The following is a 114946-nucleotide window of genomic DNA, read 5'->3' on the forward strand; positions in this document are numbered from 1 at the left end:
GCTAGGACATAAAAAGGTCTCGCTGATAGTTGATGTAAATAAGCCAAAAGTTCGTAAATTTTACGAGAGCCTTGGCTTTAAATTTAACACCAAAAAGATCATAAATTTACACGAATACGACCACATGATAAAGGAGATAATATGAAAACATTTGAGGTAAATAACGTGCATTGCCAAAACTGCGCAAATACTATAAAAAACGCACTTGAGGATGACTTTGGCGAGATAAAAGTCGATCTTAGCAAAGAGCCAAGGCAAGTAAGCGTCGATATAAAAGATGGCGATGTAGAGAAATTTAAATCAGAAATGGCTGATCTGGGATTTGACGTTATAAAGGAGCTTTGATATGCCTTTAAAAGTCAAGCTAAATATAGCGGGAATGAGCTGTGTAAATTGCTCAAACGCTATCGAGAAAGTTTCTAAAAAGATAGATGGCGTGCTTGATGCAAATGTAAATTTTGCAAATGCAAGCGGTGAGTTTGTCCTAAAAGACGCCAGCGTGCGTGAAGTTTTAGAGCAAAAGATAAAGAAGCTTGGCTACTTTGTGGCGACAAATATCGATGAATTTGAAGCCAAAAGAGACGAGCATATAACCTCGATAAGAAACAAATTTATATTTGCATTTATCGCAAGCATCGTGATAATGGCGCTTGAGATGTTCGCACCTCACAATATACTAGTAAATTTGCTCATGCTAGTTTTAGCATTTTTGGTTCTAGCTTTTAGCGGCAAAGACTTCTTTGCACACGCCATAGAGGCTGTCAAAAACAAAAACTACGATATGAATGTGCTTGTAGCTCTTGGAAGCGGCAGTGCATTTTTATACTCGCTTTTTGTTGTGATCTTTTCAAATTTCATCCCAGATGATCTAAAAAATGTCTATGTCTCGGGCGCAGCGATGATAATAGCCTTTGTTTTGCTTGGCAAATACCTTGAAGAGCGCTCAAAGGCAAAGGCTGGCGACTACCTAAAGACGCTACTTAAAATTTCACCAAAGACCGCCTTTTTGGTCATGCCAGACGGACAGAGCAAAGAGGTAAATGTAAATGAGCTAAAAGTAGGCGACATCGTCATCGTAAAAAATGGCTACAACATCCCAAGTGATGGCGTGATAGTCCAAGGAGGCGCTGAGATAGATGCTTCTATGCTTACAGGAGAGAGCTTGCCAGTTTATAAAGAGGTGGGAGATAGCGTATTTGCCGGCACTTTAAACACAAATGGCTACATAAGCGTCAAGGTAACAAAAAGCTCTTTTGAAAGCTTACTATCTCAAATTTTAAGCTTGTTAAGCGACGCTAGCTCTAAAAAGATGCCTATCGGACGGCTGGCTGATAAGATAGCAAACATCTTTGTGCCAAGCGTCGTGGCGATCTCAGTTCTTACATTTTTAATATGGATAATTTTTAGTGGAAATTTCGCCTATGCGATCTCTAGCGCGATCTGCGTGCTTATCATATCATGCCCATGCGCACTAGGACTTGCCACGCCAATAGCAATCGTAAGCTCCCTCTCGCGTGGTGCAAAAGCTGGGATTTTGGTGAAAAATCCAGAGGTTTTGGAGCTTATAAAAGATGCTAAATTTGTAGCATTTGATAAAACTGGCACGCTAAGTAAGGGGCTAATCAGCGTCAAAAGTTCAAATTTGAGCGAAAAAGAGCTAGAGCTAGTGGCATCTGCTGAAAATTTAAGCGAGCATCCGATCTCAAAAGCGATCGTAAGATATGCAAAACAAAATTACATAAATTTACAAAAGCTAAATGGTAAATTTCAAAACGTAGTTGGTCAAGGCATCGTCTATGAAGATGAAAGCAATAAGATAATAATAGGCAACGAAAAACTGCTTGCGGCAAATGAAATTTTGCTAAATGAAGCTGATAGTAAAGCGATAAAAGAGGCTACAAGTGATGGAAGCGGCGTCATACTTTGCGCGGTCAATCAAAAATTTAGCGGCTTTTTAACGCTAAGTGATGAGCTAAAAAATGAAGCAAATAGCGTTATAAACGAGCTTTCAAGGTTAAATTTACAAAGCGTGATCCTATCAGGCGACGATAAAAAAGTAGTGGCAAATATCGCTAGTAAACTAAACGTGAGCGAATACTACGCAAATATGCTGCCTGAGGACAAATTTAACAAGGTAAGAGAGCTCATGAGCCGAGGTGGCGTGATCTTTGTGGGAGATGGTATAAACGACTCGCCATCGCTCAAAGAGGCAAGCGTTGGTATCGCTATGAACTCAGGATCAGACATCGCTAAAGGCGCTGGCGATATCGTGCTTGTAAAAAATGACTTGCGTGGCGTGAGTGGGCTTGTAAAGCTTGCAAATGCGACTATTGCTAACATAAAAGAGAATTTGTTTTGGGCATTTATGTATAACGCCATTTGCATACCAGTGGCTGCTGGCGTGCTCTATCCGGTATTTGGACTGCTTCTAAGTCCAGTTTATGGCTCGATGGCGATGTGTCTAAGCTCGGTCACTGTCGTGCTAAATGCACTTAGACTTAGATATTTGAAGCTTAAGGATTAAATTTGAGACTTGGAGAGCTTTATAGCGTCGTAGCGGCTGCACTTGCTACAAATTTTAATGGCATCTTGGGTGTCTCATCTTTTATGCGTATCAAAAAGACAAATGCGTGGATAACGCAGACAAAGAGCGATGCGAACATAAAAGGAAATGAGCTTTACGCCAAATTTATCAAAGATGAGAGTAGTGCGGCCTTGTGTGATGATTTTGTCATTTTGAAGGCAAAATTTGAAGCAAGCTACTATTTCTCAAGCGCAAAAGATGATTTGGCGCAATTTTACAAGGCTATAAATTTTGAGCCAAAAATGGGCGAGGTTGATAGCATCTCAAATCAGCTCATTTTGATAGCAAATATCTTAAAAAAAGAGGCGACAAAAGAGTCTATGCAACTTCTTGCTGCTTTTAGCCTCTCATTTTTCTTACCTTATGCCGAGCAACTTGCAAAAGAGCTTGAACAAAATGCTAGCAGTAACTTCTATAAGTCAATGGGATACTTTTTGGAGGATTTTTGTTTGGTTTTAAAAACTATTATCGGTAAGGCTTAGTCTTAAGCCTGTACCATTTCTGTCATCTGAGTTTTAATACTTAAAATGTTATTCTGAATGCTTGATTGTTCTAAATTTAGATGATGAAGCATCTGCATAGAATCACGATCTTTCAGGTGCTGGATGCTTGAAATTTGATCAGCTATATCGCTTCTTTGATCTTGTAATTTTTCTAAATTTTTTTGTAACTCTGTGACATCTTCTTTTCTAATAATTGTAGGTTTTTGTCTAACTTCTTCTCTTTGTTCGACATGCACATCATTACTTCTAACGATATCTTTTGTGCCATAGCCAGAAGATACTAATATGCTGGTTTTAGCGCTACTTGATGATATAGATGTGTAGCCGTTATGATAGAAAACATTTGAGTTCATATTTGCATCTATTTGCATATCGTCCTTCCTTTTTAGTTTATTTCTTCATTTAAAACTATATCGGCAATAAATCAAAAAACTTGAAATAGTTTTTAAAAAGTTGCTGGGCGAATTATATTTTAATAACCTTAAATGTAAATTATATATATAACTTTTTTACTACTCTAACATAATTTTTATATTACATTTCACCTTTTTGAGCAAAAAAATTATTTTTAAAATGCTTGTAAAAGCCTAGTTAAGCACCATTTTGTTAAAATCACGCAAAACTAATCAAAGGCAAAGCTATGAAAAAAGATGAAAACGCACATAAAAAGATGTGGGAGGGCAGATTTAGCGAGGCTAGCTCGAAGTTGCTTGAGGAATTTAACGCTTCTATAAATTTTGATAAAAATCTTTTTGAAGAGGATATCGCTGGCAGTAAGGCGCACGCTAAAATGCTAGGAATTTGCGGAATTTTGAAAAAAGACGAGTCAGAGGCGATCATCAAGGGGCTTGATGAGGTTTTGGCTGAGATAAGGGCTGGTAAATTTGCTTTTAAGATAGAGGATGAGGATATCCACATGGCTGTTGAAAAGCGCCTTAGCGAGATCATCGGAGCTGAGCTTGGCGGCAGGCTTCACACAGCTAGAAGCAGAAATGACCAAGTTGCGCTTGATTTTAAATTTTACGTTTTGAAGAAAAATTTAGAAATTTTATCTCTCATTAAAGAGCTCATCGCCACGCTTGCAAATTTAGCCAAAAACCACAAAGATACGCTAATGCCAGGCTACACACACCTTCAGCATGCCCAGCCAGTAAGCCTTAGCTACCATTTGCTAGCTTATGCCTTTATGTTTAAGAGGGATTTTGAGCGATTTATTAGCTCGTATGAGCGAAACAACCTAAGTCCGCTTGGCTCAGCAGCCCTTGCTGGCACGCCGCACAAGATAGATAGAACTATTGTTGCAAGCGAGCTTGGCTTTGCAGGTTGCACGCAAAATGCGATGGATAGCGTGAGTGACCGCGACTTTGCGCTTGAAATTTTATTTAACATTAGCGTTTTTATGACACACGCTTCTAGACTTTGCGAGGAGCTCATACTTTGGAGCTCACAAGAATTTGGCTTTGTAAGCATTAGTGACGCTTATAGCACAGGCAGCTCCATCATGCCACAAAAGAAAAATCCAGACGTCGCCGAGCTCATACGCGGTAAAACTGGGCGTGTAAATGGAAATTTAGTAGCGCTGCTAACGACGATGAAAGGCTTGCCACTTGCTTATAATAAAGATATGCAAGAAGATAAAGAGGGCGTTTTTGATAGTGTTTCGACCATTTTAAGCTCGGCTACTATCCTAAATGAGATGATAAAAACGACTAAATTTAATGAAAAAAATATGCTAAAAGCGACAAAAACAGGGCATCTAAGTGCCACTGATCTAGCGGACTACCTAGTGCGTGAGAAAAATATCCCATTTAGAACGGCGCACTTTATCACCGGCAAGGCTGTCGCAAAGGCAGAAAGCTTGGGACTTGATCTAAGCGAGCTAAACAAAGAGCAGCTAAAAAGTGTCGATGAAAATTTAGATGAAAATGCCATTAAATTTCTAGATCTTCACGCTTCAAAAGAGGCTCGCACTTCAAAAGGTGGCACGGCAAATAAAAGTGTTGAAGAGCAAATTAAAATTTTAGACGACTGGCTTAAGTAAAAAGAGTTATAATTACGCAAAATTTACAAATTTTAAAGGATGAAAAATGTTTTTTGACAGCAAAAGCAAAGAGCTTGGTAGTAAAAATGAAGCTTTAGAGAGAGAAAATGAAGCTTTAAAGGCTGAGATTTTAGCACTTAAAAATGAGCTAAAAAATGCCAAAACTTGCGAGCCAAAAGAGCAAGCTAAGGATAAGCAAGAGGCTGTAAATTTGCTGCTTACTAGCTATCAAGATGGTATGAATTTCTTACAATCAACCATCGAAGAAAATCTAAAAATGCTTGAAAATATAAACCATTTAAATGAAAAAACCTTCAAAGAAACAGGCGAGCTAAAGTCTCAAACGGCTGAAATTTTAAGCTCGATCGAGCAAGTAAGCCAGATGAGTGGTGACCTATCAAACGATGCCTCTTCGCTTGATGGAAGCGTAAATTCTATCGTTGAGATCATAAATCTCATAAAAGACATCTCAGATCAGACAAATTTGCTAGCGCTAAATGCTGCTATCGAGGCGGCTCGTGCGGGCGAACATGGACGAGGCTTTGCAGTCGTTGCAGATGAGGTTAGAAAGCTTGCTGAGCGCACGCAAAAGGCTACACTTGAGGTTGAAGTAAATATAAATGGCCTTAAGCAAAGTGCAAATACGATGATCGAAATGAGCGAGAGTTTCTCTAAAATTTCAGCAAATGCGATGCAAATTTTAGGCGGTTTTGAGGGCAACATCTCAAGCGTAAATGCCAACACGCAAAACATCCTAAATCAAGCCCTAAACGTAACAAACGAGGTCAATGTAAGTAACGGCAAGATAGATCACATCAACATGAAGCTAAATGGCTACCGAGGCATCTTGCTTGGCGAGATAAATAAAATTCAAGACGTGCATGAGTGTAGATTTGGCAAGTGGTATGAAAAAGATGTGAAAAACACCATCATAAAAGATCCAAGAACTCTCTCAAGTATAGCTGCGCACCACGAAAATGTCCATCACGGACTAGATAAGGCTATGGCGATTTTTGCTGACAAAGATAAGGGACATTTAGCAGGTGTCGAGATACTAAAAGATGTCGAGCACTCAAGTAAAGCTGGCTTTGAAGAGCTACTTGAAGCGGTAAAAGCTGCTAGAAAGTAAGCAAATATAAATGGCTGGATTTCTAGCCATTTAAACGCAACTATCTTATCTCATACCTTTTTGAAACTACGTGGTAGTAAAAGGCTCCAATGAAAAAGAGGCTTCCCATAAAGGCTGCGATCATCTCCACGCTTAGTCCAAGCTCGTATAAAAAGCCGATCGCAAATGAGATAAGCGCGCTAAATCCAAGAAAAATCATATCATTATACGCGATCACTCTGCCGTAAAACTCTTTTTGGCAGTTTTGCTGAAGTAGTGTGTAGGTGTAGCTCCAAAGGCTTGACGTGCAAAAGCCTGCAAAGATGATGCCAATGAGCGAGAGATAAAAATTTCGCAAAGAGAGCGCCCAGATGATGATGCCAAGACCTTGACCGATGTAGATGTAGATGAGCGTTTTTTTGTTCATAAATTTACTAAGCATGGCTGGCGCAAACATAAGTGAGATCGACCTTGAGGCGTTTAGTAGGCCAATAACCAGAGAAGTTGAGAGCAAATTTGCGTATTTATAATCGGCTAGAAGCGCGATCAATGCGTCATAAGCTGTGATGCCAACAAAGGCATGCAAAAATATAAGATGCACGATGAGCCTATTTTCTTTTATGTATTTAAGCCCATTTTTTAGCATTTTTAGAGGTTTTTCTATAAATTCTGGCTTTAGTCCGTCTAGTTTTAAAAGATATAAAAAGCCAAAACTGCAAAGATAAAGAGCTCCGTCGAGCAAAAAGGCGCTTTTGATGCCAAAAAAGTGTATATAAACGCCAGCAAGCCCCATGCCAGCGGTGTATGAGACCGCCCAGATGATCGAGTGGATCTCGTTTGCAAGCTTTAGGCTCTCTTTGCTTAAAATTTTTGGTAGCACGCTCATCTCTACTTGAAAATACATCCCGCCAACGCCGTTTCTAACAAAAATGATAAGCAAAAGTAGCCATAAATAATCAAGCGAATTTATAAAAAGCAGCATAAAAACGCTTATGGTCTCAACCGCCATCATGATAACAAGCATCGGTTTTGGGCTAAATTTATCAACCAAAATGCCACTAAACGGAGCGATGACAACGCCTGGGATAAATGCCATCGCCGCACTTAATGTAAGCGCCCACACAGGAGCGTCAAGCGAGATAAGTAGCGTAAAAATTCCAGTGTGCGAGAACCACACACCAAAGTAGCACATGAGCTGGACGGTGCTTAAAAGGCGGAAATTTCTCTCGTCCTTTAAAAGCTTAAGATACTCTTTCAAGCTACTGGTTCCACATCAGAGTTATCTGTTCTATTTGCGCCTCATCTGGGATCTGGCTTAAGCTTGTTATCTCTTGTGCGAGCGGATTTTTAAGCTTTATGAGCATATCGTGGCTGTCTATTTTTAGATAGATATTGTTTGTATCGCTTTGAAATTTAGAGATAACAAGGGCGTTTTTTATATCTTTGAAATTTGATTTTAGGCTGATGTTTTCAGGAGTTTTAAACTCGTTTGAGTAAATTTCAATGCTTGTGATGATGCCATTTAGCAAGGTGTATTCAAAAATTCTCTCGTTTTTGCTTGTGACGATGTAGCTATTTTCTTTTTTAGTATTGTCTCTTTTTATGTTTTTTGCGCCATAAAATTTCATCACATCAGCATTTGCTGACTCGTTTGTAAGTTTTGCGAAAAAGCCCTTGCCAAAGAGGCTGGATCTGCCTTTTTCTCTTTTGTAGTGCCCGCTTATGTGAGCATTTTTGCAAATTTTATCATTTGCGATTATGAAGATGTCGTTAGCAGTTTTATGCACGCTTAAAGCCACGCCTTTTTCATCCAAAAGGTAAAAAATGCCCTTGTCATAAAGCAGCTCTGAGTTAAATTTACAAAGTGGTGAGCCATCTTTTAGCGATGAGTAAAAGCTTATCTTTGCGCCATTTTTGCTAGGCACAAGCACAAGCTCTAAAAAGCCATTTTTATCTTTAAATTTAGAAAATCTAGCAAAAAAACTATCTTTATATGCCTTATTTACTGGCTCGTAGTTATAAATTTGAGCTAGCACGCCAACTCGCTTATTTTTCTTATCGTCAAGCTGAAGAAGTGAGTTTTTGTTTGGCACAAAGTAGTTAAGTGCGCCGCTTTCATCTTTTAGCACGATAGCGCTCTCATCGACATCAAATGTGCCACCTTTTTCTACCAAGGTGGCAGCCTTATCCATTGTAAGCATAGTTTTTGTGTAGGTTTTGTCTTTATTTAGAGTTAAGATAGTCTTCACGCCCTCACAGTTTGAGCATGGCAAGGTGGTGTAGTAGCTCGTGTAGATAGAGTTTGAAAGTATTAGTTTTTCTGTTTTTTTGGGTTTTTCATCTCTAAGAAGTGGTTTTTCTTCTTTTGATTTTTGTGTTTGTTCTTGATTTTGTGGCTTTAAATTTTCATTTTTAGCGCAGCCGATGATGAAAAATGAGATAAGTATGGCAAAAAGATATTTCATTTGCAACTCCTTAAAAATTGCAAAATTATATCATTTTGCCTTTAAAATTTATTTTACGCGTTTAAAGATGTATTTATCTTTTAGCTCGCCAGTGACCTCTTTTTGATCCATATCAAGCATCTTTAGGCTCTCTCCCTCGATCTTATAAAAGCTCTTCTCTTTATACTCATCAACGGTTGTGATGACGCCATTTTTTATAGAGTATTTGCCCTTGCTAACGGCTTTGTAGTTGTCTTTTGACTTGTAGTTCATCACACTTTCAAATGTGCCGTCTTTTTTTAGCGTAAGAGTTGAGTCTATGCCCATGCAGCTAGCGCAAGGTAAAAATGCCTTGTAAGTGCCTTCGATGCTGCTTACTGGAGCCATGCAGCTACCTTTTACTTCACATTTGCCTTGTGGGACGCTTGTGCTTTGGTTTGACGTAGCGCAACCTGCTAAAAGTAGAGCCGCACTTAGTGCAAAGATAAAATTTTTCATGCTGATCCTTTTTGAAAATAAAATTTAAAATGTATTATAATACTTAAGAAAATAACAAATTATAAATTAAAGGAGAGAAGATGCAAGTTGAGACATTTGGTGTTTTAGTCGTTGTTTTGGTCATTTTTGCATTTTTGTTTTTAAAAGCTGGCATCAAGATCGTATCGCAAGCAGATAACTTGCTGATCGAGCGACTTGGTAAATTTCACAAGGTGCTTGACGGGGGATTTCACATTATCATCCCATTTGTCGATCAGATAAGGGCGATCATAACTATAAAAGAGCAGCTTGTTGATATCACGAAACAGCAGGTCATCACAAAAGATAATGTTAATATTAGCGTCGATGGCATCGTCTTTTTAAAGGTTTTTGACGCAAAAATGGCGGTTTATAACGTAGATAACTACAAACGCGCCATTGCAAATTTGGCCATGACAACGCTTCGTGGCGAGATAGGAGCGATGAACCTTGATGATACGCTAAGCTCACGTGACCGCCTAAATGCCGCACTTCAAGTGGCTCTTGGCGATGCAGCTGGCAACTGGGGCGTAAAGATCATGAGGGTTGAAATTTCTGAAATTTCTGTCCCACTTGGCATCGAAGAGGCGATGAATATGCAGATGAAAGCCGAGCGTGAAAAGCGCGCGATCGAGCTAAAAGCCTTGGCTGAAAAAGAGGCACTAATACGCAACGCAGAGGCGCTAAAACAAGAAAAAGTGCTTCAAGCTGAGGCGATAGAGCGTATGGCTGATGCAAAAAAATACGAGCAAATCGCTATCGCAACGGCTCAAAAAGAGGCTATGGATATGATAAATGACAGCATGAGCAAAAACGCAAATGCGGCTGAATTTCTGCTTGCTCGTGACAGGGTCGGGGCATTTAGCGAGCTAGCTAAAAATAGCTCAAAAGATAAAATTTTAGTCCCTTACGAGGCGACTGAGCTAATTGGTTCGCTTAGCGTTTTAAAGAATTTCTTAGCTAAGGATAAGGCGTGATAAGTCCTTTTATAATGATAGCCATCGGCGCGCTCTTGTGCGTGGCTGAGCTTATGCTATTTTCATTTTATCTGCTATTTTTTGGCGTCGCTTTTATCATCGTTGGAGCTGTAAATTTTGGCTTTGGTTTTGAGTGGAGCTTTCAAATTTTAGCTGTCCTAGTGCTTTCATTTATCTTGCTTGCGCTCTTAAAGGCGCCGTTAAAGAGTAAATTTATGGCTAAAAAAGAGAACTTTAACGAGGAGTTTTTAGATGAGCCAGGAGTTGGCGAGATCAGAGAAAATATGGTCTATTTTAAAGGCACTCTTTGGAAGTATGACGGAGCGCTAAGAAATGGCGAGAAAGTGCAGGTTTTAGGCACTAAAGGCGACAAAGTTATATTAAAATAAAGTGCCATTTGGCACTTTATCTATTTTGCGTGGGCTGGGCAGCCTGCTGGCATTTGCTCATGCATCGCACCTTGCATGCCGTGATGTGGGCAGCTTGGCATATTTTCTTGCATCATTTTTTGATGATGAGCACATCCACAACTTGCTCCTTGAGGCTTGGCTGGCTTTGGCTCGTTTTTGGCACAACCAACTAAAAATAGCCCGCAGATAACGGCAAATATCACCTTTTTCATAACTCGCTCCTTTAAAGAATTTCTCACATTTTAGCCTTTAAAAATTAATTTTTCATAACGCCTGATTTATCATATTTAAAAGCATTTTTGGCTAAACTCTCGCCCAAAAATAAGCAAAATAAAAGGTTAAATTTGAAAAGACTTAGTGTAAATGAAGCCATCGACCTTATAGAAAATGCACCGCTTCACGAGCTTGGCAAGATGGCGCTAGCTAGAAAAAAAGAGCTTCATCCAGATAATATAACGACCTTCATCGTAGATCGCAACATCAACTATACAAATGTCTGCTGGGTGGATTGTAAATTTTGCGCATTTTACCGCCACGCAAAAGAAGAGGACGCTTACGTGCTAAGTTTTGAGGAGATCGGCAAGAAGATCGAGGAGCTAATCGCCATTGGCGGCACGCAAATTTTATTTCAAGGTGGTGTTCATCCAAAGCTAAAGATCGAGTGGTACGAGGAGCTTGTCGGCTACATCAGCAAGTACTATCCAAGCATCACGATACATGGCTTTTCTGCCGTTGAGATCGACTGCATCGCAAGAGTTTCAAAAATTTCTACAAAAGAGGTCCTAAGACGTCTAAACGAAAAGGGCTTATACTCGATGCCAGGCGCTGGAGCGGAGATTTTAAGTGACAGGGTGCGTGACATCATCGCCCCTAAAAAGTGTGACACCGCAGACTGGCTTCGCATACACAAAGAGGCACACGAGCTTGGCATGAAAACGACTGCTACGATGATGTTTGGCACGGTTGAGAGCACTCGCGAGATCGTGGAGCACTGGGAGCACATCAGAAATTTACAAGATGAAACGGCTGGATTTAGGGCATTTATACTTTGGAGCTTTCAAGGGCTAAATACAAAGCTCATGCAAGAGTTTCCAGAGATCAAAAAGCAAAGCTCAAACGTCTATCTAAGGCTTCTTGCGGTTTCAAGGCTCTTTTTGGATAACTTTAAAAATATCCAAAGCAGCTGGGTCACGCAGGGTAGCTACGTAGGCCAGCTTGCACTTCTTTTTGGTGCAAACGACCTTGGTAGCACAATGATGGAGGAAAACGTCGTAAAGGCCGCAGGAGCAAGCTTTAGGATGAATCAAGACCAGATGATCGAACTTATAAAAGATGTCGGCGAAATTCCAGCAAAGCGCAACACAAACTACGATATTTTGGAGAAATTTTAGATGAAAATTTTAGATATCAATGTAAAAAATGTAAAAATCCCAGTCGTTTTTGAAAACTCAAAGGCGATGCCAGTAGTGAGCCTAAAACTAGTTTTCAAAGCAGCTGGTAGCTCGCAAAATGGCAAGCTAGCAGGCCTTGCAAGACTAAGTGCAAATTTACTAAACGAGGGCGATATGAAGCTAGGCTCGGCTAAATTTGCTAAAGAGCTTGAAGTAAGGGCGATTAGCCTAAATGCAAGCTGCGGCTTTGAGACATTTTGCATCGATCTAAACTGCTTAAAAGAGCACTTTGCCTTTGCGTGTGGCAAGCTAAAAGAGCTTATAAGCGCTCCAAATTTAACAGATGAAATTCTAAATAGGTGCAAAACCGTCACACTTGGTGAGATCGCAGCAAATGAAAACGACTTTGACTACGTGGCAAGGCAGGGACTTTTTGAGCTTTTATACCCAAAAAGCGTGCTTTCAGAGCCTAGTATCGGCACTAAAAAGAGCGTTAAAGCGATCACGCTTGAGGACGTGAGAAAGTTTTTAAACGAGCATTTAGACCTTTCAAATTTACTTTGCGTGCTAGGTGGCGACATCGACGAGAAGCAGACAAAAGAGCTTGCTAGCGTTTTAGAAATACTAAAACCTGGCAAGGTGCGAAAGCTAGAGTGCTTTAGCCCAAGTGACAAGTGCGAAAGCAGCGAGATCATCAGGCAAAGCGAGCAGGCCTACATCTATTTTGGTGCGCCATTTGATGTAAAGCCTGAAGAAAAATACAAGGCCGCTGTGGCGACATTTATTTTAGGCGAGGGCGGCTTTGGCTCGAGGCTCATGGAGGAGATACGCGTGAAAAGAGGGCTTGCATATAGCGCATACGCTAGAAATTTGCTAAATCTCTCTTATAGCCAGCTTTATGGCTACATGCAGACAAAAAATGAGAAAAAAGATGAGGCGATCGCCGTTATAAAAGAGGAAATTTTAAAATTTAGTAAAAAAGGCGTTAGCAAGGCCGAGCTTGAGCAGGCGAAGAAATTTTTACTTGGCTCGTTGCCACTTAGACTAGAGACACTATTTAAACGCCTTGACATCGCGCAGGGCGAGTTTTACGAGCATGGCGAGCTTGGGGCATTTTTAAAGGACCTTGATAAAATTTCAGCCCTTTCGCTAAGCGAGCTAAATAGCTTCATAAAAGCCCACGCAGAGATCAATCAGCTAAGTTTTTGCGTCCTAAAAAATGAAATTTGAAGCAAGCGACAGAGCAAAACTTCTAAAAATAGGCGTGCTTAGCCTGCTTGACCTTGCTCTCGTGCTACCAAAGGGCTTTGAGGATACGACGATCGCCAAAAGCCCAAGAGAAGGGCAAGTCTGCATAAATGTAAAGATCACCTCGCTTGCCTCGCGCCCTGGTATGCTAACGGCACTCGCCTTTTGCGAGCAGTGGCAAAGTAACGTAAAGATCGTCATTTTTAACGCAAAGTCTTGGCACTACGGCGCTTTTAAGACAGGCAAAGAGATGGCGATATATGGGCTTTGCTCCTACGCCTTTGGCTCGTGGCAGATCGTAAATCCAAAAATCACCACAAAAATAGGTCAGATCGTGCCTAAATTTAAGACCGAGCTAAAAGATGATGAGCTAAAAAAACTCATCTTAAAATATCTAAATTTGCAAAATTTAATAGCCGAAGGTTTAAATGAAAAAGAGGCTAAATTTCTAGCCGATCTGCAAAGGCTAGATGAGCAAAGCGTGCAAATTTTATATCGCCTAAAAAACGAGGGCGAGGGCTTAGAAATCTTAAAATTTGTAGAAATTTTTAACTACATAAAAAAGCTAAGTGCGAAAAAAACCTACTTTAAAAGTCCAAAAATCAAGCTTTTTGACATAAGCTCTTGGCTTAATGGCTTGCCATTTACGCCGACAAATGATCAGATAAACGCCATAAATGACATCAGAGACGACCTTAGCGCCGTGCAGGCAAAAAGGCGCGTCATAATGGGCGATGTGGGAAGTGGCAAGACGCTTGTGATCCTAGCAGCAGCGCTTAGCGTCTATCCGCAAAGTGCCATTTTGATGGCGCCAACGAGCATCTTAAGTGAGCAAATTTATAATGAAGCAAAGAGGCTGCTGCCGCCTTTTATGAACGTGATGCTGGTGCGAAGCGGGGAGAAAAAGATAGACTTTAGCGGGGTAAATTTGATCATAGGCACGCATGCGCTACTCTTTCACGAGCTGCCAAACTCGCCGCTTGTCATGGTCGATGAGCAGCACCGCTTTGGCTCAAACCAGCGCAAAAAGATAGAGGAGCTTGCCTCAAACGAGGACGAGCGAGCAAATTTCGTGCAGTTTTCAGCTACGCCAATACCTAGGACGCTAAGTTTAATCCAGTCTGAGATCGTAAATTTTAGCTTTTTAAAGCAGATGCCGTTTAAGAAAAATATAACGAGCCAAATTTTAGGCGCTAGCGAGTTTGGCTTTTTGCTAACTCACATCAAAAAGCAGCTTGCGGGCGGCTTTCAAGTAGCCATCATCTATCCGTTAGTCGAGAGCAGTGAGAGCTCAAACTACCAAAGTCTAAGCGAGGCACAGGGTTTTTGGCTAAAGAATTTCAAAAATGTCTTCGTAACGCACGGCAAGGATAAAGAAAAAGAGGAAATTTTAAGGCGGTTTAGAGAAGAGGGCGAAATTTTGCTCTCAACAACCGTTGTTGAGGTGGGGATCTCGCTGCCAAGGCTAAATACGATAGTGATCGTAGGCGCTGAGCGGCTAGGACTTGCCACGCTTCATCAGCTGCGAGGCAGAGTGGGGCGAAATGGCGGCGATGGATACTGCTTTTTATTTACCAAGCTAAAAGAGGCGCCAGCTAGGCTAAAAGAATTTTGCGCGACAAATGACGGCTTTAAGGTGGCCGAGCTTGATCTGAAAAACCGCCAAAGCGGCGATATACTAAATGGCTTTTTCCAGCATGGAGCGACCTTTAACTTCTACGACTACGAGGACGATATCACGCAGGCTGCAAAGGCAAGAGTGGCGGTATTTAAAAATAAAGCTCAAATTTGATCTTGTGGGTTGCGTTAAATTTAGGGGGGTGATTGTTTTTGGCTGAAGGGATATAAATTTGCGTCAAATTTAAGATGAGGGCGCAAGCTTTTATGGCTAGTTTTAAATTTGATAGAAAATGGCAACTATTACGCGGCTTATTTAGCTTTATCGCGACTGGTCTTGTCTTTTTTAATATCGCTGTTAAAAAAGGGTTGCTAGCAAACCAGTCTAGGCTCTCTGTGACAAAATGGCTCAGGGTTTTAAAAGCGCCTTTATTTTTGCGCTATACCTAAATTTATCTTACCTAGCAAAATTTAACCTTTCGCAGGCTCTTTTTAAAATTTACATGAAATTTGATATGGCGAGATTTTTTATCGCTCACTCCCAAACTCCCATTTTCTCTCTTTTAAACCTTGCTATCATATCCTCATTTCCACTTCGCTCGCTAATGCAAATCCACTCTTTTATATTCTTTGTCAGCCATTCGTTCTCTACCGCATATCTACACATAAACAGACCCAAATTTGCCAAGTCATTTTCATCGCCCTTTGCGTGAAAGGTGTTTTTATCGACCTTGATCAAGTCGCACTGCTTGGCAAGCTTGTCTAAATATTCATATATCACATCTAGCTTATATTTTTTCTCTCTTAAAACCTTTTCTTCATCGATCACGATCTTTGTGCCTAGTAGCGGGTAAGCCATTGTTATCCTTTTAAATTTATTTTGCATTTTAGCATTTATGATTAGTAAATTTAAGTAGAAATTTTTAGATAAAACGAGTGATCTGCTCTTAAAAATTAAGAGCAGATAAATTTATAGTGGGTAAGTGAGGCAGCAGTTTCTTTTTACTTCGTCGATGTAGCTCACGTTTAAATTTAGTCCGTAAAGTTTGCTTAAATTTTCGCTTCTAATGATCTCATCAACCGTGCCAAATCCAACCTCGCCATCACCTTTTACAAGTGCCACATATCCGCCAAGAAGCACGGCAAAATCAGGGTTGTGAGTGGTTAGCACGACCGAGTAGCCAAGCTCTTTTAGCCACTTAACGGTGCGTAGGAATTTATACTGGTTGCCAAAATCAAGCGCGCTCGTTGGCTCGTCAAATATGATCATCTTTGGCTGCGCCGCCATCGCACGAGCGATCATACACATCTGCTTTTGACCGCCACTCATCTGTGTGATGAAGCGATCCTCAAGATACTCGATCTCAAGCTTTTTAGTGTAAATTCTAGCGATCTCCTCATCCTCTTTGCTAGGTCTTGCAAAGATACCAAGGTGTGCCGCGCGTCCCATCGTGATAAACTCAAGTCCGGTGTAGTCATACTCTGTAACCTCGCTTTGAGCCACATACGCCATGATCTTGGCGCGCTCTTTGTTGCTTAGGCTATCTACGTTTTTGCCATCAAGAAAGATCTCTCCTGAAACTGGCTTTAGTGAGCCGCTTATTAGCCCAAGAGTTGTTGATTTGCCAGCTCCATTTCGACCAAGAATGGTTAAAATCTCACCTGCGCCTATCTTTAAATTTACATTTTCTAGTTTGCCAGCCCCATTTGGGTAGCTAAAGTTTAAATTTCTAACTTCAAGCATCATGCAACCTTTTTATTTCGCCATAAAACCCAGACGAAAAATACCGTGCCGATAAAGCCAGTAAGTACGCCAAGAGGCACTTCGCTCACGCTTATGCTGCGAGCTAGAGTATCGACAAAAAGCAAAAATATCGCACCCATAAATATGCTTGCAGGCATGCTTTTTATGTTATTTGCGCCAACTAGCATGCGCGCTAAGTGAGGCATGAGAAGTCCCACCCAAGCGACTATGCCACTTATGCAGACGCTGCATGCTGTAAGAAGCGTAGCGCAGATGATGATGACAGCGCGCTCGAATGAGACATTTACGCCTAGCCTTGCCGCACTCTCGTCGCCAAGAGAGAGTAAATTTATACGCCAGCTCATGGCGATAAGTAAAATGGCGCAGATGATCATCACTGGAGCTATGTATTTTAAGTTGTCACTATCGAGCTTTGCAAGACTACCAAGCTGCCAATAAACAATGTCAGGTAGCTTTGTCTCAGGGTCGGCGACATATTTTAAAAAGCCGATTATTGAGCCCATGAGGCCACTTACGATGATACCAGAAAGAACTAGCATAAGTGTGCTCGTGCGACCCATCATCTTTGGTATGGCTAGAGTGATAGCGACGGCTGCTAGGCCAAAGCCAAAGGCAAAAGCCTGCACCCAAAATAGCGATAGATCAAAGATGATAGCAGTGGCTGCTCCCACGCAAGCGCCCGCTGAAACGCCTAAAAGATCAGGGCTAACTAGCTGGTTTTTAAAGACGCCTTGATAGGCCGCACCACTCACGCTAAGAGCGGCTCCAACAAGGATAGCTGCGATGATGCGTGGGATGCGTAAATTTTCTATCACGTTTGTGATGTTGCTAGCTGCGCCATCTCCAAAACCAAAGCTGTGAGCCAGCACGCTAAAGACGTCGTTAAATGGTATGTAAAATCTACCAACGCCCAGTGCGACAAAGGCGCAAAGAAGCGTTAGTAGAGCTAAAAAGATAACAACTATTGAAAAATTTGCGTTTTTCATATCTTACTTGCTGCTACCGTCTGGATTTAGACCTTTTAAGATATAGCCGTACTCTGTATCGCTAAGATCGTGATTTAAGAACTCTTTGTAAAACTCTTTTGTTTTTACTTTCATATCGACATCTTTAAATAGATCTGGTTGGATAGTTTTTGCTGCCCATAAAATTTGAAGCACGTTTTCAGCGCCATATCTATCCCAGCTAAATACACCTTTTGGGTTGCCATAAATCTTGCCGTTTTTAACAGCGTTTGAGCCAGAGAATGCAGGGTGCTCTTTTATCTTTTTGATCTGTGCGTCTGTGTCGTTGCCGCCAACGATGATGATGTCAGGGTTTGCATTGATGATCTCTTCTGCGCTAACTTCGATCATTGAGCCTTCAGTTTGGATAGCATTTACACCGCCACCTAGCTTGATCCAAGTGTTTTGGATAGTATTTGTGCCATCAATTTTTAGCAAATTTGCACCGCCAAGCAAGTGAAGTACTTTTGGACGTTTAGCGTCAGGGATGTTTTTTGTTCTTGCTGTTACAAACTCAGAGTTATCATGGATTTTATTAGCAAGCTTTTCAGCTTTTTTCCTAGCGTCATCAGTGCCTATAACTTCAGCTGTTGCGTAGATGCTTTTCTCCATATCTGGATAGTCTCTAAAAATCAAATTTACCGCGCTAAAGCCGTTTTTGATAAGCTCATCTTGGTAGTTTTTGTTAAAAACTATGATAACATCAGGTGCAAGCTTAACAAGCTCTTCGATCTGAAGGTCTTTGCCGTTTAGCGCAGCTGGTAAATTTTTAAGTTTTGGATAGACGTGCTCAAACCACTTGTTGGTTTTGATCAGATCAGTTGTGGCTACAACCTTATCCATACCGCCAAGTGCTAGGATGATCTCGTTGTTTGCGTTCCATAATGCAGCGATCTTCTCAACCTTCTCAGGCACGCTTACTTTGACGCCTTTCATATCTGTGATGCTTCTGGCTGAGTCAGCAGCGCTTAGGCTAAGAGCTGCAAAAAGTGAAGCAACAAGGCCTATTTTAGCTACTTTGTGCATGAAATTCATTTGCATATTTTTTCCTTTTTTCGTGTGAAATAGTTTGATTGATATGTTACTGCTATTTACATTAATATTATGTAAAATTTGCATATACATTGTGAAAAAATTGCATATTTTTGTAAATTTCTATAAAACTAATAGGATAAATATTCTCTTTTTATTGACATATGTCATTAGTCACTATTTTGAAATGAGATAAACTTTCTCCTAAATTTTAAAAAAGGAGAATTGATGCGTGAATACAAAAGATACTGGCTCGCACTTGTTGCTGTGCTGGTAGTTTGCTTTAGTATTTTAGGCTACTATGGCGTTGAGGTTTATAGAAATTCGCCTCCAGTTGTAAATTTTACTGACGAAAATGGCAAGGTCGTGATCGATAAAGAGAGTATCTACAAAGGTCAAGAGGCTTGGCAAAGCATAGGCGGTATGCAGGTTGGCTCTGTTTGGGGACATGGGGCATATCAAGCGCCTGATTGGAGTGCGGACTGGCTTCACAAAGAGCTAGTTGCCTTTTTAGAGATCAAAGCTGATGAAATTTATCATCTAAAATACGCTGATCTAAATGACGAGCAAAAAGCAAATTTAAAGGTTTTGCTCAAAAAAGAGTATAGAGAAAATAGCGTAAAGGATGATAAATTTGTGCTAAGCGCTGATAGGCTAAAGGCGATAAGTCAAGTAGCTAGCGAGTATGCTGCTCTTTTTGGAGATGATCCTAAATTTAAATCACTAAGAGAAGCTTATGCGATGAAAGAAAATACGCTCCCAGGTGCAAGTGACAGAGCCGATCTAAACAACTTCTTCTTCTGGTCAGCCTGGGCAACAGCGACAAACAGACCTGGTAGCGAGGCAACTTATACAAACAATTGGCCGCACGAACCACTAATCGATAACGTGCCAACAAGTGAGAATATCTTTTGGTCGATCGCAAGCGTCGTGATACTTCTAACAGGCGTTGGACTTCTTGTTTGGTTTAGCTCATTTTACGGCAAAAAAGATGATGAAAAGCTTGAGCCAATTAGCGAAGATCCGCTTAAAAAGCTAAATTTAACTCCGTCACAAAAGGCGCTTAAAAAGTATCTCTTTGTCACATTAGCTCTTTTTGCGTTTCAAATTTTAATAGGCGGCTTTACAGCTCACTACACGGTCGAAGGGCAAGAATTTTATGGCATAAATTTATCAGCCTACATCCCTTATTCGCTTGCTAGAACGTGGCATATACAAGCTAGCATATTTTGGATAGCGACTGGATTTTTAGCGGCTGGACTATTTTTAGCTCCTATCATAAATGGCGGCAAGGATCCAAAATTTCAAAAGCTTGGTGTTGATCTGCTATTTTACGCGCTACTTATCCTTGTAGTTGGTAGTTTTGTGGGTGAGTATCTAGCTATCGCAAACATCATGCCTATAAATTTAAGCTTCTGGCTTGGACATCAAGGATATGAATACATCGATCTTGGACGTGTTTGGCAGATCATTTTGTTTGTCGGTCTTGTCATCTGGATGCTTCTGCTTCTTCGTGGATTTGCAGGTGGGTTTAAAAACAAAGGCGATAAAAATTTACTAGCTATCTTTGCTATGTCAGCGGTTGCGGTTGGCTTATTTTACGGAGCAGGGCTATTTTATGGACAAAGAAGTCCATTGCCAGTGATGGAGTACTGGCGCTGGTGGGTCGTGCATCTTTGGGTTGAGGGCTTTTTTGAAGTGTTTGCGACGGCTTCACTCGCCTTTGTCTTTGTCTCACTGGGTCTTGTCTCAAAAAGATTTGCGACATTTCAAACGCTTGCAAGTGCGTCACTCTTTATGATAGGCGGCATCCCAGGCACATTTCACCACCTCTACTTTGCAGGCACTACAACGCCTATAATGGCAGTTGGCGCTAGCTTTTCAGCGCTTGAGGTCGTGCCTTTGGTGCTTCTTGGCGCTGAGGCGTATGAGCACTACAAACTTCAGTTTGCTCAAAGCTGGGCTAAAACGCTTAAATGGCCACTTTACTGCTTCATTGCAGTTGCCTTTTGGAATATGCTAGGCGCTGGTGTCTTTGGATTTTTGATAAATCCTCCGATCTCGCTATTTTACATCCAAGGGCTAAATACAACGCCAGTTCACGGACACGCAGCGCTATTTGGCGTTTATGGATTTTTGGCACTTGGCTTTGTCTGGCTCGTGGCTACTTATCTATATAAAGGGCAAGAATTTGATGAAAATTTGATGAAAGTTGGCTTTTGGGGACTAAATGCAGGACTTATGCTAATGATAGTGCTTTCACTACTTCCAATAGGCATCTATCAAGCATTTGCAAGCTTGGAGCAGGGCATGTGGTATGCAAGAAGTGCTGAGCTTTTACAGCAGTCGCACTTACAAAATTTAAGATGGCTAAGGATGCTTGGCGATACGATTTTGATAATCGGCGGCATCTGCTTCTTTGCTCAGCTTTTAAAATTTATGCTTAATAAAAAGGCTTAAATTTATGGGGGCGCTTTGCCCCTTTATTTAAGCTATCTTTTCATAAAATAGTGCAAATTTAAAGGATAGAAATGATGACATTTTTAAAGAGAATTTGCGTTACGTTTGTCGTGCTTTTGCACCTATTTTTGGCTTTTTTGGTTGATTTTTCATTTCCGCACTACGCAAGCGTGCAAATAACTGGCGGCGACGTAAAACGCATGGATAAAGATGGCATAATAGACGCTAAAAATCCAGCTGACGGCCCAGTGCGCGACGTCTACTTCATCTACACAAAAGATGCGAAAAACGCTGAAAAAGTTATGGCTTATAGAAACGAAGATACGGCGTGGGGCTTTCCATTTTATTTTAAATTTAACTCAGCCGACATCCAAGCCAAGGCTCAAGGCTTTACAAATAGCGATAAAAACGTCACTATCAAATACTATGGATATAGAATTTCTATGCTAAACGAGTTTAGAAACGCCATCTCGATAAAAGATAGCGGCACAAACACCAGCTGGCCTATCGCTAGCTACGTGCTTTACTTCATTTTATTTATCTCGCTTGTTATCTGGATAAGAAAGATAAACAAGGCTTTTGCGCCAAAAGTTGAAAATTTAGAGACAAAAAAAGAGGCTCTTTAATGTAGGGGCTTTATCAGCCCTTTTTGTTTATTAGATCAATTAGCCTAACGTCCTCGCTTCTTACGATTAGGCTCTTTGGCAAGTTAAATTTAGCTATTATCTCGCACTCTTTCTCTCTCATCTGTCCGTCATCTTTTTCGTGATCGAAGCCTAAGATATGCAGCAAGCCATGTGTGAAAAGTAGCGCAGTTTCGGCCTCTTCGCTGTGATTTAGTTCGGCTGCTTTTTCTTTTACCATATCTTTGTTTATGACGATTGAGCCAAGTGGGGCGTGGATGACAAGCTCAAGAGGAAAGCTCAAAACGTCAGTGGTTTTGTCTATGCCACGCTCAGATCTATTTAGCTCTCTCATCTCATCTTTGTTGATAAAAAGCAGCTCAACTTCTCCAGGCGTTAGATATGAGCAAATTTGATCTAAAATTTCTGGATAACTCTCTTCGCAAAGTATCATTTTTGGCTTGTCCTTAGTAAATTTTTGTATAATTTTAGCAAATTTAAAAGGCAAAATATGAAAAAAGCAGTTTGTATAATGAGTGGCGGCATGGATAGCACGCTTTGCGCTGTGATAGCAAAGAGGGCTGGGTATGATGTGGTCGCACTTCATTTTGACTATAACCAAAGGACTATGAATCGGGAAAAGCGCGCGTTTGACGAGATCTGTGAGCGACTGGGCGTGGTTAAAAAGATAAATTTAGATGTTAGCTTCATCGCTCAAATAGGCGGAAATTCGCTAACTGATAAGAGCATGCAGATAAGAAAAGATGGCGTTAGCAAGGATGTGCCAAACACATACGTGCCGTTTAGAAATGGCGTATTTATCTCAATCGCCGCAGCACTTGCTGAAAAAGAAGGAGCGCAGGCGATCTACATAGGCGTGGTCGAGGAGGATAGCTCTGGGTATCCTGACTGCAAAGAGAGCTTTATAAAAAGCATAAATGAGGCGATAAATTTAGGCACGTCGGCTGAGTTTTCTTGCAAGATCATCACGCCACTTGTAAATTTAAGCAAGGCTGATATCGTCTCAAAGTCGCTTGAGCTTGGCTCACCAATAGAGCTTACATGGAGCTGCTACGAGAGCGAAGATGAGGCGTGCGGGCTTTGTGATAGTTGCAGGCTAAGGCTAAATGGCTTTAAAAAAGCAAACGCCGTTGATAAAATCCCTTACAAAAAGTGAAATTTGCCTTGAAATTTAAAAGCTAGCCACTATAAATTTAGTAGCTAGCCTAAAATTTATTCTAAATTTAGCTCACTTATCTGCTTTGCTAACTTCTCTTTGTACTCTTTTAAAGACGTTTTTATGATGTTTGAAAAGTCATCATTTGTCACTAGAAAATAAAACTCAGAGCGCTTTAGATCGGTCTTTATCTCTTTGTCTTTGACGCTTAAAAGCGTGTCTATATCCATATTTAGCCCAACCTTGCTAAAACCAAGCGATATGTACGACCAAAATTTGACTATCCTTGCGCTTGCGGTGAGCGTGTTTTCATCGATTAGGCTTTTGTCTTTTACGACTTGATAGCCGTTTTCCTTAAAGGCCTCCTCTATGCGCGACCTTAGCACTGAGCTCACGTTTTGGTTGTTTTCTAAAATGACGTTCCACAGCCCTTTGCCATAGCCATTTCTCGTCCTACCGATATATTTTTGCTTCTCTTTTGCGCTAACTTCATTTACATTGTGCTTGTATAAAGATGGGGTGCTTGCTTGTTTTGGGTCGTTTTCAAAAACCCTCACATCTTTGACGCTTTCGATGTAAATTTTGGTTTTTTTGCTAATGCTTGAAGGCGCTTGCTCGTCTGGCAAACTCACAAATATCCCCTTTGGAGCGCAGCCACAAAGCATAAAAGCGACAAATACCGCGAGTAATAAATTTTTCATTTTCATCCTTTAAATAAAATTGAAATGTAAATCGTTTTTTTGTAAATTTTATTAAGTCTTTGTACCAAATTTCAAATTTATATTTTGATATCCATAATCATAAAATCTTAAATTTAATAACTAAAATTTAAATTTAAATTTCCTTGACTGCTATCAACCAAAATGGCTAGCCACCTAGGATAAAATCCGCTTAAATTTTTAAATTCACAAGGAGAAAAGATGAAAGATATGAAGATGTTTTGCCATCAGTGCGAGATGAGCGCTGAGGATGGATGCGGTGCAAAGGGCCAACCTATGGGCACCTGTGGCAAGAGCGACACGCTAGCGCTTTTGCAAGATACGATGGTTTTTGGCTTAAAAGGCCTTAGTGCATACCGCCACCACGCACACGAGCTTGGCGCTGATACTAGCAACGTTGATCGCATTATGGCTGATACGCTTTATTTCACGCTTACAAACTCAAATTTCAACTTCGATGAGCACATAAAACAACTTCTTGAAGTAGGCGGTGCTGGCGTTGAGGTGATGAACCTGCTAAGCGAGGCTCACACGGCTAAATTTGGCATCCCAACACCAGTAAAAGTGAGCCAAAACAAGGTCGAGGGTAAGGCTATTTTGGTAAGCGGCCACAACTTGCACGCCCTAAAAGCGCTACTTGAAGCGACAAAAGATAAAGGCATCAACATCTACACTCACTCAGAGATGCTACCAGCTCACGGATACCCAGAACTACGCAAGTATAGCCACCTAAAAGGCAACGTCGGCAAGGCGTGGTTTGACCAAACCAAGCTATTTAACGAATTTAAAGGCGCGATACTAATGACAACAAACTGCATCGTGCCACTACGCTCAAACTGCACATATGCTGACAGGCTATTTGGCTACTCGATCGCAGGCACAAATGGCGTAAAACACATCGAAAACGACGACTTCACACCACTTATCGAGTGCGCACTAGCCTGTGGCGACGTTAGCGGCTTTGATAGCGACGAGAGCCTAGTAACTGGCGGACATTACAAGACTATCCTAACTTTAGCCCCACAAATTTTAGATGCGATAAAGACAGGTAAGATCCGCAGATTTTTCGTGATCGCTGGCTGTGACGCGCCTGGCAAGGGACGCGAGTACTATAGAGAGCTAGCTGCTAGCCTTCCAAAAGACTGCGTGATACTTACTTCAAGTTGCGGTAAATTTAGATTTAACGACATCGACTTTGGCAACGTCCCAGGCACTGAGCTACCACGCTACATCGACCTTGGTCAGTGCAACGACAGCAACGGCGCTGTTAAGATCGCTCTTGCGCTAAGCGAGGCAACAGGCATCGCAGTAAATGACCTACCAGTTTCTATCGTGCTAATGTGGATGGAGCAAAAAGCGGTCATCATCTTGCTAGCGCTATTTAGCCTTGGTATCAAAAACATCAACGTCGGACCTAGCTTGCCTAAATTTTTCAATGAAGAGATCATAAATTTCTTAGTGGATAAATTTAACGTTAGACCAATTAGCGGCGACGCGCAAGCTGATCTAAAATATTTCTTAGGTGAGTAAAAAAACTGCCAGGGCTTAGGCTCTGGCTCTAAATTTAAAAGAGTCCGCCTTGCTCTTTACTTTGACTTAGGCTGTCAAGTAGTTCTTCTTTTTTGCAAAGCACAAGGGCGTAGACGAAATTTTGTAGCTTCTTTATCTCGTCTAAATTTTCATAAAAAATGGCGTTTTCAACCTTTAGCGTGCTATCTTTTGGCAGGCAAAATTTAAGCTCGCTCTCGCTGAAATTTCGCCTTAGAAATATACTTTCAGTCAAAAATAGCTCCTCGTCTTCTTCAGCTATCACCGCTCTAAAACTACTTCCAAAGCCAACTGGCTTAAAGTCTTTGTCGATAAAGACTGGGTCAAAGTGCGATGAAATCCTGCTCTCTGTCACTTTAAAGCCGATATTGTTTTTCTTAAGATAGCCAAGAAGTCCGCAAAACATCCCAGCAAAAACCCGGGGGATGGATAAATTTTGATAGTATTTGTCGTCGTAAATGAGCGTTGTAAAAAAGATCGAGCTTGGATTTAGCACGCTTATGTTTGTGTCAGTCCAGGCTGTCTCGTAAAGTAGCGAGAGTCTTTGAAGTATCCTCGTATCGTCGCTAAAAAATGTGTCAAACAAATTTGCATGAAAAATTTTATAAAAAAGCTCGGTTAAATTTTCAGGTATGACGTGGGCGTTTTTTTCGAGGTGCGACTTCTCCAAAAGCGCTTTTATAAAGGGATTGACCGCGCAAAATTTGATATTTTTGTGGATCGCCTCAAAGCGCATGAGCTTGATGATAGCCGTTTGCAGGCTTGCTACCTTGATAAAGGCTATCTCATCGTCGCTTGGCGTGATATCCTCTTCGCTAATGATAGCGTAGGCACCTTGCTTTATCGCAGGTGCGATCTGATCGCTTTGCGTGGCGATGAGAGCGTAGCCTCGTTTTATATTTTTAGCCTCAAACGCGAAGCTAGTCACGCTTGAGATGCTTGGGTTGTTTAAAATTTGCCCATTTATTATGTGGGTTAAATTTTCTATCGTCATTTAGCCAACGATCGCGCCGTTTTTGACCTTGCCCTGCGTGCCAAGAAGCGTTAGCGAGCCGTCTGATGCGCTTAGGATCATGCCTTGTGAGACATATTTTTTCATCATCGTTCGCTCTTTTAAATTTGCTAAAACGCAAACTTGCTTGCCCACAAGCGAGCTAGGCTCGTAGTATTTGGCTATGCCTGATAAAATTTGACGTGGCTGCTCCTCGCCAAGATCTATCTTAAATTTAAGTAGCTTCTCACTGCCCTCAACTCTCTCGCACTCGAGCACTTCGCCTACTTTTATCACGATCTTGGCAAAGTCATCGATGCTAATGATGCCTTCTTCTTTTTTCTCCTCTTTTGGCTCAGCTTTTGCCTCTACTTTTGGCTCGCTAGCTTCGCCCATTAGCTCTTTTTCTATCCTTGGGAAGAGTGGCTCAGTGGCTTTTGCAGTAAAATTTGAAATTTCATTTTTTAATACAAGAGTTTCATAAGATGCCGTATCTATGCTAAAGCCAAGCGTGTCAGCTATCTTGGCGCAAGTTTTTGGCATAGCTGGGCTAAGTAGTATCGCTACTTTTGCAAGTAAATTTGCGCAAAGTGCCACAAGTGCGTTTGCCTCGTCGCTTTTGCCAGCTTTTACAAGCGACCATGGCTCATACTTCGCAACGGCTGCGTTTGCAAGCGTTACGACCTTCCAAAGATCTTCTAAATAGCGGTTTGTAGCTAAATTTTCTAAATTTTTTATCGCCTCATCAAGATAGCCCTTCGCCTCATCAAGCTCGGCTTTATGAAATTTGATCACATCTTTTGAGTCAATTTTATAGTCGCTATACTTTGCGCTCATGCCTACTATGCGGCTTAGCAGGTTGCCAAGTCCGTTGCCAAGCTCTGAGTTTATGCGCTCGATCAAGGCTTTTTGGCTGTAGTCGCCATCTTGACCAAAGGGCACCTCTCTAAGCAAAAAGTATCTGAAATTTTCAAGTCCATAAGCGTTTGCGACCTCTCTTGGGTTGATGACGTTGCCCTTGCTTTTGCTCATCTTTTCGCCATCTATCGTCCACCAGCCGTGCGCTGCGACGTGTTTTGGTAGTGGCAAGCCAAGGCTCATCAAAAATGCCGGCCAATAAACTGCGTGAAAACGTAAAATGTCCTTGCCAACGATGTGTGTCGTATGCGGCCAAAAGTCCATTCTGGCGTTATCTCTTGAGTATCCTAGTGTTGTTAAGTAGTTTATGAGCGCGTCAAGCCAGACATACATAACGTGTTTGTCGTCGTTTGCGCTCTTTGGTAGCTTTATACCCCAGTCAAAGCTCGTCCTTGTCACAGAGAGGTCTTTTAGCCCGCCTTTTACAAAGCTTACGACCTCGTTTTTCTTGCCCTTTGGGATGACGCAAAGTTCGTAGTTTTCGTACCATTTTAAAAGCGCGTCTTCGTATTTTGAAAGCTTGAAAAAGTAGCTCTCTTCTTTAACTAAAGATGTCACGCGGCCGCAGTCTGGACAGCGGTTGTCCTCGAGCAGGTCTCTTTGGTTGAAAAATGTCTCGCAGCTAACGCAGTAAAAGCCCTCGTACTCGCCCTTGTAGATATCGCCGTTTGCTTGCATCTTTTCAAAGACATTTTGCACGGTTTGCTTGTGCTCTTCGTCGGTTGTCCTTATAAAATGGTCGTAGCTTATCTCAAATTCATCCCAAAGCGATCTAAATTTCGCACTGATCTCATCAGCGTACTCTTTTGGCGTTTTGCCTCTAGCGCGAGCTGCTTGCTCGATCTTTTGACCATGCTCGTCTGTGCCGGTCATAAAGTAGGTCTCTTTGCCTTGCAAACGGTTAAATCTAGCTAGCGTATCAGCGATGATGGTCGTGTAGGCGTGGCCGATGTGTGGCACGTCATTTACGTAATAAATCGGAGTGGTTATATAAGCTTTTTCTTTCATATTTTTCCTTTAAATTTAAAAATCAAATCCGCCGTCACTGCCGGTGTTGCCTTTTGACATCGAGTTGTAGCAGCTATTTACATACTCTATCCTCGTCTCACAGTCAAAAAATGCCTCGCAGTTAAAACAGCTTTTGCGCCCTTTTTGCTCTTGGCACTCTTGCATGATTTTAGCCTTTTGTTTTAGGGCTAGCTCAAATGCGTCAAGTGGCTCGTTTGCTTGTGCTTCTTGCATTATTTTTGCTCGTAAAATTTATGCAAAAGAGAAATTTCATCACGCGAACCAAAGAAGCATGGCGTAGTTTGGTGAATTTTTTCTATTTTTATATCAAAAAGTGTTTGGTTTTTGCCGTTTGAGGTTGCGCCCTTTGCGTTTTCATATATAAAGGCAAATGGCAACACTTCAAAGACAACCCTTAGCTTGCCATTTGGATGATCGCTCGTTGCTGGGTAGCTAAAAAGACCGCCGCCTTTTAGTAAAATTTGATGCAAGTCGCTCACCATCGCACCTGAGTATCTTAGCCTGTAACCCTCGTTAAATAGCTCGTTTATGAAATTTCTATGCGTTTGGCTCCAGCCTTTTTGCGTAGCTCCTGTGGCGTTTAGCTTGCCTTTTTCTTTTAGCTCAAGCTCTTTTACAAATTTAAACTCGCCATCTTTACCAAGCCTGTAAAATTTAGGCAAAGCGCCCTTTTTCTCGGCAATTACTAGCTCAAGTCTTGGACCATAGATGCTGTAAGCTGCGGCTATTAAATTTTCTGGTTTTACCTCGTCTTCGTAGATGCCAAAGATCGAACCAACGGCGAAATTTACATCAACTAAGCTTGAGCCATCTAGTGGATCGTAAGCGATGATAAATTTAGCGTTTTTATTTATCTCAAGTTCGTCCTCTTTCTCTTCGCTAATTAACGCTTTTACGCATGAAAGCTGCTTAAATTTAGCTGTGATGATCTCATCGCTTTTGACATCAAGCTTTAGCTGGGTGTCGCCAGTTGCGTTTTCGTGAGTTGTATAGCCAAGATCGGCGTATTTTATGACCTCGCTTATCTCTTTTGCGATATCTTTTATTGTGTTAAAAATTTGGTTTAGTTCTTGCATTATACAGCCTTTGCATTTTTGATTATCCACGCACAAATGGCGTCTATATCGTCTAAATTTAGATTTGTGATCTCGTAAGGGATCTGCTTTTTATAAGTGGCGATCGCATCTGAAAAGCTAAGATAAGCTTCATCGATCTCGCCTCTAAAGACGCTTAGTCTTGGCAGTGGCAGCGTCTTTAGCCCCTCGACTAAGAGCATGTCAAACTCGCCGATCATCCTTATGACCTCGTCTATGCCTTGTGAGCTTTGCGAAAAGTAAGTCGTTCTAGTCGGACTCATCACGACTACGTCAGCTCCTGCCTGAGAAAATTTAAAGCTATCCTTGCCTTCAACGTCAAATTTGGCCTTGTCGCCTGGGTCGTGCTTGACCACAACGACCTTTAGTCCATCATCTATAAATTTTTTTGCGACTTTTAAGATAAGTGTCGTTTTTCCGCTATTTGAAGGGCCAGAAAAAGCAATGGCAAGTCTTTTCATAAGAGCCTTTTTCGTTAAAATTTCTTGCGATTATAGCTCATATTGGCTTTAAAATTTATGAGTGAAATTTAAAAAATAAAATGCTAAAATGCGAGAAAATTTAATGTTTTAAGAGTTTTTTATGAGAAAATTTACACTATTTTTTATATTTATTTTGATGATATTTGGTTGTGCCGATCAAAAAGTGATCGTGCATGAGCCACTAAAAAATGAGCTCTTAGCCTACACAAGCAAGAACGAGATCATCGATGGCACCGATAGAACGCTCATAATCGCAACCTATCTAAATCCTATATATAACTCAAATTTAGACGAGAGCAAAGAGCACTTTTTAGTAGCCATAAACCCAAAAGAGCATGCGCAAAATTTGAGCAACATAAAGGTAAATGGCGACTCAAATGCCACAAGCGCAAGGCTGCTTGATGAAAGTGACGAGATGCTTAAATTTGCTGGATTTTCTATGCCTTGGGCGGTCTATTATGAAGTGACCGCACCAAGTAAGCAAAGCGATGATCTCGCGCTTAGTTTCGAAATTTATCAGTCAAAGCCGGTTTTGTTAAATTTTCGAAAAGTTGCGAAATCTTTATACTGGAACCATTAAGCGCCATATAGATCACGTAGTTTGCAAGCACCTTCTTGCCGTAGTTTCTAGTCTCAGCCACTGGGACTAGCTCGATCGATAAAAACGGCTCAAATTTACCTTCTTTAAACATATCATCTCTTGTGATGACCTTTTTGGTAAAACCGATACCGCCGTTATACGCGTAGGCCGTAAAGAGCGGATGATAAAGAAATTTATCAAGGTAGTTTAGGTGGTGATTTGCAAATTTAAAGGCGACATCTGTTTTAAAAAGATCGTCCTGGTCAAAATTTGGAATTTTTAGCTCTTTTTTGCCGATCGCATTTGCAAGAAATGGCATAAACTGCATCATACCAAGGGCGTAAGAGGTAGAAACGACGCTTGGGATAAAGAGGCTCTCTTGTCTTGCTAGTGCGTAGATCATCGACTTTCGCTCAGTGCTGATGCCCTCAAGCTCAGGCGAGTTTGGCATCAAAAAGTACTGCTTCTCCCAGCCATGCGCCTTTTGCATAAAGTATGCGTATGCGCCGATGCTCTCGTTTGTGTAAAATTTCATAGCAAATTCGCTTGCTTGCGTGGCGTTCATATCTTTTGCAAGAGCTGCGGTTTTGTTCCATAAAAACGGATCGCTTACATCAAAATTTTCAATATTTTGCTTGCTAGGCCTTGGCACTATCACCTCAAGTGGCTCGCCACCGACCAAATCTCTTGCGTAAAGTGAGTAGATATTTGCATCTTTGCTAGCACTTAGCTCTTTTAAAAAGCTCTCATCGCCGCTTAGCTCATATTGCCAAAATGTGGCATTGTCCCTTTGCCAAGCCCTATCAAAGGTGTTTTTAGCTCTTGTGAAAAAACTAAATGCAACGTCATTTTGACCAAGCAAGATAGCGTTTAGCCCAAGTGTAAATGCGTCACTTTTTTCAGTTACAGCTGTATCTATGCTAAGTAAATTTCTTCTAAAGCCTTCGTATTTTTTATTAAATACGACATCGTTTAATAAATTTGTAAAGCCCTTTTGCATGTAGAGCTTGTTCATAAAATTCGCTTCAAAATTTACGCTAAAAAGAGCACTTTTACTTTGCGGGTTTGAAGCATTAAAAAGCTCTAAAAAGCTCTTTGTATCGTTTGCATTTGCAAAGCTAAGAGCCGGGTTTGGCTCGTTTAAAGTGCGTAAAATTCTAGCTTTTTCTGGGTTTGTGGCTGCAAGATTTGCCGCTAAAATTTCACGAGTTTTGCTATCAAGCTTTAGAGAAAAGCTCATCGTTGTTAGTAAATTTTGGCAAGCCAAGCTAGCACTTGTGATATTGCTTGCGCTTATGCCAGGGCACTTGCTAGGGGCTGCTTTGGGAGGTAAAATTTTATTGATTGATTTTTGAACTAAGCCACTTTTTCTAAAAACGTCGCGTGAAAGCTCAGCTATCTGCTCCTTTGTGTAGCTGCCCTCGTTTATAAGGCGGTTTATGTAGTAGTCTTTTGCAAGGCTTTTTGGCTCGTTTTTTAGCTCCTCGTAGGTGTAAATTTTAGCTAAAAGAGCAACGCAGGCTAAAGAGAGGATACTAAAGTGACGCAGCAAAAACAAATAAAAGCCTTATTAAAAATTGATCTATGAGTTGAAGTGCTAAAAGCACGATGAGTGGGGCAAAGTCGATGCCGTTAAATTCTGTTTTGATGTAGCGTCTGATGAAGCTATAAATAGGATCAGTCAGCCTGTAAAGTAGCTGTACGACTGGCGAGCTAGGATCAGGCTTGACCCAGCTAATCAGAGCCGCTGCGATGATGATCCACGTATAGACCGTGATGATAAGGTGCAAAATGTTCGCGATCGCTGAAAATAGGGTGGAAAGTATCATTTTTGCTCCTAGATTAAAATTTTGCCTAGATCATCTTTGATGAGCGGATAGAGCTCGCTAAGCTCAGGGCCGTGAAGGTCGTTTGTAAGAAGCGCACGTAGTGGCATGAAAAAGTTTTTACCTTTTAAATTTGTAGCGCTCATAAGCTCTTTTTTAAACTCATCAAAGCTCTCGCACGGTTTTAAATTACGAGCTGCTTTTTTGATGATCTCAAATTCGTTTTTGTACTCATCTGGAGCTATTTTTGGCGAATATATAGCCTCTACTTTTGCCTTTATCTCAGGCACTAGAGAGCTTTCTTGAGTGTAAAATTTAACTAGCTCAACCTTGATCTCATCCACGCCAAAGATCTCTTTTATGCGCTCTTTTGAAGCAAGTTTGATGTGCTCTCTATTTATCTGCTCAAGTTTTTTCACGTCAAATCTAGCAGGTGAGCGTGAAATTTTGGTTATATCAAACCACTTTACTGCATCTTCGATCGTAAAAATTTCAGTTGGAGTTTTGTTGCCAAGAAGTATCAGATAGTTTGCGATCGCCTCAGGTAAAAATCCCTGCTCAAAGAGCCATTTTACGCTTGATTCGTTCTCGCGTTTGCTCATTTTTTTACCCTCTATATTTAAAAGGATAGGCAAATGCGCGTAGTTCATCTTGCCAGTGTAGCCAAGCCCCTCGCGTATGAGGTCTTGCTTTGGTGTGTTGCTCACGTGATCCTCGCCGCGTATGACAAAGGTGACGCCCTCAAGCATATCATCAACTGCGCAGGCGAAGTTGTAAGTCGGAGTCTTGTCTGCTCTCATGATGACAAAGCTATCAACAGCGTCTGGCTCAAAGCTTAGCTCGCCCTTGATCGCGTCTGTAAAGCTCATCGTGCGTGTTGGTTTTTTCATGCGGATGACAAATGGCTTCTCGCAGTTTAAAACTTCAGCGTCGCTTAGCCTCTCGCAGGTGCCGTCATATCTATATGCCACGCCTTGCTCTTTTGCTTTTTGTTTTTTTGCTTCGAGCTCTTCTTCGGTGCAAAAGCAAGCAAAGGCCTTTTTGTCGATGAGAAGCTTTGATGCAAGCTGTCTGTGGAATTTTAAATTTTCACTTTGGATGTAAATTTGCTCTGGTTTTATGCCAAATTTGCTTAAAATTTCTAAGATATCTTTCTCTTTTCCCTCGATATTTCGCTCTTTGTCGGTATCTTCTATGCGTAAAATAAAGCCACTTTTATCTTGCAAAGAACAAATATAGTTGAAAATAGCAGCACGTAAATTTCCTATGTGCATATCTCCTGTTGGAGAGGGTGCAAAACGATACATAAGCTCATTCCTTACGTTAAATTTGAAGTTTGGATTATAACACTCGCTTGATAAATTTAAAGTTATGTAATTTTAAATTTTTAGGCTAAGCAAAGCATATTTTTTATAAAATCCGCACGAAAATTTAACTATTTATAGGAGAAAGAATGAGTTTTATCAGCGAATTTAAAGAATTTGCGATGCGCGGAAATGTCATAGATATGGCAGTTGGTGTTGTTATCGGTGGGGCATTTGGAAAGATCGTTTCATCGCTAGTTGGCGATATTATTATGCCAGTTGTTGGTGTTATAACAGGCGGTGTAAATTTCACTGATCTTAAGCTAACACTAAAAGAAGCAGCTGAAGGTGCGCCAGCAGTTACTATAAACTATGGCTCATTTATACAAACAATGGTTGATTTTTTAATCATCGCATTTTGTATTTTTTGCGTCATCAAAGCCTTAAATACACTTAAAAATAAACTACCAAAAGAAGAAGAGGCAGCTCCTGCAGAGCCTGAAACTCCAGCTGATATAGCACTTCTAACTGAGATCAGAGATCTTCTTAAAAAATAAATTCTTAAATCAAAGGGAGAAAGCTCCCTTTGAAATCCGTTAAATTTTGTCCTATTTTTTATGCTAAAATGCTTTTTTATCTTAAAAGCGAGTGAAATATGATAGAACAAATCCCATTTTTTCAAGGTCTAAGCGCCGATGACCTAGCCAAACTTGAAGCAATAAGTGTTGTTAAAAAATACAAAAAAGGCGAGTTTTTATTTATAGAGGGCGAGGAGCCAAAGTGGCTTACATTTTTGATAACTGGCTCGGTTAAACTTTATAAAACTACGGCAAATGGCAAGGAAATTTTTATCCATCAGCTTGCACCTATGAATTTTGTAGCTGAAGTTGTAAATTTTGAAAATATCCCTTATCCAGCAAGCGCCATTTTTACTATCTCTGGCGAGGTTTTAAAGATAAATTATGAAAAATTTGAAGCACAATTTTTAACAAAGCCAGAAATTTGCATGAAATTTCTAAAATCAATGGCTCAAAAGATAAGAATAACTACAAATTTACTACACCAGGAACTAATACTTAGCTCCGAAGAGAAGGTGGCTAGGTTCATTTTAAATCACGAAGATCTATTTAATGAACTAAAGCATACAAAAATTTCATCAATACTTAATATGACTCCAGAAACTTTTTCGAGAATTTTAAATAAATTTAAAACAAATGGTTTAGTCAAACTTGATGAGAAGAACCAAATTTTGGAAAAAAATGTAGGTGGCCTACAAGAAATTTATTCTTATTGAAAGTTAATATCAAATAAATATTTTCATTTACTTAAAGAAAAAATTTATATATTTTTGGATAGTATTCGTCTAAAATTTTCGTAAAAATTTACGATATATTGATAAATTCAGGAGGAAATTTTGGCTGAAGTTAAGAAGAAATTTTTTGTTTGGTCATCTGTGATAATAGGCATCGTAATCGGCCTTATCGCTTCTATGGGCATAGCTGATGCACTTCATGCGACTGGTAGCGGCTACATCTGTACCATTTGTCACACGATGGATCCTATGAATGCTGCATATCATGAAGATGTACACGGCGGCAATAACAAGCTTGGCATAAAAGCTGAATGTTCAGCCTGTCACCTAAATCATACAAGTGCCTATACCTATGTACTTACAAAACTTAAAGTATCGATAAATGATGGCTATAAGACATTTTTTACAGATACGGACAAGATCGACTGGCGTAAAAAGCGCGAGCACGCATCTCACTTTGTCTATGATAGTGGATGTTTGACTTGTCACTCAAATTTAAAAAATGTTATTCAAGCTGGTAAATCATTCTTGCCACATAGAGATTATTTTGTTCTTGGAAATCCTAATAAGAAATCATGTGTTGACTGCCACGAGCATGTTGGTCACAAGAATTTAGGACTACAAATCGATAAATTTGAAGCAATTAAAAAACAAGAAAACAATAAAACCAAGTAAGGAGGAGAGATGTTTAAAAAGTCGCTAATGTTATTAGCCTGTCTAATGTCTTTTGGCTTTGCCGCAAACATGGATGCAAATAAATCTGACGCTTTAAACCTTAATGTTGTAAAAAACATTAAAGTTGCTCACAAAATGTCAGACTTATCAAAAAGCTGTGTTGAGTGCCACGCTAAAGAGACACCCGGCATAGTTGCCGATTGGAAAAATAGTCGCCACGCTCACGTTGGCGTAAGTTGTATGGATTGCCACTCTGTAAATGCAGATAATCCTATGGCTTCAGTTAAGGTGCATCCAAAAGATTCTAACAACCATGTTTCAATGCTAGTTAGCCCAAAAACTTGTGCTAAGTGCCACGAAAACGAAGTTGATGAACTAGTAAAGAGCGGTCACGCAAGAGCTGCTATGCAAATGTATGCTAATCCTGCAATGGTGAAACTAATGTATCACTATGAAGGTATGGATCATCCAGAATACAAAATGGCTCCAGACGCTACTGGTTGTACACAGTGCCACGGAACCGTCATCAAACTAGACGCTGATCACAAACCTACAAAAGAGACTTGGCCAAACTATGGTATAGGCAATGTTTATCCAGATGGTGGCGTAGGTAACTGTAAATCATGTCACAGCGCGCACACATTTAGCGTAGCTGAAGCTAGAAAACCAGCTGCTTGTGCATCTTGCCACCTTGGACCTGATCACCCAGATATTGAGATCTTTAACAACTCAATGCACGGACATATCTATAATAGCGAAGCTCACAAATGGAATTTTGATGCTGCTCCTGATACATGGGATGTACCAGACTTTAGAGCTCCAACTTGTGCAGCTTGCCACATGAGTGGTGTTGGTGAAACAACAACAACTCACAATGTTTCAAGAAGACTAAAATGGAACCTATGGGGCGTCAGCAGTAAGCTAAGAACAGCTGGTGATGAACAAGCTGCTGTTGTTTACGAAAAAACTGGCAAACTAACCATAGGAACGCCACTTGCAGGTCATCCAAATGGACCAGAAGCAGCAAGAGCTGAGATGAAGCTAGTTTGTAAAGCTTGCCATACATCAACTCATACAGATAACTTCTTCATTATGGGTGATAAGCAAGTAGAGCTTTATAATGTTTACAATGCTGAAGCAACTAAGATGCTTGAAGAGTTGAAAGCTAAAAACTTACTACTTGCAGATGCTTGGGAAGATGAATTCCAAGATATCTACTATCATATGTGGCACCACGAAGGTCGTCGTATGAGACAAGGCGCTCTAATGGGTGGTCCTGACTACTCACACTGGCATGGTGTATTCGAAGTTAAGAACGACATTAGAAAACTTCGCAAAATCTATAAAGAAAGAATTGAATCTGGCAAAGTCCAGTAATCTTTTTTAAGGTGGGAGTTTTCCCACCTTTTTATTTTTAAATTCCAAATTTTATCTTTTAGTTATTATCCTAAAGCAAATACCTTTTAATAATTATTTTTATAAATTTAAATTATAAAATCATACGGTTTAGCACTACAAATTGTTCTAAATAATTAATAAAATTTATAATGTAAATTTAAAAATATAAAATATAATCTTTGTTTTCAAGGAGATATTTTGGGACTTTTTCGGATCATTATTGGGGCATTTATCTTTAGTGTTTTTACAAATTTATACTCATATAAACGTTTTATAAAAAAGGTATCTTTTTTTACTCCACATCTTAAAAAAATTCGCATATTCTTCTACATTATTAGTGTGCTTGAGTTTGTATTTGTTCTTCAACTAAGATTTTCTTTTTTAAATATAGAGCTATATTTGATAGCAGGAACTCTCATTGGTTTTTCTTTATTTTTATTTGGTGTTAGTTTGTTTTATGATATTGTTAGATCCGTTTGCTCAAAAGCGCGTTTTAATCCCACAAGACGAAAATTTATTAAATTTTGCTTTGATGTGACATTTGTCATTTTTTTAGTTGCTTGCTTTTTGAAAGGAATTTTTAATGCACTTACTCCGCCAAAGATCAGACAGATTAGTATAAAAATAAAAAATTTACAAAGTGATCTAAAAATAGCTATGATAACCGATGTGCACATTGGCGAGTTTTTGCAGAAGGATTTTGTGGCTGAGCTTGTAAAAGAGATAAATTTAGCTAGACCAGATCTGGTGGTGATAGTTGGCGACTTGGTTGATATGAGAGCTGAACTTATAGGTGATTTTTTAGATCCATTAAAAAATCTTAAAAGCACCTACGGCACCTTTTATGTCCCTGGCAATCACGAATACTACCACGGAGTTGATGGGATACTAGAAAAAATTCGCGCTCTTGACATTAGGATACTTGGCAATAAAAATGAAAAAATAGCTGGCATAAATTTAGCTGGGGTCTATGATCTAGCTGGCATAAGATTTAAAAATTTAGAGCCAAATTTAGACGAAGCGCTAGCAGGATGTGACCCAAATTTGCCGACCATCCTACTCTCTCATCAGCCAAAATTTATAAAAACTATGCAAAAAGATGTCGATCTAGTCCTTTGCGGCCACACGCATGCTGGACAAATTTTCCCTTTTAGTATCCTAGTTTTGCTGGATCAGGGTTTTTTACATGGGCTTTATAAGATTAATGATAAAATGCAAGCTTATGTTAGTAGCGGCGCAGGATTTTGGGGGCCTCCAGTTAGGATCTTTGCTCCAAGTGAGATCGCTATTTTAAATTTAAGCAAGGAATAAAATGAACAAGGACAATCTCTTCTCTCAAATTTTTGGTAAAGTTGCAAAATTAAATTTTTTCAAACCGCTTCAAGAGCTCATCAACTCCTTTTACGTAAAGCTTTTTAAGATCGATATGAGTGAGTTTAAGCCGGCAAATGAGTATAAAAATTTAAACGAACTTTTCACCAGAGAGCTCTTAAAGCCAAGAGAATTTGACGCAGCAGATGAGATATTTATAAGTCCGGTTGATGGCACCTGCCTTAGCTTTGGTACCACAAAAGAGCTAGAAGCTTTTAGCATAAAAGGTATGAATTACGGTCTAAAGGAGCTTTTAGGGCAGGGCGAGCTTGAAGGCGAGTTTGACTTTGCAAACATCTATCTTAGCCCAAAAGACTATCACCACTATCATGCACCTTGCGACATTACGATAAAAAAAGCGGTCTATATCCCTGGTAAGCTTTACAGTGTGGCAGTAAAATGGCTTGGCAAGGTCGATAGCCTTTATACTAAAAACGAGCGTGTGGCGCTACTTTGCGAGATGAAAAATGGCAAAAAACTTTGGCTAGTCTTCGTTGGTGCCTTAAACGTTGGCAAGATGAAATTTTGCTTTGATGAGCGCATTCAAACAAATGCTATGGCAAATTTTACGCAAATTTATGAGTATGAAAATTTACATATCAAAAAGGGCGAGCGCCTAGGAAATTTCGAGCTTGGCTCAACCATTGTCATACTTAGCGAAAAAGATGCGATCGAATACAACCTTTTTGAAAACAAAGAGCTTAAATTCGCTGAAGCGATCGGCAGGATCAGAGAAATATAAATTTACAGCCAATTTTTGAGAATTTGGTTTGAACTTATTAAATAAGCAAAAAGTGTTTGGTTTTTTATAAAAACGCATCAATTTCAGAAAAACATTTTTTGATACTTGCATAATTTTTTAAGTGGTATTTATAAGATGATGCAAAATGTTTTTAGCTCATAAATTTTCTATGACCGTCTAGGCAGCTGCAAATTTACTATTTTGCTTATATCTAACAGAAACTTTGTTGTGTAACTTAAATCTACATTTTTACTTTAAAAAAAAGGTATAAATTCAAGTGCTCTTTTTTTGTCTTTAAATAGCTTATTGAAAGCATTTATTTAAAAGAGCTAATTTTATATTTTGATTTTAGGATTAAAGCTAGCGTAATATATCATCTATCGGCCAGCTTTAAAGAGGTTCTTACTCCCACTCGATAGTTGCAGGTGGCTTGCTTGAGATGTCATAGACTACGCGGTTTATGCCATTTACTTCGTTTATGATGCGGCGGCTTACGTTTTCAAGCAGGTCATAAGGAAGCCTTGAAAAGCTTGCAGTCATGCCGTCACTCGCATCGACCACGCGCACACAAACAGCGTTTTCGTAGGTGCGGTTATCACCCATAACGCCAACAGAATTTACATTTAAAAGTACGCAAAATGCCTGCCAAGTTTTGTTATACCAGCCACTACTTTTTAGCTCATCGCGCAAGATCACGTCAGCTTTGCGAAGTAGCTCTAGGCTTGGTTTATTTACCTCACCCATGATGCGGATAGCAAGACCAGGTCCAGGGAAAGGGTGGCGGAAGACTAGCTCGCGGCTTAGTCCAAGCTCAAGTCCTAGCTTTCTAACCTCATCTTTAAAAATTTCTCTTAAAGGCTCTATCAGCTCAAATGTCATCCAATCAGGCAAGCCGCCAACGTTGTGGTGGCTCTTTATCGTCTTGCTTGAGCCAACGACTGAGCTTTCGATGATGTCAGTATAAAGAGTGCCTTGAGCTAGAAATTTTACATCGCCATGTTTCTTAGCCTCTTTTTCAAAAATTTCTATAAATGTCTCGCCTATGATCTTGCGTTTTTTTTCAGGATCAACGACGCCGGCCAAGCGACCAAGAAAGATCTCACTCGCATCTATACTAACTAGCTCAACACCAAGCTTTGTTCTAAATGTAGCCTCAACCTGCTCTTTTTCGTTTGTTCTAAGAAGTCCGTTATCGACAAAAACAAGGATCAAATTTTCAGGCACAGCAGCTGCTAAAAGTGCTGCAGTTACAGAGCTATCCACGCCACCGCTAACTGCACAAAGCACCTTGTGAGTGCCCACTGTTTTTCTGATCTCTTCTATCTTATTTTTAGCGAAGCTTCCCATGTTCCATGTGCTCTCGCAGCCACAGATATATTTAGCAAAATTCTTTAAAATTTGCGTGCCATACTCGCTATGTTGCACCTCTGCATGAAACTGGATCGCATAAAATTTACGCTTATCATCGCCAAAAGCACAATAAGGCGAATTTTCGCTAATCGCAATCGCCTCAAAGCCCTTTGGCAGGTCTTTTACATAGTCGCTATGACTCATCCATACGATTTGTTTTGAAGGTGTATCTTTAAAAAGATCGTGCTCTTTTACGACGCTAAGTTCAGCCTTGCCGTACTCTTTGTGATCAGCGGCTAAAACCTCAGCACCATGCGTGTGAGCAAGTAGCTGCATACCGTAGCAAACGCCAAGTATAGGGATATTTAACTCAAAGACGCCGTTATCGCAAAAGTAGGCATCTTTAGCATAAACACTAGCTGGACCACCACTTAGAATGATACCTTTTGGATCTTTCGCCTTTATATCGCTTAGTTTTGCGTTAAATGGCAAAATTTCAGTATAAACTCCTTCTTCTCTTAGCCTTCTAGCTATTAGCTGAGTATACTGCGAACCAAAGTCCAAAACTATAATCGTATTGTTCATTTATAACCTTTTAAAAGTAGATGTGAAAAATTTCAAACTGCACATACCAAACAATGAGTGATACGATGTATCCTAAAACTACCATCCATGCATATTTCATATGTGCACCAAAGGTATAAATTCCTTTTAATTTACCCATTACTCCAACGCCAGCTGCTGAGCCAAAGCTGATCATCGAACCGCCGATACCAGCTGTAAGTGTCACAAGTAGCCACTGACTCATCGCCTCGCCTGCATCAGCTCCCATTGCTGGATTTGCTTTTAGCACAGCTGACATAACAGGGACGTTATCGACGACTGCTGAGAGGAAGCCAACTCCGATATTTACAGGTGTTGAGCCAAATTTATCATAAAGTGACACAGCGTAATTTAAAAATCCAGCAAAGTGAAGAGCGCCAACTGCAGCTAAAATTCCAAAGAAGAAAAATAGCGTGTTGTTCTCGATCTTTGACATATAGTGAAAGACGTTCATAGGCTCTTCGTCTTTGTGAGCTTTTTTGAAATAATATGTGTAAAGGCTAAGTAGTGAGAAGCCAAACATCATGCCCCACATCGCTGGTAAGTGAAATAACTGGTGCATCATAACTGCACAAAAGATAGTAAATGCACCTATAAAGATAACCGCTTTACCGCCCTTTTTCATAACCACTTTTGGCTCATTTGCGACGTCAAAATGAGGCGCAGTATTTGGCACGATGCGTGAAAGTAAAAACGCTGTCACAAACCAGCCGATAAATGAAGCTGGGAAAAGTGCGAAAAAGTCTAAAAATGGTGACTTGCCAGCTGCCCAAACCATAAGTGTAGTGATATCGCCAAATGGGCTCCACGCTCCGCCTGCATTTGCTGCTACGACGATGTTTATCGCACCTGCGACTAGGAAATTTGTATTATTTCTATCTATCGTTAAAAGAACAGTTGATAGGATAAGCGCTGTTGTTAGGTTATCAGCCACTGGGCTAATGAAAAATGCCAAAATACCAGTTAGCCAAAATAGCTTTCTGTAAGTGTAGCCTTTTGAAACTAGGTTGTATTTAAGTGCGTTAAATACATCTCTTTCAACAAGTGCTTCGATAAATGTCATCGCTACCATTAAGAAAAAGACGATCTGAGCTATCTCTAAGATCAGGTGATTTACCTCGTGCTCTAGCGAATGCACATCCATGCCATTTATAAGCATATAAACGCCGATTAGCAAAAACATAAAAGTGCCGATAAAGATAGCAGGTTTTGCCTTGTCGATGTGAAAATTCTCTTCTGCTGCTATGAAAAAGTATCCAACAACAAAAATGATAAGCGATAAAATTCCCGCCCATGTAGTAGTTAAGTCAATAGCCGCAGCTTCTCCGTCAGCACCAAAGGCTATAGCAAAAAACAAGCCTAGAAGTCCAAATAACCTCATATACTCTCCTTGTAAGATAAAAATTTGCGTATTTTACTTAAATGAGCCTAAAATTTAGGTTAGTTAAATTTATTAAGCTTGCATTACATTTTTATCTTACGCCAAATTTAAGATCAAATTTTATTGATCTTGTCAGTTTTTTTCTCTTTTACAGGTGCATCGCCATAAAATGGATCGTCCTTGTAGCCGCAACCACTAAGTGTAAAAAGAGCGAAAATTAAAATAAAAGATGATAAGATTGCCTTATGAAAGACGCCAAATTTATGATAGATGCTATCCACGAAAATCCTTTGTATAAAGAAAAATTAAGCATGGCAGACGAGTGCCAAGAGCTTCTTCGCCTCATGGGGAAATCAAAGCGGTTTTACATAGCTTTTTGCTATGTTAGAGAAGGCATTTTAACCTTCGTTCTCACTCATCCCTCAGGGCTTTTGGAGCTTAGACGTGATAGTAGTATAAATGATATAAAAGGGTTATTAAAAACCTTTTGCAAATTTAATAAAAATAGCATTTTTGCAAGCGTCATCGAGCCAAAACCTCTTAGCGAGATCAACTATATAAAAAACAAAAAAGAAGAAAATATAAGATTTATCGTGAGCAAATATCTAAAATTTTTCACGCCACAACCTACTCAAAGGTCAAATTTCATAATGCCAGCAAGCAAGGGCGAGTTTAAAAATTTAGCCACAAATGAGCAAATTTATAAGAAATTTGAAGAGCTAAGAGAAATTTTGCTAAAGAAAAATGAGCAGGCAAGATGCTAATAGACGAGATAAGAACGCTTCCAAACGAGCCTGGTGTATATCAATATTTTGATGCTCAAAACAGACTTTTATATGTCGGCAAGGCCAAAATTTTAAAAAACAGGGTCAAAAGCTACTTTAAATTTACCCCAAGCTTAGCCCCAGCTGAAAAGCTAAGCCCAAGAATTTCAAAGATGATAAGCGAGGCTGTGCATCTTGAATACATCGTCACACCAAGCGAAGCAGACGCGCTCATACTTGAAAATTCATTCATAAAACAGCTTAAGCCAAAATACAACATCTTGCTTCGTGACGACAAGACCTACCCTTATATCTTTATAAATTTAAATGATGAATTCCCTAGATTTGAGATCACTAGAAAGGTGGTAAAAGGCTCAAATATACGCTATTTTGGGCCATATTTTAGCGGAGCGGGAGAGCTACTTGAGGCGCTTTATCTAAATTTCAACCTAGTTCAAAAAAAGTCCTGCATCAAAGGCAAAAAAGCCTGCCTTTTTTACCAGCTAAAACGCTGCTACGCCCCGTGCGAGGGTAAAATTTCAAAAGAAGACTACGCCAAAATAGTCGCTGATGCCACAGCCGCTTTGCAAAATCCAAATTTGTTAATCGCTCGCCTTGAAGAGCTCATGCTAAACTACGCCAAGGCCGAAGACTACGAGCAAGCAGCCGCGACTAGAGATAAGATGCAAACGCTTAAAAATATGCAAACAAAGGTTGAAGTTGATCTCGCCAAGCTTGAGGACTTTGAGGCCTACTCAGTCGCTTGCGTGCATGATATGATCTGCGCGGTGAGATTTAGCGTGCAAAGTGGCAAGATAACAGGCGTAAAAACCGATATCACGCAGGCTAAAAACGCTCAAAAAGACGAGATAAACGAGGCTTATAAGCAGGCCATTTTAAAAAGCTTTATCGCTGGTCAGCCAATAATCAGCACCAAAATTTACGTCCATGAGGACTTTGAAGATAGCGAGCTTGTTGAAGAAATTTTAAACGAGAGATTTGGGCGTAAATTTAGCATCACTTGCCCAAAAATAGGCGATAAGCGTAAAATTTGTGAGATCGCTACAAAAAACGCTGAAGTTAGCATCGAAAAATACCTAAAAACGCACGATAACGAGCTATTAAACGAGATAAAAGAGTATTTTAATCTAGCTCACACGCCTTACGTGGTCGAAGCTTACGACAACTCACACCTTTTTGGCGAGGCAAGTGTCGGAGCGATGGTGCGCTATGAGCATGGCGAGTGGGCGAAGCAAAACTACCGCCACATGCATCTAAGCTCCAAAAACGACTACGATCAGATGAGAGAGAGCCTAACTGCCAGAGCACTTAGATTTGACAAGCTTAGTCCGCCTGATCTTTGGGTTATTGACGGTGGCGAGGCGCTTTTAAATTTAGCCTGCGAAATTTTAGCAAGTAGCGGGGCAAACGTCGATGTGATCGCTATCTCAAAAGAAAAAATAGACGCCAAAGCTCACCGCGCAAAGGGCGAGGCAAAAGATAAAATTTATACAAAAAATGGCAGCTTTAGCCTAAGCACGAGCGATAAAAAGCTGCAGTTTTTCCAAAAAATGCGCGATGAGAGCCATAGATTTGTCATCAGTTTTCACAGAAAAACAAGGCAGAAAAACGATATGCAAAGATCAGTGCTAAGACAAGCTGGCGTTTCTGAGGGCAGTATCGCGAAATTAATCAGCTTTTACGGAAGTTTTGATAAAATCAGCGAAGCAAATTTAGACGAAGTGGCAAAAATAACAAACAAAAGCGTAGCAGCAAAGCTTTTAACGCTCAAAGAAGGAAATTTGAAGTGATAATATACGACAAAAACGGTCAAATTTTAGCGATGGGAGATATCTCTCTTGGTCTGCTTGAATTTAAAGATATAAGGGAGTTTTTAAGCGAGCATAAAGACATTGACGAGCTAGTTTTAGACTACAAAGAGTCTGGAGTTTTTATAGACTATCTAGCTAAAAGACCAAATTTAAGAGTAAATTTAAAGACCAAAAACGGCAAAATTTTAAATGCGACGCTTAAATTTTCAAAGATCAGCTCAGTAAAAAACGAAGAGTATTTCGAGCTTTTGATCCTCGATCAAACAGAAATTTACAGCCAAAACCAGCAAGCTGCGATAAAAGCAAAGACCAAACTTCGCTTGCCAAATTTAAAGGTCGATGAAAAAGAGCTTTTGGATAAAGAAGAAGAGGTCTTAAACGAGAGCTGGTTTAGCGAGACTGCTAGCTTTTTAAATTTAAGCAAAAGCGAGTTTGCGACATATCTTGGTATATTTTTAAGCAAAGCCAAAGACAAGATGATCTTTATCCAAAGTGCGGTGCAAGCGCGAGATACTAAATTTTTAGAAGAGAGCATAAAGATCTTAAAAGAGCCAGCGCTAAATTTAAAGATCACTCCGCTTGTGGCAAATTTCGATGCGCTACTTACCAGACCAAACAAGATCAAAAAGATCGCTCATATCAATGAAAGACTAGGCGAAATAAGCACGCTTTGCAATAAATTTTCAAAAAGGCTTGGCCATGAGGGTTAGTAAATTTTTGGTTCTTTTGCCAATATTTTTGGCTGCTATCACTTGCTTTTATAATGGCGCACTTTACTTTGATAAATTTAGGATCTCTTATGGCATAAATAGCGAGGTAAAAAGAGAAAGTTTGATAAGAAAAACCTTAGATGCGATCGTTTCAGAAAGAATTGCTTACGAAAGATATGAAAAAACTAGGTCGCCACAAGACGAGACGGCTTTAAGAGAGGCAAATGCTGCTAAGAATTTGTTTGTAAAAAGTTTATCAAATACTCTTTCTAACACACCAGATGATAAAAGGATAAGAGATAGGCTAAATGAAGTTTTAAAAAACGCAAATGCAAGTTGGGAGAGCTCTAATCTCTCGTTTCTTAGCTTTGTTGAGTTAGCAAATTCTGTCGTAGAAAGTGGGCAAATTTTATTTAGAGATGTTGCTTTAGATATTAATATGAAGCGTTATATACTCTCTTTAATCAGAGCCTATGAGCTACTTCAAAACGTAAATACCACAAAAGAGCATATCTTGGCTGTGCTTATGGGTAAAGAAAAAATTACTGAAAGTTTGTTAAAACAATCTCTAGATAGCCTTAAATACAACGATATAAATGCAAATTTACTCCCAAATGGCGATATAAAAGACAACATAATAAGAGATATAGATAGGCTTGATAATATAGAGACTACGCAAGGTTATGACGAGATCCGCTTTAAGCTAAAGCTAAAAAATGAGCTAACACGTGATGAAATTTTGCAGATATATACCTTTGAAAGCAATAGAGCCAAGCTCTTTAGCAAGATAGCAAATGTCTTAAGTGACGAGCTAAAGAGACTAAATGATAACTTTAGAGTAAAGGTGCTTAGTCTAATATTTTTGATGTTTTTTCTATCACTTTGGCTCTTTTACGCTGGATATAAAACATATATCTGGCTAAAAGATCTGGAGAATTTAAATCAAAAAATGAAGCTTATAAGAGATGAGATTTTAAAAAGAGGTGATAGAAATCCACAAAATTTAATAGAAAGCTTCATAACCCTATATAAAGAGCTGCTTCAAAAGTATGAGCAAGAAAGAAGCTTTGCTGCGATAAAAGATAGACTGCTTGTTAGGCTAAGTAAGAAATTTTATCAAGCAAAAGAGCAGATATTTAGCTCGGTCGCTACCCTAAAAAAAGATGAAAATGTGGTAAAAAATGAGCTTCTTTTTGAAAATTTAGAAAAAAATAGCCAAATAATAGCGATAAATTACAGCAATATAAAAGGCTTGCTTGATAGCAGAAATGGTGAGGTTGGACTAAATTTAAAGCCATTTAACCCACAAATTTTATTTTCAAACATCCTTGAAGCGCAGATACCTTTTACGCAAGAGAAAAAGCTAAATTTTTTAACCTATCTTGATGCAAACATTAGCGACGAGCTGGAGGGCGATAGCGAGAAGATAAGCGTTGTCTTTGGCTCTATTATGCAAGCTGTCGTGACAAAATGCGATAAATTTGCCAACTTGATAGTGGAGATAAAAAATGTCAGCGACGCTCTTAGCCAAAGTGGTCTTTTACTCATCGAAACAAAGATAAGGACAAATCAAATTTTCATAAATGAAGAGCAGATAAAAGCACTAAACGCAGAAGATGAAAATGAGATAAATGACGAAGAGAGCGAGTTTTATCTAAGACTTGCCGGCTTTTATCTAAAGCTTTTTAACTCAAGCCTTGATATAAGCACGCTTGGCGGAGCTGGCAATGAGTTTAAATTTATCCTTAGTCTAAAAAAGGTGCAAAAACTGCAAAATTTCAGCCTAAATCACGAGCTAAGGATCGCATATCTGCCTGATATAAATGCAAAATATAATGAATTTTTTGCAGCCACCTTAGAAGATATGGGGCTTAGGTTTCAAAATATCATCTCAAACAACCAAGCACTAGCGAAAAACTACGACATCGTCTTTGCAAGGCAGAGCGCTAGTAAAAATATAAATATAAAAAATGCGGTCTTGCTAAAGGACCCACTCACGCCACTTAGCGTTGCGCGGCTTGTCTATATGGAGAAAAATAGGGGCGAGAGCTTGGCTGAAGAGAAGGTGCTCTTTTTGCTTTGCGACAAAAACCCGCTTAGCCTTGAGATGTTTTCGCGTGCTTTTAGCTTCTTAGACTGCGAAGTCATAGGCGTTAGCAGCCATAAAGAGCTTAAACAAGCACTGCTTTTAAATAGATTTAACGCGGTCTTTATCGATGCTTCATTTTTTGAAAATGGCGTGGCAAATTTCGTAAAAGAGATAAGGTCACTTCAAGAAGAGAAGATAAATTTAGTCGCTGTGGTCTCAAATACCTCAAACATCCCTGAAAGAGAGCTTCTGCCTGCTTTTGATGAGAAGATCAGAAAGCCTTTTAGCAAAGATGAGTTAAATCAAATTTTGCCTAAATTTATAAAAAACTATAAGCCAAGTAAAGAAAATAGATACTTTAGCAAAAATGAAAATATAGTGATTTATAAGAGCACGAAGCTTGAAAATAAGATATTTGCTGGCGCTCTTGGTGAGTTTCAAAACACGCTTGAGATCGCAAATAGCTTTAGCGAGTTTTTGATAAAGATAAAGACGAAACCTTGCTCGCTAGCACTTGTAGATGAAACGGCGGAGGGCTTTGATATAAAAGAGCTAATAGCCACGATATCTGAGCTTAGAGCTGGGCTAAAGCTAGATGCTAGAGTGCTTCTTTTTAGCAACAACTTAGAGCTTAAAAATCAAAAAGAGTATATAAAAATCCTATCTCCAAGCGTGAGCAAGATAGAGCTTACAAACTTCGTAAAATCAGAGCTTGGCGAGATAAATTCGACCCAAAATGAACTAAAGAGCAACTTTAAATTTATAAAATTTAAGAGTTGAGATTTGAAGTGAAAATTTAAAGAATTTAGACTCAAAAAGAGTCTAAATTTTGTTTTTAAAATGTGCTTTGTGGATCGGCTACGCCTTCGCTCCAGCCAAGTTTTGCGCCAGCAAGTAGGTGAAAGTGTAGGTGCATGACCTCTTGACCGCCGTTTTCACCGCAGTTTGTTATGAGGCGGTATCCGCTCTTATCAACGCCCATTAAGCTCGCCACTTCTTGGATAAATTTAGTCATCTCACCCATCAAAACTGGGTCCATCTCTTGGAAGTTTTTGTAGTGTTTTTTAGGGATGATGAGGATGTGGATCGGCGCTTTTGGATTGATGTCGTTGAAAGCTAGAAATTTCTCGCTCTCAAGCACTTTGTTACAAGGAATTTCACCAGCAACGATCTTTTCAAATATGGTCATTTTAGCTCCTTTGAATGTTTGAGAAATTATATCAAAGTGTGCTTAAATTTCGCGCTTTTTATCTTGATTTTAACTCTTTTTCTATAAAATCGATGCAAAAATTCATAAAGGTAAAAAATTGCAAGATTTCATTAACAAAATCAAAAATGAAATTTCAACTCTTGATGATTTAGAGAAGGTCAGGGTAGAAATTTTTGGCAAAAAGGGCATCTTGGCGCAAGGTTTTGCAAAGCTAAAAGAGCTTGGTGAGGATGAAAAAAAGGAATTTGCAGCAAATTTAAACAAGCAAAGAGATGAGCTTAGCGCGCTTATAGAAGCTAAAAAAGCCGAGCTTAGCGAGCAAGAGATAGATAATAAGATGAAAAAAGAGGCCGCTGATATCACGCTTTTTAACGAACCTGTTTCTAGTGGGGCGCTGCATCCTGTGATGGCCACAATGGATAAGATAATTGAGTATTTTTTAGCTCTAAATTTCTCGCTCGAGACTGGGCCGCTTATAGAAGATGATTTTCATAACTTTGAGGCGCTAAATTTACCAAAATACCACCCAGCAAGGGATATGCAAGATACATTTTACCTAGATGATTTTAGACTTTTAAGAACGCATACGAGCCCAGTTCAGGTGCGAACTATGTTAAATCAAAAGCCACCTATCCGCATGATAGCGCCTGGCACTGTCTTTAGACGAGATATGGACTTAACGCATACACCGATGTTTCATCAAGTCGAGGGCCTTGTGGTGGAGGATGCAGACAAAGTTAGCTTTGCAAATTTAAAATCAATGTTAGAGGGCTTTTTAAAGCACATGTTTGGCGATGTTGAAGTGCGTTTTCGCCCTAGCTTTTTCCCATTTACGGAGCCTAGCGCAGAGGTTGATATTAGTTGTATATTTTGCCATGGCAAGGGTTGCAGGGTGTGCAAGCAGACTACTTGGCTTGAGGTGCTTGGATGCGGCGTTGTTGATCCAAATGTATTTAAGGCGGTTGGCTATAAAAATGTAAGTGGATATGCCTTTGGCCTTGGCGTTGAGAGATTTGCGATGTTGCTTCATAGAGTGCCTGATCTAAGGTCACTTTTTGAGGGAGATTTAAGATTGTTGGAGCAGTTTAAATGATAATTTCAAAGCATTGGTTAAACGAGTGGGTCGACCTTAGCGAGGTTAGCGGCGAGACACTTTCAAAGACATTAAATTCAATCGGTTTAGAAGTTGATAGCTATAAAGAGATAAATTTACCAAAGAGCATCGTAGTTGGCTATGTAAAAAGTAGAGAAAAGCACCCAGATGCCGATAAACTAAGCGTTTGTCAGGTTGATGTTGGCAGCGAAACGCTTCAGATCGTGTGTGGGGCTAAAAACGTCGAGGCTGGTCAGTTTGTGCCAGTCGCGCTCATTGGTACGACGATGCCAAATGGTCTTGAGATCAAAAAGGCAAAGTTAAGAGGCATCGAGTCATGCGGTATGATCTGCTCTTCAACTGAGCTAGGACTACCTAAGACAAATGACGGCATCTTGCCGCTTGATGAGAGTATTGGCAAGCTAAAACTTGGCACAAGTCTTGGCGAATTTGAAGCGTTTAAAGATGTGATCATCGAGGTTGATGTCACAGCAAATAGGGGCGACTGCCAAAATTTACACGGCATCGCAAGAGAAATTTGCACCGCGCTTGATCTAAATATGAAAGATAGCCACGAAAATGAAGACAGTGAAAATTTACTAGGCATCGGCAGGATCGCATCTGTGCGAACCGAAGATAAGGTAAATGGCTCGTTTTTATATAAAGCCTTTGAGCTAAAAAATGCATTAAGTGAAAATTTATTAACTAGGTTGAGGCTAGCTCTGATTGATTGTCAAAAGACAAATTTAGTAGAAAGACTGCTTGAATACGCGACATTTTGCACGGGCGTCTTGTTTAGAACTTATGATCACGCTAAGCTTGTGGGCGAGGGCGAAAAAGCAGTTTTTGACATCAAAAATGGCGAAAATGGCGAGTGTGTGGTCTTTTGTGAGGATAAAAATTTAGGTGTTGCTGGAATTTACCAAAGCGATGAAGCTAGGGTTGATGAGGGCTCAAAGGTGATCTTGGTAGAGGCTAGCTATGTAAAACCAGATGTTGTCTCAAAGGCCATTTTTGAAAATAAAAATTTACCAAAAGGCGATCAAGTTTATCGCTCAAGCCGTGGTAGCGAGCCAAATTTAGCTTATGGCGCCGACTATCTTTTCAAAAAGCTTGCTGGCTTTAAAGATAGCCTAAGTCTTTTTGCGGGCTCGCAGCAGTCGCTACTTGGCACCGAGCCTATCACGCTTAGCATCTCACTTGGCGAGCTTAAAAATATGATAGGGCAAGAGGTAGCTAGAAACGATGTCGTGAAAATTTTAAAGAAACTTGGCTTTGAGATAAGCGTAAATGTCGAACAAGAGAGCTTTAATGTAAAAGTGCCGTTATTTCGCCACGATATCGTAAATTCTCATGATATCTGCGAGGAGATCGTGAGGATAATAGGCATCGACAATATCGCCTCAACGCCGTTAAATTTCTCTGAGAAAAATAGGCTAAATAAGACATATTTTGACTATAAAAATGCTTTAAATTTAAGGCACCGTGCAGCTAGTAATGGCTTTTTTGAAAGCGTGCACTACGTATTTGACAGCCTTGATGAGCTAAGTGAGCTAAATTTCAAGCCTTGCAAGATCAAGATACTAAATCCTATAAACAACGAGCTAAACACGCTTAGACCGGCACTTGTTAATCACCTTCTAAGCTCAAGCGAGAAAAATATCAAAAACTCAAAACGCTCAGTTAGACTTTTTGAGCTTGGCGAAGTTTTTGACGAAAATGCAAATCAAGGTTTAAATTTAGGATTTGTCGTATCTGGGCTTTTAAAAGAGCCAACACTTATAAACGGTGCAAAGGGCGAAGAGGCAAATTTCTACGCATTTGCAGCGATGGTGCAAAATGTCATAGGCAAATTTGAGCTAAAACCTTGCCGCGAAATATCGTATCTTAGCCCATACGAGCAAGCACACATCTATCAAAATGGTGAAAAGATCGGCTATATCGGCAGAGTCGATGCAAGAGTAGAGGCAAAAAGGGATTTGCCTAAAACTTATGTCTGTGAGATTGATTTTGCAAAGCTTAAATTTGAACCGATCTTAGCGGTGCCTTACTCAAAATTCCAAAGCACTACAAGAGATCTTAGCCTCATCGTGCCTGAAAATTTCGAGGCTGGACGAATTTATGAGTGCATAAGAGGGCTAAATTTAAAAGAGCTAAAAGAATTCTTGCCAGTTGATATTTATAAAGATGCAAAACTAAACGGCGCGATTAGCCTTAGCCTTAAATTTACATTCCAAGATATGGAAAAAACGCTCGAAGATGACGATATAAACGCGCTTATGGATAAAATTTTAAGCGAGCTAAAAGAGAAACTAAATATCGGAATAAGATGAGAATTTATCCATTAGAAAAAAGTCTAAATTTAACCATTGATGACATCGCAGCCGACAAGTCTATCTCGCATAGATGTGCGATGTTTTCGCTTTTAAGCGACAAGCCATCTCGCGTTAGAAACTACCTAAGAGCAGGCGATACGCTAAATACCTTAAAAATAGTCGAGCTCCTTGGTGCAAAGATCGAAGATAACGGCGCTGAAATAACGATCACTCCGCCACAAAAGATAAAAGAGCCAAATGAAATTTTAGAGTGTGGCAACTCGGGCACGGCGATGAGGCTTTTTATGGGACTACTAGCCGCACAGGAGGGCTTTTTTGTATTAAGTGGCGATAAATACTTAAATTCTCGCCCGATGGCAAGGATAGCAAAGCCTCTAAATGAGATGGGTGCAAAGATAGATGGCGCAAACAACGCAAACAACGCTCCTCTTTGCATAAGAGGGACTAAATTTGAAAGATTTAGTTTTGAGAGCAAGATCGCCTCAGCTCAGGTAAAAAGCGCGCTTTTGCTAGCGGCTCTTTACTCAAATGGCTGCAAATTTAGTGAGCCAGAACTAAGCAGGGATCATACTGAGCGCATGCTTGCAGGCATGGGAGCTGATATAAAGCGTGACGGCCTAGAGATCACGCTAGAGCCGATGAAAGGCCCGCTTGCGCCACTTGACATAGACGTGCCAAATGACCCAAGCTCGGCATTTTTCTTTACAGTCGCAGCTCTAATTATCCCAAATTCGCATATCATTTTAAAAAATATCTTGCTAAATAAAACTCGCATCGAAGCTTACAGGGTTTTAGAAAAAATGGGCGCTGAGATAAAATTTCACAAAACCTCAAGCAAATATGAAGATATCGGTGATATTGAGGTTAGATACTCGCCAAATTTAAAAGGTGTAGAGGTTAGCGAAAATATCTCGTGGCTCATCGACGAAGCCCCAGCTTTAGCCATCGCATTTGCCTGCGCAAAGGGTCAAAGCAAGCTAACAAACGCAAAAGAGCTTCGCGTAAAAGAGAGCGACAGGATAGCTGTCACGATAAATGCGCTAAAGCAGTGTGGTGTCGATGCTAGGGAGCTTGAAGATGGCTTTATCGTAAATGGCTCTGAGGCGAAATTTGCCACGATAGATAGCCACGGAGATCACAGGATTGCCATGAGCTTTGCCATACTTGGACTAAAATGTGGCATGCAGATAGAAAAGAGCGAATTTATCGCTACTTCGTTTCCAAATTTTGCTGAAATTTTAAAGAAAATGGGAGCTAGAGTTGAAGATCGAGCTTGCTAGTAGTTATGGATTTTGTTTTGGCGTAAAAAGAGCGATAAAGATAGCTGAAAATGCTGGAGATGCCGCAACTATCGGCCCGCTCATCCATAATAACGAAGAGATAAATAGGCTTGAGAAAAACTACAATGTAAAGACGCTTGAGGGCATAGATGAGCTAAAAGATGAGAAAAAGGCGATCATCCGCACTCATGGCATCACTAAAAACGACCTTGCAGAGCTAAAAAAGACTGATATAAAAGTGATCGACGCAACTTGTCCGTTTGTGACAAAGCCACAACAAATTTGCGAAAAAATGAGCGAAGAGGGCTATGATGTGGTGATCTTTGGCGACATGCATCACCCAGAGGTAAAAGGGGTGAAGTCGTATGCCAAGGGCAACGTCTATGTCGTACTTGAAGAGAGCGAGCTAGAAGGCATTAAATTTAAGCAAAAGGTCGCGCTCGTTAGCCAAACTACTAGAAAAGTTGAGAAATTTATGCAGATCGCAAACTATCTCATGCTTCATGTAAAAGAGCTGCGCGTTTTTAACACGATCTGCAATGCGACATTTGAAAACCAAGAGGCTGCTAAAAATTTAGCAAAAAGAGCTGACGTGATGATAATAATCGGCGGAAAAAACAGCTCAAACACAAAACAACTCTACCTAATATCTAAAAATTTCTGCGAAGATAGCTATCTCATTGAAAGCGAAGAAGAGCTTGAAAGATCATGGTTTGATGGCAAAAATTTGTGCGGCATAAGTGCGGGTGCTAGCACACCTGACTGGATCATACAAAAAGTCGTTGACAGAATCAAAAAAGTATAAAATTTATACTAGCTAAAGCCACAATTAACTATAATAAGCCAATTTGCCTCTACTGGCATAATAAAATTTAAAGGATCAAGATGGCTGTGAACAAAAGTGTTCAATTAGGAAAAGCAAAAGACGAAGATATCGAAGATATCGATTTTGCTGCGATGTTAGAGGAGTCTTTTAAAAAGACTGAAGAAGATAGTGACGCAAAGATCGTCAGTATCAATGGCGATGAGGTTTTAATCGACGTTGGCAAGAAGTCAGAAGGCATTTTAAATGTTTCTGAGATCACTGATGCAAACGGCAACCTGACGCATAAAGTTGGCGATACGATCAAAGTTGTAATAACTGGATCAAGAAATGGAAGACCTATAGTGTCGCACAAAAAAGCACTTAGAAAAGAGAAAGTTAAAGCTTTCATCGAAGCTTACGATCCTGAAAATTCTGGCGAAATCGACGTAAAAGTAGTTGGAAAAAATAAAGGTGGTTTTATCACTCAAGACGCAAATGGCGTAGAATTTTTCTTACCAAGAACGCACAGTGGATTTAAAAACGCTGAGGGCGTAGTTGGAAAATCATACAAAGTAAGAGTTATAAAAGTTGATAAAGAAGAGAATAGCATCGTTGTCTCAAGAAAGAAAATTTTAGATGACGACCGCAAAAAACGTAAAGAAGCTCTATCAAATATAGTAGAAAACGATAGCGTTATAGAGGGCACAGTTAAGAAAATCACAACTTATGGTATGTTTGTTGATGTTGGCGGTGTAGACGGACTTGTGCATTACAGCGAGATAAGCTACAAAGGTCCAGTAAATCCTAGCTCTTTATACAAAGAAGGCGATAAAGTTTTAGTTAAAGTTATCAGCTATGATAACGAAAAGCGTCACTTATCTCTATCTATCAAGGCTGCTACTCCAGATCCTTGGGAAGAGATCATAAATGATGGACTAGAAGTTGGCGACACTATCAAGGTAACAATTAGCAATATCGAGCCTTATGGCGCATTTGTCGATCTTGGAAATGATATTGAAGGATTTTTACATATATCTGAAATTTCATGGGACAAAAATATCAAAAATCCAAAAGATCACATCAGCGAAGGCCAAGAGATCGATGTTGAGGTTATTGAAATAGACGCAAAAGGACACCGCTTAAGAGTGAGCCTTAAAAATTTACTTCCAAAGCCATTTGACGAATTTAAAGCTAAATTTAAAGAGGGCGACGTAGTAAAAGGCGTTGTGACAACTATCACAAATTTTGGTGCATTTGTTAGAGTAGGCTGCGTTGAGGGCTTGCTACACAACGAAGATGCATCTTGGGATAGAAATGATAAGTGCAAAGATATGTTTAAGGCTGGCGATGAGCTAGAAGTAAAGATCATCAAAATCGACAGCGCTGAGCAAAAAATTTCTCTAAGCCTAAAAGATCTAAAACAAAGCCCAGTTCAAACATTTGCTAATAAATTTAGTGTAGGCGACATCGTAAAAGGAACGATCCGTGACATTAAAGACTTTGGCGTGTTTGTTGAGCTTGGCGATAATGTCGATGCGTTAATCCGCAAAGAAGATCTAGGTAGCGTAGATGCAAGCACGCTTAAAATCGGCGATGAGATCGAAGCTGCTATTGCATTTATCGATGAGAAGAAAAATAGAATTCGCCTAAGCATACGCCGTTTAGCAAAACAAAAAGAGCGTGAAGTGTTAAATGAGATCAATGACAACGACGACAAAGTAACACTTGGCGACATCATAAAAGAACAATTACGCTAGTATAAATGGGCAGACGCACGCTTTTATTAGTAGTTGTTCTGCTCTTTGTGATGTTAGGTTTGGTTGGAGTTTATCTTGTTAAATTTGCAAGCGTAAATTTCAGCCAAACTACTGAAAAAAATATTACAAATGAGCAAAATATAACCAAAAACACAGCCGGCAGTGAAAACTGGATCAACGAGCTGGCAACTATTAAGAAAAAAGATTACGTATTGCCCGTAAATGAAATTTTTATAGAATACAACCGACCTAAGATAGAAAAGCCAAAGATCACAGCATACGAACTTTTGATAGATAAAAACGATATCTACTCCATGTTCTGCTTGATGCAGACTTTGCGAAATAGCGAGGTTGATTTTACTGTAGTAAGAGATGGCGCTAAGAGCCAGATCTTTTTAAATACCCAAGACTCAAGGCTTTTGCAAAATATCATTTTGCAGTTAAGAGTTTATGATATCCACTCAAGTGTGAGAGAGGTAAAATTATGAAAACTATCATTGTTTGCGATGCGATACACCCAGTAGGTTTTGAGCTTTTAAAAAAAGAGCAAGATATAAATGTAATAGACGCAGTTAATACCCCTAAAGACGAGCTTTTAAAAATTTTAGGTGAGGCCGATGTGGCGATCACTAGAAGCTCGACTGAGGTAAATGAGGCGTTTTTAGAAGCTGGTAAGAAACTAAAAGCTATCGTTAGAGCTGGTGTTGGCGTGGATAACGTTGATATTGATGGCTGTTCGAGAAGAGGCATCATCGCTATGAACGTCCCCACTGCAAATACTATCGCAGCAGTTGAGCTAACTATGGCACACATGCTAGCAGCTGCAAGATCACTTGAATACGCTCACAACGATCTAAAGATAGATAGAATTTGGAAACGTGAGAAGTGGTATGGAGTTGAGCTGTTTAAGAAAAAGCTAGGTGTGATCGGTTTTGGTAACATCGGCTCAAGAGTAGCAGCTCGCGCAAAAGCTTTTGGCATGGATATCATCGCATACGATCCATATATCGATCCATCTAAAGTTATCGATATGGGCGGTACTTATACTAAAAATTTTGATGACATCTTGGCATGCGACTTCATCACGATCCACACTCCAAAGACCAAAGAGACAACCGATATGATCGGCGCTAAAGAGATAGCAAAGATGAAAGATGGCGTAAGGCTTATAAACTGCGCTAGAGGTGGTCTTTATAACGAAGAGGCGCTTTATGAAGGGCTAAAAAGTGGCAAGGTAGCATTTGCTGGCATCGACGTCTTTACAAAAGAGCCAGCGACAAGCCATCCGCTTCTTGATCTAAATAATGTAAGTGTCACACCACATCTTGGGGCAAATACCCTTGAGTCGCAGCGAAATATCGCAGTAGAGGCAGTCGAGCAGGCTATCTTGGCAGCACGCGGCATAAGCTATCCAAACGCTTTAAATTTACCTATCAAAACAGAAGATCTACCACCGTTTGTTGAGCCTTATATCGATCTTACAAGCAAGATGGCATTTCTTGCAGCTCAGATAAACAAAAGTGCCATCAAAGCTATCCGCATAGAGACTCACGGGCAGATTGGTGAATATGCAAATTCAATGCTAACTTTTGCGATCGTTGGCGCTCTAAAAGAGAGTCTTGGCGATGCGATAAACTACGTAAATGCTAAATTTTTATGCGACGAAAAAGGCATAACTACCGAAACTAGCACAGGTGGAGATAGTATCTTTAAAAACAAGATCACAGTTCGAATTACTACTGAAAACGGCATCGTAAGCGTTGGTGGCACGGTGTTTGGTGAAAATCAACAACGCATAGTAACCGTAAATGGCTTTAAGACTGACTTCAAGCCAAAAGGCAAGATGATCATCTTTAAAAACCACGACGTACCAGGCGTTATCGCTCAGATCAGTAAAATTTTAGCTGACGAGAAGATAAACATCGCTGACTTCCGTCTTGGTAGAGATGAGCACGGCATGGCGCTTGCGGTCATCTTGGTTGATGAACATATAAAAACAGAAACGCTAGAGAGATTAAACGCACTTGAAGCTTGTGTTTGGGCTCAATACGCAGTTATATAACAAATTACGAAAGGATAAAAAATGGCTTCATATTCAATGGGCGATCTAAAAAAGGGACTAAAGATCGAGATCGACGGCGTTCCTTATAAAATCGTAGAATATCAACACGTTAAACCGGGCAAGGGTGCAGCTTTTGTTCGTGCAAAGATCAAGTCTTTTGTCGACGGAAAGGTTCTTGAAAAGACTTTTCACGCAGGCGATAAGTGCGAGCAGCCGCATCTTGAAGAAAAAGAGATGCAGTACCTCTATGATGATGGTGAGTTTTGCCAGTTTATGGACACGACTACTTACGAGCAAGTTGCGATCAGCGACGAGGATGTGGGCGATGTTAAAAAATGGATGATCGATGGCATGATGGTTGAAATTTTATTTCACAACGGCAATGCTATCGGCGTTGAAGTGCCACAAGTAGTCGAGCTAAAGATAGTTGAAACTCCACCAAATTTCAAGGGCGACACACAAGGCGGCAAAAAGCCAGCTACTCTTGAGAGTGGCGCGGTAGTTCAGATACCATTTCACGTACTAGAAGGCGAGGTCATCCGCGTTGATACCGTTCGTGGTGAGTACATCGAGCGCGCAAATAAATAACCATACATCTGGCACGTTAAATTTATGAAAGAGAAATTTGACGAGCTTATCGCTCTGCTAAAGCCGCTATTTAAGGATAATGGCTTTAGTAAGAGCGCTTTAAATTTCTACAAAAATACTCCAAATTTTATCTATGTTGTAAATTTTCAAAAAAGCAGCGGCAATAGCTCAGAGCGCACGAGATTTTATATAAATTGCGGCATTTACGCCCCTTTTATAGAGGCTACTCTTGGCAAAGAAGCGCTTAGTAAGCCAAAAGAGTATGAGTGCCATTTTAGAGCTAGAGCACATGAAATCACTCATACATCTGCTGCATACTACGAGCTAGAGCCAGATAGTGACGTGACTAAAATTTATGAAAATGTAGCAAACGACCTTGGCTTTGTTTTTAAATTTTTTGAGCAAAATAGCTCGGAGGAAAATTTAATAGAACTAATGCTCGAACAAAACGGCCTTGCAGCGATAAATCAACTATACGAATATCTTTTGAAAAAAGATAAAAGTGAAATTTTGATCTCTCATGCCAAAAGTCTCTTCACAAAGCATGGCAGCGAAGCAAGATGGGGTAAATTTCAAAACCAGATAAACGAGCTACTTAGAAAATATAAAAAAGATGAGATAAATTTTAAATGATAAATCGCATTTGGTTGTAAAAAGCAGCAAATACGATCAGATAAATATGTAAACTTTGCGTCTATTTTAAATTTTTATTTATTTAAACTACTTACTAAATTTCAGGACTTATAAATTTAAAGCTATATTTTAAAATAGAAATTTGTTGTGATTTACGATGCACCAGCATTAAAGTATATACTTCTAACGCGCGCAGGTTTTTACTAGGATTTCATCTCATAACTGCAAGCAGATGAGGGATTAAAAAAGAAGTGGGATAAGTGGACGAGTTTTGTGTCTATCCTGCAGTTGTGAGCCTGAAAAGCAAAATTTAAGCCCCCCTCTTGTCTCCTTCTTGGATAAATCAAATTTAATCAAGCTATTTTTACAAATTTTAAACTCTCATTCACTCGCAAGAATTGACTACTAAAATTTGGCTTCGCCTATAGCTTAGCTCAAATTTTAGAGCCGAAATTACTCGTTTATAAATTTTTAAAATTTGCTAGATGCTCATCTTGGATTGTTAAATTTGTGTATTGTAGAGCTGGCTGTTAAATTTATCCAAAATGTTAGCTCTAATTTGAAATTTTGCTCGGAGTGTAAATTTAGACTTACTGTTCAACTATCTTTTTAACAGCTAGTGAGGCTAAATTTAGCCCAAAGCAAGCAGTTACGCCCATGAAGCTTCCAAGTGGCTTGCAAAGTGGCTCTTCAACCGAAAAGACAACATCAAATTTACCGCTAAAGCCTGATTTTTTGAGCTCATATCTATATTTTCTAGCTAGTGGATCGACCGATGTTTTCCAAACGCAAGCCACCTTTATCTTGGTTGGATCGACCCTTTTTGCACCACCCATCGAGGCTATAAATTTGCTAGGATCTACTGCGTTTGCAAGGGCGATCTTGGCAGCGATATCATCGATCGCATCGATCACCACGTCAAATTTGCTAAAGTCAAATCCAGCGACAAACTCAGGCGTGATCAGCGTTTGCATAGGCGTGATGCAAGGATAAATTTTGGCAAACTCCTCCACCTTTACGCCTCCTACGTTTTCGCTGTAAATTTGGCGGTTTTGATTTGTCACGTCAAAGATGTCTTTATCGATCAGCGTGATGCTTCCGACCCCGCTTCTAGCAAGCGCATCTACGCACATCCCACCAACGCCTCCGGCTCCGCAAACTAGCACTTTTGCACTTTGAAGCTTGCTAAAACCATCCTCGCCGAAGAGCCATCTTATCCTTGTAAATCTATCATTTTGCATCAAATTTCCCTTTTAGACTCTCCAAACTCTCGTATGAAGTCATATTTAGTTTTATGGGCGTTATCGTGGCAAAGCCCTCATTTACCTTGCTGATGTCGCTTGGCTCGCCTTTTTCGTATTCAAGTGCGGCGTTTCCAAGCCAGTAGTACTCGATGCCTCTTGGGTTGCGATTAAGCGTGGCATGCGTGGCGTAGGTGCGTCTGCCAGCTGGCACGACGGCATAACCTTTGAAATTTTTGCTAGTTGTGGCTGGGATATTTACATTTAGAAATTCTCTTTGATTTAGCGAAATTTCATCATTTAGCACCTTTGGTACGATAAATTTCACCACCTCTTTTGCTAGTTCAAAGCCAAGTTCATTTAGTGAGTTGTTTTCATAAAACTGTGAAAAAGCGATGCTTCTAATGCCTTGTAAAACGCCCTCCATCGCTGCTCCACACGTGCCAGAGTAGGTGATATCTTCGCCTAAATTTGCCCCGTGATTTATGCCGCTTATAACAAGGTCTGGTTTTTTATTATAAAGTGCGTGAAGTGCGAGATAGACGCAGTCACTAGGCGTTGCGTCGTCAAGTTTAAAAAAGTTATCATCAAGTTTTATAAACCTAAGCGGTCTTGTGAGCGTCAAAGAGTGAGCGCAGGCTGATTTTTCAGAGCTTGGAGCTACGATCGTGACATTTACGTCATCTAGCTCGCTTAAAGCTTCTTTTAAGGCAAGCAGGCCAGTCGCCTCAAATCCATCGTCATTTGTTATCAAAATTTCTTTCAAATTTTATCCTTTAAAGGGTTGGATTTTATCACAGCTTTCTTAAAATTTTAAAGAATTTTTGCGTATAATGCCCCCAAAAAAAGACCTGATGAAAGTGTGTAAATGAAAATTTTAGTCTCCGCTCTTGAGCCATCGGCAAATTTGCATTTAAAAGAAATTTTAAAAAATTTCGAGGGCGAATTTGAGCTAATGGGAATTTTTAGCGAAGAGCTTGGCACGCCATATATGAAAAGCAGCGAGTTTTCAGCGATGGGTTTTGTCGAGGTTTTGCCACTCATTTTTAAGGCAAAAAAAGCGATGAAAGTGATGAGCCAGATGGCAAAAGAGGTCGATGCAGTGCTGCTAATAGACAGTCCAGCCTTTAATCTGCCGCTTGCAAAGGCGATAAAAGAAGCTGGCGCAAAAGCAGCCGTGACATACTACATCTTACCTCAAGTTTGGGCGTGGAAGCCAAAAAGAGTGAGCGTTGTGGAGAGATACTGTGACAACCTGGCTTCGATCCTGCCATTTGATGCGAAATTTTATAGCCGATCAACCTACGTGGGTCATCCTTTGATGGATGAGATAAAGCTTAAAAAAACTAGCCTAAGTAGCAGTGGCAAAGTGGCTTTTTTACCAGGATCAAGAAGGTCAGAGATTTCAAGGCTGATGCCAGTTTATAGAGAGCTTGCTAAAAAGATAGAGGCCACAAGGCTGCTTGTCGTGCCGCCATTTTTGCTTGATAAAGTGGGCGAAATTTATGGTGATGTGAGCGATTTTGAGGTTGTCTCAAACACGCCTGAAGCCTTGTATGAGAGCGATTTTGCCTTTGTTTGCTCTGGCACTGCTACGCTTGAAGCAGCGCTCATTGGCACGCCATTTGTGCTAGCATATAAGGCAAAAGCGATAGATGTTTTCATCGCTAGAAAATTTGTAAAGATCAAGCACGCGGGACTTGCAAATATAATGTTTGACTTCATGGGCAAAGAGCCGCTTCATGAGGAGTTTATCCAAGAGTTTGCAACTGCTGAAAATTTGCTAAGAGCCTACAAGAGCTGCGATAGGCAAAAGTTCTTAAAAGGCTGCGATGAGCTAAGGGCTTACCTAGGGCATGGCAGCAGTAAAAATGTAGTAAAAATTTTAAAAAATATGGAGTAAAAAATGAGTGAACCAATGACAATGCACGGATATGAGAAGATAGAAGCTGAGTTAAAGGATCTAAGGCTAGTTCAGCGCCCACAAATCGTAACAGAGATAGACATCGCAAGAAGCCATGGCGATCTAAAAGAAAACGCCGAGTATCACGCAGCAAAGGAGAAGCAAGCCTTTATAGACGCTAGGATCGCTGAGCTTAGCGCACTTTTGGCAAATGCTGAAGTGATCGATCCAAGTAGCTACGAGCATGATAGGGTGAGATTTGGCTCTAGTGTGACGATAATGGATGAAGAGACCGAGGTAGAGCATACTTACACGATAGTTGGTGTGAGCGAAAGTGACTTAGACAAGGGCTATATCTCGATAAACTCTCCTCTTGCAAAGCAGCTTTTAGGCAAGGATGAGGGCGATGAGGTAGCGCTAAATTTACCAAAAGGCAGAAGTGACGTTGAGATCGTTAAGATCTGCTACAAACCTATAAAATTTGACTAAAAAGACGAGGCAAAGAGCTAAAAACTGCTTTTTGGCTCTGCTAATTTTTAATTAAGGCAAAATTTGAGCGAATATCTATATGCCCCCGTTATAAAAGAAGGCGCGATCTTTTTGGCTGATGCGCATGAAAATGTAAATAGAGATGGATTTTTGAAATTCTTGCGCGGCGTTGATAGCGGAGAGATCAAGGAGCCACCGCAGATTTTCTTGCTTGGCGACATATTTGATTTTTTAACGGGCGAGGGCGAATATACGCAAAAATTTTACGCTGAGCACTTAAGGCTTATAAATAAAATTTCACAAAAGGTGGAAATTTTTTACTTCGAGGGCAACCACGATTTTAGACTTTCAAATTTATTTAATAAAACTAGAGATTTTTGGGACAAAGGTGAGAGGCTAAGCTTTGAGGGGGTAAAGATCTATGACATTTGCGCTCAGCCAGTGAAATTTAGAACTATAAGTGGCGAGCACGTCCAGATCGCGCATGGCGATATATTTTTGCCTTTTATAGATAAGTATGCGCTTAGGTTTTTAAGGCTTAGATGGTTTTTGAAATTTATGAACGCGCTTGATAAAATTTTGGATTTTAAAATTTCAAAAGCGATACTAGCCAAACTTACTAATAAAAATCTGCACTATAAAATTTCAAACTTCAAGGAGCTAATGAGCAAGCATTTGCAGGGCTTTGACGCAAGTATAGTGATAGAGGGACACTATCATCAAGGTGAGCTATTTGATATTTACGATAGATTTTATATAAATTTACCTTGTTTTGCATGCGAGCAAAGTTATTTTGTTGTAGAATACGCCCAGCAAAAGTTGAATTTGCTCAAAATGAGTTTGAAAGGACATTGATGTTTGGAGACAACGTACTAAAAACGGGCTCAAACGAGATGGAACTTGTTGATTTTCGTATCTTTAAAAAGGCCGAAAACAAAGTATATGAAGGAATATACGGAGTCAATGTCGCAAAGGTGCGGGAGATCATTAAGATGCCAAATCTTACCGAGCTTCCTGGCGTTCCTGAGTATATCGAGGGAATTTTTGATTTAAGAGGTGTGGTTATCCCTGTTATAAATTTGGCAAGATGGATGAATATCGTCGAGCCAACTGAGGGTGTAGTCATAAAACCACGTGTTATTATCGCTGAATTTAGCGGTATATTGATCGGTTTTATCGTCCATGAGGCAAAGAGGATCAGACGTATAAACTGGAAAGACATAGAGCCTGCAAATTTTGCTGCTGGAGCTGGTACTCTGGATAAAGGCAAGATCACAGGTGTAACAAGAATAGAAAACGACGAAGTACTTCTTATCCTTGATCTTGAAAGCATCGTTGAAGAGCTAGGAATTTACTCACCAAAGATCGAATTTGACGTAACAGACGATCAAAAGATCAAAGGCGCTGCTTTAGTTCTAGATGATAGCTCAACTGCTAGAAAGCTAGTAAAAGACGCACTTGAGAAGATGGGTCTTAGCGTAGTTGAAGCTAAAAACGGCGTTGAGGGCTTGGAGAGGATGGAGGAGCTTTATCAAAGATATGGAGATAACTTAACAAAAGAGCTTAGAGTTATCTTAAGTGATATCGAAATGCCACAAATGGATGGATACCGCTTTGCTTCAACTATTAAAAATGATGATAGATTTAAAGATGTTCCGATTGTGTTTAACTCTTCATTAAGCAACGAATTTAGTGAGGTTAAGAGTAAAGAAGCCGGTGGTGCTGCGTATCTTACAAAATTTGATGCTGGTGTATTTTATCAAGAGGTGCTAAAAGTGATTGAAGCACATTCTAAATCTGCGAAGTGAGGTGAAGTATGGATGATATGAAAGAAATAATGGAAGACTTTTTAATAGAGGCTTTCGAACTTATTGAGCAGATAGACCATGACCTCGTTGAACTAGAGGCAAACCCTGAAGATCTGGAACTTTTAAATAGAATTTTCCGTGTTGCTCACACAGTAAAAGGTAGCTCAAGCTTTTTAAATTTTGACGTTTTAACAGAGCTTACTCACCACATGGAAGATGTCTTAAACAAAGCTAGAAAAGGCGAGCTAAAGATCACTCCAGATATCATGGACGTTGTTCTTGAATCAGTTGATATGATGAAAGGACTACTAGAAAGCATTAGAGATAACGGTAGTGATGCAGCCGCTGGCATTGATATCAAAAATATTTGTGTAAGACTTACTCAAATTTCTGAAGGTGAAGCACCAAGCGCAGCCGCAGAAGCTCCAGCCGCACCAGCACCTGAGCCAGTAAAAGAGCCAGAACCTGTCGCACCAGCTGAAGAAGCAGCTCCTGAAGTAAGTGATGCTGAGCTTTCAAAGCTAAGTGACTCTGAGGTTGAAGCTGAGATAGAGAGACTCTTAAAAGTTAGAAAAGCAGAAGATCAAGCAAGACGTGCTTCAAAAGGCATAGCTCCAAAATCTCCTGAAGAGATAGCACCAGCTGCTAGCGCTGCACCAGCACCTGCACCTAAGCCAGCTCCTAGTAGAGAAAGAGATGCTGATAAAAAAGTGCCAGCAGCTAGTAGTAGCAGCGCGGTAGCACAAGAGCAAACGATACGTGTTGAAGTAAAAAGACTTGACCACTTGATGAATTTAATCGGCGAGCTTGTCCTTGGTAAAAACCGCCTACTAAAAATTTATGATGACGTAGAAGAGAGATATGAGGGCGAGAAATTTCTTGAAGAGCTAAATCAAGTAGTCTCAAGCTTAAGCTTAGTTACGACTGATATCCAGCTTGCTGTTATGAAGACAAGGATGCTTCCAATAGCAAAAGTCTTTAATAAATTCCCACGTATGATACGCGACCTTAGCCGCGAGCTTGGTAAGCAGATCGACCTTGAAATTTCAGGTGAAGAGACTGAGCTTGATAAATCAATCGTTGAAGAGATCGGCGATCCGCTAGTTCACATCATCAGAAACTCATGCGACCACGGTATCGAAGATCCTGAGACAAGAAAGGCAATGGGCAAGCCTGAAAAAGGCCTTGTTCAGCTAAAAGCCTATAATGAGGGCAACCATATCGTCGTTGAGATAGTTGATGATGGTAAGGGCTTAGATGCTGATATGCTTAAAGCTAAGTCGATAGAAAAAGGCATCATCACTGAGCGTGAAGCTGATGCGATGAGCGAGAAAGAGGCGTTTGGTCTTATATTTAAGCCAGGATTTTCAACTGCAGCCAAGGTTACAAACGTATCTGGTCGTGGCGTTGGTATGGACGTTGTTAAAACAAACATTGAAAAACTAAATGGTATCATTGATATCGAGAGTGAAGTTGGAAAAGGCACGGTTATGAAGCTTAAAATTCCACTCACACTTGCGATCATTCAGTCACTTCTTGTTGGAACACAAGAGGAATTTTATGCGATACCACTTGCGAGCGTTCTTGAGACTGTTCGTGTACCAATCGATGATATCTACACGATCGATGGCAAAAACGTTCTAAGACTAAGAGATGAGGTCTTATCTCTTGTTAGACTTTCAGATGTCTTTGGAGTCAATAAAGTCTTTGACGGCGGAGATCAAACTTACGTCGTTATCATCGGCGTTGCTGAGGCAAAACTGGGCATCATCGTTGATACTTTAGTTGGTCAAGAAGAGATCGTTATTAAGTCAATGGGTGATTATCTACAAAATATCCCAGGCATCGCTGGAGCTACTATTAGAGGCGATGGCCGCGTAACTCTTATCATAGACGTTGGTGCTATGATGGAGATGGCAAAGGATATTAAGGTAAATATTAGGGCCGAAATGGAAGATAGCACTAAAGCAAAAGAGAAACCAAGCGATTATAAGGTCCTAATCGTTGATGACTCTAAGATGGACAGAACCATCATGCAAAAATCGCTTGAGCCAATCGGCGTCACAATAATAGAAGCAACTAACGGAGTAGAAGCACTCAATATAATTAAATCAGGCGAGCATGCATTTGATGCGGTGCTCATTGATATTGAGATGCCAAGGATGGACGGATATACTCTAGCTGGTGAAATTCGCAAATACTCTAAGTATCGCACTTTACCGCTAATAGCAGTAACATCAAGAACGTCTAAAACTGATAGATTGCGCGGAGTAGAGGTTGGTATGACAGAATATATCACAAAACCATATTCGTCAGAATACCTTGAAAACGTTGTTAGAAAAAATATTAAATTAGGTTAGGGGTTAGGCGATGAATGATAAACTAAACCAAGTTTTAAGCAAACAAAAACAGCAAATTGACGAGCCTGAGATAAAAAACAACGAAGATATAGTCCAACTTGTAGGCTTCGTTGTTGGTGAAGAAGAGTATGCGATACCTATTTTAAATATCCAAGAGATAATCAAACCTATCGAATACACCCGTGTTCCTAGCGTGCCTGACTATGTTCTTGGTGTCTTTAACCTACGTGGAAACGTTATCCCGCTTATTGATTTGCGAAAACGTTTTTCACTAAATGTTACAAAGCAAAGCTCAAATACAAGATATATCGTCATGAAAGATGAGGATAATATCGCAGGCTTCGTGATAGACCGCTTGACGGAGGCTATCAGGATAGACCGCAACAGGATCGATCCGCCGCCAGAGACTTTAGTAAAAGACAAAGGTATGATCTATGGTATCGGCAAACGCGATCAAAATATCCTTACGATTTTAAAGGTTGAGAGCCTTTTAAAGCGTGATTTTTAGGGCATAGCTTGATAAAACTTTGTGTTTTTGACTTTGACTCTACGATAATGGACGGCGAGACGATTGATATCCTCGCCGCCGCTAATAACGCCAGCAATGAGGTGGCTAGTATAACGAAGCGTTCGATGAACGGCGAACTTGATTTTTTTGAAAGTCTTACAAGAAGAGTAAAATTTTTAAAAGGAATGCCACTCTCAAAGGCAGATGAAATTTGTAAAAATTTACCCATCATGCCAGGGGCTAGCGAGCTTATAGCTGCTCTAAAGCAAAAAGGCATAAAAGTCGTGGTCTTTAGTGGCGGTTTTCACATCGCAACTGATAAGATGCAAGAAAAACTTAAATTTGATTCAAATTTTGCAAATATTTTGCACCATAAAGATGGAATTTTAACAGGTGAAGTTGGCGGAGAGATGATGTTTGGTAGCTCAAAAGGCGAGATGATAGATCGCTTAAAGGGGCTATTAAATTTAGATAAAAGTGAGATCATGTGTGTTGGTGATGGCGCTAATGATATTTCGATGTTTAGAAAATGTGATCTAAAGATTGCCTTTTGTGCGAAAGAAATTTTAAAAAAAGAGGCGACGCATTGCGTGGATGTCAAAGATCTGCGTGAAATTTTAAATTTTATAAGGTGAAAAAATGTATGACAATGAAGCTAGATTTTCTCTTTGGTGTGACTTTATAGAGAGAGATTTTTTACAAAACGAATTCAACTCTTTGCTAGAAAAAGGCGTTATAAACGGAGCTACAAGCAACCCAGCTATCTTTAAAACAGCTTTTGCATCACCTGCTTACAAACAGATCATACAAAATAGCAACAAGCGTCACCCAAAAGATCTTTATGAAATTTTAGCGACCCAAGATATCAAGATCGCCGCATGTAAAATGCTAAAAAACTACGCAAATGGCGATGATGGCTTTGTTAGCATAGAGGTTGATCCAAATTTAAGTGGCGATACGGCTGCTACGATAGAAGAGGGCATCAGGCTTCATAGCCTCATCTCAATGCCAAATGTCATGATAAAAATCCCAGCCACAAAAGAAGGCTATGAGGCGATGAGTGCGCTCATGGCAAGAGGTATCAGCGTAAATGCGACGCTCATTTTCTCGCCAGATCAGGCTAAAAACTGCCTAGAGGCTTTTAAAGAGGGCAGCAAAACTTATGCAAGCCGCTTTGTGGATACCACTATGCCAAAAGGCGTTATCAGCGTTTTTGTTAGTAGATTTGATAGAAAGCTTGATGAAACAATGTCTGCAAAGAGCTTGCCAACAGGACAGATCGGCATAATGAACGCTGCAAATATCTATCATATAATTGAGGATTTTGGCTTAGAAAATGTAAGGACACTTTTTGCAAGCACTGGCGTAAAAGGCGGTGGCTTAAGAGGGGATTATTACGTTAGGGAGCTAATGTATAAAAACTCTATAAACACAGCTCCGATAGATACGATAAAAGAATTTGTAAAAGAAAAAGCTGAGGCAAAAAATGCCCCTAGCAAAGAGAATATCTCAAGCTTTTTTCACATCATAAAAAATAATGAGATCGATATAAATGCTACTTATAAAGAGCTTTTAAATGACGGCTTAAAGCAGTTTGTTGCAGCATTTGATGAAATTATGAAATCACTTTAATGACCAAACAAGACCTAGACTCATATCTGTGCTCTTTAGTAGATAAAGGCGGCAGCGATCTTCATCTAAAGTCTGCAAGTCTTGTTTATGGCAGATTCAATGGTGAGATCATGCCACTTAGCGAAGAAAATTTAGACCCAAGTGATGCGGTAGCTATAGCAAATGAGCTTTTGGGGGCTAAATTTGATGAGTTTATGGATAAAAAAGATATAGATTTTTCTTATAAACTAAATGATGAGTACTGCTTTCGTGTAAATATGTTTTTGCAGATAAATGGAATTTCTGCTGTATTTCGTGTCACTCCAACGAAAATCCCAACCATAAAAGATCTAAATTTACCAAGCGTGATAGAAAAAATTTGCACAGAGACCACTCGTGGCATCATCCTAGTGACTGGCCCAACTGGAAGCGGCAAGACGACAACGCTTGCAAGCATGATAAATTTCATCAACCAAACAAAAAGATCACACATCGTGACTATCGAAGATCCGATTGAATACGTATTTAACGACGATAAAAGCATAATCAACCAGCGCTCTATAGGCGCAGATGCGCTAAATTTCTCAGATGCGCTAAGGGCTTCACTTAGAGAAGATCCTGACATTATTTTGGTTGGTGAGATGAGAGATCTTGAGACGATTGAGACTGCCATTAGAGCCGCAGAGACTGGACACTTGGTGCTTTCGACACTTCACACACTTGATGCAAAAGAGAGCGTAAATAGAATAGTAAATAGCTTCCCACAAGGCGAGCGAGATAAAGTCAGTCTTATGTTCTCTTCAGTGCTTGCTTGCGTCATCTCGCAAAGGCTAGTTAAAACGCTTTTTGGCACAAGACGCCCAGCAGTCGAGATCATGAGAAAAAATACCCGCATAAAAGAGCTCATATCTGAAGAGAAATTTGACGAGATCGATCTTGCCATAGCTGAGTCAAAAAATACTTACGGCATGCAAACCTTTGATCAGCACCTGCTTGAGCTTTATGAAAATAAGATAATTAGTGCCGAAGTAGCGCTTGACAATGCTAGCAATAGAGGCGATTTGCAGCTTAAGATAAAAAGCTCAAATGTGGCAGGTTTTAGCTTTGAAAATGGTGTAAATTTTGGCAAACCTCAAAGCAAACAAGATCAACCTGAAGTGATCGCGCTTAAAGAAATTTAATAAGCTTTATGTGAAATTTATAAAGCATTAGATAGAATCAGCACCTATTTTTTATGAAAGGAAAACGATGTTAGAAGGTATCGTTAGAGAGAGTATCGGTAAGAAGTCTGCGAAGGCTTTGAGAAGAGATGGTTATCTAATCGCCAACATTTATGGCAAGGGATTAGAGAATGTTGCAGCTGCTTTTAAAGTCAATGACTTTATAAAAGAGGCACGCAAAAAAGAGAGCCTTGCTTTTGATGTAAAAGTAGGCGGAAAAGTTTATAATGTCGTTATTGTTGATTACCAAAGAGATGTTGTTACAAGCGATCTTAAACACGTAGATCTAAAAGTAGCACTTCCTGGCGTTTTATCAAAATATATGATCCCAGTTAAGCCAGTTGGAACACCTATTGGTCTTAAAAATAAGGGCGTTTTGATCCAGTCAAAAAGACGTCTTTGCGTAAAATGCACGGCTGAAAATTTACCAAATTCATTTGACGTTGATGTAAGCAAACTTGACATTGATGATACGATTTTGGTTCGTGATATCACAGCTCCTAAAGGCGTTACTATCATCGACGCTGACCGTGTTGCGGTACTTGGAGTTATTAAAGCTAAATAAAAAGGGCTTTTGTGACACTAATAGCGGGGCTAGGAAATCCTGGTCCCAAATACGAAAACACTAGACACAACATAGGCTTTATGCTTATAGATCTCCTAAAAGACTCAAATTTCAAAGATGTTAGTTCAGCCAAATTTCAAGGCGAAGTTTTTAAATTTAACGACATTATCTTGCTAAAACCAACGACCTTTATGAACCTATCAGGTCAAAGCGTAAAAGCAGTAAAAGACTTTTACAAGCCAGATAGGATAATCGTCATCCACGACGATCTTGATCTTAGTTTTGGCGCGGTTAAATTTAAAAAAGGCGGCAGTAGCGGCGGACATAACGGCATAAAATCGATCGATAATCTAATAGGCAACGACTACGAAAGAGTGCGCGTCGGTATCGGACATGAGGGCGATGCTAAAAATTTCGTCCTTGGCGAGTTTAGTGACGAGGAGAAAAAGGCTTTAAATGAAATTTTAGCCTATACTAAAAATGCGGTTTGTGAGCTGCTAAATAGCGACATCAACGAAATTTCACAAAAATTTACGGTAAAAAAAGGTCTTATCAAATGAAACTATACGCCAGATACGTTGGCTGGGTCTATATAAAATCTTTTCTTATCGTATTTTTAGCGCTTGAGCTATTTTATGTTGGCATTGATCTGCTTACAAATTTAAAAGATCTGCCGCCATCTGCCAACCTTCAGCTACTCTACGTTGGCCTTACTGCACTAAGTGCCATTAGCTATGTTTTGCCACTTTCACTCATTTTTGCGCTAATAATTTTGCATGTAAATATGGTCAGATCAAACGAGCTAATCAGCTTTTATGCTCTTGGCATCAGTAAAAACAAGCTCATTTTACCACCATTTCTCATCGCACTTTTTGTGACGATTTTTTACGTTGGGCTAAATTTTACGCCATTTGCTTATGCGCATGACTATCAAAAAAGCATCGCAAAAAACACCGCTTTTTCAAAAAGTACAAATGACTCATTTTTGAAATTTGAAGGCAAATTTATCTATATAAAAGAGCTAAACTCAGCCAAGCAAAGAGCAAATGACGTGAGAATTTTTGACATTAATGGCACTGACTTGCTCTCAACAACCTTTGCCAACCACGCTAAATTTAAAGACAATGAGTGGGTTTTAGAAGATGTAAATCAGACCTTTTTGCCTCAAAGCTTAGAGCTTGGCGAAAGTGGCTTTAGCAAGGTAAAAAGCGAAAATTTAGATGCGTTAAGAGGCTTTAAGCCAAAGAGCATCGAGAGTGCTGCAAGCGTTGAAAACTCGAAATTTAACATACCTGATGCGATAAATTTCATAAAAACATTTAAAAACGAAGGCATAGGGCTTGATAGCGCGAGGACTGCATTTTATAACCTTGCCATCACGCCATTTTTTGCGCCATTTTTATTGCTTATTTTCTACTATCATTTGCCAGTGACTGGCAGGTTTTTCAACCTCGCACTCTCAACATTTATCTTTGTTGTGATAACACTCGTAGTTTGGGGACTTCTCTTTATCTTAACCAAATTTGCTCAAACCTCTGTCATCTTGCCAGAGATCGGCATGGTTCTCCCTGTTATTTTGCTTTTTGCATACGCCATTTATCTCATAAAATCGCATCGTTAAGCCAAATTTTGGCAACTTTTTTGTAAAATCAAGCCATTTTAAAAAAGGCTATTTTATGGATTTTAAAGAGCTTGCAAGCAAATACAAAACCCCACTTTACGTTTATGATTTTAACTACATTAAAGAGCGCTATGAGGCGCTAAAAAACGCATTTTACGCTAGAAAATCTCTAGTTTGCTACGCTGTAAAAGCAAACTCAAATTTAAGTGTTTTAAAATTTCTGGCTGATCTTGGAGCTGGATTTGACTGCGTAAGCATCGGCGAGGTCAAAAGAGCGCTTCTTGCAGGTGCTAAGAGATATCAGATCATCTTTAGCGGCGTTGGCAAGAGCGATGAAGAGCTAAAAGAGGCTTTAGAAAATGAAATTTTGCTGATAAATGTTGAGAGTTTTGCCGAACTTTTAAGGCTTGAAGAGATTGCAAAAGGGCTAAATTTAAAGGCTAGGATTAGCATCAGGGTAAATCCTGGTGTTGATGCAAAAACTCACCCATATATCTCGACAGGGCTAAATGAAAACAAATTTGGCGTCGATGCGCAGACGGCTAAAAAGATGTATATCCACGCTAAAGCATCAGAGTTTCTTGAGCCAACTGGCATACACTTTCACATCGGCTCGCAGCTAACTTCACTAAGCCCGATAATAGACGCTGCAAAGATCGTAAGCGAGCTTTTAAGAGAGCTAAGAGCGCTTGAGATCGATATCAAATTCTTTGATGTTGGCGGCGGACTTGGCATCATCTACAACGATGAAAAAGAGATAAATTTATACGACTACGCACAAGGAATTTTAGGCGCACTAAAAGGTCAAGATGTGACCATCGTTTGTGAGCCAGGACGCTTTATCGTGGGCAATGCTGGCTACTTTGTCGCAAGTGTTTTATATGAAAAATTTAACGGCAAAAAGAGATTTGTCATCACTGATGGCGCGATGAATGATCTTATAAGACCAAGCCTTTATGGCGCGCATCACAAAATTTTTGTCGATGGCAAGGATGAAAATTTAGGCGCTTGCGATGTGGTCGGTCCAGTTTGTGAAAGCGGTGACTTTTTAGCAAAAGATATCAATCTGCCAGAGTGTAAGAGTGGCGATCTAGTCGTGGTTAAAGGGGCTGGAGCTTATGGATTTAGCATGAGCTCAAACTACAATACAAGAAACAGAGCCGCTGAAGTTTGCGTGCTTGATGGCAAAGATAGGCTGATAAGAAGACGTGAGTGCTTTGAGGACGTCGTGGCACCTGAGATTGAGTTTTTGGAGAGCGCTGATGCAAGAGCTAAATGAGCTTAGAAAAGAGATCGATAGTATCGATGATCTCATCTTAAATAAACTAAATGAGAGGATGAAGCTTGTTGAGCAGATCGGCAAGCTAAAGCAAACCACTGGGACGCCTATATATCGTCCTGAGCGCGAGCGAGCTATCATAAACCGCTTAACTAGCCTTAGCAAAGATAAAGCTTTAAACAAGGCTGCGATCGAGGCCATTTATCTTGAAATTTTTGCTGTTAGTAGAAATTTAGAGATGCCTCAAAAGATCGTCTATCTAGGACCTGAGGGCACCTATACACATCAAGCGGCGCAAAGTAGATTTGGCGCGATGAGTGCCTATCTGCCACTTGCTACGATCGAGGCAGTTTTTACAAAGCTAGCTCAAAAAGAGGCAAAATACGGCGTCGTGCCTATCGAAAACAACACCGAAGGCGCTGTTGGAGCTACGCTTGATTGTTTGAGTAAATTTGATGATATAAAGATAGTGGCAGAGCTCTACGTAGATATCCACCACAGCTTTGTTAGCATAAATGAAAATTTAAAAGAGATAAAGCGAATTTACTCGCATCCGCAAGGCTACAACCAGTGCCGTAAATTTTTAGAAGATCACTTGCTAAATGAGGTCGAATTTGTCCCAGCTAAATCAACCGCAGCAGCTGCATATATGGCATCTATGGATAGAGAATCAGCTGCCATTTGCTCAAAAATCGCAGCTAAAATTTACAACGTGCCAATCGTCTATGAGACTATTGAAGATAATATGGCAAATAGAACGAGATTTTTGATCTTAAGTGATTTTAAAAACGCCAAGGTTGAAAACTCAAAAACTTCGATCCTAGCAAAGACTGATCACAGTCCAGGACGCCTTGCTGATCTGCTTTCTATCTTTAAAAATGAGAATATCAATATCACAAAACTTGAGTCACGTCCTATAAAGCAGCGCGAATTTAAGTCAATTTTTTACCTTGACTTTGAAGGGCATATCGACGATGAGAAGGTGCAAAACGCCTTTGAACTCGCAAAAGAGAGCGGCGCTGAGATAACGTGGCTGGGAAGCTATTTAAACGGAGATGAGTAATGAAATTTAATGACTTTTTAGATGATCTAGTAAATTACGAGGCTGGAAAGCCGATCGAGCTTGTAGTTAGAGAGTTTGGCATCGATGCAAAAGATGTGATAAAGCTAGCGAGCAATGAAAACCCTTTTGGCACGAGCAAACGCGTAGAAGAGGCGCTAAAAGAGGTCGCTAAAAACGCGCATCTCTATCCAGATGATAGCTACTTTGAGCTAAAAGAGGGGCTAGCTAAGAAATTTGGCGTAGCTAGCAAAAATTTAATCATCGGCTCTGGAAGCGACCAGATCATAGAGTTTGCACTTCACGCAAAGGCAAACAAGCAAAGTGGTGTTTTGATGGCTGGCGTGACATTTGCGATGTATGAAATTTACGCAAAACAAACTGGGGCTAAAATTTACCGCACAAAGAGTGTGGAGCATAATTTGAGTGAGTTTTTAGAAATTTATAACGCGCACAAAGATGAAATCTCTGTTATTTTTCTTTGCCTGCCAAACAACCCATTAGGCGAGTGTTTGGACGCCGATGAGGTCTATAAATTTATAAAAAATATTGGTGAAAACACGCTTGTGGTGCTTGATTGTGCTTACAACGAATTTGCTAAATTTAAAGATAGTAAAAAAGAGATAAAGCCAAGCGAAGTGGTGAAATTTAAAAACGCCATCTATCTTGGCACTTTCTCAAAGGCCTACGCACTTGGCGGCATGCGCGTGGGATACGGCGTGGCAAATGAAGAGATCATAGGCGCTCTTTCAAAGCTAAGAGCTCCATTTAACATCACAACTCCAAGCCTAAGAGCAGCGATAGTAGCACTTGATGATGATGAATTTGTGCAAAAAACTATGCAAAACAACTTCGAGCAGATGAAGAGATATGAGGAGTTTGCAAAGCAAAATGGCATCGAGTTTATCCCAAGCTACACAAATTTCATAACTTTTAAATTTAACGAGCCAAAATCAAGCCAGATATGCGAAAAGATGCTAAAAAAAGGTATAATTTTACGAGATTTAAAAAGCTACGCCTTAAATGCGGTGAGAATCACCATCGGTCAGGCATGGCAAAACGATAGAGTTTTTGAAGAGTTAGAGCAAATTTTAAAGTAGGGATATGGATTTTAAGGCATTACTTCATCAAATAAGTCAAATTTATCAAAAGCTTTCACTAAAACAAAAGATCGTCGCAGGCAGCTCGATCGTTTTGGTTGTAGCTTTTTTGGTATTTTTAACGCTTTATAAAAGCAAAAGTGATAGCTTTGCAGGATATAGCGTCCTTTTTGAAAACATCAGCCCAAGCGACTCAGCCTTAATAGTCGATCAGCTAAACAAAGATGGCATCAAGTATAAACTAGCAAACGAGGGCACAATACTGGTGCCAACTAGTGATGTATATAAAGAGCGTATCGCTGTTGCAACGCTTGGCATACCAAAAGAGAGCAAGATCGGCTTTGAAATTTTTGACAAGCAAGAATTTGGAGCAACGGACGCCGAGCAGAGAGTTAAATTTCAAAGAGCGCTTGAGGGCGAGCTAGCTAGAACGATCGAGAGCCTCTCATCTATCCAAAAAGCAACCGTAAGAATAGCCATACCAAAAGAGAGTGTCTTTACCGAAAGGCAAGCGCTGCCAACAGCCTCGATCGTGGTTGAATTAAAGCCAGGCGTTAGTCTAAATGCGAAGCAAATTTTTGGCATTAAAAACCTAGTTGCTGCCTCTGTTACAAATTTAAGCACAGAAAATGTAAAGATTGTCAATCAAGATGGCGTCGCACTTGGCGATGAAGATGGCGAGTTTGATAGTGATGCTATAGCTCAGCAGATCCGCTATAAGCGCGAGTTTGAAAATAATTACGAGCAAAAGATCGTAAATGTCCTAGCTCCTATCGTGGGTGGGGCAGATAAGGTCGTAGCGAAGGTAAATATCGACTTTGACTTTGATAAAAAAGATACAAAAAGCGAGGTTTATGACCCAAATAACGTCGTAAGAAGCGAGAGTAACATCGAAGAAAAGCGCCAAGGCTCAGCTCCAAATGAAGTAGGCGGCGTACCAGGTGCGGTTAGCAACATAGGCCCTGTTCAAGGTCTTGATGACAGCACTTTAAAAGAGCAGTACAACAAAAGCTCACAGCAGACAAACTACGAGATTTCAAAGAAAGTGACAAATGTTAAAGGGCAGTTTGCGAGCATAAACAGAGTAAGTGCAGCTGTCGTTATAGACGGACTTTATCAAAGCAAAAAGGATAAAGACGGCAAGCCAACTGGCGAGCTTGAATTTGCCCCGCTTACCAAAGAGCAAAGAGAGTCAATCACAAATTTGATCAAACAATCAATCGGCTACAATCAAAATAGAGGTGATGAGGTAAGCTTAGATAACTTCGAGTTTAAAACTGGCAAAGATGTCAGCACTGGCGAGAAGATGGATGGCTTTATGAACAACTACGTGATGCCTTTCTTGCCGCTACTAAAATACATCTTTGCAGCACTGCTACTTTACATCTTCTACAAAAAAGTCATCGTGCCATTTATGCAAAAGATGCTTGAAGAGACGAAAGAAGAAGAGGAGCAAGCCCAGGACGATCTTGAAGATATCGAGGTGGATGCAGAAGATACGCTTGAGAAATTTAAAGCCGCTCGCAAGAAGGTCGAGGAGCAGCTTGGCCTTAGCGGTGAATTTAACGAAGACGAGCTAAAATACGACGTCCTTCTTGAAAAGATGAAGATAGTAGTCACCGAGCGAAGTGAGGAAATTTCAAATTTACTCCAAGATATGGTTAAAAACGATAGTGACTTTAACATGCGTAAGGAAATTTGATGTCTATAAAACTAACCGATAAGCAAAAGATGATATATGACGATCTTTCGATGCCAGAAAAGATCGCTATTTTACTAATACAGCTTGGCGAAGAGGCGACAGCTCTTATATTTTCTCACATGGATGTTGATGTCATCACTGAAATTTCAGGCTATATAGCAACTGCAAAAAATATAGACAAACAAGTTGCAGGCGCTATTTTAGAAGAATTTTACGCTCTCATGCAGTCAAATCAATATATGAGAAGTGGTGGCTTAGAGTATGCAAAAGAAATTTTATACCGCACATTTGGTCCAGAGGCTGCGCAGAAAATTTTAGACAAGCTTGCTAAAAGCATGGAAAACTCAAAGAGCTTTGGCTATCTTGATAAGATAAAGCCACAGCAACTCGCAGACTTCATCGTCAAAGAGCACCCTCAAACTATCGCGCTAATTCTTGCCCACATGGACTCAACAAGTGCCGCCGAGACGCTAAGCTTTTTCTCAGATGAGCTAAGAAGCGAGGTCGTGATCAGGATGGCAAACCTTGGCGAGATCAGTCCATCAGTGATCAAGCGTGTCTCAACCGTGCTTGAGGGCAAACTTGAAAGCCTCACATCTTACAAGGTCGAGGTTGGTGGTCCAAGAGCTGTGGCAGAAGTGCTTAACAGACTTGGCCAAAAAGCTAGCAAAAGCACGATCGAGCGCATCGAGCAAAGCGACGATAAGCTTGCTACAACGATCAAAGAGCTTATGTTTACATTTGAAGATATTATCAACCTTAACGCAACTGCGATTAGAGAAATTCTCAAAAATGTCGATAAAAAAGACCTTATGGTTGCATTTAAGGGTTCAAGCGATGGCATTAAAGATAAATTTTTATCAAATATGTCTCAGCGTGCAGCCGAAGCCTTCAAGGAGGAGATGCAATACCTTGGCGCTGTTCGTGTAAAAGATGTTGAAGAGGCGCAAAGACGCATCGTTGAGGTCGTCCAAGGTCTAGCTGATCAAGGTGTCTTCCAAGTTGGCGAAGCAGATGAGATGATAGAATGAAAAGTAGCGTAATAACAAGTGAGACCTCGCCGGCTCACTTTATAGAAAATTATAGATTTAAGGTGCTTGGGAGCAATGAAAGAGCCCAAGATAGCGCACCTGTTTTGATAGAAGAGAACAACCTTAGTGAAGAGCTAAATGAGCAAAATTTAGAGCAAGGTGGTGAAAATTTCGCACCTCAGATGTCACACCCAGTGCAACCAAATATGCAAAATCACTTTGCGCCTCAGCCTCAAAATAACCAAGCTCACCAGCCCGGATTTGACTCGAGTTTTGTCGAGGAGCTGCTTAAAAAGACAGATGAGCTAAGCAGCAACATCATCAAACTTCAAATGCAAATAGAAAATCAAGAGAGCGAATTTGCAAAACGCCTTGAATCTGAGATCGTCCGTGCAAAAGAAGATGGCAAAAACGAAGGCATCGCTCAAACAAACGCTGCAAACGAGGCAAAGATAAAGGAGCTTGAGGCTAAATTTAGTGCTTCAGCTGCAAAGCTTGACGAGCAGTACGCTAAATTTGATGAGTTTTTGAAAAAGAGCGAGGAAGAGCTTGGGCAAACTGCGATAAAGATCGCTAAAGAGGTGATAGAAAAAGAGGTTTCAAGCGCATCTAGCCAGATCGCTCATCACCTAGCAAATTCGCTTATAAAAGAGCTAAGCGACGTAAAAAATATAGAAATTCGCGTAAATCCAGAAGATAGCGACTATCTAAAAGAGCAATTTAGTAAAAACGAACGCGTAAAAGTAAGTGCTGATGACGCCATAAGCAAAGGTGGCGTGGTGATAATAAGCGAGGGCGGAAACATCGATGCGACGATGCAAACAAGGCTTGAGAAGCTAAAAATGCTGGTAAATAATGAATAAAGACGTTAAAAGCCTAAATGTCGATGAGCTAAACGCACTTTGCCACGACATCAGAGATAAAATTCTATCTACCGTTAGCAAAAATGGCGGTCACCTTAGCTCAAACATCGGTGCAGTCGAGATCATCGTTGCGATGCATAAAATTTTTGACGTTACAAAAGATCCGTTTATCTTTGATGTAAGTCACCAAAGCTACGCGCACAAGCTACTAACTGGGCGCTGGGACAGCTTTGATACGCTTAGAAAATTTAACGGTATCAGCGGCTACACAAAGCCAAGCGAGAGTAAATTTGACTACTTTGTGGCAGGTCATAGCTCGACATCCATTTCGCTTGCAGTTGGCGCTGCAAAGGCGATCAAGCTAAAAAACGAAGAGCGCTTGCCAGTAGCTGTCATAGGCGACGGCTCGCTAAGTGGAGGCATGGCATACGAGGCGCTAAATGAGCTAGGGGATAGAAAATATCCTTGTGTTATCATCCTAAACGACAATGAAATGAGCATAAGTAAGCCAATAGGCGCGCTTAGCAAGTATCTAAGCCAGATGATGGCTGGGCAGTTTTATCAAAAATTTAAAGGCAGGGTCGAGCGCTTTTTAAGCTATATGCCAGACTCTGCAGCCTACATGGCTAGACGCATGGAGGAGGGCATCAGGCTCATCACTCCTGGCATGTTTTTTGAAGAGCTTGGGCTTGAGTACATAGGCCCAGTCGATGGGCACGACCTCTTGGCACTTCTTAGCACATTTGAAACTGCCAAAAACATAAAAAAACCAGTCATCGTGCACGTGCAGACGCTAAAGGGCAAAGGGTATGAATTTGCTGAGGGTTACTATGAAAATTGGCACGGAGTTGGGCCATTTGATCTAAAAAGTGGCGAATTTATAAAAAGACAGTCAAACAAGTCAGCTACGGCGATCTTTAGCGAGCAGCTTTTAAAGATGGCAAGAGAGCACAGCGACATCGTTGGCGTAACAGCTGCGATGCCAACAGGCACTGGCATGGATGCGCTCATACATGAGTTTCCAGACCGCTTTTGGGACGTGGCGATAGCCGAGCAGCACGCTGTCACCTCAATGTCAGCCATGGCGAAAGAGGGCTTTAAGCCATTTGTCGCGATATACTCGACCTTTATGCAAAGAGCCTATGATCAGGTCATTCACGACGCTTCTATCTTAAATTTAAACATCACATTTGCGATGGATAGGGCAGGCATCGTGGGCGAGGACGGCGAAACGCATCAGGGCGCTTTTGACATTAGCTTCTTAAACGCTGTGCCAAATATGGTTCTTTTTGCTCCAAGGTGCGAAGAGAGCATGAAAAATGTTATGAAATTTGCCTACTCTTACAAGGGTGTTAGTGCGTTTAGATATCCGCGTGGGGCATTTATCTTAAGAGATGAGTTTAAAGCTAAACCGCTTGAGTTTGGCAAGGGTGAAATTTTAGCTGACGCAAAGAGTGAGACCGCATTTTTAGGCTATGGCAACGGCGTTGGCAGGGCAAATTTGGTTAGAAATTTACTAGCTGGCAAGCTCGAATCTATCCTTGTCGATCTAGTCTTTGTAAAGCCGCTTGATAGAGGGCTTTTGCTGGATCTTGCAAAACGCACTAAAAAGTGGTATATCTTTAGCGATAGCGCTAAAAAAGGCGGTGTTGGCGAGATCGTAAGTGCCTTTTTACAAGAAAATGGCATATCAAATGTAAGCGTTGTTAGTTTTGAGTATGATGATAAATTTATCCAGCATGGCTCGACAGCTGAGGTCGAAAAGAGCCTTGGCATAAGCGCTGAGCAAATTACCCAAAAATTACTAGAGAATAATTAATATCATTTAATAAAGAAACGTTTAATATTACTTTTGCTAGCATAAAGCAAAAATTTGTATAGGGGAAAATTATGCAATATGTATCGTTGCTAAAACAGTCTGGGCTTAAAGTAACGCCGCAGCGTCTTAGCGTTTTGAGAATTCTTGATCGTCACACACATCCAACGATCGATGAGCTTTATGATGAAATTTTGAAAGAAAATCCATCAGTTTCGCTCGCAACTGTTTATAAAAACCTAAACACTCTAAAAGATGAGGGTCTAGTGGTTGAAGTAAATATCGTAAATCAAAAGGCGAGATACGACATTTATGAGCATCCACATATCCACGTGGTTTGCGAAAACTGCGGTAGCGTCGAGGATATGAGCTATGATGACTCAGAGCTTGGCAAATACCAAGAGGCGCTTGAAAAAAAGATCGGTAACATCATCGAGCGCCTAAATATCGTTGCTAGCGTAAAAAGCTGTAAACACTGCCGATAAGGCAAAATTTATGTTGCACTACGCAACATAAATTTTTATTTTTCTTCATAAAACACTTCAAACAAGCCTGAAATTAGCTTTTTTCTCATTATTTTAAGCACTAACTCGCTAAAATAAACAAAAAATTTCGGAGAAAAATGTGGGTTTGGAGATAGAGCGTAAATTTTTACTCAAAAATTCTCAAATTCTAGATTTTCTAAAAGAGGCTGGGCTAGTTTTTAAGCACCTTGAAATTTCTCAGTTTTACACCAAGATCACGCAAAATGAAGAGATCCGCTTCAGAAGTGAAGAGGGCAAATTTATAAAAACGATCAAGGTTGGCAAAGATCTTATAAGAGAAGAAAATGAGGAATTTTGCGAAAAGACGGAGTTTAAAAAGGCTCTAAAAAACCGCATCGGACGCGTAATCACAAAAGATAGATACATTTTTCGGCTAAATAATAACCCTTGTAACATCGACGTTTTTAAAGACGGCTTAAATGGACTTTGCACATTTGAGATAGAATTTGCTGATGAAAACGAGGCTGTATATTTTAAACTGCCAGCTTTTTTGGAGCAGTTTTGTAAGGCCGATGTCACCTGCGATAAAAGATATAAAAATAAATTTCTTGCCATTCACGCAAACGAAAATGAACAAATCGACTACAAAAGAGCCTACAGTGTCTTTAAAAACAAAGAAATTTCGCCAAATTTTGCTGCAAATTTAAAGAGCGGTGAGGCTCTTAGAGCTTTGTTTTTAAGCATCTTTAAAGAGATAAAGAGGCTAAAGAGCGACTATCTGCAAGATCACGATGAAGAAATTTTGCACAACCTGCGAGTAAATTTAAGAAAAGTTAGGTCACTACTTAAAATTTTTAACGGCGTCTTTGATGAAAAAGTGACGCTCTTTTTTGGAGAGAATTTTAAAATTTTGGCAAACTCAACCAACAAAAAGCGAGACCTCGACATATTTCTAGACTTTTTAAGCGAGCAAAAGCATGCAAATGAGCTAATTTACTTTGTGCAAAAGGCTTTAAATTTAGAGTATGAAAACGTTAAAAGCTATCTTAGCGATGAGGAAAACTACGCCTTTTTAAAAGAGTGGGAGATATTTTTAAACGAGGGCGAGTTTTATAGATCAAAGCTCTTTGACGTTAGCCTTTCGCGTCTTGGCTCGTTTAAACTTAGAACGCTTCTAGTTTTGGCACAAAAGAGGCTAAAAAGCCTAGATCAAGACTGCCCAAATGAGAGCTTTCACAAGATCAGGATCGAGCTTAAAAAGGTGAGATACACTTACGAGTTTTTGAGTGAGATTTTTTATTTTGACGGGCTTAAAAAGTATGAAGAGCGGCTAAAAGATATGCAAGAGATCTTTGGTGCGCTTCAAGACTATGACGTCTGGCTTGGCATCTTAGAGCGCTTACCAGAGGCTGCTAGTAAAGAAAAACTAGAGAGTAAAATCTACAAACAAATTTACAAAACCAGAGAAGAGATACTAAAAAAACGGCTTAAATTTATAAAAGCAACTCGCAAAATCTCGCGAAATTTAAAAATTTACTACATATAAAGGTCTAAAATTTATGCAAAAACAAGAAAAAATAGTTGATATGTTTAATCAGATCGCTCCGACTTACGACGTCGCAAACAGGGTGCTAAGCCTTGGCGTGGACGTGAGCTGGAGGAAATTTGCCTGCAGGTATATGCTAGAAATTTTTAAAAATAAAAGCATAAATATTGTGGATGTGGCTTGCGGCACTGGCGATATGATGGGGCTTTGGAGCGAAATTTCAAAAGAATTTGGCGTAGAGGTGAAAAGCCTAACTGGCATCGACCCATCAAGCGGCATGCTAAAAGAGGCTAGGGCGAAATTTCCAAATTTTAAATTTATAGAAGCCTACGCTGATAATACAACGCTTGCAAGCGGTGAGGCTCAAATTTTAAGCATAAGCTACGGCATAAGAAACGTGGTCGAGCGAAAGGCTGCGCTTAGGGAGTTTAATAGGGTCCTAGCTGATGGTGGCTACGTAGTCGTATTAGAGTTTACCAAACGCCAGAAAAAGGGCTTTATAACTGTGCTAAGAGATTTTTACCTAAGTAAAATTTTACCAAGTATCGGCGGCTTTATCTCGAAAAACAAAGAGGCATACGAGTATCTGCCAAGCTCGATAGAAAATTTCCTCGATGCAAAGAGTTTTTGCGACGAGCTTGTGGAGGCTGGCTTTGAGATAGAGCTTTGCAAGGGCTTTAGCATGGATATCTCGACGCTATTTATCGCCAAAAAGGTCAAAGAGATCAATGCTTAGCGTATCTGAGCTAAACGAAAAAGCAAAGGCACTGCTTGAGGCAACCCTTGACTACGTCGAGGTAAGTGGCGAAATTTCACGCCTAACAAAGCACGCTTCTGGGCACTGGTACTTCACGCTAAAGGACGAAAAGTCAAGCATCTCCGCTGTGATGTATCGTATGAATAACCAAAAGGTAAAATTCTTGCCAAAAGAGGGCTTGAAGGTCAAAATTTATGGCAAAGTGACCATTTATTCGCCAAGTGGGTCGTATCAGCTGGTGGCTAGTGCTATGCTGCCTGATGGCGAGGGCGAGCTTGAGCTTGCGTTTAGACAGCTTAAAGAAAAGCTCGAAAACGAGGGACTTTTTGACATCGGCGCAAAAAAAGAGATACCAAATTTACCTAAAAAAATAGCCCTTGTCACAAGCGCCACTTCAGCCGCACTTCAGGATATGCTAAAGGTGGTAAAGAGCCGCTGGAAGCTAAGTGAAATTTATATATTTGACGCGCTAACTCAGGGCGAAAATGCCCCAAGCTCGCTCATAAAAGCCTTACGCAGAGCCGATAAATACGGCGTTGATGTGATCGTTTTGGCTAGAGGAGGTGGCAGCAAAGAGGATCTTTGGTGCTTTAACGACGAGGGTCTAGCGCGTGAAATTTACGCTACAAAAACGCCAGTCATAAGCGCTATCGGACATGAGATCGACTATGTTATAAGCGACTTTGTAGCAGACCGCAGATCGCTTACGCCAAGTGCAGCCATGCTTGATCTTTTGCCTGATGAAGAGGCGTTTTTTCAGTATCTTGACAGACTCAGCGACGATCTTGATAGTGCCTTAAATTTAAAGATCACAAAGAAGCAAAATTTATTAAATTTACTACTTTCTAAATTTTCATCAAACGCTCTAAAAGCTAGGATCAAGCTAAAATTTAGCGAGGTGGCAAACAAGCAAAATGCCCTAACTAACGCCGTGCAAAGAAAGATCTTGCTTCTTAGCTCAGCTCTTGGCTCGCTTGAGAAGGCTTATGAGATGAGGGAGCTCTTTTTTGAGAGCACTAAGGGGCTTATAGAGGTTAGAAAAGATGGCAAGAGAGCTGATCTTAGGGATTTAAATTTGAATGATGAGATCGAGCTTATCTCGCAAAATACACATAAAAAAGCAATTATCAAGGAGTAAAAATGAGTAGAAAAATCAACTTTAGCGCAGGCCCAAGCGTGATACCGCTAGACGTTTTAGAGCACGCAAAAGCCGAATTTACCGACTACAGAGGCGAGGGCTACTCGATCATGGAGATCAGCCACAGAAGCAAGACCTTTGAGGAGATCCACTTTGGCGCGATGGAGAAGATAAGAAAGCTTTACGGCATCGGCGATGAGTATGAAATTTTATTTTTGCAAGGCGGCGCACACTTGCAATTTAGCATGATACCGATGAATTTATATCAAGGTGGCAGGGCTGAATATGCAAACACTGGCGTTTGGACAAACAAAGCGATCAAAGAGGCAAAAGTGCTTGGCGTAAATGTAGATGTCGTCGCAAGCAGCGAGGATGAAAATTTCTCTTACATCCCTGAGTTTAAATTTAGCGATGACGCCGACTACGCCTACATCTGCTCAAACAACACGATTTACGGCACGCAGTATAAGGCTATGCCAAAGACCAAATCGCCCCTTGTTGTCGATGCTTCGAGTGATTTTTTCGCTAGACCGCTTGATTTTAGCAGTATCGGCTTGCTTTATGGTGGCGCTCAGAAAAATGCGGGCCCAAGCGGCGTGACTATCGTTATTTTAAGAAAAGACCTAGTTGATCGCGTGAGCAGCCAAAACGTCCCTATGTTTTTGCGCTATAAAACGCACGTAGAGGCAAACTCGCTCTATAACACACCGCCAACTTTTGGAATTTATCTTTTAAATTTAACCATGCAGCACCTGCTAGATCTTGGCGGGCTTGCCGAGGTTGAGAAGATAAACGCCAAAAAAGCAAGCACGCTTTATAGCATCATAGACAGCTCAAATGGCTTTTACGTGGGTCACGCCAAAAAATCAAGCAGGTCAGATATGAACGTGAGCTTTACGATACCAAAAGATCATGCGCTTGAGCCAGTTTTCGTCGAAGAGGCGCTAAAAGAGGGTATGTTAGGGCTAAAAGGTCACAGACATCTTGGCGGCATAAGAGCCTCTATCTACAACGCCGTTAGCCAAAGCGACGTTGATAAACTTGGCGAGTTTATGAGAGAATTTGCCAGAAAGCACGGCTGATGAACAAGGCAAAAAAAGCTTACGACGAAATTCCTTATTTCTCAGCTGCATTTAGTGACTGCTCGCCCGTTAGGATAGAGGCGGTGGCTAAATTTCTTGGGCTAAAGGCGGCAAATTTAAAAGATGCCAGAGTGCTTGAGCTTGGCTCATCGTATGGTGGCAACATCTTGCCATTTGCAGCTTCTCACAAAGAGGCAAAGGTCGTTGGCATCGACATCTCAAGCCACCAAGTAGAAGAGGGCAACAAGATCGCAAAGAAGATGAAATTAGAAAATTTCACCCTTCTTGAGCGTGACTTTTTGCACATGAATGAGCACGATATCAAGGAGCTTGGCGAGTTTGACTACATCATCGCCCACGGCGTTTATAGCTGGGTGAGCCCAAACGTAAGAGACGCGCTACTTGCAACGATAAAGGCGCTACTTAGCAAAGATGGCATCGCCTACGTCTCTTATAACACCTACCCAGGTTGGAAGAGCCTTGATATCTTAAGGGATTTCATGCTCTTTGCGAGCGCAAACAGGGGCGATAAAGAGTCGCTACCTCACGTCAAAGAGGAGTTAAATTTTTTGCAGGATTATTTGAAATTTAGCCTGCAAAACCAAAGCGACGTCGTCTATAAAGACAGCATGAAGCTACTTTTAACGCAGCTAAATTTCTTACAAGGCATCATCGCAAAGGGTAGTGATTATTACATTTTGCATGACTTTTTGGAGGCGAGCAACGAGCCAACTTATTTTCATAAATTTGCCAAGCACATCGATAAACACGGGCTTTGCTACGTCATAGACGCCTCTCTAAACGATATCTTTGCAAGCTCGACTGGGATCTACCGCTTTGACGCGCACATCGAGCAAAGCTACAACACCCGCATCAAAAAAGAGCAGCTAAACGACTTTTTGTTTAATAGATCTTTTAGAAAGAGCCTCATTGCGCACAAAGAAAGGCTTGGTGGCGCTGATGACTTTGATGCGGTGCTTGGAGAGAGCGAGCTTGATAGGGTTTATTTTGCATATTTTAGTGAGCAGCCAAGGACAAAAACGCAAGAAATTTTAAGCAAAGCCTATCCGCAAAGTCTAAATTTAAGTGAAGTAAAGGCCGCACTTGGAGAGAGCGAGGGTGAAGCCTTTATGGGGCTACTTGAAATTTTAAATGATCAAAACACTAAATTTTCATCCTCAAAGCTTGCAGCACTTGCTTATGAGCCTAAAAAAACTAGGCTAAAGCCTAGAGCTGCAGCCTATCTTGGGTATTTTTTGGAGACAAGCTCGCCAGTTATATCTTTAGCAAATGAGCTAAATGGCAAGCTAAACTTAAGCGTTGAAGAGATCAAAGCTGCATTGAAATTTGACGGCAAAGCCAGCCTTAAAGAGATCGCAAAGGGCGTAAATTTAAGCGAAGATGAGCTAAAAGAGCTTGCTTTTAAACTAAGTGAAGCTTACTTTTTCGAAGAAATTTAAAAAAGAGCGTGGCAAATTTAGCCATGCTCTTACTCAAAAAACATATCTTTTAATATCAAACATATCATCGCTATGTAAAAGACCAAAAACCATTTTTTAAGTGTTTTTTTGTCGGTATTTTGCGTCTTTTTGGTGCCAAAGTATGCGCCTATTAGCGAGCCAAGACCTAAAAATGTGCCCTCAGCGTATGAGATGTGACCATTTAGTGAGAGTGAGATGAAGCCAGCAATGGCTGCAAACATAACGAAAAACACGCCCATAGAAACGGCTTTTTTAAGCTCATAACGCAAAAAGCCAACCAAGATAGGAGCGATAAAGACGCCTCCACCGATGCCGATGCTAATGGCAAAAACGCCAACAAAAACGCCAACTAAAAATAGCAAAAAGAGCGAATTATTCGCATTTGAGCCGTCGCTGTTTGGCGAAAAGTATAGTTTTACAAGCGAAAAGACAAATGTCGCAAGTAGCATAGACTCAAGTAAGAGTGCTGGCGCGTGCGATACGATGATGCCACTAAAGCTAGCTCCAACCAAGCCTCCAAGCCCCAAAAAGACGCCGCGATTTAGCTTCAAAAGCCCAGCTTTGTAGTTTAGATACGAGCCAAATGTCGCACTAAAGATCATCTGCATGACGCTTATGCCAATGGCAGTTTTGACGCCATATCCAAAGGCGACCATGATAGGAACGACGACCGTGCCGCCACCGATGCCAAAAAACCCGGCGATGTAACCAACGCCGATACCGATTATAAATAGTTCTACAAAAAGCATTTTTTCTCCCTTGACTGGTGCAAATTTTAGCCAAGGGGCTCTTAAAAAAATAGTAAAAAAGGCGTAAATTTAAAAATTTAGCCAAAATTCTAAAAAGTAAAAGCGAAAATTTTTTATAATCAATAAAAATTTAAAAGGAAAAATATGCTCTTAGAACAACCACTTTTTTATTACGAAGCGATCAGAGAAAAATTTAAAAATAGCTACCTTGCTGAAGACAAGACACAGACGATAATCGGCATCGACTGCGAATATATCGACGAAAAGGATATGGACTTTTACGGACTTAGAAGCTACTTTGATACTAATCGTAACAGATCGCTTGCACCTTTTGCTGGGCTTTTTGGCGTCTTTGCTTATGATGGCGTGAGATACTTTGAGTATATCGGCGAAGAGAAGGCTAAAAAGTATGAGTTTCCAAAATTTATCTACGCCGATGCTAAAGCATATCTGCACTTTGATAAGATGAGTAAAATTTACACTTTTTATGGAGATAAAGAGAGGTATTATGACTTTTTGCTAAATTTAAAGGCAGAGCATAAGGGCGAAAAAGAGTGTGAATTTAGCATAAAAACTGATCTTAGTAGTGAAAAGAAACACTTTGAAGATATGGTTGAAGTGGCAAAAGAATACATAAGAAGTGGCGACGTCTTTCAAGTGGTGCTTGGCGAGCTACTTGAAATTTCAACGAATATGAGCAGCTTGGACTTTTACAAAAAGCTAGCCACCGCAAATCCAAGCCCATATATGTTTCATTTTCCTACGCCTTATGGCGATGTGGTTGGCTCGTCGCCTGAGCTTGTTTTTGAGATGAAAAGTGAGCAAATTTTTGTAGCACCGATCGCTGGCACAAGACCAAGAGGTGGCGATGCAAACGCTGACTTGGCGCTTGAAAATGAGCTATTAAGTGATGAAAAGGAGCTCGCTGAACATAAGATGCTAATCGACCTTGCCAGAAATGACATCGGCAGGGTCTCAGAGCCAAAGAGTGTGGCGGTAAAAAATGCGATGCATATCCAGAAATTTGAAAAAGTGATGCACATCGTGAGCGACGTCTATGGCAAGTGCGCTAGGGAGCTTAACCTTTTTGACGTGTTAGCTAGCATCTTCCCAGCTGGCACGTTAAGCGGTGCGCCAAAGATCAGAGCGATGCAGATAATCAATGAGCTTGAAATTTTTGAGCGAAATATCTATGGCGGGGGCATTGGATTTTTGCATTTTAGTGGCGACGCTCAGGTGGCGATCCTTATCCGCTCAGCCATCTTTGTGCCAGCTAAAAACGGCTTTAGTGACGTATATATCGGAGCTGGAGCTGGCATAGTCTATGACTCAAAGAGCGAAAAAGAGTATGCTGAAATTTGCCACAAACGAGCCAGCGTGGTAAATGTCTTTAAAAACAGCGCAAAAGAGGTTTAAATTTACAAAGTAGGAGTTTTTATGCCAGGGCAAAATTTAATCTAATCCTAGCTGTAACGATTTTTGTTTTTATATGTGCATGCTTTATGGTGCATAAGGATTATAAAAAGAATTTGCAAAAAGATAAATAATTAAATTTGTAAGGCGGTAAATCAACCTGCAAAAACAAATTTGTATTATTTGGCTTTAAAAAGAATAACTAATGCCAATATAAATTTAGCCTATCTAACGACCTTATTTTTGTGGGCGCGCTAAACGCTAGCAAGATGAGATTTTGTTTTGATGAGCACATCCAAATAAATGTGGTGGCAAATTTCACACAAATTTATGAGTATGAAAATTTACACATCAAAAAGGGCGAGCGTCTTGGAAATTTCGAGCTTGGCTCAACCATTGTCATGCTTGGCGAAAAAGATGCGAACAAATTTAACCTCTTTGAAAACAAAGAGTTTAAATTTGCTGAAGCGATCAGACTTATAAGATAAATATGCTAAGCATATGAGTAAATTTTTATATATTCATTACAATATGAGTTATAGTATTCAAAATATTATATGTATGAAGGCTTGTAAAAGAAGATGAGCGCATTATTTTATCTACCAAAATTTCTCTAGGGTTAAGATTTAATTGGCTCATCTGTAAGCTGTTATTTGTTTTACTAAGTCGATAGCTTTTACATCATTTAAATATATTAATAAGATATAAGATTACGACTTATCGTATTTTTTAAAACTTGTTATAAAAAATTTAAATTTGCCTTGCAACCCAAGGGTTAAATATTTTTATGAAAATTTTAGCTATTTAGCCCAAAAAGGGCTAAATTTAGACATTAAATCTAAAGTGCATAACATCGCCATCTTGCACGACGTAGTCTTTGCCCTCAAGTCTCATCTTACCAGCCTCTTTGGCTCCGTTTTCGCCGCCATGTGCGATGTAGTCATCATAGCTTATCACTTCAGCTCTGATAAAGCCTCTCTCAAAGTCGTTGTGGATGACGCTTGCTGCTTTTGGCGCTTTCCAGCCATTTGTGATCGTCCAAGCCCTTACTTCCACGACGCCAGCGGTGAAATAGCTTATCAAATTTAGCTTTGCAAAAGACGTTTTGATGATCTTTTCAAGGCCGCTCTCACTCGTACCAAGAGATGCCAAAAACTCATGCGCCTCTTCGTCGCTTAGACCTATTAGCTCCTCTTCAACCTTGGCGCAAAGCTTGATCACCTCGTGGTCTGAGGCCTTAGCATACTCTTTTAGCGCTTTTACAAATTTATTATCTTCGCTAAGTCCTTCTTCATCAACATTTGCGCCATAAACTACCTCTTTTGCACTTAGAAGTCTTAGCTCTTTGTTAAGTGCCAAAAATGCCTCGCTATCTCTTTGCTCAAAGCTACTTGCGCTTTTGCCATCATTTAGGTGAGCAAGAAGCAAATTTGCTATCTCAAGCGCCTCTTTTGCGCCTTTTGCGTTTGCTTTCGCCTCTCTTGTGAGCTTTTCTATCTTTTTATTTAGCTGCTCGATGTCAGCTAGTATCAGCTCGGTTTGGATGATCTCGATGTCTCTTACTGGATCGACGCTACCCTCGACATGGGTGATATTTTCATCCTCAAAGCAGCGAACTATGTGTAAGATAAGCTCGGTTTCTCTGATGTTTGATAAAAATTTATTGCCAAGTCCCTCGCCAGAGCTAGCCCCTTTTACAAGGCCTGCGATATCTACGAATTCGATGGTTGAGTATTGAATTTTATTTGGACTAACTATCTTTGCAAGCTCGTTTAGGCGCTTATCAGGCACTGGCACGATGGCTTTGTTTGGCTCGATAGTGCAAAACGGATAGTTCGCACTTTCGGCGTTTTGTGCCTTTGTAAGTGCGTTAAATGTCGTTGATTTGCCCACATTTGGCAGGCCTACTATTCCAACTGAAAGTCCCATCAATTCTCCTTGCTAAGTGCTTGTAAAAAGTATAAATTCATCCTCACGCCAGCCCCGCTCGCACCTGCTTGGTTGTATCCCCAAGCCTTTTCGCGGTATGCTGGACCTGCGATATCAAGGTGTAGCCACTTGTCTTTATACTCATCTTTGATAAATTTAGCTAGAAACATACCAGCTGTGATCGCGCCGCCATATCTGCTTGAGGCGCAGTTACTAACGTCTGCGATCTGGCTTTTGATAAGCTCGCTAAGATAAGGGTTAAAATCAAGCGTAGTCGCTAGCTCACCGCTATCTTTTATCTTGTTTTTAAACTCATTTTTTAGGCTCTCGCTGTTGCCCATGATGCCTGTCGTGTATTCTCCAAGCCCCACGACGCAAGCGCCAGTTAAGGTTGCCATGTCGATTAAGATGTCTGGCTTAAAGTCTTGTGCATAGCTTAGGCAATCAGCCAAGACCAAACGTCCCTCTGCGTCGGTGTTTCTAACCTCTATGCTAATTCCACTTCTTGAAATAAGCACATCATCTGGCTTATAGGCGTTGCCACCGATCATATTTTCGGTTGCGCCTAAAATGGCGTGAATTTCAAATGGTAAATTTAGCTCCGCTGCACCTTTTATGATGCCAAGAGCTGCTGCTGCGCCGCTTTTGTCTGATTTCATAGTGAGCATATAATCAGCAGGCTTTAAGCTAAGGCCACCGCTATCGTATGTTAGGCCTTTGCCGACAAAAATGATGCGTTTTTTAGACTTTTTAGGCTTATAGGTTAGGTGGATGAGCCTTGGTTTATGCACGCTTGCGCGATTTACCGCCAAAAATGCGTTCATATTCTCTTTAGCTAGAAATTTCTCGTCATAGACCTCGCACTTTATGCTGGCGATGTTTTTGGCTAAATTTAAAGCGTCTTGCGCCATCTTTTGCGGTGTGTAAATTTCTGGGATTTCATTTACGATATCTTTTGTGAAATTTGTAGCACTTGCTATTATCTCCGCCTCTTTAAAGCCCTCATTTGCAGCCTTTAGATCGACCTTTTTGCCAGCAAATTCTTCAGTTGAAAAGATGATCTCTTTTAGGGTGTATTTATCTTTTTTCTCTTTATATTTGTTAAATTCGTAGCTTCCAAGTAAAAAGCCCTCAGCTAGCGCTTCAAAGCTTAGTTTTTGGCACTGCGCTACGTAAGAAGCTAGCTTTATGCTCTTAATATTTAACGATTTTAGTGCGTTATAAGCTTTAGCGGCTGCAACTCTAAGCTCGTCAAGATCAAGCTTAGAAAGTGGCACGTAAGCCCTTTTTGCTTCGCTTAGGATGAGGACGCTATCGCCTTTGTAATTGTTAAATTTAATAGCCTCTTTATCGCCTATAAATTTATGTTTTAACTCCTTATCCACTACGAAAATTAGTTCAATATCAGCTTTTATATCTTTTAATTTCTTATCAACTATTTGAAACTGCATGTCTTCTATCTCTCCTTTCGTTTAAAATTTTATTTTCGATGCGCTTAAATGTATAGATCAAAAGCCCCATAAATATGGCAACCACTGGGATAGCGACATACCAGTGCTCTTTTGCCTTTTGAAGCAGCACCAATATATGCTTGCCAAGTATCCAAGCAGGTATGGTGGTGATCGCCGCCCAGCACCAAGCGCTGATCAAATTTATAAAGGCGTATTTTTTAGCATCATAGCCAGTAAGTCCTATGCAAAGCGGTATGATGACACGAAAGCCATACATATAGCGTTGTAAAAAGATGATCGGCCAGCCGTATTTTTTCAGCATTATGTGCGCCACTGCAAATTTTCTCCGCTGCGTGTGAAGCCTTTTTGCGATGTATTTTTTATTGTAACGGCCAAGGTAGAAGTAAATTTGATCTCCCACAAAGCCTCCAAGTCCAGCCACAAAGATAGCAAGCGCGATGTGCATGTGCGTGGTGTGCGCGAGAATTCCAGCCATTATTAAGGCCATCTCGCCTTCCATGATACACCAGACAAAAAGTATGATGTAGCCGTACTCTTTAAGCAGTTCTATAAAAAACTCTTCCATTCTAAACCTCTAAAACGCTGTAAATTTTAGTAAGCGACTTTAGCTTTTCGCTACCTTTTAGATCGACTAGATCTATGAGAAAGCACGCTTCTACGCAGGTTGCGTTAGTTTGATTGATAAGCTCAACTGAAGCTTTTGCAGTGCCTCCAGTGGCTATGAGATCGTCCATCAAAAGCACTCTAGCGCCTGCTTTTTCTCCAAAAGCATCGATGTGAATTTGCACTTCATCGACGCCGTATTCTAGGCTATACTTTTGAGAAAGCGTGATAAAAGGTAGTTTTTTTGGCTTGCGAATAGGCACAAAAGGTAGCCTTAGTCTTGCTGCAAGCGCCGCGCCAAAGATAAAGCCTCGTGACTCTATGCCAGCGATGTAATCAATCTTTGCGTCCTCATATCTAGCCACCAAATGATCTATCAAAAAGTTAAATGCCTCTTTGTTGTTTAGTAGCGTCGTGATGTCGCGAAAGACTATGCCAGGCTTTGGAAAGTCGTTTATGCAGCGAATAGAGTTTAGTAAAAATTCTTTGCCTTCTTGATCTAAAATTTTCATAAATTTCCTTAAATTTGATGTTAAAGTAGCGCTTCGATCTTGCCTTCAAGCTCACGAATTCGTTGTCTTAGCTTGTCGTTTTCTAAGCGGTACTGGGAATTTCTTGTGCGAAGTGAGGTTACGTCGTTTTTAGTTTTGTTTAGCTCGTCTGTCAAGATGTCGATGTTGCCTAGACTTCGTTGAAGTTGGATCTGAAATTTTCTTATGACGACCTCGGTGTCTTGGAGGTTATTTTTCATAAAATCTTTTGTCGCACGCTCTTTTTTTAGAAGCGTTTTGAAGTAAAAAACCATGACGGTTAGGTAGATCGCAGCACAAACAAGAGCGGTAAAAACGATCCACTCGCCTATCATTTGCCTGCCTCAAGCTCTATTTTTTTGACTCTTCTTTCGTGTCTGCCGCCTGCAAACTCAGTCTTTAAAAAGGCTTCAACCGCCGAGATAGCCACGCCTGCGCCAATAACCCTTGCGCCAAAAGCGATTACGTTTGCGTCGTTGTGCTCTCTTGCAAGTCTAGCGGTAAATTCGTCGTGACAAAGGGCGCATCTTACGTTTTCGTGCCTGTTTGCAGCTATTGATATACCTATGCCAGTGCCACAAACTAGCACGCCGTAGCAGTTAGGCTCAAGCTTGCTCGCCAGCAAATGCGCATAATCAGGGTAATCAACGCTATTTTTATCGTTTGTGCCAAGATCAACTACTTCGTATCCAAGCCCTTTAATAGCCTCTTTAAGCTCGTTTTTTAGCTCAAAACCAGCGTGATCGCTAGCTAAGAAAACTTTGTCTATCTTCATGAAAAGTCCGTTAAATTTTTTGTTGATTATAGTCAAAGTTGCATTAAAATAAAATTTTACTCTCAGCCAAAATGAAGCTATAATTTACCAAAAATTTAAAGGAGAAAATGTGAAAAAAGCGCTCTTTTTAGTGGCTTCTATGCTAGCCTTTGCAAATGAAAATCTAATAGAGATCTACACAGATCAAACCATCATCACTCAAAAATTTAGTGACGCAAATAGCTCTTTTAGCGCCTTTGTGCCAGAGGGTGTGCAGAGTGAGAGCATCACGATAAATGGGGATTGTGACGCGAATGCTTATCTAAAAAAGATCAGCGAAGAAAATAGCCCAAGTTACATAAAATGGAAGCAAGAAGTTGCAAATTTAAGTAGCAAGCTTGAGGCGCTAAATGCAAGAGGTAGGTTTATAGAGCAGGCTTTAGTAGAAGGAAACAAAAGTAACGATGTGACAAAAAGAGCTGATGAGTTTTATAAATTTAGCCTAGAAAATATCGAGAAAATTTCAGCTGCTAAAAGTGAGCTTGAAGCGCTTAAAGAAAACGAGCCAAAAAGCGAGATGGCTGGGTTTTTGCAGCTTGATGTGAAATTTGCTTGCAGTCCAAAAGAGGCAACGCTTTCATACGTGGATGATGAGGCTCCAAAGACGCTAAATGAAATTTATGCAGATACAAAAAACAAAAATATCTTGATAAAACAAGAAATTTTACTCACCAACCCTTTTGCCAGTGAAGTTAAAAATTTAAAGCTCGCTATCTATCCGACTAGGTATCAAAAAGCGCTTGCTCCAAGTAAATTTTACCCTTGGTACGAGGAGAGCGAGATGGAGGCTGATGGTTACGGCGCTTCAAAAAATATGCTAAGAGCTGCGAAAGTCGCTGCTGAGGTCGCTGACATGCGTGTGCAAAGAGATGAGAATGAGTTTGCCAAAATTTGGAAGATAGATGGGATAAATTTAGCAAAAGGTGAGAGCAAATATATAACTTACGACACTCAAAAAATGGATGCAAATTTTAGCGTTTTTGCTGATTTTTACGGCTCACTAAAGGCATATAACATAGCTAGCTTTAAGCTAAATGATGATCTAACGCCAGCTAAAACGCAGTTTTACGTTAATAGTGTGAGTGTTGGCAGTCCAAGCGAGTTTGAGATGAAAGCTAAAGATGAGCCCTCTGAGCTATTTTTGGGACAAAACGAGCTAATTGAGCTTAAAAAAGAGCGCTTAAATAAATTTAAAAAGAGCTCGCTTCTTGGCAAAGAGCGAATAAGCGAAGAGGGCTATGAGATAAGTGTCAAAAACAACTCAAGCAAGAGCGTCGATGTCACCTTGGTCGATCGCGTGCCAGTATCTGCCGACGAGGCGGTAAAGGTCGAGATAAAGGGCTTTGATAAAAAAGATATCAGCAAAGATGGCAAGGTAGAGCTTAAATTTAGCCTTGCACCAAAAGAGGAATTTAAAAAAGAGTACTCTTATAAGATCACAAAGCCAAAAATTTAGAGCAAATTTGCTCTAAATTTAGCCGTTTATAAAGGCGCTTGCGATATCTAAAACGTATCTTGTCGGATAAAAGATAGTATTTTTTAAAGGCGAAATGAGGATGATGATAAGGATGACAAATCCATATCTTGAGATACCCTCAAGCTTTTCTGCTAGTGCGTGAAAGCCAAAATTTCTAAGCGCATACTCGAGCGCGTGAAAGCCGTCAAGTGGTGGGATCGGATAGAGGTTAAAGATGGCTAACATCAAATTTAAAAGCGCAAGCGTAAATAAAAACTGAAGTAAAATTTCAAAGGTTTCTATATTTAGCAAAGCCTTTAGCACAAAAAGCGATAAGATGCCTAGGATGATGTTGTAACAAATACCAGCTAGACTTACGTAGATAGCTGCCTTGTATCCGCCATTTCGCACGACTGTGTAGGTATTTACAGGCACTGGTTTTGCCCAGCCAAACATCATGCCAGTGCTTAGATAAAGCACCAGTGGCACGATGATAGTGCCAACAAGATCGATGTGTTTTATCGGATTTATGCTAAGTCTGCCAAGGCTTTTTGCGGTGTTGTCGCCAAATTTATAAGCGACATATCCGTGAGCGATCTCGTGGCCGACGATGGCGATTATTAAAGAGAGGACGATAGTGGCGACTTTTATGGGGTCAAAATTAGTGAAGTCCATCAACTTCTCCCTCTTTTAAAGCTTGTTTTGTAAAAAACTCATCGTTTTCTATCGTATCTACAAAGCGTCCGATACGCTCCCAGCGCACATTGTAGTTGCTGTCCCAGCTAAAATATATAAACCAAGGCTGTCCAACTATATCTTTGTAAGCCACGCTTCCCCAAAAACGGCTATCGTTTGAGTGGTCGCGGTTGTCGCCTATCATAAAGTACTCATCTTTTGGCACTTTGACGTAAAAAGCGTTAAAGTTGAAATTTGGATTTTGCGGTAGTGAGCTAATGAGCGCTGGCTTCATAAAAACGTTTGATTTGTTTGTATTTAGCATGAAAACCATCTGCTCAAATAAATTTACATTTTCGTCGTAATGGATGCCGCTAAATCTATATGGCTCTTTTATGAAAAGCTTGCCATCAAGTTCGGCTATATCGCTACACGAGTAGCCAAATTTACTCTCTTTGCCGTTTAAATTCTCTCGGCAGTTTGCCTTTATAAAGCTATCTCCCTCTTTTGGGCGTAGATAGAGGGCTTTTTCGGTAAAAACGATCTCGTCCTCGCTGGTTGCAAAGCAGCGCTTTACAAAGTGAGTTTTCTCATCGTTTGGATAGCGAAATACGACTATATCGCCTCTTGCAGGACCATCGCCTGTGATGAGATGCCCATTGCCATTTAGCTCAGGTAAAATTTTCATCTCAAGCCATGGAATTCTTGGTGTTGGTATGCCATAAACATACTTTTTAGCAAATAAAAAATCCCCAACCAAAAGCGTGTTTTTCATCGAACCAGACGGGATCACAAAGGCTTGAGCTACAAAGAAAATGACAAGCAAAACGATGATAACCGTGCCTGTCCAGCTCGAGCAAAAGTCATAAAATTTAGTAAAAGCTCTCTTCATTATCTCACTCTTTAATTTTTTTTGCCTGTGCAGCAAGGATTGTGTTGTTTAAAAGCATGGCTATGGTCATCGGGCCAACGCCGCCAGGAACAGGCGTGATGTATGAGCATTTTGGTGCGACCTCGTCAAAATCCACATCGCCCACAAGCCTGCCATCATCAAGTCTGTTTATACCCACATCAACGACTACTGCGCCATCTTTTACCATGTCAGCCTTTAAGAAAAATGGCTTGCCAATGGCTGCAACAATGAGGTCAGCATTTTTGCAAATTTCTTTTAAATTTTTAGTCTTGCTGTGTGTCACTGTAACCGTTGCAGAGGCATTTAGAAGTAAATTTGCCATAGGTTTGCCAACGATGTTGCTTCTGCCGATCACCACTGCATTTAGCCCAGCTACATCTATGCCATACTCTTTTAAAATCTCCATCACGCCAAGCGGTGTGCAAGGCACAAAGCCATCAAGTCCGCTAACAAGTTTGCCAACATTTACAGCATGAAAACCATCTACATCTTTTCGTGGATCGATCGCTGCGAGCACGACGTTTGTATCGATGTGCTTTGGTAGTGGCAGCTGAACCAAGATGCCATGGATGCTATCGTCTAAATTTAGCACGTTTATAAGTGCAAGAAGCTCGTTTTGGGTTGTATTTTCGCTTAGACGGTGAGCTACGCTTTTTATGCCGTATTCGTTGCAGGCTTTCTCTTTGGCTCTAACGTATGTTTGAGATGCCTTATCTTCGCCGACCAAGACGACGGCTAAGGTTGGCTCGATACCAAATTTCTTTAGCTCATCAGCTCTTACTTTTACGCTTTCTTTGACCTTTAAAGATACGGCTTTTCCGTCTAAAATTTTCATATTCGATCCTTACTTAAAAGCTTTTTTAATCACAAGGGTGGTATCATACCTAAAAATAAATTAAATTTTTAAAAGAGAGGTTTATGAGGTCTGTTTTTTTGATTTTGCTATTTTGCGTGGCGATTTTTGGAGCTGATTTTATCACAAAGACCGAGTACGCCAAGATGCTCTACCTAAATCCGCGTGGCATAGGCTGTGATAAATGTCACGGCGCAAAGGGCGAGGGCAGCCTAATCTCTAAATACAAGCACTTTGACAAAAAGGCAAACAAAACGGTCGATGATGAGCTTAGAGCGCCAAAGATAAATGATATAGATTTTGAAAGCTTTAAAGCAGCTCTTACAAAGCCAAAAGGCGTCATGCCAAGCTACTTTTTGACAGACGAGGAGACGACCATCCTTTATGAATACATCACAAATCAGATGAAACCTCCTGCAAAAGCGGCAAAAGTAGCACCAAAAAATTTAGCTAAGCCAGCCACGCCTGCTACTATGCAAAAACAGCCAGAGCAACCTGCTAAAGCTGCCCCAAACGCACAAACTGCAGAGCCAGCCAAGAGCGCTCCTGTAAAGCCAGCTGATCCTGCAAAGCCAGCTAACACCCAGACACCAAAGTCACCAGCAAAACCAGTAACAAATCAAAAAGATAATCAAAAGACAAATTTAAAAACACAAAATCAAAAGGATAAAAAATGACAAATAAAGAGGCATTTAGCGAAGCTAAAAAATATATCCCAGGCGGCGTAAACTCACCTGTTCGTGCATTTGGTAGCGTTGGAGGCGAGCCTGTGATGATAGATCATGCTAGGGGTGCTTATCTATACGACGTCGAGGGCAAAAAATACCTTGACTTCATCCAAAGCTGGGGTCCGCTCATCTTTGGTCACTGCGACAAAGACATAGAAGAAGCGATCATATCTGCTGTAAAACAAGGCGTCTCTTACGGCGCTCCCTCTCCAAAAGAGACCGCTCTAGCAAAGCTAATATGCGATGAGTTTAAACAAATAGATAAAATTCGCTTCGTTAGCTCTGGCACTGAGGCTACCATGAGTGCTATTAGAGTGGCTAGAGGATATGCTAAAAAAGACGGACTTATCAAATTTGAGGGCTGCTACCACGGACACAGCGACGCACTTCTTATCAAAGCAGGAAGTGGCGCTACGACATACGGCAACGCTTCAAGCGGCGGCGTGCCACAAGACGTTGTGAAAAATACATTTTTAGCTATCTACAACGATATAGAGAGCGTAAAAGCCATCTTTGAAAACAATAAAGACAAGATAGGCGTCGTCATAATCGAGCCTATCGCTGGAAATATGGGGCTTGTGCCAGCTGATAAGAAATTCTTACGTGAGCTTAGAGCGCTTTGCGATAAATTTGGTGCAGTGCTTATACTTGATGAAGTTATGAGCGGTTTTAGAGCTTCTCGCCTTGGCTCATATCCATTTCATGAAGTAGATGCCGATCTTGTCACATTTGGCAAGGTTATAGGTGGAGGCATGAACGTCGCTGCATTTGGCGGTAAGGCTAAGATCATGGACTGCTTAAGCCCTGAGGGTGCAGTATATCAAGCAGGCACGCTAAGTGGCAACCCAGTGGCGATGAGCGCTGGTATAGCGGCTATTTCAAAGATAAATAGCGACGTAAATTTATACGCTAGACTTGAAAAACTAGCGAAAAGACTAATGGAGGGCTTCAAAGAGGCAGCAAAAAGTGCTGGCATCACCATCCAAACCGAGGTTCGTGGCTCTATGTTTGGCTACTTTTTTACAGACCATGCAGTAAAAAACTACGACGATGCGCTAAAGAGTGACACAAAACTCTTTGCTAAATTTCACCAAGCGATGCTTAGACGCGGAATTTATCTTGCACCTAGCCAGTTTGAGACTGGATTTATCTGCGATGCGATGAGTGAAGCTGATATCGATCTAGCGGTAAATGCAGCTAAAGAGGCATTTTTGGAGATAAAAGCTTAATGGCAAAATTTAAGATAAAAGATATCGTAGCAGGGGCTGAGCAGCTAAGTCTTGGCGTTTCAATCGTAGTTGCGATCTTGCTTGGCACTGGGCTAGGATATCTTGTAAAAAAGGCTACAAATTTCACGCCAGCGCTTTGGATAGGCTTTGCTATTGGCATCGCAGCTGCTATTTTAAATGTCTATAAAGCCTATAAAGCGCAGGTTAAAAGCCTAGATGAGCTAAAGGACGAGACTAGATATAAAGGCTACACAAAAGACGATGATGACGAGGACGATTAGCAGGCTTTTTATTTGCTACTTTGCGCTTTGGCTAGCTCTTAGCGTGGTTGGCAAATTTATATCAAATCAATTTTTTATAAGCTCGCAAATTTCATTTTTTGCCTCGCTTATCATCCTAACAGCTAGCTTTTTTGCCTATAAAAACCGCATAAACTCGAGGCTAGAAAATGCAAGAGAGGAAATTTTAGCCAAGATAGAAGAAGAGGATGAAGAAGATGATGAAATTTTGCCCCAAAATGAGGCAAAAGAGTTTAGCCTAAAAGATGAAAAAGCAAGGCTAAAAAAGCAGAAATTTTCATTTAAAGATAAAAGCTTTGCAGCAGCCTTTATGCCTTATCGCTTGGTTGCGTATGCGATGCTTTTTTTTGGATTTATATTTTTAAAAAATGAAAATTTACTAAACGTGCCTGGCTTTTTAGTGGGGCTTGCTCCGATGCCCATTGGAGCTTTTATCTTTGGGATAATGCAAAATAATTTGAGAAAGGACGCAGATGGCAAGTAGCTTTAGGATCATTCGCTCGATGGGACCGCTATTTTTAGGCATGAGCCTACTTTTTATAGGCAATGGCCTAGTCATCGCATCTTGTAGTGCGCTTCTTAAACAAAATGGCGTAGGCGAGCTTGCGATTGGACTAATTAACACTGGATTTTTCATAGGAGCGTTAATTAGCACGATCACAGCGCACAGGGTCATCTCAACCACCGGCCACATCAGAGCTTTTGCTATCTTTTCAGCTATCTTTGCAGTCTCAGCCATGCTTCACGCCATAAGTGAAAATTTGATCTTTTGGGCGATTTTGCGAGCCTTTTTGGGATATTGCTACTACGCACTTTTGATGGTTATAGAAAGCTGGCTAAACGCTAAGATCCCAAACAAGATAAGATCGCGCGTCATCGCCTTTTACGAGTGCGTTTTCTACACGAGCTTTGGACTTGGAATTTTGATCTTAGCGCTTGATCTTAGTGCATTTGAAATTTTCATCATCAGTGCAGCCTTTATCATGCTCTCAAGCATACCTTTAAATTTAATCCGCATAAACCAACCTCAAATTCCGCAGCGCCAACCCATAAACATCCCAAAAATTTTTGGTATCGTCCCACTAGCCCTTGTGGGAGCGCTTGTTGCAGGACTTGCGATAAATGGCTTTTTTTCTATGGCAAGCCTCTTTGTCTTGCTTCAAGGATATAGCGCAAAAGAGGCGTCATTTTTTATGACTATAGCGATGGCTGGGGGCTTTTTGGCTCAAACATTTATCGGAGGCTTTTCAGATAAATATGGCAGACGCCCAGCGCTCTTGCTTTGTAGCGTTGTATCTTTAATCAGTGCGGTTTTATTTTTGCTAAATGGCTCAAATTTGATAGTTCAGTACGTCCTCTCATTTTTCTTTGGTGGCGGCATTTTTTGTACATACGGACTTTCGCTCGCTAGGGCAAATGACGAGATCACAGACAAGACAAAGAGCGTCCAAGTGGCACGCGCGCTGCTTTTTAGCTACTCTTTTGCCTCGCTTTTCTCGCCACTTCTTATGAGCTATGCGATGAAAATTTTTGGTTCATTTGGCTTCATCTATGTCTATTTGGTGCTTTATGTTGGGCTCATCTTGTTTGCGCTAACGCAAAAGACCATACCGCAGCACATGAGAAAAGAGTACAACGACAGGCTTGTTGCAAGGACGGCTGGCATCGCGACTATTCAGCAAAATGGCAATTTTGCCGATAGAGAAAATAAAAAGTAGAAAATGGACGTAGTAAATTCTCTAAATATATCAAACACCTCGGTTCAAACTGGGCAAAATGCCGCCCAAAATGCGCCTGTTCGTAAAAATGAAGGCCCGCTTTTTAAAAATCAGCCAGCTGGGACGCCAAGTGAGCAGACCATCTCAAATGCTCTTGATAACGTTGGTAAGCTAGTTGCAAGGGTGCTTGATGATCTAAAAAGCGCTTCAAGCCTTAGCAAAGCTGAGCAAATTTTATCTCAGGCAAAAGACACTAAGATCGCTCCAAATTTAGCTAGCGAGCTCTCAGACCTTGCCAAAAGCCTAGAGGCAGAAGCTGCGCAAAATGAAAACCCTGAGATAAAGAGCCTTGCTCTAAAACTAAAAGAATTTCTAAAGCCAATCGCTGACCTTAAAGCTGGCTCGCTAAATGATCAGATCAAAAACTCAGGCGTCATGCTTGAAGCAAATTTAAAAGATGCACTTACCCCAGAGAAGCTGCCAAGCTCTATACAAAAGCTACTAAGCGATATAAAAAATCTCTCAAATCAAAATTTACTTAGTCAAATTTTAACCCTAAATGATGAGAGCTTGGATAATCAAAACTCATTTATGAAGCTTACTTCTATGCTTGAAAAAGCGAGCGGTGATGCTAAAAACATCCTTGATAACTCGAGCGTAAAAACGCTTTTAAAAGATGTGGATAAGCTTGATAATGTGGCTAAATTTCTAGATAAAAACTTCTCAAAAGAGCAAAACGCAGACGCGGTTAAAAATCAGACCAGTAAGATGGAGAATTTCATCTCAAATTTAAGTGAGAAGGTGGCAAATTTAGCTAGCGAAAAACTAAATCAAAACTTTGGCTTTACACAAAATCACAAAGAGCTAAAAGCTATCCTTGAGAGCCTAAAAAACGATCTAAAAATGCTAAATAACATAGGCGATGAGGCAGGACTTGTAAAGGCGTTTAACGAGGTTAGCGACGTCTCAAAAGAGGGCAGCTTACAAGATAAGCTCCAAAGTGCAGCAAGACGCCTAGCTCACAGCCTAAGCCTAGCAGACCCAGAAGCAAGCACAGCTAAAAGCGAGCTATCTGAGAGCAAGGCACTTTTAAAGCAGCTAAAACTAGCCACAAATGATATAAATAACATCACGACAAAGAGCCAGAGTGAAATTTCAAAGGTGCTAAATCAAGATGTAAAAAGCACGCTTTTAAACATAAGCGAAAAGAGCCAAAATGCCCAAACAGTCAATGCTGCAAACAAGATGATCTCTCAAATCGAGATGCACCAGATGGTATCAAGCTTGCAAGGAGGCATACAAACTTATATGCCTTATATCTGGGACGGCGTTGAGGGCGGAAATGTCGCATTTAAGCAGGGCAAAAAGGATAAATTTTATGCCCAGATCGATCTAAATTTTAAGAAATTTGGCCAGATAAACGTGATGGTTGGACTTGTGGATAAACGCTATATCGATCTATCGGTGGCAACGCAGACAAATGAGTTTAAAGAGCTTATCTTAGGAAATTCAAGCGAGCTAAAGCAAGCGATCTCAAAGCTTGGACTAATCGTTTCAAATTTTAACATCAAAACCTTGCCAAAGGTGAAGTTAAACGATAGATTTAAAAATTTTGGTGGCCTTGATGTGGGCTTTGATAAGAAAATTTGATGCAAGTAAATAAGAAAAAAGCCGTCGCCCTTGGCTACAATAGATCGCAAGATAACGCTCCAAAGGTGCTTGCAAGCGGTGCTGGCGAGATAGCAAATAAGATAATAAGCCTTGCAAAAGAGCATGACATACCGATCAAAGAGGATCCTGATCTCATTGAAATTTTAAGCAAGGTCGAGGTCGATCAAGAGATACCGCCAAATTTATATAAGGCGGTGGCTGAGATATTTAGCTTTTTATATAAGATCACAAATAAAAAGTAAATATTGCACTTTAATAGTGCTATAATCTCAAAATTAAGGAAATTTAAACATTAAAAAGGAGGTATTATGAAAATTTCATCAAAAGTGACGATGATGATTGTCTCGTCCCTACTGGTGCTTGGAGCCATCTTAGTCTTTCTAAATATTTACGAGCAAAACAAAGCGATAGAATTTTCTACCAAACAGCTGACTGAAACGATCTTAGCCGACAAAAGAGCAGCTTTAAGTGAAGAGATGGATATCGTTTCAAACATTTTGCTAAAAATTCAAGAGGTCTATGACGACGCAAACGAGACCATTGAAGATCAAAAAGAAGATATTATCGACTATCTCTCAAAGGCTAGATTTGGCGATGATAAAAAGGGATACTTTAGTATCTACACCACAAAAGGTGTGGTTATCTCTAGTCCTGGAGTGCCTGAGTATAACGGTCTTGATAGACTTGAAGCAACTGACGCAAATGGCTATAAATACATAAAAGATCTTATGCAAAAAGCCTCAGAAAATAGCGAGGGCGCTTTTGTAAATTTTGTAGCTAAAGCAAAAGATGGCTCAACAGTTAGAAAGATAGGAAAAGGGCTAAAACTAAGCCTCTTTCATGAAGATGTAGTGCTGATGTCTGTTGTTGGTCTTGAGGGCATGTATAAAGAGATAGATAAAATTTCAGCTACCATGCAAAATGATGCCAATGCAAACACTACAAATTTCATTGTTATAGCCATCGTAGTCTTAATCATCTCACTAATAGTTGCTATGCTTTACTCTAAATTTTCTATCACAAAACCGCTAAATGAGCTAATCATGCGGGCTACAAACCTCTCAAGTGGCGATGGCGATCTAACAAGAAAACTAGAAGTTGTAGGCAAAGATGAGATAGCAAAAGCCAGCGAAGCCATAAATAAATTTATAGAAAAAGTAAGGGTTTTAATCTCGGAGGCAAAAGATATCTCAAATGAAAATAGCTCCATCGCAAACGAGCTTAGCTCAACCTCAGTCCAAACTGGTCGTGGGGTAGAAAACTCAAGTAAGATAGTTCAGAACGCTGGGAAGGATTGCGCTGAGATACAATCATATATGAAAGATTCAATCGAAGTTGCAAAAGGTGGCAAAGATGATCTTAAAAAGGCGCTAACCTACGTTGATGAGACCTTAAATACCATCTCAAATTTATCTTCAGAGATCGCTCAGACATCTGATATTGAGAACCAAATGGCTGGCAAGATCGAGCAGCTTAGCCGTGACGCTGAGCAGGTTAAATCAGTCCTTGTGGTTATAAATGACATCGCTGATCAGACAAATTTACTAGCTCTTAATGCAGCCATTGAGGCGGCACGTGCAGGTGAGCATGGACGTGGCTTTGCAGTCGTTGCTGACGAGGTTAGAAAGCTAGCTGAGCGCACTCAAAAGAGCCTTACTGAGATAAACGCAACTATCAATGTCATCGTTCAAGCGATAAATGAAAGTAGCGAGCAAATGAGCATCAACTCTAAGCAAATAAGCGAGCTAACAGGCGTGGCAAACAACGCGCAAAATACCATAAGAGATATGAGCGATATCATGAGATCAGCCATAGGACTATCTGATAAAACTATCGAGGACTATATAAAGACTGGCAAGGATATTGACGATATAGTAAAAAGCATGGAGGGCATAAGTCAAATTTCATCTCAAAGTACAAGAAGCGTAGAAGAGATAGCATCAGCTGCTGAGCATCTAAACAAGATGACAGATACGCTAAATGCAAAACTTGGCGAATTTAGAACTTGATTTGTGTGGTAAATTTTAAATTTTAAAGGCAATTAGTGGCTCAAAAACTGGTCTTAATAGGGGCTTCAACAGGAGGCCCAGGTCATATAAAAAAACTATTAAAAGATATAAATTTAAATGGTGCGATGGTCGTCATAGCTCAGCACATGAACAAGATGTTTATAAACTCATTTGTCACGCAAATGGGCAGGGAGTGCAATATAAATGTTGAAATTCTAAGCGAAAAGACAAATTTAAGAGAAAATATCGTCTATATCTGTGATCAAAATTTTGAAATTTCAGCGACTTTGCCAGTTAGTGCAAAGCCACAACCTGAGATAAAAACGATATACACGCCAAATGTTGATGTGCTTTTTAACTCAGGCACGCAGATCGCCAAAAATGTAAATTTACTTGCGATCTTGCTAACTGGCATCGGCGATGATGGCGCAGCTGGGCTTGATAAGCTCTATAAAGCAGGTGCAAAATGCATAGCTGAAAACGAAGAGAGCGCGATAGTTTATGGCATGCCAAAGCGTGCTAAAGAGCTAAATCAAAATTTAAAATCGTTAAATTTAATGATGATAAGAAAAGAGCTTGAGGAGTTTTTAAATGCTTTTTAACAAAGTGGATAAACAAAGCGAAGTTTTAGAGGCAAAAGCACCAAGCGATATGGATGGATTTAACGAATTTATGAGCACTATAAAGACGCTTTGCGGGGTTGATCTGGAGCCAAAGAGAGACATCACTCTGCAAAGAGTTAGTATATTTGCCAAAAATCGCCAGATAAAAAGCTTTAAAGATCTAGTTTCGATGATAAGATTTGACACGCTGCTTAGGCAAGATCTTTTAAATTTAGTCACCGTAAATGAGACATATTTTTATAGAGAGCTAGCACAGCTAAAAGACGTGATCTACTACGCAAAAGAGCTTGGGGAGGCTAGAATTTTATGTGCGCCTTGCTCAACTGGCGATGAGACCTATTCGCTTGCTATGCTTGCTTATGAATTTGGCCTTAGACAAAGTGATATCCAGCTAACTGGCATCGACATAAACTCAGAAGCCATACAAGCTTGTAGCGTCGGAAGCTATGGCGAGAGGAGCTTACATAGGCTAAGCGAGTTTCAAAAGGAGAGATTTTTTACAAAAAAAGATGACAAATTTTTCATCAAAAAAGAAATTTTACCAAGGTGTGAGTTTAAAATTTTAAATGTTTTTGACGATGCGATGTTTAATCTTGGTAAATTTGACATCGTCCTTTCAAGAAATATGATGATATATTTTGACGACGAATTTAGGCTAAAATGCGTTGAGAGACTGCATAGGATGCTTAAGCCAGAGGGCAGGCTCTACGCAGGACACGCCGATCTTGTGCCTTACACCCCACTTTATACAAAGCGTTTTTCAAACGGAGCTACATATTACGAGCGTGCTTAGGGTTAAATTTAACCCAGGCCGCTTTGCCCTTAGAAAGTTTTTATCAATTTTTAGCTAAAATCCCTCAAGCTAAATTTAAGGATAAAAATGAAAGACAATCTACTTGAATTAACTCAAGATATCGCTTCAGTTGATATCGAAGATTCTATAAAAAATAGCTATCTTGACTACTCTATGAGCGTCATCGTTGGACGTGCTTTGCCTGACGCTAGAGACGGACTAAAGCCAGTTCATAGAAGAATTTTATACGCTATGGATAACCTCGGCGTTGGCAGCAGAAGTGCTTATATGAAGTCAGCTCGTATCGTCGGTGAAGTCATCGGTAAGTACCACCCACACGGCGACATAGCGGTTTATGACGCACTTGTTCGTATGGCTCAGAAATTTTCTATGCGCTATCCAGTCGTTGATGGACAAGGAAACTTTGGCTCGATTGACGGCGATAGCGCAGCTGCGATGCGTTATACCGAAGCTAGAATGACCATGCTTACTGAAGAGCTTTTAAAAGATATCGACAAAGACACGGTTGATTTTGTACCAAACTACGACGATAGAGAGGTTGAGCCAGATGTTTTGCCTAGCCGTGTGCCAAATTTATTGCTAAACGGCTCAAGTGGTATCGCGGTCGGCATGGCGACAAATATCCCACCACACAGCCTTGATGAGCTAATAGACGGTCTTTTGCTACTTCTTGAAAACAAAGAGGCGACGCTTGAAGAGGTGATGGAATTTATAAAAGGTCCAGACTTCCCAACTGGCGGTATCATCTTTGGTAAAAAAGGCATCATAGAGGCCTACCGCACAGGTCGTGGCAGGGTCAAACTAAGAGCCAAAACTCACATAGAAAAAAAGCCAAACAAAGATGTCATCGTTATCGACGAGCTACCTTATCAAACAAACAAAGCAAGGCTTATCGAGCAGATCGCTGAGCTTGTAAAAGATAAGCAGATAGATGGCATTAGCGAGGTTAGAGACGAGTCAGACAAGGACGGCATCCGCGTAGTCATCGAGCTAAAACGCGACGCGATGAGTGACATCGTGCTAAATAATCTCTTTAAATCAACCACGATGGAGAGCACTTTTGGCGTTATTATGCTTGCTATTAATAACAAAGAGCCAAAGGTGTTTAACCTTATCGAGCTACTTAAGCTATTTTTAAATCACAGAAAAACAGTTATCATTAGAAGGACGATATTTGAGCTTGAAAAAGCGCGCGCAAGAGCCCACATCTTAGAGGGTCTAAAGATCGCACTTGATAACATCGACGAGGTGATCGAGCTTATTAGAAATAGTGCCGATACAGCCGTTGCTAGAGAGGGCTTGATGAGTAAATTTAACCTCTCAGAGCTTCAAGCAAATGCTATCCTTGATATGCGTCTAAGCAAGCTTACAGGCCTAGAGAGAGAAAAACTAGAGGCCGAGCTAGCCGAGCTTATGGCTGAGATCGCAAGACTTGATGAAATTTTAAAGAGCGAGACATTGCTTGAAAATTTGATTAAAGAAGAGCTTCTTGAGATTAAAAATAAATTTAAAGTACCAAGAGTGACTGAGATCGTTGATGACTACGATGATATCGACATCGAAGACCTCATACCAAATGAAAATATGGTCGTAACCATAACTCACCGCGGCTATATCAAGCGTGTGCCAAGCAAGCAGTACGAGAAGCAAAAACGCGGCGGCAAGGGCAAAGTAGCGGTCACGACATACGATGATGACTTTATAGAGAGCTTCTTTACTTCAAATACTCACGATACGCTTATGTTTGTAACTGACCGCGGACAGCTCTACTGGCTAAAAGTCTATAAGATCCCAGAGGGAAGCCGCACAGCAAAAGGCAAAGCAGTTGTAAATTTGATCCAGTTGCAGCCTGATGAGAAGATAAAAGCGATCATCCCAACGACTGACTTTGATGAGAGCAAATCGCTAGCATTCTTTACTAAAAACGGCATCGTAAAACGCACAAATTTAAGCGAGTTTAAAAACATCCGCTCAGTTGGCGTAAGAGCTATAAGCCTTGATGAGAACGACGAGCTAGTAACTGCGCTCATCGCTCAAACATACGATGATATGCCGGTCACCGACCCTGAAAATGAGCTAAGCGTAGAGACAGAGGTTCTTGAAGTTGAAGAGCTTCAAAATGAGATCGACGAAGATAATGTAAATGCCGAAGAGGACACAAACTCAGGCGATGAGACAATGCTATTTGTTGTTACTAAAAAGGGTATGTGTCTTAAATTTAAGATCAGCAAGGTTCGCCAAATGGGAAGAACTGCACGCGGCGTAACTGGTATCAAATTTAAAGAGCCAGGCGATGAGGTCGTAGGTGCAGCAGTCATCGAAAGCAATGACCAAGAAATTTTAAGCATATCTCAAAAAGGTATCGGCAAGCGCACAACCGCTGATGAGTATCGCTTGACAAACCGTGGTGGCAAAGGCGTCATCTGCATGAAACTAACAAGCAGAACAGGCGATCTAGTGGGCGTTGTGATGGTTGATGAAGAGCAAGATCTTATGGCTCTAACATCAAGTGGCAAGATGATAAGAGTAGATATGCAAAGCATCCGCAAAGCAGGACGTAACACAAGCGGCGTGATCGTGGTAAATGTAGATGGCGATGATGTTGTAAGTATCGCAAGATGCCCTAAGGCAGATGATGGCGAGGACGAGGATGAAGCACCAAGCGAAGATATGGGGCTTTTGGAATAAATTTTGCTATTAAAATTTAAATAAAAGCATAAAAAAGGTTGTTTATGAAGGTTAAAATTTTATCTTTTGCTTTGATGATTGCTATTTTTGGCGGCTGCTCATTTAATGGCTTTATGGGCGAGCCAACTAGCACATCAAACCGCAACGTAGTCATCCAAAAGGTCGATAAAGACGATCTTAGAGATGTGATGAAAAAAGAGAAGATGATATATGATAGCGCTCCAAGAGAGACCACTTTTAGAGCCACAGGCGAGGGCATAGCTCCGCTAAATTCGCTCTCATATGCTCAGTCAGTCACTCTTGCAAAAAGAGCAGCGATGGCTGATGCTTATTCGCAGCTTGCAGGTAAGCTTTATGGCGTAAAGATCAACGCTGAAGACACCGTAAGAGACGCGATGCTAAATGACTCATCTATCACTTCAAAGGTTCAAGGTCTTGTTAAAAACGCAAGGATCGTGAATGAAAATTTCAAAGACGGGCTTTATAAGGTAAATATGGAGCTTAAGATAGACGAAGATAAGTGGCGCGAAGTCTTTTCTTACTAACGATACTTTTAAATTTCGCCTTTTGCCTGGAGGAGTTTATCTTCTGGGCGAAGGTTGATACGAAAAATCAAATAGTTGCCTTTGAAGAAATTTCATTTTCTAAGGCGATGACTCTCTCGCCCAATCCAAAACCAAAATTTCTTTGCCAGATAGATGCTTTTAAAGATGAAAACACCACAACTCTTGGCTTTTTAAATTTACACAAAGATGAAATTTTTGACTGCTTTGCTTTAAAAAAAGTGATGATAAAAAATGAGCTAAATGTCAAAAATGCGCAGGTCACAAATGCTTCAAATTTGAAAATTTTGCCAGTTAGATTTATGGTGGAATTTAAGCCAAAATCCGCTATCATCGGCACACTTCAATAAAAAAGAGATCAAATGAATATCGTCATAGTAGAAGATGACATCAATATGCGAAAGTCGCTTGAGATCGCACTTGGTGAATATGAAGAGCTAAACATCAAGAGCTATAAGAGCGCAGTTGAAGCTCTAAAAAAGCTAAGCGACGACACTGATCTAATAATCACCGATATAAACATGCCAAAGATGGACGGACTTGAGTTCATTAAAGAGTTAAATGGCAAATTTGACGTCATCATAATGACTGGAAACGCCACACTCAATAAGGCGATCGAGAGCGTTAGACTCGGCGTGAAAGACTTTTTAACAAAGCCATTTGACGTCTCGACGCTTTATGAGGCGATAAAAAGGGTAGAGGCACTAAAACAAAAAACTCCAAAAAGCATAAAAAAAGTTGAAACTAAAAGCGAAAATAACGGCTTTTTAGCCACTTCAAAGGCGCTTGAAGCGACGCTAAATATCGCGCTAAAAGCTGCAAGAACTGACGCCTCAATAATGCTTAGTGGCGAAAGCGGCGTTGGCAAGGAGGTCTTTGCTAAATTTATCCACGCAAACTCACCAAGAAAAGATGCTGCATTTATCGCTTTAAACATGGCTGCGATCCCTGAAAATTTGATAGAAAGTGAGCTTTTTGGCTTTGAAAAAGGCGCTTTTACTGACGCTGCGACTACCAAAAAAGGGCAGTTTGAGCTGGCAAATGGCGGAACGCTATTTTTAGATGAGATCGGCGAGATGCCTATAAATTTGCAGCCAAAATTGCTTCGTGCTTTGCAGGAGCGCGAGATAACAAGACTTGGCGCTACAAAGAGCGAAAAGATAGACGTTCGCATCATCTGCGCTACAAATGCAAATTTAGAGCTTGCTATGAAAGAGGGCAGGTTTAGAGAGGATCTTTTCTACCGCCTAAACACGATCCCGCTTTTCATCCCGCCACTTCGCGAGCGAAAGGATGAAATTTTACCTATCGCGCAGGATGCTTTGGACAAATACTGCAAAGAGTATGGCTTTGAGGCTAAAAATTTCTCAAAAGCAGCCAAAGAGGAGCTTTTAGGCTACGACTATCCAGGTAACATAAGAGAGCTCATCTCAGTCGTGCAGCGTGCAGCGATACTAAGCGAGGGCGATGAAATTTTGCCAAAAGATCTATTTTTGCAAGCAAGAAGTAAAAAATAGGTAAAAATTTAAGTTTTTGGCTAGTAAAATTATGCAAATTAAGAAAATTAAAAGAAACCAAGGAGAGCAGATGAGAAAATTTAACGTAGCGGTCGTTGGTGCTACTGGAGCGGTCGGCGAAGAGCTTTTTAGAGTTATGGAGGAGGTTGATTTCCCAGTTGGTGAGCTTTTGCCACTTGCAAGCGCAAAGAGCGTTGGCATGGAGATCGAATTTAAGGGCAAACACTACAAAGTAAAAGAGCTAACCGAGAAAGTTTTTAGCGAGCACGAGATCGATATTGCATTTTTTAGTGCAGGCGGCTCAGTTTCAGAGAAATTTGCCAAATTTGCAGCTGATAGCGGCGCGGTAGTCATCGATAATACTAGCCATTTTAGAATGGATAAAGATATCCCGCTAGTCGTGCCCGAGTGTAACCCAAGTGACATTGCTATGTGGAAAAACCGCGGCATCATCGCTAATCCAAACTGTTCAACCATCCAAATGGTACAAATTTTAAAACCACTAAATGACGCTTTTGGCATCAACAGGGTCGATGTTTCTACCTATCAAGCAGCAAGTGGCGCTGGCAAAGAGGGTATGGAGGAGCTTGTTGTGCAGATGCAAAAGTTTTTTGAATTTAAGCTTGATGAGTGCGAGCCAAAGGTCTTTGCGCACCGCCTAGCGCTAAATGTGATCCCACACATCGACGTCTTTTTGGATAACGACTACACAAAAGAAGAGATGAAAATGGTCAATGAGACGCAAAAAATTCTTCACAAAGATATCGAAGTGAGCGCTACTTGCGTGCGTGTGCCAGTGCTTAGAAGCCACTCTGAGGCGATCACTATCCATTTTGACAAAGACGTGAGCGCAGATGCGGCAAGAGAGGTTTTAAGCAAAGCTCCAAGCGTCGTCGTAGTCGATAATCCAGCTAAAAAAGAGTATCCGATGCCTACTATCTCAAGCGATACAAACGAGACTTATGTTGGTAGGATCAGGGTTGATAACTTTAGATCAAATGTGCTTCACCTTTGGTGCAGTGCCGATCAGATCCGCGTCGGAGCTGCGACAAATGCCGTCAGGATCGCACAAAAATGGATCACGATGCAGGAGTAGTTTGTAAATTTATTTTAGGCTAGAAAGGATCAATCTCTAGCCTAAATTTATCTTGCAAGCTCGTCTAATAAATCTTGCAAAGTAACGTTTTTTAGCTCGTTTTCTAGGGCAGTTTGTGCTCTTAAAAAGTGCCCGCTTAAAAGCTCTTCTATCCTGCCACCAAGCGGGCAGGCTTTTGGTGAGTCAGAGTGAATTTTAAAAAGTTTTTCTTTATTATTTACTGCGTTAAAAATTTCAAGTAAATTTATATCTTTTGGCTCTTTTGCAAGGCTCACCCCACCAACTCCAGCTGCGACATTTACGAGCCCTGCAGCCTTTAGAGTGCCAAGCAGGCGCCTAACGATAACTGGGTTTGTGTTTATGCTGCCAGCTATAAATTCGCTTGTAACCTTCTCATTTTCAAAAAATTTAGCACATAAAAGCGCGTGTATCGCGGTTGAAAATTTAATGCCAACTTGCATAAGCTCCCTTAAATTTCATATTTAAACCCCTAAGTTTAGCAGGCGTAAGTTTAAATTTGCCTGCTAAAACCAAAC

Annotated in this window: 114 protein-coding genes and 2 pseudogenes (1 of these 116 running past the window's edge); 80 read left to right on the top strand and 36 right to left on the bottom strand. The window is 40.4% G+C overall.

Annotated features, from left to right (window positions below):
• The 4 genes in view from CYO89_RS04900 to CYO89_RS04915 are tightly spaced (at most 2 nt apart) and all read left to right on the top strand, a layout consistent with a single transcriptional unit that may run on beyond the window.
• Positions 1-145, top strand: partial view of a GNAT family N-acetyltransferase gene (locus CYO89_RS04900; RefSeq protein ID WP_103597331.1) — the final stretch only. It extends 410 nt beyond the left edge of the window; the window shows 145 of its 555 coding nt (coding positions 411-555); its start codon lies off the left edge, out of view; it ends in the stop codon at positions 143-145.
• Entirely contained in the window at positions 142-345 is a 204-nt protein-coding gene (locus CYO89_RS04905; RefSeq protein ID WP_009294304.1) for a heavy-metal-associated domain-containing protein, read from the top strand. The genes CYO89_RS04900 and CYO89_RS04905 overlap by 4 nt, the downstream gene beginning before the upstream one ends.
• Position 346: 1 nt before the next feature.
• The gene (locus CYO89_RS04910; protein ID WP_103597332.1) at positions 347-2524 is read left to right on the top strand and encodes a heavy metal translocating P-type ATPase; all 2178 of its coding nucleotides are present in this window, start codon (positions 347-349) and stop codon (positions 2522-2524) included.
• Positions 2525-2526: 2 nt separating this feature from the next.
• Entirely contained in the window at positions 2527-3066 is a 540-nt protein-coding gene (locus CYO89_RS04915) for a hypothetical protein (protein ID WP_021084180.1), read from the top strand.
• Between the two features lie 2 nt (positions 3067-3068).
• Here CYO89_RS04915 and CYO89_RS04920 read toward each other — a convergent pair whose 3' ends face one another.
• Positions 3069-3458 (bottom strand): hypothetical protein, encoded by a 390-nt coding sequence (locus CYO89_RS04920; RefSeq protein ID WP_012001374.1) that lies wholly within the window; start codon positions 3456-3458, stop codon positions 3069-3071.
• Positions 3459-3727: 269 nt separating this feature from the next.
• Between CYO89_RS04920 and argH the strand changes: the two genes are divergently transcribed.
• From argH to CYO89_RS10735, 3 genes and pseudogenes are all read left to right on the top strand, one after another.
• Entirely contained in the window at positions 3728-5128 is a 1401-nt protein-coding gene (argH, locus tag CYO89_RS04925) for an argininosuccinate lyase (protein ID WP_103597333.1), read from the top strand.
• Positions 5129-5585: 457 nt separating this feature from the next.
• Positions 5586-5891, top strand: a pseudogene (locus CYO89_RS10730) (methyl-accepting chemotaxis protein); the annotation flags it as partial.
• A gap of 57 nt (positions 5892-5948) precedes the next feature.
• The gene (locus CYO89_RS10735; protein WP_429827675.1) at positions 5949-6257 is read left to right on the top strand and encodes a CZB domain-containing protein; all 309 of its coding nucleotides are present in this window, start codon (positions 5949-5951) and stop codon (positions 6255-6257) included.
• 40 nt (positions 6258-6297) lie between these two features.
• On the opposite strand, the gene CYO89_RS04935 is transcribed toward CYO89_RS10735, so the two are convergent.
• Genes CYO89_RS04935 through CYO89_RS04945 form a run of 3 tightly spaced genes read right to left on the bottom strand, consistent with a single transcriptional unit; the run spans position 6298 to position 9178 of the window.
• Positions 6298-7494, bottom strand: coding sequence for an MFS transporter (locus tag CYO89_RS04935; RefSeq protein ID WP_103597335.1), 1197 nt, complete (start codon positions 7492-7494; stop codon positions 6298-6300).
• Position 7495: 1 nt separating this feature from the next.
• On the bottom strand, positions 7496-8701 hold the full coding sequence (locus tag CYO89_RS04940) for a copper resistance protein NlpE (protein ID WP_103597336.1): 1206 nt from the start codon (positions 8699-8701) through the stop codon (positions 7496-7498).
• Between the two features lie 48 nt (positions 8702-8749).
• Positions 8750-9178, bottom strand: coding sequence for a copper resistance protein NlpE (locus CYO89_RS04945; RefSeq protein ID WP_009294607.1), 429 nt, complete (start codon positions 9176-9178; stop codon positions 8750-8752).
• Positions 9179-9258: 80 nt separating this feature from the next.
• Here CYO89_RS04945 and CYO89_RS04950 point away from each other — a divergent pair, with 80 nt between their 5' ends.
• Together CYO89_RS04950 and CYO89_RS04955 are read left to right on the top strand one after the other, a co-directional pair.
• Entirely contained in the window at positions 9259-10173 is a 915-nt protein-coding gene (locus CYO89_RS04950; protein ID WP_009294606.1) for an SPFH domain-containing protein, read from the top strand.
• Positions 10170-10562: an NfeD family protein gene (locus tag CYO89_RS04955; RefSeq protein WP_103597337.1), complete on the top strand. Its 393-nt coding sequence runs from the start codon at positions 10170-10172 to the stop codon at positions 10560-10562. Before CYO89_RS04950 ends, CYO89_RS04955 begins: the two co-directional genes overlap by 4 nt.
• Positions 10563-10582: 20 nt before the next feature.
• On the opposite strand, the gene CYO89_RS04960 is transcribed toward CYO89_RS04955, so the two are convergent.
• Positions 10583-10795, bottom strand: coding sequence for a hypothetical protein (locus tag CYO89_RS04960; RefSeq protein WP_021084729.1), 213 nt, complete (start codon positions 10793-10795; stop codon positions 10583-10585).
• A 132-nt stretch (positions 10796-10927) separates the two neighbouring features.
• Here CYO89_RS04960 and CYO89_RS04965 point away from each other — a divergent pair, with 132 nt between their 5' ends.
• The 4 genes from CYO89_RS04965 to CYO89_RS04980 all read left to right on the top strand — a co-directional run bounded on the left by CYO89_RS04965 (position 10928) and on the right by CYO89_RS04980 (position 15289).
• Entirely contained in the window at positions 10928-11974 is a 1047-nt protein-coding gene (locus tag CYO89_RS04965; RefSeq protein ID WP_103597338.1) for a dehypoxanthine futalosine cyclase, read from the top strand.
• Complete coding sequence (locus tag CYO89_RS04970) at positions 11975-13204, top strand: M16 family metallopeptidase (protein WP_103597339.1); 1230 nt, start codon at positions 11975-11977, stop codon at positions 13202-13204.
• Positions 13194-15014 (top strand): ATP-dependent DNA helicase RecG, encoded by a 1821-nt coding sequence (gene recG, locus CYO89_RS04975; RefSeq protein WP_103597340.1) that lies wholly within the window; start codon positions 13194-13196, stop codon positions 15012-15014. Before CYO89_RS04970 ends, recG begins: the two co-directional genes overlap by 11 nt.
• 92 nt (positions 15015-15106) lie before the next feature.
• Entirely contained in the window at positions 15107-15289 is a 183-nt protein-coding gene (locus CYO89_RS04980) for a hypothetical protein (protein ID WP_141090718.1), read from the top strand.
• An 85-nt stretch (positions 15290-15374) separates the two neighbouring features.
• Here CYO89_RS04980 and CYO89_RS04985 read toward each other — a convergent pair whose 3' ends face one another.
• The 4 genes from CYO89_RS04985 to CYO89_RS05000 all read right to left on the bottom strand — a co-directional run bounded on the left by CYO89_RS04985 (position 15375) and on the right by CYO89_RS05000 (position 18649).
• Positions 15375-15698: a hypothetical protein gene (locus tag CYO89_RS04985; protein WP_103597342.1), complete on the bottom strand. Its 324-nt coding sequence runs from the start codon at positions 15696-15698 to the stop codon at positions 15375-15377.
• A gap of 111 nt (positions 15699-15809) precedes the next feature.
• Complete coding sequence (locus CYO89_RS04990; protein ID WP_012001386.1) at positions 15810-16583, bottom strand: ABC transporter ATP-binding protein; 774 nt, start codon at positions 16581-16583, stop codon at positions 15810-15812.
• Positions 16583-17590 carry a FecCD family ABC transporter permease gene (locus CYO89_RS04995; protein WP_009294598.1) on the bottom strand — a complete coding sequence of 336 codons (1008 nt, stop codon included), beginning with the start codon at positions 17588-17590 and terminating at the stop codon, positions 16583-16585. The genes CYO89_RS04990 and CYO89_RS04995 overlap by 1 nt, the downstream gene beginning before the upstream one ends.
• A gap of 3 nt (positions 17591-17593) precedes the next feature.
• Entirely contained in the window at positions 17594-18649 is a 1056-nt protein-coding gene (locus CYO89_RS05000) for an ABC transporter substrate-binding protein (RefSeq protein ID WP_103597343.1), read from the bottom strand.
• 219 nt (positions 18650-18868) lie between these two features.
• Between CYO89_RS05000 and CYO89_RS05005 the strand changes: the two genes are divergently transcribed.
• Together CYO89_RS05005 and CYO89_RS05010 are read left to right on the top strand one after the other, a co-directional pair.
• A complete protein-coding gene (locus CYO89_RS05005; protein ID WP_103597344.1) occupies positions 18869-21100 on the top strand; it encodes a nitric-oxide reductase large subunit in 2232 nt (743 codons plus the stop codon).
• A 71-nt stretch (positions 21101-21171) separates the two neighbouring features.
• Positions 21172-21726: a DUF1523 family protein gene (locus CYO89_RS05010; RefSeq protein ID WP_103567656.1), complete on the top strand. Its 555-nt coding sequence runs from the start codon at positions 21172-21174 to the stop codon at positions 21724-21726.
• A gap of 13 nt (positions 21727-21739) precedes the next feature.
• Here CYO89_RS05010 and ybeY read toward each other — a convergent pair whose 3' ends face one another.
• Positions 21740-22177, bottom strand: a complete 438-nt coding sequence (gene ybeY / locus CYO89_RS05015) for an rRNA maturation RNase YbeY (protein ID WP_103597345.1) — start codon at positions 22175-22177, stop codon at positions 21740-21742.
• A 24-nt stretch (positions 22178-22201) separates the two neighbouring features.
• Between ybeY and queC the strand changes: the two genes are divergently transcribed.
• Positions 22202-22900 carry a 7-cyano-7-deazaguanine synthase QueC gene (gene queC / locus CYO89_RS05020; RefSeq protein ID WP_141090719.1) on the top strand — a complete coding sequence of 233 codons (699 nt, stop codon included), beginning with the start codon at positions 22202-22204 and terminating at the stop codon, positions 22898-22900.
• A 56-nt stretch (positions 22901-22956) separates the two neighbouring features.
• On the opposite strand, the gene CYO89_RS05025 is transcribed toward queC, so the two are convergent.
• Entirely contained in the window at positions 22957-23601 is a 645-nt protein-coding gene (locus CYO89_RS05025; RefSeq protein WP_103597347.1) for a flagellar biosynthesis protein, read from the bottom strand.
• Positions 23602-23820: 219 nt separating this feature from the next.
• Here CYO89_RS05025 and hcp point away from each other — a divergent pair, with 219 nt between their 5' ends.
• Complete coding sequence (hcp, locus tag CYO89_RS05030) at positions 23821-25149, top strand: hydroxylamine reductase (protein ID WP_103597348.1); 1329 nt, start codon at positions 23821-23823, stop codon at positions 25147-25149.
• A gap of 34 nt (positions 25150-25183) precedes the next feature.
• Here hcp and CYO89_RS05035 read toward each other — a convergent pair whose 3' ends face one another.
• Genes CYO89_RS05035 through mobB form a run of 5 tightly spaced genes read right to left on the bottom strand, consistent with a single transcriptional unit; the run spans position 25184 to position 29660 of the window.
• Complete coding sequence (locus tag CYO89_RS05035; protein ID WP_103572942.1) at positions 25184-26161, bottom strand: ferrochelatase; 978 nt, start codon at positions 26159-26161, stop codon at positions 25184-25186.
• Positions 26162-28084 carry a methionine--tRNA ligase gene (gene metG / locus CYO89_RS05040; RefSeq protein ID WP_103597349.1) on the bottom strand — a complete coding sequence of 641 codons (1923 nt, stop codon included), beginning with the start codon at positions 28082-28084 and terminating at the stop codon, positions 26162-26164. It abuts the gene before it with no gap.
• Positions 28085-28099: 15 nt separating this feature from the next.
• Positions 28100-28318, bottom strand: coding sequence for a hypothetical protein (locus CYO89_RS05045; RefSeq protein ID WP_002940116.1), 219 nt, complete (start codon positions 28316-28318; stop codon positions 28100-28102).
• On the bottom strand, positions 28318-29181 hold the full coding sequence (locus CYO89_RS05050) for a class 1 fructose-bisphosphatase (protein ID WP_002940090.1): 864 nt from the start codon (positions 29179-29181) through the stop codon (positions 28318-28320). Before CYO89_RS05050 ends, CYO89_RS05045 begins: the two co-directional genes overlap by 1 nt.
• Complete coding sequence (mobB, locus tag CYO89_RS05055) at positions 29181-29660, bottom strand: molybdopterin-guanine dinucleotide biosynthesis protein B (protein WP_021092954.1); 480 nt, start codon at positions 29658-29660, stop codon at positions 29181-29183. Before mobB ends, CYO89_RS05050 begins: the two co-directional genes overlap by 1 nt.
• Before the next feature lie 121 nt (positions 29661-29781).
• Here mobB and CYO89_RS05060 point away from each other — a divergent pair, with 121 nt between their 5' ends.
• Positions 29782-30261 carry a hypothetical protein gene (locus CYO89_RS05060; RefSeq protein ID WP_103597350.1) on the top strand — a complete coding sequence of 160 codons (480 nt, stop codon included), beginning with the start codon at positions 29782-29784 and terminating at the stop codon, positions 30259-30261.
• Here the strand turns inward: CYO89_RS05060 and CYO89_RS05065 are convergent.
• From CYO89_RS05065 to gltX, 3 genes are read right to left on the bottom strand one after another with little or no spacing between them, the layout of a single operon-like run.
• Positions 30182-31819 (bottom strand): lytic transglycosylase domain-containing protein, encoded by a 1638-nt coding sequence (locus CYO89_RS05065; RefSeq protein WP_103597351.1) that lies wholly within the window; start codon positions 31817-31819, stop codon positions 30182-30184. The genes CYO89_RS05060 and CYO89_RS05065 overlap by 80 nt on opposite strands.
• Entirely contained in the window at positions 31797-32090 is a 294-nt protein-coding gene (locus CYO89_RS05070) for a YggT family protein (RefSeq protein ID WP_103597352.1), read from the bottom strand. Before CYO89_RS05070 ends, CYO89_RS05065 begins: the two co-directional genes overlap by 23 nt.
• 8 nt (positions 32091-32098) lie before the next feature.
• Entirely contained in the window at positions 32099-33394 is a 1296-nt protein-coding gene (gene gltX, locus CYO89_RS05075) for a glutamate--tRNA ligase (RefSeq protein WP_103597353.1), read from the bottom strand.
• Between the two features lie 146 nt (positions 33395-33540).
• On the opposite strand from gltX, the gene mscL reads away from it, so the two are divergent.
• The 6 genes from mscL (at position 33541) to CYO89_RS05105 (ending at position 38889) form a co-directional block, all read left to right on the top strand.
• Positions 33541-33948: a large-conductance mechanosensitive channel protein MscL gene (gene mscL / locus CYO89_RS05080; protein WP_009294582.1), complete on the top strand. Its 408-nt coding sequence runs from the start codon at positions 33541-33543 to the stop codon at positions 33946-33948.
• Between the two features lie 98 nt (positions 33949-34046).
• Positions 34047-34685, top strand: coding sequence for a Crp/Fnr family transcriptional regulator (locus tag CYO89_RS05085; protein WP_103597354.1), 639 nt, complete (start codon positions 34047-34049; stop codon positions 34683-34685).
• Positions 34686-34805: 120 nt separating this feature from the next.
• On the top strand, positions 34806-35378 hold the full coding sequence (locus tag CYO89_RS05090; RefSeq protein WP_009294580.1) for a cytochrome c3 family protein: 573 nt from the start codon (positions 34806-34808) through the stop codon (positions 35376-35378).
• Between the two features lie 9 nt (positions 35379-35387).
• Positions 35388-36755 carry a multiheme c-type cytochrome gene (locus CYO89_RS05095; protein WP_103597355.1) on the top strand — a complete coding sequence of 456 codons (1368 nt, stop codon included), beginning with the start codon at positions 35388-35390 and terminating at the stop codon, positions 36753-36755.
• A 588-nt stretch (positions 36756-37343) separates the two neighbouring features.
• The gene (locus CYO89_RS05100) at positions 37344-38087 is read left to right on the top strand and encodes a metallophosphoesterase (protein ID WP_258032531.1); all 744 of its coding nucleotides are present in this window, start codon (positions 37344-37346) and stop codon (positions 38085-38087) included.
• 1 nt (position 38088) lies between these two features.
• Positions 38089-38889, top strand: a complete 801-nt coding sequence (locus CYO89_RS05105) for a phosphatidylserine decarboxylase (RefSeq protein ID WP_103597357.1) — start codon at positions 38089-38091, stop codon at positions 38887-38889.
• 402 nt (positions 38890-39291) lie between these two features.
• On the opposite strand, the gene guaA is transcribed toward CYO89_RS05105, so the two are convergent.
• The 3 genes from guaA to CYO89_RS10360 form a co-directional block, all read right to left on the bottom strand.
• The gene (gene guaA / locus CYO89_RS05110) at positions 39292-40824 is read right to left on the bottom strand and encodes a glutamine-hydrolyzing GMP synthase (protein ID WP_009294571.1); all 1533 of its coding nucleotides are present in this window, start codon (positions 40822-40824) and stop codon (positions 39292-39294) included.
• A 10-nt stretch (positions 40825-40834) separates the two neighbouring features.
• Positions 40835-42223 carry a sodium:proton antiporter NhaD gene (nhaD, locus tag CYO89_RS05115; protein WP_009294572.1) on the bottom strand — a complete coding sequence of 463 codons (1389 nt, stop codon included), beginning with the start codon at positions 42221-42223 and terminating at the stop codon, positions 40835-40837.
• A gap of 113 nt (positions 42224-42336) precedes the next feature.
• A complete protein-coding gene (locus tag CYO89_RS10360; RefSeq protein WP_181001887.1) occupies positions 42337-42504 on the bottom strand; it encodes an LptM family lipoprotein in 168 nt (55 codons plus the stop codon).
• Here CYO89_RS10360 and CYO89_RS05120 point away from each other — a divergent pair.
• Genes CYO89_RS05120 through CYO89_RS05135 form a run of 4 tightly spaced genes read left to right on the top strand, consistent with a single transcriptional unit; the run spans position 42487 to position 48398 of the window.
• Positions 42487-42987 carry a hypothetical protein gene (locus CYO89_RS05120; RefSeq protein ID WP_181001888.1) on the top strand — a complete coding sequence of 167 codons (501 nt, stop codon included), beginning with the start codon at positions 42487-42489 and terminating at the stop codon, positions 42985-42987. The genes CYO89_RS10360 and CYO89_RS05120 overlap by 18 nt on opposite strands.
• Complete coding sequence (gene uvrC, locus CYO89_RS05125; protein ID WP_103597358.1) at positions 42981-44798, top strand: excinuclease ABC subunit UvrC; 1818 nt, start codon at positions 42981-42983, stop codon at positions 44796-44798. Before CYO89_RS05120 ends, uvrC begins: the two co-directional genes overlap by 7 nt.
• The gene (locus CYO89_RS05130) at positions 44795-45529 is read left to right on the top strand and encodes a hypothetical protein (RefSeq protein WP_103597359.1); all 735 of its coding nucleotides are present in this window, start codon (positions 44795-44797) and stop codon (positions 45527-45529) included. The genes uvrC and CYO89_RS05130 overlap by 4 nt, the downstream gene beginning before the upstream one ends.
• A complete protein-coding gene (locus tag CYO89_RS05135) occupies positions 45519-48398 on the top strand; it encodes a histidine kinase (protein ID WP_103597360.1) in 2880 nt (959 codons plus the stop codon). The genes CYO89_RS05130 and CYO89_RS05135 overlap by 11 nt, the downstream gene beginning before the upstream one ends.
• A gap of 55 nt (positions 48399-48453) precedes the next feature.
• Here the strand turns inward: CYO89_RS05135 and CYO89_RS05140 are convergent, their stop codons facing one another.
• Positions 48454-48807 (bottom strand): histidine triad nucleotide-binding protein, encoded by a 354-nt coding sequence (locus CYO89_RS05140; RefSeq protein WP_004317216.1) that lies wholly within the window; start codon positions 48805-48807, stop codon positions 48454-48456.
• Positions 48808-48925: 118 nt separating this feature from the next.
• On the opposite strand from CYO89_RS05140, the gene pheS reads away from it, so the two are divergent.
• The 9 genes from pheS to CYO89_RS05185 all read left to right on the top strand — a co-directional run bounded on the left by pheS (position 48926) and on the right by CYO89_RS05185 (position 59382).
• A complete protein-coding gene (gene pheS, locus CYO89_RS05145; protein WP_103597361.1) occupies positions 48926-49921 on the top strand; it encodes a phenylalanine--tRNA ligase subunit alpha in 996 nt (331 codons plus the stop codon).
• Positions 49918-52254: a phenylalanine--tRNA ligase subunit beta gene (gene pheT, locus CYO89_RS05150; protein ID WP_103597363.1), complete on the top strand. Its 2337-nt coding sequence runs from the start codon at positions 49918-49920 to the stop codon at positions 52252-52254. Before pheS ends, pheT begins: the two co-directional genes overlap by 4 nt.
• Complete coding sequence (gene aroA, locus CYO89_RS05155; protein WP_103597366.1) at positions 52251-53537, top strand: 3-phosphoshikimate 1-carboxyvinyltransferase; 1287 nt, start codon at positions 52251-52253, stop codon at positions 53535-53537. The genes pheT and aroA overlap by 4 nt, the downstream gene beginning before the upstream one ends.
• On the top strand, positions 53518-54342 hold the full coding sequence (locus CYO89_RS05160; protein ID WP_021093116.1) for a 4-hydroxy-3-methylbut-2-enyl diphosphate reductase: 825 nt from the start codon (positions 53518-53520) through the stop codon (positions 54340-54342). The genes aroA and CYO89_RS05160 overlap by 20 nt, the downstream gene beginning before the upstream one ends.
• 80 nt (positions 54343-54422) lie before the next feature.
• Entirely contained in the window at positions 54423-56099 is a 1677-nt protein-coding gene (locus CYO89_RS05165) for a 30S ribosomal protein S1 (RefSeq protein WP_103597367.1), read from the top strand.
• 5 nt (positions 56100-56104) lie between these two features.
• Complete coding sequence (locus CYO89_RS05170; RefSeq protein ID WP_103597369.1) at positions 56105-56587, top strand: hypothetical protein; 483 nt, start codon at positions 56105-56107, stop codon at positions 56585-56587.
• Positions 56581-58161, top strand: a complete 1581-nt coding sequence (gene serA, locus CYO89_RS05175) for a phosphoglycerate dehydrogenase (RefSeq protein WP_258032536.1) — start codon at positions 56581-56583, stop codon at positions 58159-58161. The genes CYO89_RS05170 and serA overlap by 7 nt, the downstream gene beginning before the upstream one ends.
• Before the next feature lie 21 nt (positions 58162-58182).
• Positions 58183-58749 carry an elongation factor P gene (efp, locus tag CYO89_RS05180; RefSeq protein ID WP_004317246.1) on the top strand — a complete coding sequence of 189 codons (567 nt, stop codon included), beginning with the start codon at positions 58183-58185 and terminating at the stop codon, positions 58747-58749.
• Between the two features lie 24 nt (positions 58750-58773).
• The gene (locus CYO89_RS05185) at positions 58774-59382 is read left to right on the top strand and encodes a DUF4304 domain-containing protein (RefSeq protein WP_103597372.1); all 609 of its coding nucleotides are present in this window, start codon (positions 58774-58776) and stop codon (positions 59380-59382) included.
• 590 nt (positions 59383-59972) lie between these two features.
• Here CYO89_RS05185 and CYO89_RS05190 read toward each other — a convergent pair.
• Positions 59973-60623 carry a tRNA threonylcarbamoyladenosine dehydratase gene (locus CYO89_RS05190; protein ID WP_103597374.1) on the bottom strand — a complete coding sequence of 217 codons (651 nt, stop codon included), beginning with the start codon at positions 60621-60623 and terminating at the stop codon, positions 59973-59975.
• Complete coding sequence (surE, locus tag CYO89_RS05195) at positions 60613-61389, bottom strand: 5'/3'-nucleotidase SurE (protein ID WP_103597376.1); 777 nt, start codon at positions 61387-61389, stop codon at positions 60613-60615. Before surE ends, CYO89_RS05190 begins: the two co-directional genes overlap by 11 nt.
• Positions 61390-61491: 102 nt before the next feature.
• Here surE and lpxB point away from each other — a divergent pair, with 102 nt between their 5' ends.
• The 25 genes from lpxB to CYO89_RS05320 all read left to right on the top strand — a co-directional run bounded on the left by lpxB (position 61492) and on the right by CYO89_RS05320 (position 88027).
• Positions 61492-62526: a lipid-A-disaccharide synthase gene (gene lpxB / locus CYO89_RS05200; protein WP_002939706.1), complete on the top strand. Its 1035-nt coding sequence runs from the start codon at positions 61492-61494 to the stop codon at positions 62524-62526.
• A gap of 3 nt (positions 62527-62529) precedes the next feature.
• On the top strand, positions 62530-63015 hold the full coding sequence (gene greA, locus CYO89_RS05205; protein WP_103597378.1) for a transcription elongation factor GreA: 486 nt from the start codon (positions 62530-62532) through the stop codon (positions 63013-63015).
• A gap of 63 nt (positions 63016-63078) precedes the next feature.
• Positions 63079-63870: a UDP-2,3-diacylglucosamine diphosphatase gene (locus tag CYO89_RS05210; protein ID WP_103597379.1), complete on the top strand. Its 792-nt coding sequence runs from the start codon at positions 63079-63081 to the stop codon at positions 63868-63870.
• Positions 63870-64823, top strand: a complete 954-nt coding sequence (locus CYO89_RS05215) for a chemotaxis protein (RefSeq protein ID WP_012001425.1) — start codon at positions 63870-63872, stop codon at positions 64821-64823. The genes CYO89_RS05210 and CYO89_RS05215 overlap by 1 nt, the downstream gene beginning before the upstream one ends.
• An 8-nt stretch (positions 64824-64831) precedes the next feature.
• Positions 64832-67183 carry a hybrid sensor histidine kinase/response regulator gene (locus tag CYO89_RS05220; RefSeq protein WP_103597381.1) on the top strand — a complete coding sequence of 784 codons (2352 nt, stop codon included), beginning with the start codon at positions 64832-64834 and terminating at the stop codon, positions 67181-67183.
• Positions 67184-67193: 10 nt separating this feature from the next.
• Positions 67194-67691, top strand: coding sequence for a chemotaxis protein CheW (locus CYO89_RS05225; RefSeq protein WP_021087872.1), 498 nt, complete (start codon positions 67194-67196; stop codon positions 67689-67691).
• Between the two features lie 8 nt (positions 67692-67699).
• Complete coding sequence (gene serB, locus CYO89_RS05230) at positions 67700-68326, top strand: phosphoserine phosphatase SerB (RefSeq protein WP_103597383.1); 627 nt, start codon at positions 67700-67702, stop codon at positions 68324-68326.
• A gap of 4 nt (positions 68327-68330) precedes the next feature.
• Complete coding sequence (locus CYO89_RS05235) at positions 68331-69323, top strand: transaldolase (RefSeq protein ID WP_103597384.1); 993 nt, start codon at positions 68331-68333, stop codon at positions 69321-69323.
• The gene (locus CYO89_RS05240) at positions 69323-70483 is read left to right on the top strand and encodes a type IV pilus twitching motility protein PilT (protein ID WP_021087845.1); all 1161 of its coding nucleotides are present in this window, start codon (positions 69323-69325) and stop codon (positions 70481-70483) included. Before CYO89_RS05235 ends, CYO89_RS05240 begins: the two co-directional genes overlap by 1 nt.
• A gap of 67 nt (positions 70484-70550) precedes the next feature.
• Positions 70551-71087: a 50S ribosomal protein L25/general stress protein Ctc gene (locus CYO89_RS05245; protein ID WP_002939542.1), complete on the top strand. Its 537-nt coding sequence runs from the start codon at positions 70551-70553 to the stop codon at positions 71085-71087.
• Between the two features lie 11 nt (positions 71088-71098).
• Positions 71099-71647, top strand: coding sequence for an aminoacyl-tRNA hydrolase (gene pth, locus CYO89_RS05250; RefSeq protein WP_103597386.1), 549 nt, complete (start codon positions 71099-71101; stop codon positions 71645-71647).
• Positions 71644-72708, top strand: coding sequence for an LptF/LptG family permease (locus CYO89_RS05255; RefSeq protein WP_103597387.1), 1065 nt, complete (start codon positions 71644-71646; stop codon positions 72706-72708). Before pth ends, CYO89_RS05255 begins: the two co-directional genes overlap by 4 nt.
• A 55-nt stretch (positions 72709-72763) precedes the next feature.
• Entirely contained in the window at positions 72764-73987 is a 1224-nt protein-coding gene (lysA, locus tag CYO89_RS05260) for a diaminopimelate decarboxylase (protein WP_103597389.1), read from the top strand.
• The gene (gene pheA / locus CYO89_RS05265) at positions 73971-75050 is read left to right on the top strand and encodes a prephenate dehydratase (RefSeq protein ID WP_009294657.1); all 1080 of its coding nucleotides are present in this window, start codon (positions 73971-73973) and stop codon (positions 75048-75050) included. The genes lysA and pheA overlap by 17 nt, the downstream gene beginning before the upstream one ends.
• Positions 75050-76147, top strand: coding sequence for a histidinol-phosphate transaminase (gene hisC / locus CYO89_RS05270; protein WP_103597390.1), 1098 nt, complete (start codon positions 75050-75052; stop codon positions 76145-76147). Before pheA ends, hisC begins: the two co-directional genes overlap by 1 nt.
• 4 nt (positions 76148-76151) lie before the next feature.
• Positions 76152-77849 (top strand): flagellar basal-body MS-ring/collar protein FliF, encoded by a 1698-nt coding sequence (gene fliF / locus CYO89_RS05275; protein WP_103597392.1) that lies wholly within the window; start codon positions 76152-76154, stop codon positions 77847-77849.
• Positions 77849-78880, top strand: coding sequence for a flagellar motor switch protein FliG (gene fliG / locus CYO89_RS05280; protein ID WP_012001435.1), 1032 nt, complete (start codon positions 77849-77851; stop codon positions 78878-78880). Before fliF ends, fliG begins: the two co-directional genes overlap by 1 nt.
• A complete protein-coding gene (gene fliH, locus CYO89_RS05285; protein ID WP_103597393.1) occupies positions 78877-79743 on the top strand; it encodes a flagellar assembly protein FliH in 867 nt (288 codons plus the stop codon). Before fliG ends, fliH begins: the two co-directional genes overlap by 4 nt.
• Positions 79736-81562 carry a 1-deoxy-D-xylulose-5-phosphate synthase gene (dxs, locus tag CYO89_RS05290; protein WP_103597395.1) on the top strand — a complete coding sequence of 609 codons (1827 nt, stop codon included), beginning with the start codon at positions 79736-79738 and terminating at the stop codon, positions 81560-81562. Before fliH ends, dxs begins: the two co-directional genes overlap by 8 nt.
• Before the next feature lie 71 nt (positions 81563-81633).
• Complete coding sequence (locus tag CYO89_RS05295) at positions 81634-82044, top strand: Fur family transcriptional regulator (protein WP_009294652.1); 411 nt, start codon at positions 81634-81636, stop codon at positions 82042-82044.
• 139 nt (positions 82045-82183) lie between these two features.
• Positions 82184-83590, top strand: coding sequence for a CHAD domain-containing protein (locus CYO89_RS05300; protein ID WP_258032532.1), 1407 nt, complete (start codon positions 82184-82186; stop codon positions 83588-83590).
• A 13-nt stretch (positions 83591-83603) separates the two neighbouring features.
• Positions 83604-84326, top strand: coding sequence for a bifunctional demethylmenaquinone methyltransferase/2-methoxy-6-polyprenyl-1,4-benzoquinol methylase UbiE (ubiE, locus tag CYO89_RS05305; protein WP_103597397.1), 723 nt, complete (start codon positions 83604-83606; stop codon positions 84324-84326).
• Positions 84319-85485, top strand: a complete 1167-nt coding sequence (gene xseA, locus CYO89_RS05310; protein ID WP_103597399.1) for an exodeoxyribonuclease VII large subunit — start codon at positions 84319-84321, stop codon at positions 85483-85485. The genes ubiE and xseA overlap by 8 nt, the downstream gene beginning before the upstream one ends.
• 2 nt (positions 85486-85487) lie before the next feature.
• Entirely contained in the window at positions 85488-86567 is a 1080-nt protein-coding gene (gene serC / locus CYO89_RS05315; protein ID WP_103597401.1) for a phosphoserine transaminase, read from the top strand.
• Positions 86567-88027 (top strand): class I SAM-dependent methyltransferase, encoded by a 1461-nt coding sequence (locus CYO89_RS05320; RefSeq protein WP_103597402.1) that lies wholly within the window; start codon positions 86567-86569, stop codon positions 88025-88027. The genes serC and CYO89_RS05320 overlap by 1 nt, the downstream gene beginning before the upstream one ends.
• A 29-nt stretch (positions 88028-88056) precedes the next feature.
• Here the strand turns inward: CYO89_RS05320 and CYO89_RS05325 are convergent, their stop codons facing one another.
• Positions 88057-88797 (bottom strand): sulfite exporter TauE/SafE family protein, encoded by a 741-nt coding sequence (locus CYO89_RS05325; RefSeq protein WP_103597404.1) that lies wholly within the window; start codon positions 88795-88797, stop codon positions 88057-88059.
• Positions 88798-88941: 144 nt separating this feature from the next.
• Between CYO89_RS05325 and CYO89_RS05330 the strand changes: the two genes are divergently transcribed.
• Both CYO89_RS05330 and CYO89_RS05335 read left to right on the top strand, forming a co-directional pair.
• Positions 88942-90213 carry an anthranilate synthase component I family protein gene (locus CYO89_RS05330; protein ID WP_103597405.1) on the top strand — a complete coding sequence of 424 codons (1272 nt, stop codon included), beginning with the start codon at positions 88942-88944 and terminating at the stop codon, positions 90211-90213.
• Between the two features lie 242 nt (positions 90214-90455).
• Positions 90456-90698: a phosphatidylserine decarboxylase gene (locus CYO89_RS05335; protein WP_430516209.1), complete on the top strand. Its 243-nt coding sequence runs from the start codon at positions 90456-90458 to the stop codon at positions 90696-90698.
• A 337-nt stretch (positions 90699-91035) separates the two neighbouring features.
• On the opposite strand, the gene ychF is transcribed toward CYO89_RS05335, so the two are convergent.
• Genes ychF through rpiB form a run of 6 tightly spaced genes read right to left on the bottom strand, consistent with a single transcriptional unit; the run spans position 91036 to position 95519 of the window.
• Positions 91036-92139 carry a redox-regulated ATPase YchF gene (ychF, locus tag CYO89_RS05340; protein WP_009294641.1) on the bottom strand — a complete coding sequence of 368 codons (1104 nt, stop codon included), beginning with the start codon at positions 92137-92139 and terminating at the stop codon, positions 91036-91038.
• Entirely contained in the window at positions 92139-93590 is a 1452-nt protein-coding gene (locus tag CYO89_RS05345) for a leucyl aminopeptidase (RefSeq protein ID WP_103597407.1), read from the bottom strand. Before CYO89_RS05345 ends, ychF begins: the two co-directional genes overlap by 1 nt.
• The gene (locus CYO89_RS05350; RefSeq protein WP_012001446.1) at positions 93571-94176 is read right to left on the bottom strand and encodes a DedA family protein; all 606 of its coding nucleotides are present in this window, start codon (positions 94174-94176) and stop codon (positions 93571-93573) included. Before CYO89_RS05350 ends, CYO89_RS05345 begins: the two co-directional genes overlap by 20 nt.
• A 1-nt stretch (position 94177) precedes the next feature.
• On the bottom strand, positions 94178-94726 hold the full coding sequence (gene apt, locus CYO89_RS05355; protein WP_103597409.1) for an adenine phosphoribosyltransferase: 549 nt from the start codon (positions 94724-94726) through the stop codon (positions 94178-94180).
• A 20-nt stretch (positions 94727-94746) separates the two neighbouring features.
• Positions 94747-95079: a hypothetical protein gene (locus CYO89_RS05360; protein ID WP_002939538.1), complete on the bottom strand. Its 333-nt coding sequence runs from the start codon at positions 95077-95079 to the stop codon at positions 94747-94749.
• The gene (rpiB, locus tag CYO89_RS05365; protein WP_021086444.1) at positions 95076-95519 is read right to left on the bottom strand and encodes a ribose 5-phosphate isomerase B; all 444 of its coding nucleotides are present in this window, start codon (positions 95517-95519) and stop codon (positions 95076-95078) included. Before rpiB ends, CYO89_RS05360 begins: the two co-directional genes overlap by 4 nt.
• Before the next feature lie 109 nt (positions 95520-95628).
• Between rpiB and CYO89_RS05370 the strand changes: the two genes are divergently transcribed.
• Positions 95629-97014 carry a DUF4139 domain-containing protein gene (locus tag CYO89_RS05370; RefSeq protein WP_103597411.1) on the top strand — a complete coding sequence of 462 codons (1386 nt, stop codon included), beginning with the start codon at positions 95629-95631 and terminating at the stop codon, positions 97012-97014.
• An 18-nt stretch (positions 97015-97032) separates the two neighbouring features.
• On the opposite strand, the gene CYO89_RS05375 is transcribed toward CYO89_RS05370, so the two are convergent.
• Genes CYO89_RS05375 through folD form a run of 3 tightly spaced genes read right to left on the bottom strand, consistent with a single transcriptional unit; the run spans position 97033 to position 99437 of the window.
• Positions 97033-97689, bottom strand: coding sequence for a site-2 protease family protein (locus CYO89_RS05375; protein WP_103597413.1), 657 nt, complete (start codon positions 97687-97689; stop codon positions 97033-97035).
• Positions 97676-98581, bottom strand: a complete 906-nt coding sequence (lepB, locus tag CYO89_RS05380; protein WP_103597415.1) for a signal peptidase I — start codon at positions 98579-98581, stop codon at positions 97676-97678. The genes CYO89_RS05375 and lepB overlap by 14 nt, the downstream gene beginning before the upstream one ends.
• A gap of 4 nt (positions 98582-98585) precedes the next feature.
• Complete coding sequence (gene folD / locus CYO89_RS05385; protein WP_103597416.1) at positions 98586-99437, bottom strand: bifunctional methylenetetrahydrofolate dehydrogenase/methenyltetrahydrofolate cyclohydrolase FolD; 852 nt, start codon at positions 99435-99437, stop codon at positions 98586-98588.
• Between the two features lie 83 nt (positions 99438-99520).
• On the opposite strand from folD, the pseudogene CYO89_RS10365 reads away from it, so the two are divergent.
• The 15 genes and pseudogenes from CYO89_RS10365 to CYO89_RS05460 all read left to right on the top strand — a co-directional run.
• Positions 99521-99856, top strand: a pseudogene (locus CYO89_RS10365) (c-type cytochrome); the annotation flags it as partial.
• 272 nt (positions 99857-100128) lie between these two features.
• On the top strand, positions 100129-101412 hold the full coding sequence (gene hemL / locus CYO89_RS05395) for a glutamate-1-semialdehyde 2,1-aminomutase (protein ID WP_103597420.1): 1284 nt from the start codon (positions 100129-100131) through the stop codon (positions 101410-101412).
• Positions 101412-101693, top strand: a complete 282-nt coding sequence (locus tag CYO89_RS05400) for an AtpZ/AtpI family protein (protein ID WP_012001455.1) — start codon at positions 101412-101414, stop codon at positions 101691-101693. The genes hemL and CYO89_RS05400 overlap by 1 nt, the downstream gene beginning before the upstream one ends.
• Positions 101677-102195: a hypothetical protein gene (locus CYO89_RS05405; RefSeq protein ID WP_258032533.1), complete on the top strand. Its 519-nt coding sequence runs from the start codon at positions 101677-101679 to the stop codon at positions 102193-102195. The genes CYO89_RS05400 and CYO89_RS05405 overlap by 17 nt, the downstream gene beginning before the upstream one ends.
• A complete protein-coding gene (locus CYO89_RS05410) occupies positions 102185-103429 on the top strand; it encodes an MFS transporter (RefSeq protein WP_103597423.1) in 1245 nt (414 codons plus the stop codon). The genes CYO89_RS05405 and CYO89_RS05410 overlap by 11 nt, the downstream gene beginning before the upstream one ends.
• Before the next feature lie 3 nt (positions 103430-103432).
• Entirely contained in the window at positions 103433-105079 is a 1647-nt protein-coding gene (locus tag CYO89_RS05415) for a flagellar hook-length control protein FliK (RefSeq protein ID WP_103597425.1), read from the top strand.
• Positions 105076-105342: a FlhB-like flagellar biosynthesis protein gene (locus CYO89_RS05420; RefSeq protein WP_223227339.1), complete on the top strand. Its 267-nt coding sequence runs from the start codon at positions 105076-105078 to the stop codon at positions 105340-105342. The genes CYO89_RS05415 and CYO89_RS05420 overlap by 4 nt, the downstream gene beginning before the upstream one ends.
• 66 nt (positions 105343-105408) lie before the next feature.
• The gene (locus CYO89_RS05425; protein WP_103597427.1) at positions 105409-107109 is read left to right on the top strand and encodes a methyl-accepting chemotaxis protein; all 1701 of its coding nucleotides are present in this window, start codon (positions 105409-105411) and stop codon (positions 107107-107109) included.
• 35 nt (positions 107110-107144) lie between these two features.
• The gene (locus CYO89_RS05430; RefSeq protein ID WP_021092891.1) at positions 107145-107711 is read left to right on the top strand and encodes a CheB methylesterase domain-containing protein; all 567 of its coding nucleotides are present in this window, start codon (positions 107145-107147) and stop codon (positions 107709-107711) included.
• Entirely contained in the window at positions 107701-108525 is an 825-nt protein-coding gene (locus CYO89_RS05435) for a CheR family methyltransferase (RefSeq protein WP_103597429.1), read from the top strand. The genes CYO89_RS05430 and CYO89_RS05435 overlap by 11 nt, the downstream gene beginning before the upstream one ends.
• Before the next feature lie 87 nt (positions 108526-108612).
• Positions 108613-111234 (top strand): DNA gyrase subunit A, encoded by a 2622-nt coding sequence (gyrA, locus tag CYO89_RS05440; RefSeq protein ID WP_103597431.1) that lies wholly within the window; start codon positions 108613-108615, stop codon positions 111232-111234.
• Positions 111235-111347: 113 nt separating this feature from the next.
• On the top strand, positions 111348-111779 hold the full coding sequence (locus CYO89_RS05445) for an LPP20 family lipoprotein (protein WP_258032537.1): 432 nt from the start codon (positions 111348-111350) through the stop codon (positions 111777-111779).
• Complete coding sequence (locus tag CYO89_RS05450) at positions 111755-112147, top strand: hypothetical protein (RefSeq protein WP_087578732.1); 393 nt, start codon at positions 111755-111757, stop codon at positions 112145-112147. The genes CYO89_RS05445 and CYO89_RS05450 overlap by 25 nt, the downstream gene beginning before the upstream one ends.
• Positions 112148-112159: 12 nt before the next feature.
• A complete protein-coding gene (locus CYO89_RS05455; RefSeq protein ID WP_103597435.1) occupies positions 112160-113314 on the top strand; it encodes a sigma-54-dependent transcriptional regulator in 1155 nt (384 codons plus the stop codon).
• 70 nt (positions 113315-113384) lie between these two features.
• Complete coding sequence (locus CYO89_RS05460) at positions 113385-114410, top strand: aspartate-semialdehyde dehydrogenase (protein ID WP_002939724.1); 1026 nt, start codon at positions 113385-113387, stop codon at positions 114408-114410.
• Positions 114411-114457: 47 nt separating this feature from the next.
• Here the strand turns inward: CYO89_RS05460 and CYO89_RS05465 are convergent, their stop codons facing one another.
• Entirely contained in the window at positions 114458-114871 is a 414-nt protein-coding gene (locus tag CYO89_RS05465; protein WP_103597436.1) for an Rrf2 family transcriptional regulator, read from the bottom strand.
• Positions 114872-114946 lie beyond the last annotated feature (75 nt).

It is taken from the genome of Campylobacter concisus (assembly GCF_002913765.1).
Lineage (GTDB): Bacteria > Campylobacterota > Campylobacteria > Campylobacterales > Campylobacteraceae > Campylobacter_A > Campylobacter_A concisus_BB.

What these genes read in the sequence shown, in the direction of transcription:
- CYO89_RS04970 (WP_103597339.1), top strand. Translation starts at nt 11,975, where the DNA reads ATGAAAATTTTAGATATCAATGTAAAAAATGTAAAAATCCCAGTCGTT.
- rpiB (WP_021086444.1), bottom strand. Translation starts at nt 95,519, where the DNA reads ATGAAGATAGACAAAGTTTTCTTAGCTAGCGATCACGCTGGTTTTGAG.
- CYO89_RS05070 (WP_103597352.1), bottom strand. Translation starts at nt 32,090, where the DNA reads ATGATACTTTCCACCCTATTTTCAGCGATCGCGAACATTTTGCACCTT.
- CYO89_RS05060 (WP_103597350.1), top strand. Translation starts at nt 29,782, where the DNA reads ATGAGAAAATTTACACTATTTTTTATATTTATTTTGATGATATTTGGT.
- CYO89_RS05435 (WP_103597429.1), top strand. Translation starts at nt 107,701, where the DNA reads ATGCTTTTTAACAAAGTGGATAAACAAAGCGAAGTTTTAGAGGCAAAA.
- CYO89_RS04995 (WP_009294598.1), bottom strand. Translation starts at nt 17,590, where the DNA reads ATGAAAAACGCAAATTTTTCAATAGTTGTTATCTTTTTAGCTCTACTA.
- CYO89_RS05095 (WP_103597355.1), top strand. Translation starts at nt 35,388, where the DNA reads ATGTTTAAAAAGTCGCTAATGTTATTAGCCTGTCTAATGTCTTTTGGC.
- CYO89_RS04960 (WP_021084729.1), bottom strand. Translation starts at nt 10,795, where the DNA reads ATGAAAAAGGTGATATTTGCCGTTATCTGCGGGCTATTTTTAGTTGGT.
- CYO89_RS05320 (WP_103597402.1), top strand. Translation starts at nt 86,567, where the DNA reads ATGAACAAGGCAAAAAAAGCTTACGACGAAATTCCTTATTTCTCAGCT.
- CYO89_RS05010 (WP_103567656.1), top strand. Translation starts at nt 21,172, where the DNA reads ATGATGACATTTTTAAAGAGAATTTGCGTTACGTTTGTCGTGCTTTTG.
- uvrC (WP_103597358.1), top strand. Translation starts at nt 42,981, where the DNA reads ATGCTAATAGACGAGATAAGAACGCTTCCAAACGAGCCTGGTGTATAT.
- hcp (WP_103597348.1), top strand. Translation starts at nt 23,821, where the DNA reads ATGAAAGATATGAAGATGTTTTGCCATCAGTGCGAGATGAGCGCTGAG.
- greA (WP_103597378.1), top strand. Translation starts at nt 62,530, where the DNA reads ATGAGTGAACCAATGACAATGCACGGATATGAGAAGATAGAAGCTGAG.
- CYO89_RS05170 (WP_103597369.1), top strand. Translation starts at nt 56,105, where the DNA reads ATGGGCAGACGCACGCTTTTATTAGTAGTTGTTCTGCTCTTTGTGATG.
- ubiE (WP_103597397.1), top strand. Translation starts at nt 83,604, where the DNA reads ATGCAAAAACAAGAAAAAATAGTTGATATGTTTAATCAGATCGCTCCG.
- CYO89_RS05330 (WP_103597405.1), top strand. Translation starts at nt 88,942, where the DNA reads ATGCTCTTAGAACAACCACTTTTTTATTACGAAGCGATCAGAGAAAAA.
- CYO89_RS05375 (WP_103597413.1), bottom strand. Translation starts at nt 97,689, where the DNA reads ATGGACTTCACTAATTTTGACCCCATAAAAGTCGCCACTATCGTCCTC.
- ybeY (WP_103597345.1), bottom strand. Translation starts at nt 22,177, where the DNA reads ATGATACTTTGCGAAGAGAGTTATCCAGAAATTTTAGATCAAATTTGC.
- folD (WP_103597416.1), bottom strand. Translation starts at nt 99,437, where the DNA reads ATGAAAATTTTAGACGGAAAAGCCGTATCTTTAAAGGTCAAAGAAAGC.
- CYO89_RS05255 (WP_103597387.1), top strand. Translation starts at nt 71,644, where the DNA reads ATGAAACTATACGCCAGATACGTTGGCTGGGTCTATATAAAATCTTTT.
- CYO89_RS05465 (WP_103597436.1), bottom strand. Translation starts at nt 114,871, where the DNA reads ATGCAAGTTGGCATTAAATTTTCAACCGCGATACACGCGCTTTTATGT.
- guaA (WP_009294571.1), bottom strand. Translation starts at nt 40,824, where the DNA reads ATGAACAATACGATTATAGTTTTGGACTTTGGTTCGCAGTATACTCAG.
- CYO89_RS05400 (WP_012001455.1), top strand. Translation starts at nt 101,412, where the DNA reads ATGGCAAAATTTAAGATAAAAGATATCGTAGCAGGGGCTGAGCAGCTA.
- CYO89_RS05215 (WP_012001425.1), top strand. Translation starts at nt 63,870, where the DNA reads ATGTTTGGAGACAACGTACTAAAAACGGGCTCAAACGAGATGGAACTT.
- CYO89_RS05240 (WP_021087845.1), top strand. Translation starts at nt 69,323, where the DNA reads ATGACCAAACAAGACCTAGACTCATATCTGTGCTCTTTAGTAGATAAA.
- CYO89_RS05185 (WP_103597372.1), top strand. Translation starts at nt 58,774, where the DNA reads ATGAAAGAGAAATTTGACGAGCTTATCGCTCTGCTAAAGCCGCTATTT.
- CYO89_RS05165 (WP_103597367.1), top strand. Translation starts at nt 54,423, where the DNA reads ATGGCTGTGAACAAAAGTGTTCAATTAGGAAAAGCAAAAGACGAAGAT.
- CYO89_RS05345 (WP_103597407.1), bottom strand. Translation starts at nt 93,590, where the DNA reads ATGCAGTTTCAAATAGTTGATAAGAAATTAAAAGATATAAAAGCTGAT.
- lysA (WP_103597389.1), top strand. Translation starts at nt 72,764, where the DNA reads ATGGATTTTAAAGAGCTTGCAAGCAAATACAAAACCCCACTTTACGTT.
- dxs (WP_103597395.1), top strand. Translation starts at nt 79,736, where the DNA reads ATGAATAAAGACGTTAAAAGCCTAAATGTCGATGAGCTAAACGCACTT.
- CYO89_RS05220 (WP_103597381.1), top strand. Translation starts at nt 64,832, where the DNA reads ATGGATGATATGAAAGAAATAATGGAAGACTTTTTAATAGAGGCTTTC.
- CYO89_RS04990 (WP_012001386.1), bottom strand. Translation starts at nt 16,583, where the DNA reads ATGCTTGAAGTTAGAAATTTAAACTTTAGCTACCCAAATGGGGCTGGC.
- CYO89_RS05105 (WP_103597357.1), top strand. Translation starts at nt 38,089, where the DNA reads ATGAACAAGGACAATCTCTTCTCTCAAATTTTTGGTAAAGTTGCAAAA.
- mscL (WP_009294582.1), top strand. Translation starts at nt 33,541, where the DNA reads ATGAGTTTTATCAGCGAATTTAAAGAATTTGCGATGCGCGGAAATGTC.
- CYO89_RS05460 (WP_002939724.1), top strand. Translation starts at nt 113,385, where the DNA reads ATGAGAAAATTTAACGTAGCGGTCGTTGGTGCTACTGGAGCGGTCGGC.
- nhaD (WP_009294572.1), bottom strand. Translation starts at nt 42,223, where the DNA reads ATGAGGTTATTTGGACTTCTAGGCTTGTTTTTTGCTATAGCCTTTGGT.
- CYO89_RS05445 (WP_258032537.1), top strand. Translation starts at nt 111,348, where the DNA reads ATGGGCGAGCCAACTAGCACATCAAACCGCAACGTAGTCATCCAAAAG.
- lpxB (WP_002939706.1), top strand. Translation starts at nt 61,492, where the DNA reads ATGAAAATTTTAGTCTCCGCTCTTGAGCCATCGGCAAATTTGCATTTA.
- CYO89_RS05025 (WP_103597347.1), bottom strand. Translation starts at nt 23,601, where the DNA reads ATGAAAAATTTATTACTCGCGGTATTTGTCGCTTTTATGCTTTGTGGC.
- CYO89_RS05135 (WP_103597360.1), top strand. Translation starts at nt 45,519, where the DNA reads ATGAGGGTTAGTAAATTTTTGGTTCTTTTGCCAATATTTTTGGCTGCT.
- xseA (WP_103597399.1), top strand. Translation starts at nt 84,319, where the DNA reads ATGCTTAGCGTATCTGAGCTAAACGAAAAAGCAAAGGCACTGCTTGAG.
- CYO89_RS05415 (WP_103597425.1), top strand. Translation starts at nt 103,433, where the DNA reads ATGGACGTAGTAAATTCTCTAAATATATCAAACACCTCGGTTCAAACT.
- recG (WP_103597340.1), top strand. Translation starts at nt 13,194, where the DNA reads ATGAAATTTGAAGCAAGCGACAGAGCAAAACTTCTAAAAATAGGCGTG.
- efp (WP_004317246.1), top strand. Translation starts at nt 58,183, where the DNA reads ATGGCTTCATATTCAATGGGCGATCTAAAAAAGGGACTAAAGATCGAG.
- CYO89_RS04910 (WP_103597332.1), top strand. Translation starts at nt 347, where the DNA reads ATGCCTTTAAAAGTCAAGCTAAATATAGCGGGAATGAGCTGTGTAAAT.
- fliG (WP_012001435.1), top strand. Translation starts at nt 77,849, where the DNA reads ATGTCTATAAAACTAACCGATAAGCAAAAGATGATATATGACGATCTT.
- CYO89_RS05410 (WP_103597423.1), top strand. Translation starts at nt 102,185, where the DNA reads ATGGCAAGTAGCTTTAGGATCATTCGCTCGATGGGACCGCTATTTTTA.
- CYO89_RS05405 (WP_258032533.1), top strand. Translation starts at nt 101,677, where the DNA reads ATGACGAGGACGATTAGCAGGCTTTTTATTTGCTACTTTGCGCTTTGG.
- argH (WP_103597333.1), top strand. Translation starts at nt 3,728, where the DNA reads ATGAAAAAAGATGAAAACGCACATAAAAAGATGTGGGAGGGCAGATTT.
- CYO89_RS05085 (WP_103597354.1), top strand. Translation starts at nt 34,047, where the DNA reads ATGATAGAACAAATCCCATTTTTTCAAGGTCTAAGCGCCGATGACCTA.
- gyrA (WP_103597431.1), top strand. Translation starts at nt 108,613, where the DNA reads ATGAAAGACAATCTACTTGAATTAACTCAAGATATCGCTTCAGTTGAT.
- aroA (WP_103597366.1), top strand. Translation starts at nt 52,251, where the DNA reads ATGAGAATTTATCCATTAGAAAAAAGTCTAAATTTAACCATTGATGAC.
- CYO89_RS04985 (WP_103597342.1), bottom strand. Translation starts at nt 15,698, where the DNA reads ATGGCTTACCCGCTACTAGGCACAAAGATCGTGATCGATGAAGAAAAG.
- CYO89_RS05235 (WP_103597384.1), top strand. Translation starts at nt 68,331, where the DNA reads ATGTATGACAATGAAGCTAGATTTTCTCTTTGGTGTGACTTTATAGAG.
- CYO89_RS05190 (WP_103597374.1), bottom strand. Translation starts at nt 60,623, where the DNA reads ATGCAAAATGATAGATTTACAAGGATAAGATGGCTCTTCGGCGAGGAT.
- CYO89_RS04920 (WP_012001374.1), bottom strand. Translation starts at nt 3,458, where the DNA reads ATGCAAATAGATGCAAATATGAACTCAAATGTTTTCTATCATAACGGC.
- metG (WP_103597349.1), bottom strand. Translation starts at nt 28,084, where the DNA reads ATGAAAGAAAAAGCTTATATAACCACTCCGATTTATTACGTAAATGAC.
- hemL (WP_103597420.1), top strand. Translation starts at nt 100,129, where the DNA reads ATGACAAATAAAGAGGCATTTAGCGAAGCTAAAAAATATATCCCAGGC.
- CYO89_RS05360 (WP_002939538.1), bottom strand. Translation starts at nt 95,079, where the DNA reads ATGATAGGCGAGTGGATCGTTTTTACCGCTCTTGTTTGTGCTGCGATC.
- CYO89_RS04945 (WP_009294607.1), bottom strand. Translation starts at nt 9,178, where the DNA reads ATGAAAAATTTTATCTTTGCACTAAGTGCGGCTCTACTTTTAGCAGGT.
- CYO89_RS04950 (WP_009294606.1), top strand. Translation starts at nt 9,259, where the DNA reads ATGCAAGTTGAGACATTTGGTGTTTTAGTCGTTGTTTTGGTCATTTTT.
- hisC (WP_103597390.1), top strand. Translation starts at nt 75,050, where the DNA reads ATGAAATTTAATGACTTTTTAGATGATCTAGTAAATTACGAGGCTGGA.
- fliF (WP_103597392.1), top strand. Translation starts at nt 76,152, where the DNA reads ATGGATTTTAAGGCATTACTTCATCAAATAAGTCAAATTTATCAAAAG.
- apt (WP_103597409.1), bottom strand. Translation starts at nt 94,726, where the DNA reads ATGAAAATTTTAGATCAAGAAGGCAAAGAATTTTTACTAAACTCTATT.
- CYO89_RS05325 (WP_103597404.1), bottom strand. Translation starts at nt 88,797, where the DNA reads ATGCTTTTTGTAGAACTATTTATAATCGGTATCGGCGTTGGTTACATC.
- CYO89_RS05140 (WP_004317216.1), bottom strand. Translation starts at nt 48,807, where the DNA reads ATGACCATATTTGAAAAGATCGTTGCTGGTGAAATTCCTTGTAACAAA.
- serC (WP_103597401.1), top strand. Translation starts at nt 85,488, where the DNA reads ATGAGTAGAAAAATCAACTTTAGCGCAGGCCCAAGCGTGATACCGCTA.
- CYO89_RS05045 (WP_002940116.1), bottom strand. Translation starts at nt 28,318, where the DNA reads ATGCAAGAAGCACAAGCAAACGAGCCACTTGACGCATTTGAGCTAGCC.
- gltX (WP_103597353.1), bottom strand. Translation starts at nt 33,394, where the DNA reads ATGTATCGTTTTGCACCCTCTCCAACAGGAGATATGCACATAGGAAAT.
- CYO89_RS05120 (WP_181001888.1), top strand. Translation starts at nt 42,487, where the DNA reads ATGATAGATGCTATCCACGAAAATCCTTTGTATAAAGAAAAATTAAGC.
- CYO89_RS10735 (WP_429827675.1), top strand. Translation starts at nt 5,949, where the DNA reads ATGAAGCTAAATGGCTACCGAGGCATCTTGCTTGGCGAGATAAATAAA.
- ychF (WP_009294641.1), bottom strand. Translation starts at nt 92,139, where the DNA reads ATGGGACTTTCAGTTGGAATAGTAGGCCTGCCAAATGTGGGCAAATCA.
- CYO89_RS05350 (WP_012001446.1), bottom strand. Translation starts at nt 94,176, where the DNA reads ATGGAAGAGTTTTTTATAGAACTGCTTAAAGAGTACGGCTACATCATA.
- CYO89_RS05245 (WP_002939542.1), top strand. Translation starts at nt 70,551, where the DNA reads ATGTTAGAAGGTATCGTTAGAGAGAGTATCGGTAAGAAGTCTGCGAAG.
- CYO89_RS05050 (WP_002940090.1), bottom strand. Translation starts at nt 29,181, where the DNA reads ATGCAAGAACTAAACCAAATTTTTAACACAATAAAAGATATCGCAAAA.
- CYO89_RS04940 (WP_103597336.1), bottom strand. Translation starts at nt 8,701, where the DNA reads ATGAAATATCTTTTTGCCATACTTATCTCATTTTTCATCATCGGCTGC.
- CYO89_RS05225 (WP_021087872.1), top strand. Translation starts at nt 67,194, where the DNA reads ATGAATGATAAACTAAACCAAGTTTTAAGCAAACAAAAACAGCAAATT.
- CYO89_RS05035 (WP_103572942.1), bottom strand. Translation starts at nt 26,161, where the DNA reads ATGACGATAGAAAATTTAACCCACATAATAAATGGGCAAATTTTAAAC.
- CYO89_RS04905 (WP_009294304.1), top strand. Translation starts at nt 142, where the DNA reads ATGAAAACATTTGAGGTAAATAACGTGCATTGCCAAAACTGCGCAAAT.
- pheT (WP_103597363.1), top strand. Translation starts at nt 49,918, where the DNA reads ATGATAATTTCAAAGCATTGGTTAAACGAGTGGGTCGACCTTAGCGAG.
- lepB (WP_103597415.1), bottom strand. Translation starts at nt 98,581, where the DNA reads ATGAAGAGAGCTTTTACTAAATTTTATGACTTTTGCTCGAGCTGGACA.
- CYO89_RS05005 (WP_103597344.1), top strand. Translation starts at nt 18,869, where the DNA reads ATGCGTGAATACAAAAGATACTGGCTCGCACTTGTTGCTGTGCTGGTA.
- CYO89_RS05425 (WP_103597427.1), top strand. Translation starts at nt 105,409, where the DNA reads ATGAAAATTTCATCAAAAGTGACGATGATGATTGTCTCGTCCCTACTG.
- mobB (WP_021092954.1), bottom strand. Translation starts at nt 29,660, where the DNA reads ATGAAAAGACTTGCCATTGCTTTTTCTGGCCCTTCAAATAGCGGAAAA.
- fliH (WP_103597393.1), top strand. Translation starts at nt 78,877, where the DNA reads ATGAAAAGTAGCGTAATAACAAGTGAGACCTCGCCGGCTCACTTTATA.
- CYO89_RS05455 (WP_103597435.1), top strand. Translation starts at nt 112,160, where the DNA reads ATGAATATCGTCATAGTAGAAGATGACATCAATATGCGAAAGTCGCTT.
- CYO89_RS05295 (WP_009294652.1), top strand. Translation starts at nt 81,634, where the DNA reads ATGCAATATGTATCGTTGCTAAAACAGTCTGGGCTTAAAGTAACGCCG.
- CYO89_RS05000 (WP_103597343.1), bottom strand. Translation starts at nt 18,649, where the DNA reads ATGCAAATGAATTTCATGCACAAAGTAGCTAAAATAGGCCTTGTTGCT.
- pheA (WP_009294657.1), top strand. Translation starts at nt 73,971, where the DNA reads ATGCAAGAGCTAAATGAGCTTAGAAAAGAGATCGATAGTATCGATGAT.
- CYO89_RS04980 (WP_141090718.1), top strand. Translation starts at nt 15,107, where the DNA reads ATGGCTAGTTTTAAATTTGATAGAAAATGGCAACTATTACGCGGCTTA.